Raw genomic sequence first — 113537 nt, 5'->3', positions numbered from 1 at the left:
CGCCGCCGGGGTCATCGCCGAGGTCGGGATCGCCATGTCGCTGCGCGACCTGGGGGACTTCCACGTCGAGTCGTTCCTGGCCGGGTCGGTGTTCGTGCTCGCCGTGTGGATCGGCGGGATCTACGTCAACATGCGGCGGCGGTTCGTGGCGAGCCTGGTCGAACGCGCCGAACGGGCCGAACGCGAACGCGACCAGCAGGCGCTCATCGCGACCGCCGCCGAGCGGGCCCGGATCGCGCGCGAGCTGCACGACGTCGTCGCGCACAACGTCAGCGTCATCATCGTCCAGGCCGACGGCGCGGGGTTCGCCATCGACACCGATCCCGACCAGGCCAAACGGGCGGTCGAGGCGATCTCGGCGACCGGGCGGCAGGCGCTCGCCGAGATGCGGCGGCTGGTCGGGGTGCTGCGTGACGAGGGGGCCGAGTCGGAGGAGTACGCGCCGCAGCCGGGCCTCCAGCAGCTTGATGATCTTGTACGTCAGGTGCGCGCATCCGGACTCCCCGTCGACGCCCGGGTCGACGGCACGCCCGACCATCTCGCCGAAGGGCTCCAGCTGGTGATCTACCGGATCGTCCAGGAGGCCCTGACCAACACCCTCAAACACGGCGGGCCGGGTGTCACCGCCTCGGTCCAGGTCGTCTACGGAACCCACGACGTGCTGCTGCGGATCACCGACGACGGCCGGGGCGCCGCCTCCGCGACCGGCGAGGGCGGCCACGGCCTCATCGGCATGCGCGAACGGGTGTCCATGTACGGCGGCGACGTCCACGCGGCGCCCAAGTCCGGTGGCGGGTTCCTCGTGGTGGCGCGCATCCCCGCAGGGATCGCGCGATGATCCGGGTCTCGGCCCGCAACGAAAGTCTCGGTGGTGTGCAGTGATCCGCGTTCTGCTGGTCGACGATCAGGAGCTCGTCCGGGCGGGGTTCCGGATGGTGCTCGGGGCGCAGCCCGACATCGAGGTCGCGGGGCAGGCGGCCGACGGGGCGGCGGCCGTCGAGCTCGTCAAGGGCGGGCTCATCGCCGACGTGGTGTTGATGGACGTCCGGATGCCGCGCATGGACGGCGTCGAGGCCACCCGGCTCATCACCTCGCTGCCCAACCCGCCCAAGGTGCTCATCCTCACCACGTTCGACCTCGACGAATACGCCTTCGCCGCGATCCGGTCGGGCGCCTCCGGGTTCCTGCTGAAAGACGTGCCGCCCGCCGATCTGCTCAGCGCGATCCGGTCGGTGCACGACGGCGACGCCGTGGTGGCGCCGTCGACCACGCGGCGGCTGCTCGATCTCGTCTCCGCCTACCTGCCCGAGGCGACCGGGCCGTCCGTGCCCGACACGCTCACCGCGCGGGAGCGTGAGGTGCTCGTCCACGTCGGGCGGGGACTGTCCAACTCCGAGATCGCCACCCGGCTCACGCTCGCCGAGGCGACGGTGAAGACGCACCTCGGGCGGATCCTGGCCAAGCTGGAGCTGCGTGACCGGGCGCAGGTGGTGGTCTACGCGTACGAGTCCGGGGTCGTTGGCCGAAAGTCTGACCCCCGGATACCTCCCCGGTAGGACCGGAGGTCACGGGGGCGACCGGAGGGGCAGGCCGAGGCCGTCCCGGCGGGCGAGGGAAAGTCATGATCAGGTAAATAGCGTTGTGGACCATGACGATGACCACCGACCTCCGCGCCGCCGTCGTGGCGCGTGGGCTCAGCAAGATCTATGGCCAGGGCGACGCCGCCGTGCAGGCGCTGCGCGACATCGACGTGAGTTTCGCCACAGGGGCGTTCACAGCGATCATGGGGCCGTCGGGGTCGGGCAAGTCCACCCTGATGCACTGCCTGGCCGGGCTCGACACGGTCAGCTCGGGCCATGTGCACATCGGCGACGCCGACATCACGACGCTGTCGGACAAGCAGCTCACGCTGCTGCGCCGCGAGCGCATCGGGTTCGTGTTCCAGGCGTTCAACCTGCTGCCGACCCTGACCGCCGAGCAGAACATCCGGCTCCCGCTGGAGATCGCCGGGCGGCAGGCCGACCAGGTGCTGATGGACCGCGTGGTGGAGACCGTGGGGCTGCGCGACCGGCTGTCCCACAAGCCGAGCCAGCTCTCCGGCGGCCAGCAGCAGCGCGTGGCGGTGGCCCGCGCCCTCATCAGCAAGCCCCAGGTGATCTTCGCGGACGAGCCGACCGGCAACCTCGACTCGCGCAGCGGCGCGGAGGTCCTCGCCTTCCTCCGCAGGTCGGTGCGCGAACTCGGCCAGACCATCGTGATGGTCACCCACGACCCGCAGGCCGCCTCCTACGCCGACCGCGTGGTGTTCCTCCGCGACGGGCTGCTGGTCAGCGAACTGGCCGGGCCGACCCCCCAGAGCGTCCACGACATGCTCCTGAAGCTGGAGGCCTGAGCCGTGCTGCGCACCACGCTGGCCGGGCTGGTGGCACACCGGCTGCGGCTGCTGCTCACCTCGCTGGCCATCACCCTCGGCGTCGGGTTCATCGCGGGCACGTTCGTGCTGACCGACACCATCGAGCAGGGCTTCCGCCAGCTCTTCACCGCCGACGCGGCCAAGGTCGCCGTCGCGGTCACCCCGAAAGAGGAGGAGATCCCTGGCGACGTACTGAAGAAGATCCAGGCTCTTCCCGGGGTCGCCGACGCGCAGGGGCTCGTGCGGGGCACCGCGCCGCTGCTCGACAAGTCGGGACGGGCCGCCGGGAGCACCGCGACCAGCGGCATCTCCATCGTGTCCGGCCCTCTGGACCGGACGAACTACGTCAGCGGCAAGGGTCCCGCCGGCGCGAGCGAGGCGGTGCTCGACGAGAACACCGCCACCACCCGGCAGTTCAAGGTCGGCGACACGATCACCGTTCTCGACGTCGCGGAGAAGAAGCGCCAGTTCACGCTGGTCGGCATCATCGACGTGGGCGTCGACCAGAACCTCGCCTTCACCGGCGCGGTCGGGTTCGACACCGCGACGGCGCTGGAGATGACCGGGGCCAAGGGCTACCACGAGGTCGACGTGGCCGCCGCACCCGGCGTCTCCCCCGAGACGCTCAAGAAGGCCACCTCGGTGGCGCTCGGGAAGTCGTACACGATCAGAACCGGCGACGAGCTGGCCCAGAAGCTGGCCCTCGACAGCAACGTGCAGCTCGACTACCTGATTCTCGTGCTGCTGCTGTTCGGCTTCGTGGCGATGTTCGTGGCGGCGCTGGTCATCTACAACACGTTCAACATCCTGGTCGCGCAGCGGACCAGGGAGATGGCGCTGCTGCGCTGCATCGGGGCCACGCGCGGGCAGGTGTTCCGGTCGATCCTGCTGGAGTCGGCGGTGGTCGGGCTGGTCTCCTCCGCGCTGGGGCTGGTCGCCGGGCTCGGGCTGGGGGCGGTGGCGCTCAACGTGCTGGGCTCGTTCGACACGCCGGTTCCGGCGGGCGCGAGCATCGCGCTGACGCCGCGGACGATCGTGCTCGGGCTGGTCGTCGGGCTGCTGGTCACCGTGGGCTCGGCGGTGCTGCCGGCCCGGGGGGCGACCCGGGTGGCGCCGATCGCGGCGCTGCGCAGCCAGGTCGAGGAGCAGTCGTTCCGGGCCGGGCTGACCCGGTCGATCGTCTCGGGGCTGCTGCTGGCCGGCGGTCTCGCGCTGACGGGTGTGGCGATCTGGGTGCTGGAAGGCGACGTCGGGCTGCTGTCCGCGATGGCCGGCGGCGCGGTGTTCTTCCTCGGCGTGATCGCGGTCGGCCCGATGCTGATGGGGCCGCTGGCCGCGTTCGCCGGATGGGTGCCGCGCAAGGTGTTCGGGGTTCCCGGCCGCCTGGCCGTGGACAACTCGCGCCGCAACCCGAAGCGGGCCGCCACCACGACGGTCGCGCTGACCATCGGCGTCACCCTGATGACCCTCATCTCGGTGATCACCACCAGCACCCGCGAGACGGTGGCCGGCAGCCTCGACGAGCAGTTCCCCGTCGACTTCATGGTCTCGGCCCAATACGGCCGCGAGGAGGGCATGCCCACCCTGTCGCCCGACGTGCCCGCGAAGCTGCGCGCGCTGCCCGAGGTCGGGCTGGTCGCCGAGATGCGGCAGATCGACAGCGCGAACGCCTTCGTCGCCAGCATGCCCGACGGCGAGGCGTTCCGGCCCGAGGTCCTCTCCGGCTCGCTCGCCGCGCTGACCGCCGGCACCGTCGCGCTGAGCGAGAACCAGGCCAAGGATCTGGGTGTACGAGTAGGCGACACCGTCCCCCTCACCACCACCGAGGCCGGCAAGGTCGAGCTGAAGGTGGTCGCCGTCCTCGCCGGCGGCAGCCTCGGCGAGACGATGCCCTACACGGTGAACGTGGCCGACTTCGAGAGGTACTACGGCCCCATCGGCCCGTCCCGCGTCTACGTCAAGACCAAGGACGGCACCGCCGTCGACGTCTCCCGGCGGGCCGTGGAGGCGGCTCTGGTCGCCTACCCGACCGCGCAGCTGACCAGCGCGGCCGAGGTGCGCGGCGAGTTCGACGAGGCCTTCGACATGATGTTCACGATCTTCGCCGGGCTGCTCGGGCTGGCGATCCTCATCTCACTGCTCGGCATCGCCAACACCCTGTCGCTGTCGGTGCACGAGCGCACCCGCGAGTCGGCGCTGCTGCGCGCCCTCGGCCTGACCCGGCCGCAGCTGCGCGCCATGCTCTCGATCGAGGCGCTGGTGCTCGGCCTGATCGGGGCGCTGATCGGCATCGTCATCGGCATCGCGTTCGGGTGGGCGGCGCTGCAGACGATCCCGAACGAGACCGTCTTCAGCGTGCCGATCCCGCAGGTGCTGCTCTATCTGGTGCTGTCGGCGCTGGCCGGGGTGCTCGCGGCGGTGCTGCCGGCCCGCCGCGCCGCCAACGCCTCGATCGTGGGATCACTCGCGAGCAGTTAGCGAGGCACGTGGTCGGGCCACTGCTCGGCCACGAACTCCGGCCCCAGCAGGGGGCGGACCGCCAGTTCGCCGGTCTGCCGGTCGATCACGATGCAGCCGCCCCCGACGGTCGACGGGAGGACCGTCGGGTCGGCTGGCTCGTCGTCTCTGACCCAGGCCACGAACCCGTCGTCGAAGGCGTAGATGGCGACGTCGAAGGCGTGCCCCCGCCCCCCGTTGAACCACTCCTCGGCCAGCGCGCGGGCGGTCTCCGGGCTCACACCCGTTGCCCCCCGCGGTCGAGGACCACGCAGAACACCCCCGTCACGTTCTCGTACGGCGGCTCGATCGCCATATGTCCCCGCTGTGCGTCGATCCACAGCACCTCCCCCAGTGAGTTCACCGCGTTCCACGCATGGCTGCCCCCGTGGGGCCAGCGCGTGATGAGCACGGTCGCGGCGCCGTGCCCGGCCGACCGCAACCGCCCGGCCACCACCCCATAGGCGCGGCGGCCCTGCCCGACGTACTCGAAACGATGGCCGAGCCACTGCTCGGCCCTGGCCACCCCGCCCGCCTCCCCCGAGAGGACGGGTTTGCCGACCCGGTCGTATTCCGGCTGCCGGGCCGCCGCCACGACGGGTTCGCCGTGCCACGACGACATGACCGACAGCGCGCAGTCGATGGCGTTGGTCGACCGGAACGGGTCGTCGGTCGGCCCCTCGGCGTTGATCAGCCGGATCCAGGTGCCGCGCGGATCGGGGAACCTGCCGTTCAACGCCTCGGCGAGGTCCCGCTGCGCCTCCGGATCGGGTCGCGCGAGCCCGCCCGGCACGCCGTAGGGCCGCGAGTCTTCCATCGGACGCGGTCGCGTCGCCCGGTCGAACCAGTCGTCACCGGTCGGCGGCAGCCTGGGCGGCCACGGGTCGAGCGACGGCGCGGGTGTCTCGGCGGCCTTCTCGTAGTCGCGCCACCGGCGCCCGTCACCGGTGACAACGGGGTTGTAGACGCCGGTCGGCAACCGCCACCGGGACTGACGATCGGCCATCGTCCCCTTCCCTTCGATGTGACCGATGGTAAGGGGACGACTCCGATGAGCGACCGGCTTTCCCGAATCCTGCCGATCAGGTGGTCTCCACGAGAACATGGTGATAGCCAGTCGCGCCGTTCGGCTCCGGCGGGGCGCCGTCGGCGGTCTGGGTGTAGCCGGTCTCGTCGGTGGCCCGGCACGACAGTGTGTGCATGCCGGTGGCGAGGTCGGCCTCGATCATCCACTGCCGCCAGGTGTCCAGGCCGGGCACCTCGGCCAGCTTCGCCTCCCGCCAGGGACCTTCGTCGACCTTGACCTCGACCTTCGCGATGCCCTTCGTCTGGGCCCAGGCGACCCCGGCGATGACGTTGCGGCCGGGCTGGGTCTTGTTGCGCGGGGTGTCGATGCGCGACTGGGTCTTGATGGGGCCCTCGGCGTCCCAGCCCCGGTCGGTCCAGTAGGCCCTCGCCTGGTCGAACCGGGTGACTTCGACGTCGACGACCCACTTGGTGGCGGAGACGTAGCCGTAGAGGCCCGGGACGACCTGGCGGACCGGGAAGCCGTGCGCGACCGGCAGCGGCTCGCCGTTCATGGCGAAGGCGAACAGCGCGTCGCGGCCGTCCATGACGACCTCGACCGGGGTGCCGGCGGTCCAGCCGTCGGCGCTGGTCGACAGCAGCATGTCGGCCCCGGCCTTGATCCCGGCCTCGCGCAGCACGGCGGCCATGGAGACGCCGAGCCAGCGGGCGTTGCCGACGTAGGGGCCGCCGACCGGGTTGGAGACGCAGGCGAGGGTGAGGTCGGCCTCGATGATGGGGCGTTTCAGCAGATCGGCGAAGGTGATCTCGACGGGCCGGTCGACCATGCCGTGGATCTTGAGAGTCCAGGTCTTGGGGTCGACGTTGGGGAGGGCGAGGGCGGTGTCGACCCGGTAGAAGTCGTGGTTGGGAGTGACGAACGGGGACAGGTTCGGGACCTTGAAGTCGACCCCGGCGGGCAGCGGCGCGAGCGGCGTGGCCGGTTTCGGCAGCTCGGCCGCGACCTGGGCCCGCTCGGCGGAGACGTTGTTGCGGTCCCCGATCCACACTCCCGCCGCGCCTGCGGCGACCGCGATCCCCGCGCCGGTGGCGACACCGGTGAATAGACGGCGGCGATCGATGGTGCGCAGCCGGGTTCCGGCCAGCATGACGGGCGGCTTCTCCAGCTGGGGGTGATCCCCCGGTTCGACACCCCCGGCGGCATCCTGCGCGGCTTGTTCTTCGGCGCGGTCGGAGGGTTCCCCGTTTGAGGAGTCGGCGCGGTCCGGATAGTCGGCGTCCTTGGGCTCAAGTCGCCGGAAGAGTCTGGTCAGCGTGGACGTCCCGGCCCAGGCGCCCACCAGCGCGGGCAGGATGTCGATCATGCCCGCGTCGGGTCGCGTGGCCGCCGCCCAGGCGCCGATGACGCCGAAGACCAGCAGGGCCAGCCGTCCGTAACCGACCCGGATCCGGGAGAGCAGCCCGAACCCGGCGGCCAGCAGCGCGATGACCACGAAGATGCCGCCGAGCAGGACGTTCTTGTCGTTCTCACCGAACGTCGCGATGGCCCAGTCTTTGAGCCAGCCCGGCGTCAGGTCGACGGCGGCGTTGCCGACCGCGACGACCGGTGAGGAGTCTCCGCCGATCACCCCCGCCGCCAGTTGCCCGATTCCAAGCGCGACGGCGGCGGCGGTCAGTCCGGCGAGTGCCGCGGCCCATGCGGGCACGGCGGTGCGAGGTATCACCCTCTGATCCTATGAACGCCCGGTTCTCACGGGAGCCCCAAGTTCTTACGAAGTGGAGAACACCTCGGCGAGAACCGGCACCATCCCCCGCATCGAGATCCCGCGATGGGAGATGGCGTCCTTCTCCGCAGCGGACATCTCGGCGGTCGTCCGCGTCTCGCCGTCGGCGACGAAGATGGGGTCGTAGCCGAACCCCATCGTGCCCCGGGGCGCCCGGATCACGTGGCCGTGCATGATGCCCTCGACGACGCGCTCCTCGCCCGACGGCAGGGCCAGCGCCGCCACGCAGGCGAAGTGGGCCTGGCGGCGGTCGTCGGGCACGTCGTTGATCTGGGCCAGCAGCAGATCGAGGTTGGCCTTGTCGTCGCCGTGGCCGCCCGACCAGCGGGCCGAGAAGATGCCCGGCATCCCGTTGAGGGCGTCGACGCAGAGCCCGGAGTCGTCGGCGATGCACGGCAGCCCGCTCTGCTGAGCCACGGTGTGGGCCTTGAGCAGCGCGTTCTCGGCGAAGGTGAGGCCGGTCTCGGCGACGTCGCCGATCTCGGGGAAGGTCTCCAGCCCGACGAGCTCGATCGGCAGCGCGGCCTCTTCGAGGATGCGGCGCAGCTCGACGATCTTGCCCTGGTTGCGGGTGGCGAGGAGGAGCTTGGTCATGACGCGAGGGCGGCCTTCTGGAGGTCGGTCAGCTCGATGCAACCGAGGGTGGCCAGGTCGAGCAGTTCGTTGAGCACGTCGCGGTCGAACGGCGCGCCCTCGGCGGTGCCCTGCACCTCGACGAAGGAGCCCTTGCCGGTCATCACGACGTTCATGTCGGTCTCGGCCTTGACGTCTTCGACGTAGCAGAGGTCGAGCAGCGGGGTGGTGCCGACGATGCCGACCGAGACGGCGGCGACCGAGTCGACCAGCGGGTCGCCGGGGCACATGCGCTTCTTGCGCATCCAGGCGACGGCGTCGGCCAGCGCGACGTAGGCGCCGGTGATGGCGGCGGTGCGGGTGCCGCCGTCGGCCTGCAGGACGTCGCAGTCGAGCACGATCGAGTTCTCGCCGAGCGCCTTGTAGTCGACGCAGGCCCGCAGGGACCGGCCGATCAGGCGGGAGATCTCATGGGTCCGGCCGCCGATCTTGCCGCGCACCGACTCGCGCTCACCGCGGGTGTTGGTGGCACGCGGGAGCATGGCGTATTCGGCGGTGACCCAGCCGAGACCGCTGCCCTTGCGCCAGCGCGGCACCCCCGACTCGACGGAGGCGGCGCACAGGACCTTCGTGCCGCCGAATTCGACCAGGACCGACCCTTCGGCGTGGTCGAGCCAGTTCCGTGTGATCGTCACCGGCCGGAGCTGGTCGGGCGTACGTCCATCAGTGCGAGCCATGGGTTTCAGCCTAGGTCATAGACCGCACCGGATCGGGCCAACTCGATCTCGCCCGAGTAGCCGCCCCGGTCGGCGTCCGCGCGCACGCGGCGCTCGTCGTGCCAGGGGACCAGGTGGGTGAGGACGAGCTTCCCCGCTCCGGCCTTGGCGGCGTGCTCGGCCGCCTGACGGCCGGTGAGGTGCAGGCCGGGTGGGTTGCCGGGTTCGTCGAGGAACGAGGCCTCGCAGAGCAGCAGGTCGGTGTCGGCGGCCAGGCCGATGAGCTCGTCGCACTCGGCGGTGTCGGCCGAGTAAGTGACCGACCGCCCGTTGTGCGCGACGCGGAAGCCGTAGGTCTCGACGGGGTGGTTCATCAGGGCGGCGGTGACCTGGAAGGGGCCGATGTCGTAAGTGCCCGGCGACAACGCCGTGAAATCGAAGGCGTTCTCCATCTTGGGCTCGTGGGGCATCCCGTAGGCGGCGTTCAACCGCGGGGCGGCCATCGACGGGGCGTACACGGGAAGCCTGGGGTAGGGAGCGCCGGGGCCGTAGCTGCGGACCACGTGGTAGCCGCACATGTCGAGGCAGTGGTCGGCGTGCAGGTGCGACAGGCAGATCGCGTCGACCTCGAACGGGCTGACGTGGCGCTGGAGGGCGCCGAGCGAGCCGTTGCCGAAGTCGACGAGCAGCCGGAAGCCGTCGGCCTCGAACAGGTAGCACGACGAGGGGCCGGACGGGCCGGGGAAGCTGCCGGAGCAGCCGACGATGGTCAGTTTCATACCGTCTCTCCGAATGCGGGTGCGGCCATCTCGACGGCCTGGAGCTCCGGTCCGAGGAAGCGCCGTCCGAGGGTCTCGAACAGCAGCGTGTCGCCGGTGGTGCCGAACCGGTGGGCGGGCACGCCCGAGGCGCGCACCAGCCCCCGGTCGCGCAGCACCCGGAAGACGTCTTTGGCGGTCTCCTCGGCGCTCGACACGAGTGTCACGCCGTCTCCGGCGACGTAGGAGATCGCGCCGAGCAGCAGCGGATAGTGCGTGCAGCCGAGGATCAGGGTGTCGCAGCCGGCGTCGAGGATCGGCGTCAGGTATTCGCGCACCGCCTCGATGACGGCCTCGCTCTCGGTCTCGCCGCGCTCCACGAAGTCGACCAGGCGCGGCGCCGCGACCCCGAAGAGCTCCACGTGGGGCGCGGCGGCGAAGGCGTCTTGATAGGCCATCGAGGCGATGGTGGCCTGGGTGCCGATCACCCCGACCTTCCCGTTGCGGGTCGCCGAGGCGGCCCTCCGGGTGGCCGGCTGGATGACCTCGACGACCGGCACCCGGTAGCGCTCCCGCGCGTCGCGCAGCACCGCCGCGCTGGCGGTGTTGCACGCGATCACGAGCATCTTGACGTCGTGGGACACCAGATGGTCGAGCAGTTCGAGGGCGTAGGACCGGACTTCGGCGATGCGCTTGGGGCCGTACGGCTGACGTGCCGTGTCGGCGACGTAGAAGACCGGCTCGTTCGGCAGCTGATCGATGATCGCGCGGGCTACGGTCAGCCCCCCGAACCCGCTGTCGAAGATCCCGATGGACCCCTGACCATAACTCTCCACCACGGGGTCAGCTTATGGCCGATCATGCGGCACGTCCCCGTGACACCGAGCACACTCGCCGGTCGTGTGATCAGCCGCGTCCGACCCTCGCGAGCTGCCGAGACTGCGCGACGAGCCGTCCACGGGAGTCCCAGACCTCGGCCTCCTCGTCGAACCAGCCGTCGCCGATCAGCCGTCCGGAGGCGAGCACGGTGAGCCAGCCGGGGGCCGGCAGCGCGCGCAGGTGCCAGGTCAGTTCGACCGTCGGGGCCCAGCCGCGCAGGCCCGCGCTGAACACCACGGGCGGCAGCGCGTCGACGGCGAGGGCGAGCACGAAGGGGTCGGGCTCCTGGCCGTGCCGCAGCCGGAAGTAGGCGCGCGACTCGGGGCGGCCGGTCGGCTCGCCGCCCAGCCAGCCGACGGTGGGCGGGTCGAACAGCAGCTCCATCTGGCCGTTGAGGGTCATGCCCGACTCGGGCTTCGGCTCGGGCAGCGGCAGGCACTCGTCATGGGGCGGCATCTCGGCCGCCGGACCGGCCGTGTAGACCGGCTCGGCGTGGGGGTCGAGGGTCGCGGTGGTGACCAATGTCTCAAGCAACGGTCCGTCATCTGAGACGAGAGACGCCCGGCTGATCGTCGTGGTCTTGCCGGTCTTCACCTGTTCGACCCGCACCCGCGCCGGGCCCGGACGGCCCGCTCTCAGGAACTGGGCGCTCGTCGAGACCGGATGCTCGTGCGGCGAGGCGTCGACCGCCGCCCGCAGCAGCACGGCCATCAGATATCCGCCGTTCAGCGGGCCACCGATCGAGTAGCCCTCGTCGAGGCACACGTCGTAGACGCCCTCGCCGACCCGGACCGCCCGGGTCGCCTCCCCGAAACCGCTCACCCACACCCTCCCGAATGTTGTTCTGGAACACTGTATCTTGACCGGGCCATAGCCGTCCGTACAGGGAGATCCGGGCATTCACCGGCCATGACGGGACGGGAACTGATCGGCCAGTGCGTATGGGACGTCCGCGGGGTGTGGGTCGGCCACGTAGTGGACGTACGCATGATCACCGGTAACCGCAACCCGTTCAAGAGGGGCACCGAGCCCGAGACGGCCGGACTCGTCGTGTCGGCCACCCGCTCGCAGTTCCTGCTCGGCGTCCACCGCGACGCCGGCGGCCGGGTCAACGGCACGCTCCAGCAGCTCACCCGGCTCCTGTACGCCCGCAGCCTGATCGTCCCCTGGGACCTGGTCGAAACCAGCGATACCGGTGAAGTTCACCTCAAAGAGCCACGAGAGGAACTTAAACGTCAATAGTCAAGAAGGCTGCAAGTCGTTCGCTACCGGCACGGCATACTTTCAAACTCGTCGGAGATCACCCCACTTTGCGAGTTGAACCCATGCCTGCCGAGAACCCCCCCGGTTTCCCGTTCGACACCAACGGAGACCCGGACCGGACCATCAACTACCGCTCGCCGCAGCCCCAACCGCAGCCGCAGCCGTACGCAGAGCAGCCAACCCGGATGGACTTCGGCGGCACTCAGCAGATGTTCACCCCTCCGCCGCAGCAGGGCCAGTGGCGTCAGCCCGAGGAACTGGGCTACGACCTGCCCCCCGTGGTGCACGCGCCGGTCGAGAAGCGCCGCAGCCCCAAGGGCATCATCATCGCCGTGATCGCGGCCGTGGTCGTCGGCCTCGTCGGCGGCGGTGGAGTGTGGGCGTTCTCCACCCTGAGCGGTGGCGGCTCGCAGCCTTCCGAGGCGCTCCCGGCCGGCGCCCTCGCCTACGCCCGGATCGACCTCGACCCGGCCGCCAACCAGAAGCTGGCGCTGTTCAACATCGCCCGCAAGTTCACCGTCACCAAGGACGCCTTCTCCGGTGACGACCCGCGTGAGGCCTTCTTCAAGGCCATCTCGACGGACAACCCGAACTTCGAGAAGATCGACTACGCGGCCGACATCGAGCCGTGGCTCGGCGACCGCATCGGCTTCGCGCTCATGCCCGGCAAGGACGCCACGCAGCCCGGCTTCGCCCTCGCGATCCAGGTGAAGGACGCGGACGCGGCCCGCGCCGGCATCGCCAAGCTCGACGCCGGTTCGGACACCAAGACCGGTGTCGCCATCCGCGGCGACTACGCCATCGTGTCCACCACCCAGGAAGAGGCCGACAAGTACGCCACCGGCCCCACCCTGGCCGAGGCGGCGAACTTCACCAACGACATGGATGCCCTCGGCGAGCCGGGCGTGCTGTCCTTCTGGGCCGACCTGGCCGGGATCGCCAAGCTCGGCGGCGCCGCCAGCGCGACCAGCCAGGCGGCGCTCGCGCAGATCGGGAACGGCCGCTTCGCCGGCGCCCTGCGCTTCGACGGCTCCTACGTCGAACTGGCCGGCATCACCCGCGGCATCGACAGCAAGGTGGCCGACGCCAAGCCGGTGGCCATCGGCGACCTGCCCGACACCACCGCCGGCGCGATCGCGGTCTCCGGCATCGGCCAGGCCCTGAAGGCCCAGTGGAACACCGTCACCGAGAGCGCGGACGCCGCCGGACAGGGCGCCTTCAGCCAGTTCGTCACCCAGGCTCAGCAGCAGTTCGGCCTGGCCATCCCCGACGACCTGTTCACGCTCCTGGGCGACGGCCTCACCCTCGCGATCGACTCCGAGGGCCTGGACGCCGACCTGCCGAACATCGGCGCTGTACTGTCCACCGACCCGGACAAGGCGGGGGCGATCCTGACCAAGATCGAGCAGGGCCTGGCCGCCAGCGGCCAGCAGTTCCAGCTCGCCAAGGCCCCCGGCGACGGCAAGCTCGTCGTGGCCACCAACCAGGGCTACGCCGACAAGCTCGCCTCCGCCGGCGCGCTGAAGGACAGCGAGACCTTCCAGAACGCCGTCCCGAACGCCGACGCGGCCACGTTCGCCGCCTTCGTCGACCTCGACAAGGTCGAGAACCTGTACCTCCAGGGCATGTCCGACCAGGACAAGACGAACCTGCAGCAGCTGTCGGCCGTCGGCCTCAGCGGCGGCTACCAGGGGAGCGAGGGCAACTTCTCTCTCCGCGTGCTGTTCAATTAGTAAATAGGAAGGGCCCCGCCTCAACTCTCAGGGAGGCGGGGCCCTTCTCTTTCTGTCTTCTACGCCCGTCTTCTACGCCCAGAGCTGCCCGTCAAGACGGTCTTCCGCCTCGACGAGGGTGCCCTCGTAGGCGCCGGTCGACAGGTACTTCCAGCCGCCGTCGGCGACCACGAACACGATGTCGGCCGGCTCGCCGTCGGCGACGGCCTTGCGGGCCATGCCGATGGCGGCGTGCAGGGCACAGCCGGTGGAGATGCCGGCGAAGATGCCCTCGGCGGCCAGCAGCTCACGCGTCCTGCTCAGGGCGTCGGCCGAGGTCACCGAGTAGCGGGTGGTCAGCACCGCCTCGTCGTAGATCTCCGGGATGAAGCCCTCGTCGACGTTGCGCAGGCCGTAGACGAGCTCGCCGTAACGGGGCTCGGCGGCCACGATCTTCACGTCGGGCTTGTGCTCCCGCAGGAACCGGCCGACGCCCATGAGGGTGCCGGTGGTGCCCAGGCCCGCGACGAAGTGGGTGACCGTCGGGAGATCGTCCAAGATCTCGGGGCCGGTCGACTCGTAGTGGGACCGCCAGTTGGCCGGGTTCCCGTACTGGTAGAGCATGATCCAGTCGGGGTGCTCGGCAGCCAGGCCCTTGGCCACCCGGACCGCCTCGTTGGAGCCGCCCGCCGCCGGAGACGAGATGATCTCGGCGCCGTACATGCGCAGGAGCTGGCGGCGCTCCTCGGAGGTGTTCTCGGGCATGACGCAGATCAGCTTGTAGCCCTTGAGCCGGGCCGACATCGCCAGCGAGATGCCGGTGTTGCCGGAGGTCGGTTCGAGGATCGTGCAGCCGGGGCTGAGCAGCCCCTCCTTCTCGGCCTGCTCGATCATCCACAGGGCGGGCCGGTCCTTGATCGAGCCGGTCGGGTTGCGGTCTTCGAGCTTGGCCCAGATCCGCACGTCGGCCGACGGCGACAGCCGGGGCAGCCCGACGAGCGGGGTGCGGCCGACCGACTCGATCAGTGAGTCGAAACGCATCTCTGATCAGCCACCGGCGACGGCGGGCAGCACGGTGACCGTGTCGCCGTCGGAGATCGGGGTGCCGAGACCGCCGAGGAAGCGGACGTCCTCGTCGTTCAGGTAGATGTTGACGAACCGGCGCAGCTTGCCGTCGTCGACGATCCGGGCCTTGATCCCGGGGTGGCGCACTTCCAGGTCGCCGATCAGCTCTTCGAGCGTGGCGCCGGAGGCGTCGACGGCCTTGGCGCCGTCGGTGTAGGTGCGCAGGATGGTCGGGATGCGGACCTCGATGGCCATTGGTGTTCTCTCTCTTCGGGAAAAGGTCTGTGGTTTACGGGGAGGCGAGATCAGCGACAGTCGTAGACCACGACGGAAGGAGAGTGCGCGAAGAGGCACGGTTGCACGCCCAGGGACATGTCACCCATTTTATGCGCCTGGTTCCAGGATCTTCACGTCCTCCTCCTCGACCACCCCGTCGACGATCCGGAACGACCGGAACTGGGTGAGCGCGGTGGAGTAGAGCACGTAGTGCGCGAAGGGCTCGGAGGCGTAGGACACGTCGGTGCGCGACGGGTAGGCCTCGGTCGCCGTGTGGGAGTGGTAGATCACGACGGGCTCTTCGTCGTTGTCGTCCATGTCACGCCAGACGCGGAACTGCTCCATCGAGTCGAACCGGTAGAACGTGGGAGACCGCTCGGCGTTCTCCATCGGGACGAACCGCTCGGGCACCCCGGCACGCCCGGCGATCACGCCGCACGCCTCGTCGGGATGGTCTGCCGTGGCATGGGCGATGATCTGGTCGACCAGCTCGCGGGAGATCGTCAGCATGCCGCGAACCTACCAAAGGGCCTGAACGAGGGTGTCCTGCAGGTAGGTCAGCCAGTCGTAGGTGACGAAGGCGGGGTAACGAGGGTCGTCGTCGCCCATGTCGGCGATCTCCTGATGGATCTCCTCGGTGACCTCAAGACGTACACCCAAGACCAGTCGAAGGTCGTTGAGGGCACGCAACCAGGACTGGGCCTGCTCGGTGGTCAGCACGACCTCGCCGCCGGCGGCGGTCTCGATCAGCGTGAGCGCGTCGGTGCGTTTGGCGTCGCGGAGATCGCCCTCGGTGTAGCGGCGGAACTCGGTCGAGGCGGCGTCGTCGTCGGCGTAGGCCGAGGGGAACAGCCGGGCCAGCACCGGATCGGTCGGCTCGGTGGCCGGGCCGATGCGCAGCGCGCGCTCCAGCGGGTCGTCGCCGGTCTCCCCCGGCTGGACCACGTCGAGCACCATCGAGGCCACCAGCGACCTGAGCACGTTGGCCTCGGCCGCGTCGAGGTAGACCGCGACGCCCGCACGTGTCGCCTTGAAACCGTGACCCATCAGCCGTCTTTCTGCAGGGTGGCCCAGAGGCCATAGGAGTGGAGGGTCTGGACGTCGCGCTCCATCTCCTCCCGCGTGCCACTGGACACGACGGCCCGGCCCTTCTGGTGAACGTCGAGCATCAGCTTCTCGGCCTTCTCCCGGGCGTAGCCGAAGACGTTCTGAAAGACATAGGTGACATAGGACATGAGGTTGACCGGGTCGTTCCAGACGATGGTCACCCACGGCAAATCTGGACGAACGTCCGCTATCGGACGCTCGACCTCCATCGGAGCGGTGCTACCCACATCTCCAATCCTGCCTCACCGCGGTCGTACTCTCGACTCGTGCAAACGTCCATGAGCTCGGCCTTGCTAACAGACATGTATGAGTTGACCATGTTGCGGGCGGCGCTGTCCGGCGGCACCGCCCATCGTCGCGCGGTGTTCGAGGTCTTCGCCCGCCGTCTCCCCGCGGGCCGCCGCTACGGTGTCGTCGCAGGAACCGGCCGTGTCCTTGAAGCTATCGAACACTTCCGCTTCGGTGAGCCCGAGCTGGAATTCCTCGAACGCGTCGTCGACCCGCCGACCCTGGCCTTCCTCGCCGACTACCGTTTTTCCGGGAATGTGTACGGCTATCGCGAAGGCGAGACCTACTACCCCGGCTCCCCGATCATGGTCGTCGAGGGCACCTTCGCCGAGGCGGTGGTCCTGGAGACGGTCATCCTGTCGATCCTCAACCACGATTGCGCGATCGCCTCAGCGGCCTCCCGGATGGCCTACGCGGCCGGAGATCGTCCCCTGATCGAGATGGGCTCGCGCCGCACCCACGAGCGCTCGGCCGTCGCGGCCGCCCGCGTGGCCTACCTGTGCGGCTTCGCGACCACCTCGAACCTTCAAGCCGGTCTGGAGTACGGCGTCCCCACCGCCGGCACCAGCGCCCACGCCTTCACCCTCCTCCACGACTCGGAGGAGGCCGCCTTCCGCACCCAGATCGACGCCCTGGGAGCGTCGACGACCCTGCTGGTGGACACCTATTCCGTCCCGGAGGCGGTCAGAACGGCCGTGAAGCTCGCTGGGGGCGACCTCGGCGCGGTCCGCATCGACTCGGGCGACCTGGGCGTGGTCGCCTTCGAGGTGCGGCAGCAGCTCGACTCCCTCGGCGCCGACCGCACCCGCATCGTGGTGACGGGCGATCTCGACGAATACGCCATCGCCGCGCTCGCCGTCGCCCCGGTCGACGGCTACGGGGTGGGCACCAAGCTCGTGACGGGCTCGGGGGCGCCGACGGCGAACCTGGTCTACAAGCTGGTCGACCGCGAGGACTCCTCCGGTGCGATGAAGCCGGTCGCCAAGACCTCGGTGGGCAAGCCGAGCAAGGGCGGCCGCAAGTGGGCTTACCGCTCCCTCGTCGAGGGCGTGGCGGCCGGAGAGGTCATCTCCAACCGGGCCGACGACTTCCTGGGGCGGCCCCTTCTGGCTTCCCTCGTCCGCGACGGCGAGATCGTCGGGCGGGAGTCCTTGGACGAGGCGCGGGCCCGGCATCACGAGTCGATGCTTGAATTGCCGCAAATCGCCCACAGCCTCTCCCCTGGAGACCCGGCTGTGCCTAGTATTTTCTCCTGATCGCGGGAGAGCGGCGCCTGAGGACGACGCCGGTCTCCCGCGATCTTCTAGATTGGACGCCATGACCACCGCGCTTGTGATCGTCGACGTGCAGAACGACTTCTGCGAGGGCGGCAGCCTGGCCGTGACCGGCGGCGCGGGTGTCGCCGCCGCGATCAGCGTGCACGCCGCGCGCGGTGACTACGACCACATCGTGGCCACCCGCGACTACCACGTGGACCCCGGGAGCCATTTCGCCCTCGACCCCGACTTCATGACGACCTGGCCCGCCCATTGCGTGGTGGGGACTTCCGGGTCCGACTTCCACGAGAACCTCGACACCGCGCCGATCCAGGAGATCTTCAGCAAGGGCGCCCACTCGGGGGCCTACAGCGGCTTCGAGGGCCACTCGTCCGATGGGGTGGGGCTGGCGGCGTGGCTGCGGGAGCGTGGGGTCGAGCGGGTGGACGTGGTGGGGATCGCCACCGACCACTGCGTGCGGGCCACGGCGATCGACGCGCGGGCGCAGGGGTTCGAGGTGCGGGTGCTGCTCGACCTGACGGCCGGGGTGATGCCGGTCACGACCGAGGTCGCGCTGACGGAGATGGCTGCGGCGGGGGTCAAGCTGACGGGGCACCCCATCGTGGCCGACGACCCGGAGGAATGACGCGGGCTCGCCTCTGATGCGATCGCGGGCGGTGTTCTCGGCTTCAAGTTGCCATTGCCGAGCGTAGGGCTACGCTTACCTAGCGTAATATCGTCTAGGTCGGCGGCTGATCATGTCTGCTCTTGCTCTTGGTGTGTCGTGGTTGGTGCTGGGGCCTGTCTGCGTCTGGCTGCTCTTCGGGCTCGGCCAGCCGCTCCGTAACCGCCTCGGCGCCGTCGCGGCCCTGCTGGCTCTCGAAGGGGCGACGATCTTCCTCGCCCCCGGCGACCACCGGCCCGAACCGCCGCCCGTGGCGGCGATGATGCCGCCCCGCCCTGTTCCGTCGCCGACCGCCGTGTCCTGCCCGGTGCGGCTTCCCCACCCTGATGAGGTGCGCCTGTCCCGCACTCACGTGACCATCCTCTGGCCGGCCGTCATCGGCGAGTGCGACACGGCGGCCGTGGTCCTGGGCACTCACGGGAACCGCCTGCGGGTGTGGGTGCATGAGGGGGCCCTGGTGGGCAACCATCGGGCGTCGGTGGTGCCGGTCAACATCGACGGGCACACCGCCTTCGTCGACGTGGCCCGCAAACTGGCCAGACACCCTTGGGTCGCGGTCGACGGCCGCAGCGGGAAACGCATCCCGACGATCAAGCACGGCTGACCCGCTGAGAGTTACCGTCGAGGCCCTGACCCCGTAGAAAGGCGGCCAGGGCTTGAACGTGACGATGGTGAGTGCCCCAGCGCGGGCCGGTCGGGTGAACGAGGACTTCACCGGCGCCACACCGACGGCGGCGGTGCTGATCGACGGCGCCGGCATCCCCGGCGCCGAATCGACCTGCCGACATGGGGTCGCCTGGTATGCCCATCGCCTGGGTGGCGGCCTCCTCGGCCTGTTGTCACTCCCGCGGAGCCTTCCGGCGATCCTCGCCGAGGCCATCACGCTGGTGACGGACGCTCACCGGGACACGTGCGACGTGACGAACCCCATCAGCCCGTCGGCTGCCGTGGCCATCGTGCGCCGGTCCGGCGGCTACGTCGAACATCTGGTTCTGGGCGACTCGGTGGTCGTGCTCGACCGCGTCGACGGCGCGACGATCGTCGTCACGGATCCTCGCGAGGTGGTCATCGGCCGGACCTACCAGCCGATGCTGGAAGCCACCGTCCCGGGGAGCGACGAGTATCACCGGATCCTCCGCGACCTGCGCGCCAACCGGAACCGGCCGGGCGGCTTCTGGGTGGCCAAGGACGACCCGAGGGCGGCCGACGAAGCGATCACCGGCCGGTGTCCGGCCGAGGAGCTGTCAGCCGCCGTTCTCATGAGCAACGGAGCCGGCCGGATCGTCGACCGGTTCGGGCTCACCGACTGGCCGGGAGTCATGGCCGCACTGGCATCGGGCGGACCCGCCGACATCATCGATCGAGTCCGCCGGGCGGAGGCACGCTACTCAGTGCCGCCGGACGACGCGACGATCGCCTGGTGCACCGATCTCGGCGACACCTGAGGCCCACGAGCGGGCCACACCACAAGGCAGACGACCGACGGCCGCCTGTCCTCCACGTCTCGCACTCGCCTCAGGACGCCGGGCGGTGGAATTCGGCCTGGCCGACGAAACGCCCCTCGCCGCTTCGGGCCGTCGGCGCACCGCTTGGGGTTCGGCCGAGATCTGGGGCTTCTACAGGCGCCCGGAGAGCCAGCGGCCGACCGTCGAGGCGGGCCATCAGAACCGTGTCGGCGCCCTCGGCCAGGATCGTGTGCCACTGACCCCGCCGACGGGCGACGGCCTTCTCGAAGAACTCCGCGTCGAAGAACGGCCGGTAGGCGGCGAGCCACGCCTCGGCATGGATCTCACCCAACACGGCGGCGTCGTCAGGGCGGGCCGCCGTCACATCGACCGTCATTTACGGCCGGCCGCCCACTTCCGGATCATGGCGATGCGCTCGCGAATCTGGTCGGCGGTCGCCTGGGCGATGGCCGGGCCGCCGCACGAGCGGCGTAGTTCCGCGTGGATGACCCCATGAGGCTGCCCGGTGCGGTGGTTCCACGCGCCGACCAAGCCGTTGAGCTCCTTGCGGAGCTCGGCGATCAGCTCGTGGGGGGCTTGCTCGGGCGGCTCGGCGGACTTGGGCTGTTTCCTCTTGGCGGCCTGCTGGTCGGCCTGCCGTTTGCGGAGTAGCGACGCGACCTGTTCGGGCTCCAGGAGACCGGGAAGCCCCAGGAAGTCTTCTTCTTCGGGCGAACCGGCGGCGGCGGCCGTGCCGAACTCGCCTCCGTCGTAGAGCACCCGGTCGAAGGTCGCGGACGCTTCCAGCGTCTGAAAGGGGAGTTCGTCGCCGAGGGCGTCGGGGGATTTCTGCTCGCGCTGGGCCTGCTCCAGGAGCAGGTCGTCGAGGCCGTCTTCGTCGCGCTTGCGGTTCAGGATGTGGTCGCGCTCGGCCTCCATCTCGGCGGCGAAGGTGAGCAGCAGCGGGACCGAGGGCACGAACACCGACGCCGTCTCGCCGCGCTTGCGCATGCGGACGAAACGGCCGATGGCCTGCGCGAAGAACAAGGGCGTCGAGATGCTGGTGGCGTAGATCCCCACGGCCAGGCGCGGGATGTCGACGCCCTCGGACACCATGCGGACCGCGACGAGCCAGCGCTGCTGGGAGGCGCCGAACTCCTTGATCTTCGAGGACGCCCCGGGGTCGTCGGACAGCACGACCGTCGCGCCCTCCCCCGTGACCGCGCGCAGGTGCTTGGCGTAGGCGCGGGCCGACTCGTGGTCGGTGGCGATGATGAGGCCGCCCGCGTCGGGCATGCCGCGCCGGACCTCGGTCAGGCGGCGGTCGGCGGCCACGATGACCTGGCGGATCCAGTCGCCCTTCGGGTCGAGGGCGGCCCGCCAGGCCTGGCCGAGCTGGTCTTTGGTCAGCGGGGTGCCGAGGGTGGCGGTGATCTCGTCGCCGGCGCGGGTGCGCCACTTCATCTCGCCGCTGTAGGCGAGGAAGATGACCGGGCGGACGACCCCGTCGGCGAGCGCCGGGCCGTAGCCGTAGTTGTAGTCGGAGACGCTGCGCAGGGCGCCTTCCGCGTCTTCGACATAACCGACGAACGGGATGGGGTTGTCGTCGGAGCGGAACGGGGTTCCGGTCAGCTGAAGACGGCGGGCCGCCGGTTCGAACGCCTCGCGCACGCCGTCGCCCCACGACTTGGCGTCGCCCGCGTGGTGGATCTCGTCGAAGATGACGAGGGTGCGGCGGCCTTCGGTGCGGGCGCGGTGCAGCGCGGGGTGCATCGCGACCTGGGCGTAGGTCACCGCGACGCCGGTGTAGTCGCGGGAGGTGGCGCCCTGGCTGTTCTTGAAATCGGGGTCGATGCCGATGCCGACCTTGCCCGCCGCGTCGGCCCACTGACGCTTGAGGTGTTCGGTGGGCGTGACGACCGTCACGGCCTTGATGACGCCCCGGCTCAGCAGCTCGCTGGCGATGCGCAGCGCATATGTGGTCTTACCGGCGCCCGGTGTCGCGACCGTCAGGAAGTCGCGCGGCTCGCGGGTGAAGTAGAGGTCGAAGGCCTCCTGCTGCCACGCGCGCAGCTTCGGGGCGGTGCCCCACGCCGCGCGGTCGGGATAGGACGGCGACAGGTGGGACGCGGCCGACGTGCTCACGCGCGCCTCCCGTGGGTCACTTGGACATTGCCGTATCTATCGGTTCCCCTCACGTGGCCTCAGAGTAGTCTGACCGACCGACAAGACGTGCCGAGGCCGCGAGATCCTCGCCATCGTGCCTGGTAAGTGCTATCGCGTACCCGCCATGATCGTGTCGATCTCGCGCCGCGAGGCGGGGTCGTCGGGGTGCGCGAGGCCCAGCAGCACGACGCTGCGGCCCTCCGGCGCGGTCAGCACGGTGATCCGCAGGAACGACGGCTGGTTGACGACGTCGCGGTAGACGGCCCGCACCGCGCGGGTGTGCCCGGTGCGCCCGCCGACCGAGACCTTCTTGTCTTCGACGACGTCGACGGTGTCGCCGTGCAGCAGCAGTCGGCCGTAGGTCTCGGCGAGCCTGAGCAGCGCAGGGCGGGCGTTGCCGGCGTCGAGCTTGTCTCCCGGCCTGGCCATCACGATGGCCCGGTCGCCGTTGCCCGCGACCGAGGTGAACCCGGTGACCGGCGCGAGCGCGCCCTCGTGCCAGCCCGGCGGAAGGGGGTAGCTGAGAGCGGCGAGCTCGTCGGTGACCAGGACCGTCTCGGCCGGCGTCTCGGTGCGGTTCAGCACGAGATAGAGGGCCGCTCCGACGACCGCGCCGGCGGCCAGCGCCGCGAACCCGATGACGAGAAGACGGCTCGCCCAGCGCGGGATCCGGCGCGGCGGCGGTGCAGCAGGGGTGCCGTACCAGCGGGCGGACGGGGGTAGATCGTCCTGCCCCGGATCGGCGTGATCGGTGGGCGGCCAGACCCTCCGCTCGTCCATGCCGCCAAGTCAGTCACGCCGGGAGGCGAGCCGTCAATAACGATCACCTTTTCGGTATCCCAAAAGGCTCATCTTCCGTTACGGCTCCGCCTGCCCCGGCACCGCCCGCCGTCTCCGGACCTCACCGCACCCGAACGCCAACCGGACCCGCCCGGCACGCGCCGCTACGACGGTGCTGAAGACGTACAGGAAAAGCTTTTAGCCGCGCCCTCGCGGCAGGAACAACGAGTCCGCCAGGCCCGTGAGCGGGCGTGGCGGGGCGATCGGGACCTGGCCCGACTGGGTGCCCAGCAGGCCGGTCATACCGCTCGAACGCGTCAGGCCCGCTGTGACGCCGCCCCGGTAGGTCACCCACGCCTGGCGCATCCGCAGGCCCTGTCCGGCGGTGAACTGGTTCATGCAGCGGTCGTGGGCGTAGTCCATGAAGTTGTGGATGGGGTCGTCTCCGGGCGCCGTGCACGAGTTGCGCGTCTCGGGGCAGCCCTCGGTCGGGGTGGCCTGGAACGGGGTGTCGTCGACCGAGTCGCCCGGTTCCGAGCAGCCGTTCTCGAAGGTGTGGACGAGGCCGAGCCAGTGGCCGATCTCGTGGACGCCGGTGAAGCCGAAGTTGAAGTTGCGCAGCGCGCCACCGGGCAGGGTCCGCCAGTCGATCACGACGCCGTCGTGGCGGGGGTTGCCGGTGTACCAGTTGGGATAGGTCGCGTAGCCCAGCACGAGCTCGCCGAGCTGGGAGACGTAGAGGTTCAGGGTCTCCGAACCGCCCTTGCGCAGCCGCGACTTCATGGGATCTTCGAGGCCGAGCGGGTTGCGGAACCAGTCCTTGTTGTCGGTACGCGTGATGCCGCGCAGCTCGAAACGCACCCCCGTGTCCACGCCGCCGTAGCGGCCCGCGTAGGCCTGGTTGAGCACGGTCACCTGTTCGCGGACCGCCGCGTCGGGCGCGCCGGTCACGCCGTCGGTGAGCACGTGGATCCACAGCGGCACGGTCACCGTCGCGGGGATCGGCCCGGGGTGGTTGCGCAGAGCCGCGTTCATCTGGGCCAGTTCGGTGGCGCTCAGCGGCCGTGGTTCGGCCCGCCCGGAGGCGCGCTCGGGCGCTGGACAGTCGTGATCGTGCCCATGGTGATCCCCGTGGTGATGGCCGTGATCGGCGGCTTCGGCGGGTGCGGCTACCAGTGAAAACAGGCATGCCAAAGAGACGGCGAGAACACGCCGGGCCATTCGATTCCCCCGATGCGACCGGTCCGGACCAGAGTTCGAACGCTAGCCGCATCGGAGTCGATCAAGAGGTAGTGACACCCGTCACTTGTCGTCGCCCGACTCGCCCTTGGGGAGACCTGAGTAGATCTCCTTGCATTCGGGACAGACGGGATACTTCTTCGGATCGCGGCTGGGCACCCACACCTTGCCGCAGATCGCCCGCACCGGCGCACCCGTGATGTAACTCTCGGTGACCTTGTTCCGGTCGGCGTAGTGGCTGAACCGCTCATGGTCGCCGTCGCCGCCGTGAGACGTGCGCGGGACGACCTCGGTCTTCTGGTCGGGAAGAATTTTCGTACTGCTCACCCACGCGAGTCTACAAACACCAGCGGCCCCCGCCCCACCAAGGGACGGGAGCCGCCGCTCAACGTTTTCAGCCGATGTGCACCGGCTCACCCTCGATCTTGCGGCCCGCCCGCACCAGCAGGGCGATGAGCGCCGCGAAGACCGCCACGCCGGCGCTCACCTCGAAGCCGAGGTGGAGGCCGTCCATGAACGAGAAGTGGGTCGCGTTGGTGACCGCACCCTGGATCTGCTCGGGCAGGCCGGTGGGGGCGACGCCGTAAGAGGCCGCCTCCTTGAGGCCTTCCAGCTGGTCCGGGGGGAATCCCTGGGCGGCGGGGCCCAGGTAGGTCTCGTACACGGAAGAGACCTTCGCCGCGACGATCGCGCCGAGGATCGCGGTGCCCAGCGCGCCGCCGACCTGCATCGCCGACTGCTGCAGGCCGCCCGCGACACCCGAGAGCTCCTCGGGGGCGTTGCCGACGATGATCTCGGTGGCGCCGACGAACACCGGCGACAGGCCGAAGGCCAGCAGGGCGAACGGGATGGCGCTGTCGAGGAACGCGGCGTCGACCGACAGGCGGGACATCAGGAACATCGCGACGGCGGTGATCAGCATGCCACCCGAGATCATGATGCGCGGCCCGAGCTTGCCGATCAGGATCCCGGCCAGCGGCGAGGCGACGATCATGCCGGCGCTCATCGGCAGCATCCGCACGCCCGACTCCAGCGGCGACAGCCCGTGGACGCCCTGGAAGAAGAAGGTCAGGAAGAACATCGCGCCGAACATCGAGAACGCGGTGAGGATCATCAGCGTCACGCCGACGGAGAACGACGCGTTGCGGAACAGGCCCAGCGGCACCAGCGGCTCGGAGACCCGGGTCTGCCACCAGAGGAAGGCGACGAGGAACACGACGAAGACGCCGAGGGAGATCAGCGTGCCGGTGTCGCCCCAACCCCACTCGGGGGCCTTGATGATCGCCCACACCAGCGAGAACATCATGATCGACAGGAATACGACACCCAGCCAGTCGACCTTCGAGAGGAGCGTGGCCTTGCTCTCGCGCAGCGCCCACCAGCCGACCCCGAGGGCCACGACTCCGACCGGCACGTTGATGAAGAACACCGACTGCCAGCTGACGTGCTCGACCAGTAGACCGCCCACGATCGGGCCGGCCGCCGACGAGAGGCCGATGATGCCACCCCAGGCACCCATCGCCATGTTCAGCCGGTCGCCCGGGAAGGCCATGCGCAGCAGCGCCAGCGCCGCGGGCTGCAGCAGCGCGCCGAAGAGACCCTGGAGCACGCGGAAGGCGATCAGGGGCCCGATCGAGGAGGTGAGGCCGATCGCCAGCGAGGTCAGCGCGAAGCCGACGACGCCGATCAGGAACACCCGCTTGTGCCCGAAGATGTCACCGAGCTTGCCGGCGGTGATGAGGAAGACCGCCAGGGCCAGCAGATATCCGCTGGTCACCCACTGGATGTCGGCGAGCGAGGCACCGAGTTCGGCCTGGATGACCGGGTTGGCGATGGAGACGACCGTGCCGTCGAGCATCACCATGATCACGCCGAGCGAGACGGCCAGCAGGGTCAGCCACGGCCTGGCCGGTCCGGCGTCCCCTTGCGCCGCCTTCGGCAGGGCAGCGGTTTGTGACATAACGGGTTCTCCCCCGGATAGAAAGTCAACGCGACGTAGATTATGTCAGTTCATGACAGATGACAAAGTGTTTTATCCGACATACCCTGACAACTGGCAGACGGTGAACTGAATGTTTCGAGGAGGTGACAGGGATGGGTCTGCGTGAGCGCAAGAAGGCCAAGACGCGCGTCGCGCTCATCGACGCGGCCCTCGACCTGTTCCTGGAGCAGGGCTACGAGACGACGACGATCGACCAGATCGCGGCGGCGGTAGACGTGTCGCCCCGCACGTTCTTCCGCTACTTCGGCTCGAAGGAGGAGGTGGCGCTGGCACCCGCGGCCGACGCCCAGGACGTATTTCTATCGGAGCTCCACGATCGTCCCGAAACCGAGTCCCCATTTACGGCTCTGGCCCACGCCATGCGAGGTTCGGTGGCGCTCCTGCGCGACGGCGAACCGGAGGACAAGGCCCGCTTCCTCAAGGCCCGGCTGGTGGTCGAGGCGACCCCGACGATCTTCGCGGGCCAGATGCGCCTGATGATGGCCAACGAACAGCGGATCTTGGAAGAGGTCGCCCGCCGACGCGGCGTCGACGACCTCAGGAGCCAGTTCGTGACGGCGACCTTCACGAGCACGATCAGGGTCGGCTTCGAGAACTGCACGGTCGAGCAGCTCAGCGACATCGACGAGATGACCAAACGCCTGGAAGACACGTTCACCCTGGTGGACGAGATGATGGTCCCCGGCTGGGACCGATAGCCCCTACTTGTGTTCGAGGCCGGCGAAGAAGGCCTCGGCGGCGTTCCCGACCCGGTCTCGGTCGCCGGTGGCGAGCAGGTCGAGGAGTAGCCCGCGGATCGTGGCGATCACCAGGGTCGGGGCCGCCGGGTCGTCGTCGGGGCCCTGCGCGTCGCGCAGGAGGCTCATCCAGTCGGCGACGACACGGTCGAGGAACCCGGCGAACAGATGCGGGGCCTGGAGAGCGCTTCCGTACACGGCGAAGAACAGCTTGAACTCCGGCCACCGTTGCGGGTCGGAGCTCCACTCCCACGCCGCGCGCGCCGCCGCCGCCAGGGTGGGCTGCCCGGCGGCCCGGTCGCTCGTGAGCACGAAGATGCGTTCGCGCAGACGCCCCAGGATGGCGACGAGCATCTGCTCCTTGGTGCCGAAGTGATGCACCAGCGTCGTGGTCGACACGCCGAGGGCGGCGGCGATCGGGCGCCACGACAGGTCGGAGAAACCGTGTTCGGCCGCGTAGTCGACGGCCGCGTCGAGCAGTTCCGCCCGACGCCGGTGGTCAACCGGTCGTCCTGCCATCGTCGCCTCCGGGTCGATCTCCGCTTGACTTTCTAGAACGATCGTACTACGAATTCGGATCGAGGCGCAATCGCCGGGATCCTCCCGGCCCATGCCCTCGACCTGGAGGTTTTCCATGCGCGTTTTCGTCACCGGCGCGTCCGGCTGGGTCGGCCGCGGCCTGGTGCCCGACCTGATCGCCGCCGGCCACGAGGTCGTCGGCCTCGCCCGCTCCGACGCCGCGATCAAGACTCTTGAGGACCAGGGGGCCGAGGCCTTTCCGGGGTCGCTCGACGACCTCGGCACCCTGCGTGAGGCCGCCGCCGCGTCCGACGGCGTCATCCACCTGGCGTTCAAGCACGACATCGCCTTCTCCGGCGACTACGCAGGCGCCACCGCCGCCGACCGCACCGCCATCGAGACCTTCGGCGAGGCCCTGGCCGGCACCGGCAAGCCGTTCGTGCTCGCGTCGGGCATCCTCGGCGTTCTCGGGCTCGCGCCCGGCGTCCTCGCCACCGAACGCGACGGCCTGGCCACGCTCGCCGGAGACGACCAGGTCCCGATCGGCGGCGGTGGTGGGCGGCTGGGCAACGCCCACTTGACGCTCGCGTTCGCCGATCGGGGGATCCGCTCCTCGGTCGTCCGGCTGCCGCCCGCTACGCATGGCCGGGGCGACAACGGGTTCATCGTGGCCGCGATCGGCTCCGCCCGCGAGAAGGGCGCCACGGCCTACGTCGGCGAGGGCGCCAACCGCTGGCCGTCCGTCCACCGCGACGACGCGGCGCGCCTGTTCCGCCTGGCGTTCGAGTCGGCCCCGGCCGGGTCGGTGCTGCACGCCGTCGGCGACGAGGGCGTCCCGATCCGCGAGGTCGCCGAGATCATCGCCGCCCGGCTCGGCATCCCCGCCGTCTCGGTGACCGCCGAACAGGCGGGCGAGTACGTCGGCTTCCTCGGCGGCTTCTGGGGAATCGACGGCCCCGCCTCTGCGAAGATCACCCGTGACCTGCTCGGATGGGAGCCGACCCGGCCGGGACTCATCGCCGACCTGGAAGAGGGCCACTACTTCGCCTGACGAGGCGGCGCGATCAGGTGGTCGGTGTGGTCAGTTCTGGGACGGGTCGTCGGGATAGCTGGCCACGAAGGCGAGTTCGCCCGGCTGCCGCCGCAGCACCGTCCGCCAGAGGGCTCCCGGGTTCGGGTGGAAGGTGTCCCCCGGTTCGGAGTCGACGATGTACCAGGCGCCCTGGGCGATCTCGCCCGTCAGCTGCCCCTGCGTCCACCCCGCGTAGCCCGCGAAGATCCGCATCTGCGATATCTCCCCGGCCAGGATCTCGGGGGGCGCGTCGAGGTCGACCGTGCCGAGCCGGGAGACGCCACGCGGACCGGTGTGGAGCCGGCGCCAGCCGAGGGGTTCCGCGCCGCTCATGACGACGGCCAGGGCCAGGGCGCTGTCGGTCTGGACGGGCCCGCCCTCGAACAGGACCGATGGACCGGTCACCAAGGGATCCCAGGTGGGAAGGACGGACGTCACGCTGATGTCGCTCGGTCTGTTGATCACCACACCGAGCGTTCCGCCGTCTTCGTCGTGCTCGAGGACGAGGACGACGCTACGCCGGAAGTTCGGGTCGTCGAGCAGTGGCGTCGCCACCAGCAGCCCACCGACGTAGATCGACTCCGCCATACCCTCAATGATGCGACAGGAAGGCCGATTCGCGCACGTCACCCCACATGGTTACTCTGTGTTATGAAATTGATGGACATGGGAACTCTCCGTACAGCAAGGATCTTGGTGGAGGGGGACCCGTGGGACAGAGAACGACGGCAGGCAGGGCGCTCGCCCTGTTCGCCGCACCGGTGGCGGCGGCGTTGCTGCTGCCCGCGCAGGCGTACGCCGCCCCGCCCCCGCTCCAGGTGACCTACGGGAAGATCGACTGCGCCACCGGCGACGTTTCGGTCACCATCAACAATCAGGGCCCGGACGCCCACGAATACACCCTCTACCGAGGCGACGACGTCATCGCCCGGGGCCGCTCCGCGGGGAACGAGACCGTTCAGGAGTCGGTCCGGATCACCCGGAGCGCCCGCCTCAAGGTCCTGGGCGGCCAGGAACAGGTCTCCGAACGCTGGATCGACGCCTGCAAGGCGAGCACCCGCACGGCGAGCCTCCAGAAGGAGGACAACCAGGGCCCCGACGACGTCCACCACGGCCTCTTCGACTTCGGCAGGTGGGGCCAGGATCAGCAGGATCGCCAGGATCACCATGGGGACAAGGAAGGGCACCACGGCCTCTTCGACTTCAGCAAATGGGGCCAGATCCTCCAGGGCGACCAAGGAGAACGCGGCGAACACGGGGAGCACGGCGACCGCTGGGGTCACCACGAGCACCACGAGCACCACGGAGATCACCCCGGGGACCATCACGGCGACCATCACGGGGATCACCATGGCGACCACGGCGGCGGCTGGTGGGACCGCGAAGAGGGCAACTGGTGGAACCGTGACGACCACCACCGACACGGCGACCATCACGGCGACCACGGCGGCGGCTGGTGGGGCGGCAACGACCACGACAACGGCAACTGGTGGGGCCGCCAGGACGACCACGGCCCCGACCACGGCCCCGGCTGGGGCGGCGAGCGCGAGGCCGAGGGCGTCGGCTGGTGGAACGGCGACCGCCCGCACGACGAGAACGTGCTCCCCTTCACCGGCCCACCCGCCGACCTGTGGGGCAAGGTCGCCACAGCGGGCGGCCTGGTCGTCATGGGCGGCGTCTTCTGGTGGCTGGCCCGCGTCTGGCCCAGCCGGACCTTCCCGGTCACCCCGCGCTAGCCCGAAAAACGACACGGCCCGGTCTGGAAAACCCAGACCGGGCCGAATCATGCGAACCGCAGAGGCCAGGACCAGAGGTTCACCACCGGCCGGCAGGCTGTGACCAAGGCTGAGAGCATCACACGCCACCAGCCACGGCGCCGCTCGCGTCACGTACAGAGGAACTATGCCTCGGTGAAGCCCCGGGCCTTGCCGCCCGCCGACTCCCGGACCGCCGCCGCGACCGCGCCGGCCACGTCGGGGTGGAAGACGCTGGGCACGATGTAGTTCGGGCCGAGCTCCTCCGGTGACACGACCGCCGCCAGCGCTCGGGCCGCGGCCAGGAGCATCTCCTGGGTCACCCCGTTGGCCTGGGCGTCGAGCAGGCCGCGGAAGACACCGGGGAAGGCCAGCACGTTGTTGATCTGGTTCGGGTAGTCGGACCGGCCGGTCGCCACCACCGCCGCGTGCTCGCGGGCGTCGTCGGGCGACACCTCGGGCTCGGGGTTGGCCAGGGCGAACACCACCGCGTCGGAGTTCATGGTCGCGATGTCGTCGCCGTTGAGGATCCCCGGCGCCGACACCCCGATGAACACGTCGGCGCCCTTGACGGCGCCCTTGAGGTCTTCGCAGTAGCCGTCGGAGTTGGTGTGCTCGGCGATCCAGCGCAGCGACTCGTCGAGGTCGTCGCGACCGAGGTGCACGGCGCCCTTGTAGTCGCACACGATGACGCTCCTCGCCCCGGCAGCGAGCAGCAGCCGCAGCACGGCGGTGCCAGCGGCGCCGGCCCCGGCCATCGTGATGCGGACGTCGGACAGCTCCTTCTTCACCACCCGCAGCGCGTTGGTCAGCGCGGCCAGGACGACGATGGCCGTTCCGTGCTGGTCGTCGTGGAAGACCGGGATGTCGACGAGTTCCCGCAGGCGGCGCTCGATCTCGAAGCAGCGCGGCGCCGAGATGTCTTCGAGGTTGATGCCGCCGAACCCGGGCGAGATGGCCCGGACGATCTCGACGATCAGGTCGGGGTCTTGCGTGTCGAGGCAGATCGGCCAGGCGTCGATGCCGGCGAACCGCTTGAACAGGGCGGCCTTGCCCTCCATCACGGGCAGGGCGGCGGCGGGACCGATGTTGCCGAGCCCGAGGACGGCGGAGCCGTCGGTGACCACGGCCACCGAGTTCCGCTTGATCGTCAGGCGCCGGGCGTCTTCGGGGTTGCGGGCGATCGCCATCGAGACCCGGGCCACGCCGGGGGTGTAGGCCATCGAGAGGTCGTCGCGGTTGCGCAGCGGCACCTTCGACTGCATCTCGATCTTGCCGCCGAGGTGCATCAGGAAGGTCCGGTCGGAGACCTTGTGTATCGCCACGCCCTCGACTTCGCCCAGGCGGTCGACGATCGCCTGGGCATGGTCGGTGTCACGCGCGGCGCAGGTCACGTCGATGCGCAGCTTCTCGTGTCCGGCGTTGGTCACGTCGAGGGCGGTGACGATGCCCCCGGCGTTCTCGACCGCGTGAGTGAGCTGGCTCACCGCCTTGCCACCTGCGGGCACTTCAAGACGGACGGTGATCGAATAGGACACGCTGGGCACGGTAGCCACGTCAACCCGCTCCTTTGCGCATTGGGTGCGCAACCAATCGTGCCACCATCCGGACGGTGAAATGCCCGGTTCAACGCTTAGAACAGCGCCGAAGCCAGCCCGCGCCGCGCTTTGGCCACCGAAGGGTCGTCGGAGGGCAGGGTCTCGAACAGGCTCAGCAGGTGGACGCGGGCCTTGTCGCGGTCGTCGCCGGCGGTCTTGCGGATCAGCGCGATGAGGCGGTCGAAGGCCTCGTCGACCTGACCGCCGAGCAGTTCGACGTCGGCCGCCTGGAGCTGCAGCGGCACGTCGACCGGCGCGGCGGCGGCGCGGGTCAGCACGTCGGACGGGTCGAGTTCGAGGGTGCGGCTGAGCAGACCGACCCCGGCGAGGCCGATCTTGGCGTCTTCGTTGCCGGGCTGACGGGTCAGCAGCCGCTGGAAGGCCTGGGCGGCGGCGTCGAGGTCGCCGTCTTCGATGGCCATGTCGGCGGCGAGCAGGTCGGGGTCGACGGCCGGCTCCTGCGGCGTGGTCTCGGCGTCGTCGTCGTCGCCGGGCGGCGGCAGCGCCACACCGAGCTGCTCGAAGACCTGGGCGATGGCCTGACGCAGTTGCGGCTCGGCCAGCGGACCCTCGAACAGCGGCATGAGCTGGCCCTGGAAGGCCAGGTAGACGGTGGGGATGGCGCGCATCCGCAGCGCCTGGGCCAGATCGGGGTTGGCCTCGACGTCGACCCTGGCCAGCAGCCAGACGCCCTTGGCCTCACCGGCGAGCTTCTCCAGTGCCCGGCTGAAATCCTGTACCTGCGCGGCGCGCGGCACCGTCGCCTCAACGACGATCGGCACCCCCATTGAGCGTTCCACGACCTCGGCCGTGAAGGTCGCGGCGTTCGCTTCGATGATCTCCGGCGCCGAACCCGGAGGGGCCGGGTTCTGCGCGGCGGTCTCCCGCCGGGCCTGCGCGTCGAGGGCCTGCTTACGGGCGCCGAGATCGATGGCCCCATAGAGCGATCCTGGTCGAGAAAAGTCCGCTGCCATAAGCCCAATCCTGCCGTATCGGCGAGGGCTCCCACTCCGCGCCCTTCAAAACCCGGGGAATCCGCGCGACACCGGCTCATGGTGTTTTTTCCGCTCCGTTACGGCTCCGCCTACCCCGGCCCCTCCCACAGCCCCCGGCGAGCGCCGGCGCCATGGCGCTCACCGCCCGCTGAGGTGCCCGCCGTCACGGCTAGAAACGGGGCGGTTCGGTGTAGGTCCCCCACTCATCCCGGAGGACGTCGCAGATCTCCCCGAGCGTGGCCTCACGACGGGCGCACTCGATCATGGGCGGCACCATGTTCCCCGACCCGCGCGCGACCTGGACGAGCTCGCGGAGCGAGGCGTCCACCGCGGCCTGGTCACGGGAGGCGCGGCGCGCGCCGAGCACCCGGTTCTGCTCCTTCTCCACCTCGTGGCTGATCCGCAGGATCTCCAGCGGCTCCTCGGTGGTGGCGGTGTGGCAGTTGACCCCCACGATCTTCTTCTCGCCCTTCTCCAGCTTCCGCTGGTAGTCGAAGGCCGCCTCGGCGATCTCCGACATGAACCAGCCGTCTTCGATCCCGCGCAGGATCCCGCCGGTCATGGTGCCGTCGGGGCCCATCGCGCGGATCTTCGCGAAGATCGCCTCGGCCTCCTCCTCCAGGCGGTCGGTCAGCGCCTCGACGTACCAGGACCCGCCCAGCGGGTCGGCCACATTGACGACCTCGATCTCCTCCATGATCACTTGCTGGGTCCGCAGCGCGATCTCGGCCGCCTTGGCCGACGGGAGGGCCAGCACCTCGTCGAGGGCGTTGGTGTGCAGCGACTGCGTGCCGCCGAGCACGGCGGCCAGGGCCTCGATGGCGGTCCTGACGATGTTGTTGTCGGGCTGCTGCGCGGTCAGCGACACCCCGGCGGTCTGGGTGTGGAAGCGCAGCCACTGGGCCTTGTCCGTCTTGGCGCCGTAGACGTCGCGCATCCACCGCGCCCAGATCCGCCGGGCGGCGCGGAACTTGGCGATCTCCTCGAAGAAGTCGAGGTGGGCGTCGAAGAAGAACGACAGGCCGGACGCGAACGCGTCGACGTCGAGCCCCCGGGAGAGGCCCAGTTCCACGTATCCGAACCCGTCGGCGAGGGTGAACGCCAGCTCCTGCGCGGCCGTGGAGCCGGCCTCGCGGATGTGGTAGCCCGAGACGGAAAGCGGCTTGTAGGCGGGGATCTCGGCCGCGCAGTACTCCATCAGGTCGCCGATGAGGCGCAGATGGGGTTCGGGGGCGAACAGCCACTCCTTCTGGGCGATGTACTCCTTGAAGATGTCGGTCTGCAGCGTCCCGTTGAGGGCGCGCGCGGGGATGCCCTGGCGTTCGGCCGCGACGACGTACATGCAGAAGATGGGCACCGCCGGACCGCTGATGGTCATCGACGTGCTCACCTCGCCCAGCGGGATGCCGTCGAACAGCAGGTCCATGTCGAGGGCGCTGTCGATCGCGACGCCGCAGTGGCCGACCTCGCCGAGCGCGCGGGGGTCGTCGGAGTCGCGGCCCATCAGGGTCGGCATGTCGAAGGCGACCGACAGGCCGCCGCCGCCCGCGCCGAGGATCATCTTGTAGCGCTCGTTGGTCTGCGTCGCGTTGCCGAAGCCGGCGAACTGACGGATCGTCCAGGGCCGGCCCCGGTAGCCGGTCGCGTGGAGACCTCTGGTGTACGGGAACTCGCCCGGCCATCCGATGCGATCGAACCTCGGGTCGGGCGCCGTCGGCCCGTAGACCGGCTCGACCGGGATCCCCGACAACGTGCGGAATTCGCGGTCGCGCTTGGGCGCGGCGTCGAATCGCGCCTGCCAACGCGACCTGCCGGAGTTGATCTCGTCCATGGAGCCCCCAGTGGTCATGTCTCCAGATACTAGGACGTCCTACTAATTACCGCCACACTTGCAGAGATCAACTCGGCAATGTCACACATTGGTAGCGAAATTCCCCAGACCTATGACACAGGGCGTTCATCACCAAATATGAGCTGCGTCCCAACGAACCTGTTTGACCCGCTGTCCACGCGCGGGTTGGAAAAGGTTTGATCTGCCCACAGGGAGGTGGCAGTGAAGCGCAGCATCGTCATCGCATCCGCCGTGGTCTTAACCGCGGCGGCGCTGACGGCGCCCGCCACGACGGCTCAGGCACACGTGCCCACCGTCGCGGCCGACACCAGCAGTGAGTACGTCGTCCTTTACAAGGAAGGCGCCAACTCCGCCGAGGCCCAGAAGGCCATCCAGGCGGCCGGCGGCTCCATCGTGAAGGTCAACACCGCCGTGGGTCTCGCCACGGTCAGCACCACCAACACCGCTTTCGCGACCGCCGTCAAGGCGAGCCCGCTGATCGAGGGGGTCGCCCACAACCGGGTCATCGGCCATGCCCCCGCGGTCAACGCGCGCGCGAAGGCCGCGCTGAAGAAGGCCGTCGAGTCCCGCGCCGTCGAGAAGGAAGGCCGCGACAACGGTCACGGCCCGCTCGGCAAGAAGTGGGGCAAGAAGCCCTCCGCCGAGCCGCTCGACGAGGCCCAGTGGGACCTCGACCAGATGAAGGCCAACGAGGCGCACAAGTACGAGACCGGCGACAAGCGGGTCCTCGTCGGCATCCTCGACACCGGCGTCGACGGCAGTCACCCCGACATCGCCCCGAACTTCAGCAACCGGCTGAGCCGCAACTTCACCACCGACGTCCCGGTCGACGCCAACGGCGACGAGATCGACGGTCCGTGTGAGGCCGAGGCCGACCAGTCGTGCAGCGACCCGGCGAACGTCGACGAAGACGGCCACGGCACGCACGTCGCCTCGTCGATCGCCTCGCCGCTCAACAAGCTGGGCATCGCGGGCGTCGCGCCGAACGTGACGATCGTCAACATCCGGGCCGGCCAGGACTCGGGCTACTTCTTCCTGCAGCCCTCGGTCGACGCCCTCACGTACGCCGGTGACATCGGCGTCGACGTCGTCAACATGAGCTACTACATCGACCCGTGGCTGTTCAACTGCACGAACAACCCGGCCGACTCCCCCGAGAACCAGGCCGAGCAGGCGACCATCATCAAGGCCACCCAGCGGGCGCTGAACTACGCGCACCGCAAGGGTGTCACCCTGGTCGGCGCCGCGGGCAACGAGGCGATCGACTACACCAAGACGAACACCGACGCAACCAGCCCCGACTTCGCCAGCGTCCCGGGTGAGGCGGCCTACGACCGCACCATCCCGCCGAGCTGCGTGTCGCTGCCGGGCGAGGGCGAGCACGTGATCTCGGTCTCCTCGACGGGCATCAGCAAGCGCAAGTCGTACTACTCGAGCTACGGCAACGGCTACATCGACGTCGCCGCCCCCGGTGGCGACACCTACGACACGCCGACCAACACCCGTGACATCACCAGGGCGACCCTCTCGGCGTACCCCGAATCGCTGGCTCGCGCCAACGAGGAGATCGACGCCGACGGCAACCCGACGGTCGAGTACGTGGTGAAGGACTGCAAGGGCCGCACCTGCGCCTACTACCAGTACCTCCAGGGCACCTCGATGGCCTCGCCGCGCGCGGCCGGCGTCGCCGCCCTGATCGTCAGCAAGTACGGACGCGCCCAGTGGGGCGGCGGCTTCGGCCTCGACCCCGACCAGGTGGAAGCCCGTCTCAAGGCGACCGCGGTCAAGACGCCGTGCCCGCCCGGCGGCGTGTACAACTACACCCGCATCACGCCGGCCGGTGCCACCATCACCGCGTCGCACACGTGTGAGGGCAACACCTTCCGGAACGGTTTCTACGGAGCCGGAATCGTGAACGCGCTGAAGGCCGTGGGCCACTAAGCCCGCACGCCTGGAAAGAGGGGCCCGTCCCGCTACCGCGGGGCGGGCCCTTCGCCGTTCCCGCTGAAGTTCTCGCTGAAGTCGCCCGCCGCCACCCGCAGGGTCTTCAGGTTGTCGAACATCGCGTGGAGGGCCGTGTCGTCGTACATGCCGAGACCGAAGTCGGCCCCCATCAGGTCGGCCGTGGCCCCCCGGACCGCCTCGCGCCCGGCGTCGGTGATCTCGGCGAGGACGCCGCGCCCGTCGTTGGGGTTGCGCATGCGCTTGACCAGCCCGGCCTTCTCCAGGCGGTCGACCGTGTTGGTCACGCTCGTCGGGTGGACCATGAGGCGTTCGCCGATCTTGGACAGCGGCAGGGAGCCGGTGCGGCTGAAGGTCAGCAGCACGAGTGCCTCGTAGCGCGCGAAGGTCAAGTCATAGGGCTTGAGCAGCGCGTCCAGTTGCGCGATCAGGATCTGGTGGGCTCTCATGATCGAGGTGACCGCGGCCATGGCGGACGACGGACCGAACCGCTCCCGCCAGGTCTCGGCGGCGCGCTCGATGGGGTCGAACGGCAGGTTGAGGGGCACGCTCCTACCGTAGCGCGGCGATAGTCCGCTTTGGGACTTCACGCACCGTGACCAAACTCAGTCCTTGACCACAAGAAGCATCCCCCAAACATTACGCTCCGTTATGGTTATCGGGGTTCGGACGGGGGGTCCTACATGGGGCGTGAGCACAGGGGCGTGTCACGCGACGAGCTGAAGCAGAGCGCGGTCGTGACGGTCACCGTGCTGCTCGCCCTCGGCCTGGTCGCGGCCTGGACGGTGCTCATCCCCGGGGTGATGGCCTGGGACAACATCGTGATCGCGGTGATCGGCTCGGTCCGGCTGACCGGCCCGGTGGCGTGCGCGTTCGCGGCCTGGGTGGCGGTGCGCAAACGCCGCGCGAAGAACCGCCCCGAAGGGTGGCGGGTGCTGAAGGCGCCGCTGGCGATCCTCGCGGTCGTGGTCGGCTCGTTCGGCGCGACCGTGCTGGTGCTGTCGCTGCGGGCGGTCACCGACGAGCAGGCGGGCCGGCTGCTGCCCAGCGGTCTGGCCATGGGCGCCGCGGGTCTGGTCCTGTACGTCGTCCTCGGCTGGCTCATCGGCTGGCTGGTGCCCTACTCGATCACGCCGATCCTCGCCGGTCTCACCGTCTACGCCTCGTTCACGTGGATCGCCGCCCGCACCACCTGGGCCGACCGGCTGGCGCCGGGCACCCGGGAGCCCTACGACCTCTTCGAGGGCCTGAGCACCACCGCGTTCATCGACCAGACCCTGTGGCTGCTGGGCCTCAGCCTGGCGCTGCTGATGGGCTGGACGGCCGTGGTCACCCGCCACTCGCTGGCGCTGGCCGCCGCGATGCTGTCGGTGCTGGCCGCCGGGGTCGGCGTCGCCCGGCTGGTCTCCGACCACCGTCCGCACCTGGGCCAGGTGGCCTACTCGTGCCAGGACTGGCCGATCACGGTGTGCGTCCACCCGGGCATGCGGGAGGGCCTGCCCGAGCTGGGCACCACCTTCACCGGCATCGCGGCGCGGCTGAGCGGCACCCCGGCGGCGTTCAACCGCGTCGAACAGCACTCCCGCAGGGCCGGCGAGACGTTCCAGAGCGGCGTGATCCCGATCCACGTCGACGACCTCGGCGCCGGCTACGCCGACCGCGCCGCCCGCGAGTTCGTCGAACGCCTCTCCCGTCCCTGCCCCGCGCAGCGCAGCGCCGGATACCGCGAGATCGTGCTGGCCTGGCTGCGCGGCGAACCCCTCCCGCCGGGCGAATACCCCGAACACCAGACCGCCTCGGCCTGGTTCGCCGTGCTCACCGAACAGCAGCGCCGCGAGTGGCTGCGCATGTACTACACCGACTTCGCCAACTGCCGGTTGCAGGCCGCCCACTTCGGCGCGGCGGCGTACACCCACCCGATTCCGAGTCCCACCGTCATGTCTGGCCCACAAGCGAGGTGAAAGGGCGGTCTTTGCGGGAAGATGTCCCACCGTGACCGGACAGACTCGCGCACCGCTCTCGCACCCCGCCCCCGTCAAACGCGGCCCACGCCGCGCCTGGCGCTGGCTCGCCGCGCTGTTGTTCGCCGCGCTGCTCCTCGTGGTGGGCGGCCGGCTGGCCTGGACCTGGCTCGACCCCTTCGGAGAAGAGTCCATCGACCGCAGCCAGCCCGCGCTGCTCCAGTCGATCCAGAACATGAGCCGCTACCAGGCCGCGACCGGGAACTTCCAGGTCATCGTCGACCTGGAGAAGGACGCGGCCTTCCTGCCCGACGCCGTCAAGGGCAGCCGCACGCTGTTCGTCGGCGCCGGCACCGTCGACGCCTACGTGGAGTTCGGCGGCCTCACCGGCGAGGCCGTCACCGTCTCGGAAGACCGCAAGTCGGTGACGGTGACCCTCCCCCACGCCCAGTTGGAGAAGCCCAGCCTCGACAACAGCCGCTCCTACGTCTACGCCCAGGAGCGCGGCCTGATCGACCGCGCGCAGGACTTCCTGTCGTCGAACCCGCCCAGCCAGCAGGAGCTCTACGTCCTGGCCGAGAAGAAGATCACCGAGGCCGCGACCTCCAGTGACCTGCGCAACCGCGCCGACCAGAACACCAAGTCGGCCATCGAGGGCATGATGAAGGCCCTGGGCTTCACCAACGTCACCATCAAATACGGCCCCGAGCCGTAAGCCTCAGATGTAGCCCCACTTCTCGGAGACGTCCCGGAGCATCTCGGGGATCTCCTCCGGGGCCGGCAGGGCGCGGCCGGGCTGGACCCGGCCTGACTGGATCTTGTCGCGCCAGTCGCCGATGCCCTTGGTGAAGTCGGTCGGCTTGTTGTGGCGGCCGTAGTCGAGCATCGCGTCTTCGAACGGGATCAGCAGCGTGGCGCACAGAGCCCGGAGCTCACCCTCGGGGTCGGTGGTCAGCTTCTCGTAGCTGATCTCGTGACCGGGCAGGCGGTGGCGGGCCTCCTCCAGATACTTCATGTACTGGTAGGTGTGGCGCACCGCCTCGTGCATCGGCCGCCTCTCCGGGTCGGCCTCGTGCCACGAACGCGCGATCGACAGCGGATGACGCAGCAAAAAGACGAACCGGGCGTCGGGCCAGCAGATCGACAGGCGCTTCCAGGCGAACACGTTGCTCGGGGTCTTCTCCACCAGGATCGGCTTGCCCGAGCGGACCAGCTCCCGATGCAGCAACCGGTCCCACAGCAGGTGCTCGACATCGCTCTGGTTGTGACCGAGCGCCTCGACCGCCTGCCGGGCCGGCTCGGTCGTCAGGTTGGTCGATATCCGGCGGAAGTGGGTCTCAATAGGCGAGTGCAAATAGGAATGGCTGTTCATCATCGCCCGCAGCAGAGTCGACCCTGAACGGGGCGGGGAGAGGATGAACACCGGTGCGCGCAACAACCGGTCTGACTCCAGATCGGCCGGCGGACGGGCCACGTCACCGTCGAGCCGCTTCGGCATCGCGGGGGCCATCGGCTTCGGCGGCGGAGCCGGCCGTGCGGGCAACTTCTGGCGCTGGATCGAGTACCCGGTTACGCCCTCAAGGGTCGAATTGACCACTTGCTTCCACTTCATGGCTGGCAACGTAGGCACACCAAGTTAATCGGGGGTGAACTTCGACTGGGAAACGCCGAAGTCGGTCAAAGGTCGGCGATCAAATCGTCAGCGGCAGTATAAGGGTCGGAAACGCCGTCCAACACGTGTTGTGCCAGACGGTCTAGCCGCAGGTCACGGGCCGGATGACCGAATCTCGCCTGGAGTGCGCGCAGCGCCACGGCCTGGATCTCGTCGCGGGCCCGCGCCAGGCGTCTGGCCCTTCCCTCACCTGTTACATGGAGATGACGGGCGTGGTCGTCGAGGGCTTTCAGCAGGTCGCCGATCCCCTCGTCGCGGACGGCCACCGTCGGCACCACCGGAGGCCGCCACGGCGCGTGCCCGAGGGCGATCATGTTGCGCAGGTCGCGCACGGTCGACTGGGCGCCGTCACGGTCGGCCTTGTTGACGACGAACACGTCGGCGATCTCCAGGATGCCCGCCTTGGCGGCCTGCACCCCGTCGCCCATCCCTGGGGCCAGCAGCACGACGGTGGTGTCGGCGAGCGCGCGGACGTCCACCTCCGCCTGCCCGACCCCGACGGTCTCGATCAGCACGACGTCGAACCCGGCCGCGTCCAAGACGCGCAGGGCCTGGGGAACCGCCCACGACAGGCCGCCCAGATGGCCGCGCGTCGCCATCGAACGGATGTAGACGCCGTCGTCGAGCGCGTGGTCCTGCATGCGCACCCGGTCGCCGAGCAGCGCGCCGCCGGTGAACGGCGACGAGGGGTCGACGGCCAGCACACCCACCTTGTCGCCTCTGGCCCGCAGCGCCTTGACCAGCGCCGCCGTGGAGGTCGACTTGCCGACGCCGGGTGAGCCGGTCAGGCCGATGACGCGGGCGTGACCGGGCGCCTTCAGCGCTTTCGCGGCCTCGCGCAGGTCGGCGTCCGAGCCGCTCTCGACCAGGGAGATGAGGCGCGCGACCGCGCGGGTGTTGCCGGCGCGCGCCTTGTCGACGAGCTCTCTCACGCGGGGACGTCGATGATCAGGGCGTCGCCCTGGCCGCCGCCGCCGCACAGGCCCGCCGCGCCCCGGCCGCCGCCCCGGCGGCGCAGCTCGTGGGCCAGGGCCAGCACGATCCGGGCGCCCGACGCACCGATCGGGTGGCCGAGCGCGATGCCGCCGCCGTTGACATTCACCTTGTCGAGGGAGATGTCCAGGTCCTTCGCCGACTGGATGACGACCTGGGCGAACGCCTCGTTGATCTCGACCAGGTCGAGGTCGCCGGTCGTGAGGCCCTGCTTGGCCAGGGCCTGGGCGATGGCGTTGGCGGGCTGCGACTGCAGCGAGTTGTCGGGGCCGGCGACGTTGCCGTGGGCGCCGATCTCGGCCAGCCAGGTCAGGCCCAGCTCCTCGGCCTTGGCCTTGGACATCACGACGACCGCGCAGGCGCCGTCGGAGATCTGCGACGCCGAACCGGCGGTGATGGTGCCGTCCGCGGTGAAGGCGGGACGCAGCTTCGCCAGTTTCTCGGCCGTGGTGTCGGGGCGGACGCCCTCGTCGGTGGTGAACTCGTCGTGCTTGAGGGGGACGGCGACGATCTCGTCGTCGAAGACGCCGTTCTTGATGGCGGCCGCGGCGAGCTGGTGGGAGCGGGCGGCGAAGGCGTCCTGCTCCTCGCGCGAGATCTTGAGGCGGGCGTTGTGGCGCTCGGTCGACTCGCCCATCGCGATCTGGTCGTAGGCGTCGGTGAGACCGTCGAACGCCATCGAGTCGAGGATCTCGGCCGAACCGTATTTGACGCCCTTGCGCAACCCGGGAAGAAGGTGCGGCGCGTTGGACATCGATTCCATGCCGCCGGCGACGACGATGTCAAACTCTCCGGCCCTGATGAGCTGGTCGGCCAGCGCGATGGCGTCGAGACCCGACAGGCACACCTTGTTGATCGTCAGGGACGGCACCGACATGGGGATGCCACCCCTAACCGCCGCCTGACGTGAGGGCAACTGACCCGTGCCGGCCTGGAGGACCTGCCCCATGATCACGTACTGTACGTCTGAAGGTGCGACGCCGGCCCGCTGAAGTGCGGCCTTGATGGCGACGCCACCGAGTTCGACGGCGGTAAGACCGGAGAGTGCGCCGAGCAGACGACCGATGGGCGTGCGAGCTCCGGCGACGATGACGGAACCAGACATTGGAGGGCCTCCTACGCGATATGGGGGCGACGATGTCACCATACCCAGCAGTATTTGGCGCTTGGTCAAGGAGGGTCCTCGCATGTTTCTACGGATCGACCACGTGGGCATCGCATGCCACAACCTGGAAGAGAAGATCGGGTTCTACGAGTCGACCTTCGGCCTCATCGTGGTGAGCCGCGAGGTCAACGAGGCGCAGGGGGTCCGCGAGGCCATGCTGCACGTCGCCGACGGCGAGGGTGGAACGAGCTATGTGCAGCTGCTGGAACCCCTCAGCCCGGAGAGCGCCGTCGGCAAGTTCCTGGCCAAACGAGGTGAGGGCGTACACCACATCGGTTACGGAGTGGAAGACGTCAGCAAGGCTATGGCGGAAATCGCCACAAAAGGCGTCAGACTGATTGATGAACGCCCACGTCACGGCTCTATGGGTGCCTCAATCGCGTTTCTCCACCCGAAGGATGTGGGAGGAGTGCTGACAGAGCTGGTCGAGGCTCCGAGGGCGTAATGGAACGTAAGAAAGGTTCATACGTAACAAGTCGCGCAGAAAGTCCGTGGAGGCCTCCAACGCCGCACGCGCGGAGTACGCTGGCCTTCCACCGGACGTGGATCCCACCGTATTGGGCTCCTCGCCTCGGATGTCCGAAACCCCCCGTCCGGCCCGTGTAGCCGTCTCGACAACCCAGGATCGAGCCTCATGCAGTCCGACATCGATGCCCAGCTCAACAATTTCTTCGAAGACGCCCCCTCTCGGGAATTCGACGTGGTGCTTCGCGGCTATGACCGGCACCAGGTCCACGACCACTTGAAGCAGCTCGACACTGATTTGCGACAGGCGCGTGAGCAGGTCGGATCGCTCCAGCGTGAAGTGTCCGACTCGCAGCGTCAGCTCCAGGAGCAGGAACGTCCGACCTACTCGGGCCTGGGCGCTCGGATCGAGCAGCTGCTTCGTCTGGCCGAAGAACAGGCCACCGAGCTGGTGCAGGCGGCGCGGTCGGAGGCCAACGAGATCAAGGCCGCCGCCAAGGTCGACGCCGCCGACACTCGCGCCGCCGCCGAGAACGAGGCCGCCGAGAAGCGCGCGCTCGCCACTCGCGAGGCCGACGAGATGCGCACCGCGGCCGAGCGCGACGCCGAGGAGATCCGGGGCACGGCGAAGCGCGAGACCGACGAGCTGACCAACACCACCGAGCGTGAGATCGCCAAGCAGCGCGCCACGGCCGACCACGAGGTCGCCGAGAAGCGCGCCGACGCCGAGCGTGAGATCGCCAAGCTTCGCACCACCACCGAGCGTGAGGTCGCGCAGCTCCGCGCCAGCACCAAGCGTGAGCGCGATGAGATCCTCACGACCGCCAAGCGCCAGGCCGACGAGATGCGCGCCCAGGCCCAGCGGGTCCTCGAAGAGTCCGAGGCCAAGCGCGCCCAGGACGAAGCCGAGTTCGAGATCCAGCTGGCCAGCCGTCGTGAAGACGCCGAGCGCCAGGAGGCCGAGCGCCACGCCACCGCGCAGGCCAACACCCAGAAGCTCGTCGCCGAGGCAGAGCAGCGCGCGGCCACGGCCGAGCAGCGCGCCACCAAGGCCACCCAGCAGGCCGAGCAGACCCGGCGCGAGGCCGACACCCACGCCAAGCAGCTGCTCGCGAACGCCCGCAAGAACGCCGACCAGCTGGTCGCCGAGGCCAAGTCGAGCGCCGACACAATAACGACCGACGCGAAGAACGAGGCCGAGCGCACCCGCAGCTCGATGCAGCGCCAGGTCGACGAACTGACCCGTCAGCGCGACAGCATCACGAGCCACCTCGCCCAGCTCCGCCAGCTCCTCGGCGGCGCCGCCCTCCCGGGCATGGAGCCGGAACACGCGCCCGTCGCGCCCGCGCCCGTCAAGCCCGCCCTGTCGGCGGCCCCGCCCATCGAACACCCCAAGCCCGCCCCGAAGCCCACCCCGCCTCCGGCGGCGGCCAAGGCCGACGACGACGCTGAGTGGTGGCAGGAGTAAGCCGATTCACGCATCGATCTCGGGGTGAACGGCTACACGACAAAAAGGCCCGGCGGGTAACCGCCGGGCCTTTTTGTTTTCGGGGACGACCCCTCGACCCCCCGCTGAGACAGGGGTAAACCGCTACTTCAGCGGTGGATGTGGCGAGTACGGTGTGGCTGTGGCCGGTGATCGTGTGCGGCGGCGGCTCACGGAGACAGACGCACGGACGCGAAGGAGCGGATGGTGCCAGGCGCTGTACTGCGAGGGGTGACTCTGGACTGTGCCGACCCGCGGACGCTGGCGGGCTTCTACGGTGCGCTGACCGGGATGCGGGAACTCTTCAGTACCGACGAGTTCGTCGCTCTGACGGACGACTCCGGCTGTGATCTGGGATTCCAGAGGGTTGACGGATACCGGGCTCCGCAGTGGCCGGGTCAGGACGTGCCGCAACAGTTCCACCTGGATTTCCGCGCTGACGACCTCGATGCCACGGAAGAGCTGGCTCTGGAACTCGGCGCGGCCAAACCGGACCATCAGCCCGGCGGTGGACGCTGGCGGGTGCTCTTGGATCCGGCCGGCCACCCCTTCTGCCTGACCTCTTCCTGACATCACCGCCGTTGACAGGTATCCCCCGTCAGACGCCGCGAGCGGTTCATCAGCTAGTCCTCCGGTCCGGCCCGCGTGACGCCACAGTGAGCCGTCGCCGGTGACGCGGGAGCGGCTGGTCGGCGCCGGCTGCGGCGCGTGGCGGGGGCGGCGGTCGGGGCCGGGGTAGGCGGAGCCGTAACGGAGAATCTAGATCCAGCCCTTGCGCGCCGCCTGGACACCCGCCTGGAAGCGCCCGGTCGCGCCGAGCCGGCTGAGGAGGGTCGCGATGCGGCGGCGCAGGGTGCGTTCGGAGATGCCCAGCTGGCGCAGGATCGCCTCGTCCTTCATGCCGACCGCGAGCAGTTCGAGGATCTGCTGGTCGACCCCGTCGATCGCGCCCGTGCCGTTGCCCCACACGGGGGAGGCCTCCCGCCACAGTGTCTCGAAGAGCGCGACGAGCGCGTTGGTGAGTGCGCTGCGTCCGACCACGACCGAGGTGAACCGGACCCCTTCCTCCCGATCGGTGAGGGGCAGCAGCGCGGTGGAGCGGTCGACCAGGATGAGCTTGATCGGCACTTCGGCCAGCACTCTGGCCTGCTCCCCCAGCGCGGTCACCTGCCGGATCTCGTCGAGCTTCTTGGGGATGTCGAGCACCAGCGACGAGTAGAGCGCCCGCACCCGGACCCCGCGCGCCAGCGCCGACGACTCGGCGGCGATGGAGGTGCCGCTGGTGGCGTAGGGCGGGGTGTCGATGGCCAGAATCTCCTCCTGGGCCCCCGCGAGCAGTTCGGCCACCTTGCGCCCGGCCGCGGCGGCGCTCTCGACGACCTCGATGACCCGCCCAGGGTCGGCCCGCAGCAGGCCCTCCTGGAAGTCGGTGGCCAGTTCCTCGGCCTCGACGGCGAGCCGGTCGAGTTCGGCCCGGCGGCGTCTGATCGCCGACCCGATCGACATCCGGGGGTCGGCGGGCCGGAACCCGTAGAGCGGGTCGGACTCCATCAGTCCGGTTTCCTCAAGATGCGCCGACGCGGCCTCGACGGCCGCCGGGGAGGATTCCAGGCGTCGCGCCGCCTCATCCGGCGTGATCTTGGGGTCACGCAGGAGGAGCCGGTAGAGGCGCTCTTCGAGGGAGCTCAGTCCGATGGCTTCCCACATGGGACAACCTTGGCAGATTCCGGTCACTGACCGGTACCGGCCACCACAATTCACGCAATCCATGTGGAATTCACGTCATCGTTGAAGCGTCTTCAGACCGGTGGCGCCGGTCCTAGAGGGAGGAAGACAAGTGCGGCCGGCGTTGAGGGAGGCGCCGGCCGTTCTTTTCTCCGCAGAACATGAGGAATGATCACTTTCTCGCCGGAGAAATTCACATCGGCGCGTCGACCACGGCGTAGACGACCTTGCCGCCGGTGACCGGCCAGCGGTAGCCCCAGCGCCGGGTGAGCAGGACGACGAGCATGAGGCCTCGGCCGCCGATGTCGTCGGGTCCGGGGTCCAGGAGCCTGGGCGGCTGCCGTTCGGCGTCCCAGACCTCCACGACGACTCCCGGGTCCACTCGATAGACACCCAGGGCGACCTGCCCGTCAGGATCGCTCACCTTCACCGCGTTGGAGATCAGCTCGGCGGTGACCAGTTCGGCCGTCTCCGCCAGGTCGCCCAGGTCCCACGCGCCGAGCAGGACGTGGACCCGGTCGCGGGCCAGCGCGGCCGACCTCGGATGAGCGGGGAGCAGTGCGTATCGCGTCGCGACTTCGAGTGCCATGTGCGCATACCACCCGCCCGATCGGAACTCTCTTTTACGACATTTAGCTCGAGAATGACATTCCACCGCTTGCCATATTCCTGAGCGTAAGCATCCCTACACTCGGAGTCAGCGTCCATTCACCCGCTGTCCAGTCGTGTCCCGTCAAGCGCAGGACAGCGTTCCCCCCTGAGGGCAGGGAGCTGTGCGCAATATGGAGTCATTCGGCGAGGCGCTTCGCCGCCTGAGAGGTGACCTCTCCATTCGTGGCCTCGCCCGCCGGGCCAACTGTTCTCCCAGTTACATCTCCGCCCTCGAATTCGGGAAGAACATCCCCAGTTCGCAGGTGGTCGCGGCGATCGACGCCGCCCTGGGAGCCGGCGGCGAGTTGATCGAGCTGCACGACATGGAGGTGGGTCCGACGGAAAGACGCGAGGCGCTCGGCCTGATCGGGATCGTGCTGGGGGGCGCATCCGGAGCCCTCCCGGCGGCCGACGGGCTGGAACGCATCCGGATGCTGGTCGAACGCAGGTTGGGCGGCCCCGACCTCGCCTTCTGGGAGGAAGTCGCCTGGGAGCACTCCCACGGCGTCGGCGCCCACCCCGCCACCGACGGGATAGGGCGCCTCTCCGCCGACGTGCTGGCCCTGGAGACGGCGCTGACGCACGTACCGGGCAATCCCCTGCCGTGGGCCCGGGTACGCACCCGGCTGCTCTACCTGCTCGCCTACGCGCTCGCCGGGGCCGGTCGCGAACACGAGTCGCGGCACTGGTGGGCCGCCGCCCGCCGCGCCGCCGTCTCCGCTGGCGACGACATGCGCGCGTTCGTCTCCGCCCAGGAGGCGATCCAGGCCCTGTACGAGAAGAGGCCGCTCCCCCTGGTGCTGTCCCGGGCCGCCGAGGCTCTCGCCGGCGACCGGCCGTCTCTGGCGAGGGCGCGGGCGCTGGGCGCACGGGCCCACGCGAGAGCCCTGATGGGCGACCTGCCCGCCGCCTACGCCGACCTCGACGAGCAGGCCAGGGTCTTCGACCGGCTGCCCGCCGAGGTGACCGGCGACGCCGTGTCGGCCGAGGGCTGGCCGGTCACCCGCCTGCTGCACAGCCGCTCGCTCGTCTTCAGCCTGACCGGTCATCCCGGCGCCATCCGGGCCCAGGCGGAGGCCATCACCGCCTACCCGCCCGGCACGGTCCGCCCGGTCGCCCAGATCAGGCTGCACGAGGCGATGTCGATCGTCCGAGCCGGCGAGGTCGAAGCCGGGCTCGCCCACGCGGAGAAGGCGCTGACCGTAGCCCAATCCGCCGGATATTCCTGTTTTGTGGGGCAGCTGGCGACTATGGTCGCGGATCAGGCGCCCGCCGGACACGAGGCACTGCTCTCCTTCCGCGACCGGGTCGCCGGCTTACGCGGAGGCATCACGTGAACGTCACCTTCACCCACCTGACCGGCCCCGACGCGGCGGTCGTCGTCAACGACGCCTACACCGCCGTCTACACCCTCATCCGGGCCGAACCCCCTTACAGCTCGGGCCCCCTCTACCACCCCGACCGTTATCGCGACCGCACCGGCAGCCAGCTCGACCGGCCGGGATTCACCCTGGTCGCGGTCGAAGACGGAGAAACGCTCGCCGGATTCGCATTCGGTTTCTCCATACCGGCGGGCGGATGGTGGGGCGGCGAAACGACCCCCGGCCGGCCGGAGATCGTCGAGGCGCCGAAATTCGCGGTCATCGAGCTGAATCTCCGCGTCGAATATCGCGGCCGGGGAATCGGCAAACGCCTGCTCACCGAATTACTCAACGGCCGCGATGAGCCTTATGCGACATTGCTGTCACTTCCCGAAGCGGCCGCTCACGACATTTATGAGCATTGGGGCTGGAACGTCACCGGCACCTGCCGCCCCGCCCCCGACACCATGGTCGCCGACGTCATGGTGCTGGAGCTGTAGCGCCCGCCACCACGCTCCTCCAGCGGGCGTCGTGGTCGGCCGATCCGGCCAGGCGGCGCTCGTCGTGTCCGTCGACGGCAAACCGGACCTCGATCTCCTGGACCTGGAACGGGCGCAGACCCGCGGCCAGGCCGACGGACACCCCTCCGACGATCATTCCGAGGAGGGCGGAGCCGAGGCTGAGCCTCACCCGATCTCGGTGAGGAAGCCGGAGACGGCGCGGTTGAAGGTCTCCGGGGTTTCGATGGCCGACAGGTGGCCGGCTCGGTTGATCACCACCAGCCTGCCGTCGGGCAGGACCTTCGCCATCGCCTCGGCGTCGCCCGGCGGGGTCAGTTTGTCTTCGTCGCCCACGATGACCAGCGTCGGGACGTTCAGGGCGCGCAGGGTGTCGAAGGAGTCGGGGCGGGCCGCCATAGCGCGCTGGGCCCAGGCCGCCGCCTGCGCGGGAGCCGCGCCGACGAGGCCGCGGACCCGGCCGACGACCATGCCGCGCTTCTCCAGGGACGTGGTGCCGAGCAGGTTGGGGACCGACTCGAGGAGGTCTCCCCCGTCGAGCAGGCTCTGCGCCACGGTCTCGCGGTTCTCCGCCGCCTCGGGGGAGTCGGCGGACGCCTTCGTGTTGGCCAGGATCACCCCGGAAAGGCGCTCGGGATGACGCCGGGCCAGGGCCATCGTGACGTAGCCGCCCATCGACAGACCGCCGACGACCGCCTTGTCGAGGCTCAGTGCGTCGAGGAGTTCGGCCACGTCGTCGGCCATGGCGTCGACCGACGGCTCGTCGTCGCCGAGCTTCGACCCGCCGAAGCCGCGCAGGTCGGGCGTGATGACCTGGCGACCTTCCGCCAGGCCGGCTCGCTGGGCGAGCCACATGGCGGACGACAACGGGAAGCCGTGCAGGAGCACGAGCGGGGGGCCGGTTCCGGCCGTACGGGTATGCAACTTCACCACGTCACCGTAGCCCTGTCTGTCGCGAAGTCACCACTCGTTGTCAGACCTCGGTAAGGAGCGGGGCCTTGGCCGGATTCAGTCGTTCGACGATGTGGTCGAGCACGATCCGGACATACGGCTCGCCCACCCACAGGTGTTTGGCGCCCTCGACCCCGATGACCTCGGCCTGCGGGACCCGCTTGAAGCGCTGCGCCGCCTCTTCCGGCCGCAGGTAGTCGTCGAACTCCGGCACCAGCGCGACCAGCGGCTTGCCGAACTCGGCCCAGGCGTCGAGGTCGGCGTCGGTGGCCCGCTTGAGCGGCGGCGACAGCAGGATCGCGCCCTCGACGAACGGGTCACGCCCCCACCGCAGCGCCAGTTCGGTGCCGAACGACCAGCCGAGCAGCCAGGGCCGGGGCAGGTCGTTGAACTCGGCGAACTCCAGCGCGGCGGCGACGTCGAGCCGCTCCCCCACGCCGTCTTCGAACGAGCCCTGGGAGGTGCCGCGCTCGGAGGAGGTGCCCCGGGTGTTGAACCGCAGCACCGCGATGTCGGCCAGGGCGGGCAGCCGGAACGACGCCTTACGCAGGACGTGACTGTCCATCATGCCGCCGTGGGTCGGCAGCGGGTGGAGGCAGACGAGCGTGGCGACGGGCGGCGCGGTCTCGGGCACCGCCAGCTCGCCCACCAGGGTCAGCTCGTCGGCGGTGTTCAATTCGACGTCCTGCCGGCGGGCGGGTAGCACCGTCGACGCCCGGATCTCCACTGTTGTCGTCTCCTCTTTCAGTAGCGGGTGCGGCCGGGGCCGCGGTTGAGGCGGCTGCGCCAGCACGAGGTGTGCCAGTGGCGGCGTTCCTCCTCGCCCCCGGCCCAGTGGGGCCAGCTCACGATGTGGGGAGTACCCGGACGGATCTCCTGATCACATCCCGGGCACCGGTAGATCCGGTCGGCGGCGCCGCCGGTGACCGTGCGGACGACCCAGTCGCCGTCGGCGGCCTCCTCGACACGATCGACCCCGGCGGGACGGATCGGCCCTTTGGGGGATTCGTCGGCTCGGCGGGCGCGGCGGGGGCTCATACGTCCTATTCTTCCAGCTCGGGAAAGCTGTCGAGAGACCGCATCCGGAGAGCGCCGATCGTCTCGAACGGCCCCGAACGGTAACCGCAGCCCAGCTTCATGGCCTCGTCGATGTCGTCCTGGGAGGCGTAACCGCTGGTGAACATGTCGATGGCGTCCACCAGATAGGGCCGCAGCAGGATCATGGCGTCGAAGCCCTCTTCGGTCTCCGGCTTCCCGTCGTAGAAGCCGCCGCCGGTCTTGCGGCCCAGCCTGCCCTCCTTGACGAGGTCGGCCAGGATCTTCGCCGGCTCGTGGCGCGGGTCGCCGCCGTCGCGGTGCAGCACCAGGCAGATCTCGTAGGCGGTGTCGAGTCCGATGAGGTCGAGCAGGGCGAAGGGACCCATCGGAAGTCCGGCCTGTACGACCATCGCGGTGTCGATCGCCTCCTTCGAGGCGACCTCGTGATCGAGCAGCCGGCAGGCGTGGTTCAGATAGCCCAGCAGCAGGCGGTTGACCACGAAACCTGGTCTGTCCCCGACGACCACCGGGTGCTTCCCGAGCCGGCGGGCGAGGGCCGCGACCTCGTCGGTGACGGTGCTGTGGGCCGTGCCGATGACCTCGACGAGCTTCATGACCGGCGCGGGATTGAAGAAGTGCATGCCCACGACCTGGGAGGGCCGCCCGGTCTGCCGGGCGATCTCGGTGACGCTCAGCGACGAGGTGTTGGTGGCCAGGATCGCCGACGGTTTGCAGATGCGGTCGAGGTCGGCGAACAGGGGCAGCTTGAGCTCCATGAGCTCGGGGATGGCCTCGATGACCAGGTCGGCCTCGGCGAAGGCCCGCCTATCGGTCGAGAGGGTGATCCTGTGCAGGATCGTCTTCTGCTCCTCGACGGTGAGCTTGCCCCGGGCGATCGCCCGGCCGGTCGAGTTCTCCAGATGATCGCGTCCGCGCTTCAGCGTCTCCCCATCGGTCTCCACCCCGATGACCGCCAGGCCCGCGCGGGCGAAGACCTCGGCGATACCCGCACCCATCAGGCCAAGTCCGGCAACCCCAACGGTCTCCATGCGACCCACCTCCTCCACCGCAGTCTTCCAGAGCCGTTTTCGCCGGTAAGGTTCGGGCATGCGGCTGGTCATCGCGCGATGCAGCGTGGATTACGTGGGGCGGCTGACGGCACACCTGCCGATGGCCCCCAGGCTCATCCTCATCAAGGCCGACGGCAGCGTGTCGATCCACTGCGACGACCGCGCCTTCAAGCCCCTGAACTGGATGAACCCACCGTGCAAGATCCGCGAGGACGACGGCACCTGGACGGTCACCCACAGCAAGACCGGCGAGAAGCTGATCCTCACGATGGAAGAGATCACGCACGACTCCCGGCACGAGCTCGGCGTCGACCCCGGCCTGCAGAAAGACGGCGTGGAATCCCACCTCCAGGAGCTCCTGGCCGAGCACATCACTACCCTGGGCGCGGGCTACACGCTGGTCCGGCGTGAATACATGACCGCGATCGGCCCGGTCGACATCCTCTGCCGCGACCAGTCGGGCGCGACGGTGGCCGTCGAGATCAAGCGCAGGGGCGAGATCGACGGCGTCGAGCAGCTCACCCGCTACCTCGAACTGCTCAACCGCGACCCCCGCCTGGCTCCGGTACGCGGCGTCTTCGCCGCCCAGGAGATCAAGCCCCAGGCCAAGGTGCTGGCCAACGACCGGGGCATCGACTGCGTGACCCTCGACTACGACGGCCTGCGCGGCATCGAACCCGAGAACCCGACCCTCTTCTAGGAGCACCGCTCGCGGAGGGTCGCGACACCGGGGCCTGCGAGATCGTCCAGGAAGACCGGACGCCCGGCCATGCCCATGATCAGCGCCAGCGTTGGCCCGGTCACGAGCGGGCCCGAACCGGTGGCGAACTCGCCGTCGGTCGCCTCCAGGCGCAGGCCGGCGATGCGTTCCTTGGCCGGGACGACCATGTCGCTGCCCGCGTAATAGCCGGCCAGCAGGGTCAGCGTCGCGATCGGGTGGTCGTGCCGGATGCCCAGCGGGCGGCGGATGTCGGTGCCGTGCACGATCGCCTCCCCCAGCAGCGCGATCACCGGCAGCGGCGCCTTGACGGTGCTGGTCACCACCCGGCGGAACCGGTCGAGCGTCTCCTGCGGGGAGTCCCCGAGCTGCTCGGCCAGCCGATCGGCGACCATCGCGTCGAAGTCGAACCGACGGCGGATCACCCCCGCCATCCAGCGCACGGGGTTGAGGCTCGCCCCGGCGGTGAGATGGGCGAGCACCTCCCGCACGGTCAGGCCGGAACACAGGGAGGGGGTCGCCCACCGGTCATCGGTGAGCGAGCCGAGATCGGCGGCCAGGGCGGCCCGCTCGGCATGGACGAGCGGCCAGATCGCGGATTTTGTCACCCTGGTCACACTAGATCGAAAATGGGGTCCTCCATTCGGAGGACCCTCCGGTCGACCGGTCGTAGGTCCCGGCGATCAGGCGATTTCGCGACGATTTACCCATGACGACAGCGATCCACGTTCGCGGCCTGACCAAACGCTACGGCGAGGTCCAAGCCGTCGGGGGCCTGGACCTCGACATACGCACCGGCGAAGTGTTCGCCATCCTCGGCCCCAACGGGGCCGGCAAGTCCACCACCGTCGAGATCCTCGAGGGCTACCGCAAGCGCGACGCCGGCGAGGTCACGGTCCTCGGCGTCGACCCCGGCCACGCCACGTCGGCGTGGCGGGCCAAGGTGGGCATCGTGTTACAGACCGCCAACGACGCGGCGGAGCTCACCGTCCGCGAGACGGTCCGGCACTTCGCCCGCTACTACCCGAACAGCCGGGACCCGGAGGAGGTCATCGCCCAGGTCGGGCTGACCGAGAAGGCCGGGGCGCGGATCCGCCAGCTCTCCGGCGGTCAGCGGCGGCGGGTCGACGTCGCTCTGGGCATCATCGGCCGCCCCGAGCTGGTCTTCCTCGACGAACCCACGACCGGCTTCGACCCGGAGGCCCGCCGTCAGTTCTGGGACCTGATCAGGATGCTGGCCGCCGAGGGCACCACGATCGTGCTGACCACCCACTACCTCGACGAGGCCGAGGCGCTCGCCGACCGGGTCGCGGTCATCGCCAAGGGGCGCATCGTCGCCGAGGGCACCCCCTCGACCCTGGGTGGACGCGCCACCGCCAGCGCGCGGATCACCTGGGCCGACGGCTACGCCGAGACCGACACCCCCACGGCGTTCGTGCGCACCCTCTCCGACAAGTACGACGGGGAGATCCCGGGTCTCCAGGTCGTCCGCCCCTCGCTCGAAGACATCTACCTGGACCTGATCGGGGACGCACGATGACCGCCACCCTCAGCATCGGCTTCGCCCGCGCGGCACTGGAGACCAAGCTCTTCTTCCGGCAGCGCGACGCGGTGATCTTCACCTTCTCCTTCCCGATCATCCTGCTGGCCCTGTTCGGCTCGATCTTCTCGGGCGACCTGGAGGGCACCGGCATCACCGTCGCGCAGCTCTACTCGGCCGGGCTGATAGGCGCGGGCGTGATGGGGGTCGCCTTCCAGACCCTCGGCATCGGCATCGCCATCGACCGCGACGACGGCACCCTCAAGCGCCTGGCCGGCACGCCGATGCCGCGGGCCGCCTACTTCGTCGGCAAACTGCTCAGCTCGCTGGTGCTCGGCCTGATCGAGGTGGCCCTGCTCCTGGCCATCGCGGTGTTCCTGTTCGACCTCGAACTTCCCACCGACGTCACCCGATGGGTGACACTGGTCTGGGTGCTCACGCTCGGCCTGGCCGGCGCGGCTCTCCTGGGGATCGCGGTCAGCAACCTGCCGCGCAACGCCAAGAGCGCGGCCGCCGTGATCTCGATGCCCTACGTGATCCTCCAGTTCATCTCCGGTGTCTACATCCCCTTCACGGAGCTCCCCTCATGGCTGAACAACGTCGCGGCGATCTTCCCGCTGAAGTGGATGTGCCAGGGCCTGCGCTCGGTGTTCCTGGGGGACGCGGGGGCGTCCCTGGAACTGACGGGCTCCTACGAGCTGCCGAAGGTGGCGCTGGTGCTGGGACTGTGGCTGGTCGGCGGGCTGGTGCTGTGCCTGCTGACGTTCCGGTGGACCAACCGCGGCGAGAGCTGAGGGCGTTCCGGGGAAGGCGGCCCGAGGTCCGGGCCGCCTTCCCCGGCGAGTCCAACGCCTGGGAGTCGTTCTGGGGCTGGGAGCTGCTGTTCGGCCTCGCCTGGGCGGTCGCCCTGGTCTTCGTCCTGGTCGACGAGTCGGCCTCCGGCGGGGCGAAGGCCGCGACGATCGGCCTGATGCTCGTCTGCGCGGTCTTCTACGTCGTGGTCGGCCGCCGGTCGCTGATGCGCGAGGAGGAGGACAGCGTCCAGGCGCTGCTCTACGTGCTCCTGGTGATCCTGGCGTTCATCCCGGCCACGCTGATCGTGCCCAACGCCACGTTCGGCCTGTTCGCGATCTGCCCGCAGCTGTTCATGCTGCTGAGCGTGCGGCCGGCGGCCCTGGCGACGGTGACTCTCAACCTGGCCCCGGCCATCCGCTTCTTCGGCGAGCCGCTGATGACGGTCGGGGACCTGATCAGGTTCGGCGGCACCACCGTGATCGCGATCACCTTCTCGGTGGTGTTCGGGCCGTGGATCACCCGGATCATCCGCCAGAGCGCCGAACGCGCCGACCTGATCCGGCAGCTGGAGGCCAGCGAGGCCGAGGTGGCGCGGTTGTCGATCGAGAAGGGTGTGCTGGCCGAGCGGGAGCGGCTGGCCGGGGAGATCCACGACACGATCGCGCAGGGGTTCACCAGCATCATCATGCTCATCCAGGCCGCCCAGGCCGGGCGCGATCCGGCGCGGCATCTGAGTCTGGCCGTACAGACGGCCCGGGAGAACCTGGCCGAGGCCCGCGCGCTGGTCGCGGCCCTCAGCCCGGCGCCGCTCGACGGATCCACCCTCGACGACGCGCTGCGGCGGCTGTCGACGCGGCTGTCGGAGGAGATCGGCGTCACCGTGTCCCACACGGTCGACGGCGAGTCGCGCAAGCTGCCCCCGAGCAGCGAGGTGGTGCTGATCAGGACCACGCAGGAGGCGCTGGCCAACGTCCGCAAGCACGCCGCGGCCCGGTCCGTGAAAGTTTCAGTCGAGTACGGCTCCGCCGAGGTCACTCTGACGGTCCGCGACGACGGCATCGGCTTCGACCCAGCGACGGGGGCCGGGTTCGGCCTCCGGGGCATGCGCACCAGAATCGAACAGCAGGGCGGGCTCCTCGACGTGAGGAGCGCGCCCGGAGAAGGGGCGTCGGTGCACGTGACGCTGCCGATGGGAGAGAAATGATCCGGCTCATGATCGTCGACGATCACCCGGTGGTCCGTGAGGGCCTGCGCGGGATGATCGACGGCCACGAGGACATCAGCGTCGTGGGCGAGGCGGGGTCGGGCGACGAGGCCGTCGTGCGGGCCCGCGAGCTCACGCCCGACGTCGTGCTGATGGACCTGCGGATGCCCGGCGGCGACGGGGTGGGCGCGACGAGCCGTATTCTGGCCGGTCAGCCGGGCGCCCGGGTGATCGTGCTGACCACCTACGAGACCGACCAGGACATAGTGCGGGCCGTCGAGGCCGGCGCGGCCGGCTATCTGCTGAAGGACACCTCGCGCGCCGACCTGCTGGGCGCGATCAAGGCCGCGGCGCGGGGCGAAACAGTCTTGTCACCAAGTGTGGCGACCAGATTGGTGACCCGGATGCGGGCACCCGTAATCGAGTCACTGTCACCCCGGGAGACCGAGGTACTGTCTCTGGTGGCGCGCGGACTGACCAACGGGGAGATCGGCCGGGAGTTGTTCATCAGCGAGACGACCGTGAAGACCCATCTCCTGCGGGTGTTCGGCAAGCTGGGCGTCTCCGACCGGACGGCCGCCGTCACCACGGCGCTGCACCGGGGTCTGCTTTAGTGACATCCGATAACCAGGTTGCATAAAAGCTGCTAATTTCCCGATACTTCCGTTAAAAAGATCTTGCGTCCATAATGGTGGCTTCTGGGGGGCCAGGACGGCGAGGTGAGATGGTGACGGGACGAGAATATCGGGGGATGTCGGCGGAGGAGCGTGTCGCCGATCGCCGGGAGCGGCTCATCACGGCCGCCTACGGCCTGTTCTCCAAGCCTGGGTTCCACGCGACCACGATCGAGAAGCTCTGCTCGACCGCGCACATCTCCAACCGGGCGTTCTACGAGTGCTTCGCGGGCCGCGAAGAGCTGATGCGGGCCGTCTACGAACGCTGCGTCGAAGACACGTTGAGCTCGGTCGGCGTCGCCATCGAGAACGCCCCGCCCACCCTGGAGGGGCGGATCGTCGCCGGGATAACCGAGTATGTGCGGTACGTCACGCTGGACGTGCGCCGCGCCCGGATCATGCACCTGGAGGTGCGCCGCGCCGGCGACGTCTTATCGGGGTCGCGGCAGAAGGCGGTCGCCGGGTTCACCACCATGATCGAGAGCTCACTCAAGGGATTACAGGAGGAGCTGCCCGCCGAGCTCCACCTGCTGGCGCTGGCGCTCATAGGGGCGCTCACCGAGCTGCTCATCGAATGGGTCCTCTCCGACGACCGGCCGGAGAAGGAACTGCTGGTCGCGACCGCCGTACACGTGTTTCGCCGATCGTTTCAGGCCTGACCTGCATCCGCGGACCCTGGCCCGCCTTCAGAGCCTTACCTGAAAACCCGGTGAGGAGACTCTGTGAGGCGGCGGGCCAGTGGCCGCAAATATGTGAACACCGGGATTGGCGCCCCGGAGCGGGCGAAACGAGATCACGTTCCGTAGTCACACCATGACACAGAAAGCCGATATGGGCCGGGAACGACCCGTCAGATCCAGCCCATGTCCTGAGCCGTCCGGATCGCCCCGATCCGGTTGACCGCGCCCAGTTTGGCGATCGCGTTGGACAGGTAGTTGCGGACCGTGCCCTCGCTGAGGTGCAGCGACGCGGCGATCTCACTGACCGACGCGCCCGAGGCGGCCAGCGCGAGCGCGTCCCGCTCTCGCTCGGTCAGCGGTGACTCCCCCGCCATCATGGCCGAGGCGGCCATCTCGGGATCGAGGTAGCGGCCGCCCGCGTGCACCTTCCGGATGGCGGCGGCCAGCTCTTCGGCGGAGGCGTCTTTCGGGACGAATCCACGCACCCCCGCCGCCAGCGCGCGGCGCAGGTAGCCGGGCCGGCCGAAGCTGGTCAGGATCAGCATGGCCTGACCGGGCAGCGACTCGGCGACGCTCAGGCCGTCCATGCCGGGCATCTCGACGTCGAGCACGAGCACGTCGGGCGCGTGCTCGCCCACCGCGGCGGCCACCAGGTCACCCCGCGCGACCTGAGCCACGACGGAGATGTCGGGCTCCAGGCCGAGCAGGGTCGCGATGGCCTGCCGGATCAGGTGCTCGTCGTCGGCCAGCAGAATCCTGATCACAACCGGGCCGCCAGCACGGGCTTCTCGGCCGAGGGAGCGGACGCGCGGAGCACGAATTCGCCCTTCCCGTCGGCCCCGGCCGTCAGTTTGCCGCCGACGGCGTCGAGCCGTTCGGCCAGCCCGGTGAGGCCGCTGCCGTCGTCGTCCTTGAGCGCGTCTTTCCGCACGCCGTTGTTGCGCACCTCGAGGATCGTCTCCTCCGGGGTGAGCCGCAGCGTGATGTCGCAGGTGGTGGCGGTGCTGTGACGCAGCACGTTGGTGACGGCCTCGCGGACCACCCACGCGAACACCGGGGCGGTGTCGCCGGGGGCGTCCCGGTAGGGCAGCTTGAGGTGGCAGGTGATCCCGGCCGCCTCCAGCACCCCCCGCACGCTGGCGAGTTCGGCGGTCAGGTCGAGCTCGCGGTAGCCCTTGACGGCTTCGCGCAGCTCGCGCAGGGCGGTGCGGGCCAGGCCGCGCACCTCGGCCATCTCGGCGCTCGCCGCGCTGTCGCCGGAGAGCCGGACGGCCAGCTCGCTCTTGACCGCGATGGCCGAGAGCTGGTGGCCGACCAGGTCGTGCAGGTCGCGGGCGAACCGGAGGCGCTCCTCGGCGACCGCGAGACGCGACCCCGCCTCACGGCCATCGTGGGCCTCCTCGGCGATCCGCCAGATCCACACCCACAGGCGATTGGTCCAGGGCAGCAGGCCGGACATGACGGCGGTGTAGACGACCGCGCCGACGATCAGCCCGGCCAGTTCCGCCGCGTCCGTGGGGTCTATCAGGTAGTACATCTGCGCGATGGTGATCGGGGTGATGACCGCCCAGGTCCCGATGGCGAGCAGGAAGGCGGTGCGCACCCGCACGACGACGGAGGCCACCGAGAGCCAGGCGAAGGCGACCATCGTCCACCCGTTCTGGGCGTTACCGCCGCCCAGGATCGCCACCGCCACGGAGAGGACGGCCCCGGCGATCAGCTCGCGCCGGGGATCGCGGCTCTCCAGGATGGCCCTGGTGATGCGGAGGTAGAGGACGTGGAAGACCACGACCAGCACCAGCGCCGGGATCACCCGCCACGGGACGAGAGGCCGGACCCCCACTTCGGTGCCCAGCCCCACGAACACGAAGAACCAGACCAGGCCGAGGGTGCCGTTGAGCACCCATCTCACGGCCCGTCGTACTCTTCGGATCCTTTTGTCCACCATCGCCCGCCCATCCTAGGTCGGTCACTTCGTGCGGAGAACCTCGGAAACCTTCACCCGCTTGCCGGTGCGCAGCACCGCCCGCTCGTAGATGCGCCCGCCCAGCGTCAGCACGCCCGCGACCGCGACCAGCATCAGGGCGCCCGACAGCAGCACCTCCCAGATCGCCACCTCCGAGGCGGCCATCCGCACGGGCATGACCATCGAGGAGAACGGCGGCACGAACGAGAGGATCTCGGAGACCGGGTGGTCGGGGTTGGCGGAGGCGAAGAACGAGACACCGTACGAGATCATGAACAGCAGCATCATCGGCTGCAGCACGTTGCCGACTTCCTCCTGCCGCGACACCAGTGACGCGAGCGACCCGGCGAGGACGGCGAAGAAGGCGTAGCCGAGGATCCACCAGAGGACGGCGCTGACCACGATGCCCGTCATGCCGGGCGGGAAGTCGGCGGCGAACCCGGAGAGGAACGCCCCGACGAGGCCGGCGGCCACCACCGCCACCAGGTTGAGGAACCCGACGACGCCGAGCCCGAGGATCTTGCCGCCGAGCAGCTGCCACGGCCGGATCGAGATGAGCAGGATCTCGACGATCCGGCTGCCCTTCTCCTCGACCACGCCCATGGCGACGGTCATCACCGCGCTTATGATCATGAAGAACAGCAGCAGCACGATCACGGTCGCGATGCCCTGCCGGGCCGACTCGTAGCGGGTGTCCGCCCCGACCGACTGCACCTGCAGCGGCGTGATGGTCACCCCGGCGGCGCCGATCTGCGCCTCCCGGTTGGCGCTCTGCAGCATCAGCCCGAGCTGGTCGTCGATCTCGCCGTTGGTCAGCACCCGCTTGGAGTCGACGACGGCGACGTCGATGTCACCGTCGAGCACCGCCGTGGTGGCGGCCTTCTCGTCCGGATAGGTCTTCCACGTGATCTTCGCGTCCGGGGCGAGCGCCTGGATGGCCAGTTCCTGACCGCCCACCCGCCCCAGGTTGTACTCGTCCGGCCCGCCGAACAGCTTGGGCGCGAACGCGAGCCCGCCGACCAGCACCACCGAGACGAGCAGACCGATCACGAACGCGCGGGTCCTGACCTGGGTGCTGATCTCGCGCCCGGCCACCAGCAACAGACCGCTCATGCCACTGCCTCTCTGAAGATCTCGACCAGGGTGGGGCGCTCGACGCCGAAGAACTCGACGTGCCCGGCCTCCGTGGCCTTCCTGAGCACGGTCTGGTCATCGCCCCCGACGACCGTCAGCACGTCGCGGTCACCGTCTTTGCTCAGCTCTCCCGGCAGGCCCTCGGCCCAGCCGGGCTTCGCGTCGCGGACGACGACGCGCAGCCGCCGCCCCTCGGCGTCGCGCAGCTCGTCGACGGTCCCGCTGGCCACCATGCGCCCGGCCGAGACGATCCCGACGGCGTCGCAGAGCCGCTCGACCAGTTCGAGCTGGTGACTGGAGAAGATCACGGGCACCCCGCCCCGGGCCCGCTCGTGCAGCACCTCGGCCAGCACGTCGACCGCGATCGGGTCGAGCCCCGAGAACGGCTCGTCGAGGATGAGCAGCTCGGGATCGTGGATGAGGGCCACCGCGAGCTGGACGCGCTGCTGGTTGCCCAGAGAGAGCGACTCGACGGTGTCGCCGACCCGCGCGGTCAGCCCGAGCCGCTCGACGAGCGCGTCGCGCGACTTGCCGACCGTGGCGGCGTCCAGCCCGTGCAGCCGGCCGAAGTAGTCGATCTGCTCCCCGACCCGCATCTTCTGGTAGAGCCCGCGCTCCTCCGGCATGTATCCGAAGGTCCGCCGCTCGGTGAACGTCAGCGGCCGCCCGTTCCAGATGACCTCGCCCTCGTCCGCCGCCAGGACCTTCATGACGATCCGCATCGTCGTCGTCTTGCCGGCCCCGTTGGCGCCGACGAAGCCGAACATCTGCCCGGCGGGGACCGCGAAGCTCACCCCGTCGAGGGCGACCTTGCCGGCCCCGAATGTCTTCCTCAATCCCCTGATCTCCAACATGACCCCCATCTTTCCTTTACTTGACGAAGGTGCGTAGACGTGGAAATCAGCGGCTTGGTGGGGATTCCGCAGCTGATCCGTATGACATTTGCCACATGGCTACGCTTGGCGGTATGACGCGCGACAACGACCAGCCGGTAGTGCTTTCGAAGATCTACACCAGGACGGGAGACGACGGCTCGACGGCCCTGGGCGACATGAGCCGGACCCCCAAGACCGACCCCCGGCTGGCGGCCTACGCCGACGTGGACGAGGCCAACGCGGCGATCGGCGTCGCCCTGGCGATGGGCGGCCTGCCGGAGGACATCGGCGCGGTGCTGCTGCGTGTGCAGAACGAGCTGTTCGACGTGGGCGCCGACCTGTGCACGCCGATCGTCGACGACCCGGAGTTCCCGCCCCTGCGGGTCGAGGCGTCGTACGTGGACTGGCTGGAATCACAGTGCGACGAGTTCAACACCCGCCTGAAGCCGTTGCGGTCGTTCATCCTCCCGGGCGGCTCCGCCGGCACCGCCCTGCTCCACGTGGCCCGCACGGTCACCCGCCGCGCCGAAAGATCGACCTGGGCGGCGCTGGAGGTCCACGGCGACATGAACCCCCTCACGGCGACCTACCTGAACCGGCTGAGCGACCTGCTGTTCATCCTGTGCCGGGTGTCCTCGAACGGCGACGAGATCCTGTGGAAGCCGGGCGGCACCCGCTAGAGCCAGTAGTCACGTTCGGACAGCCTGGGCGAGCCACTCACCGAACAGGCCGGGGTCGAGGTCTCCGGGGTCGCGGAGTTTGACCGAGGCCATCTCCCGGCTGCCCGGGGCGAGGCGGCCGGAGGGGTCGGCGACACGCTGGCCGTGCCAGAGGCCGAAGGTCAGGTGGGACGGGTAGGACTTGATGAAGCAGACAGGGTCCTTGCCGGGACGGTCGCCGCGGCTCCAGACCGGGTGGCCGTGCCAGACGGCGCCGGCGCCGGGGAACGCGGTCTCGATCAGTGGGAGCAGCCGCAGGGCCAGGTCGCGCTGGAGCTCGGGCAGGGTGGCGACGTACTCGTCGATCGTGGTCATGTCCTTCGTTCCTTTCAGATGGGGTGCGGAGTCAGACGGTGCGGAGATGGCGGGCGGCGACCCAGGAGACCCAGAGCATCGCGCTGATGGCCCCGACGGCGAGGGTCAGCGAACCGGCCTTCCCTCCGCTCATCGCCCAGAGGTCGCCCGCGAGCAGGGCCGTCCCGGCGACGCGGGAGGCGACGGCGGCGCGGCGGTCGCCGGCGCGGGAGAAGTGCCGTCCGAGGACGTAGCAGGTGGCGATCAGGGCGAAGAAGGTGATCGACCCGGCGGCCATGTGGCCGATGCCGCTCAGGCCGAGCGTGCCCGGCCCGGCCGGGGTGCCGACGGGGAAGCCGTCACCCGGGTCCATCGTGAAGACGCCGGCGGCGATCATCCCGGCGCCGGAGGCGGCGACCAGCCGGGGCACCCATGCGCTGTCGAGCACGCGGCGGAATCCGGCCGCCCCGGCGAGGATCAGGAGGCCGGCGACCACGAAGTTGCCGATCTGCAGCCAGCCCAGGGAGCCGGTGCTGAGCAGGCTGAGCGGGTGGCGCGTCAGGTCGAAGCCCTCGCGGGTGGCGGCCTGGGTCAGCGACACCGCCGACCAGAGCGGCCCGACGACGGCGGCGCAGACGAGCAACGTGCGGGTGGTGGACGGAGCGGTGACGGCGACGGCGGTCATCGGAGGCCTCTTTCTGGTCGGTGTCTCTCGCTCTGACGTCGAATGTGCGATAGGACAGGGAACACCCCCGTTCCCTGTCACATCCGAGGATCGACGTTCCAGTACAGACACCGAACGACCAAGGGAGAGACCCGAGATGCGTTACCTGCTGATGAGCCTGGCCGACGAGAACACCCCCGCCCCCGACGAGAAGCTGTTCGCCGAGATGGGCGCCTACATCCAGGAGATGAGCGCCAAGGGCATCCTGCTGGCCACCGGCGGGCTGGAGCCGGGCGGCGTCCGGATGACCTCCGCCGGCTCCGAGATCACCGTCACGGACGGGCCGTTCACCGAGGCCAAGGAGGCCGTCGTCGGCTTCGCCCTGGTGGAGGTGCGCTCCGAGGAGGAGATGCTGGAGCTGGCCCGCCGGTTCCGCCGGATCGTCGGCGACGGGGTGAGCGAGATCCGCAGAGTCCTGTGATCGACGCCGTCTGGAAACTGGAGTCCGCGAAGATCATCGCGGCGCTGACCCGGCTGGTCCGCGACGTCGGGCTGGCCGAGGAGTTCGCCCAGGACGCCCTGGTCGCCGCGATGGAGCAGTGGCCCGCCGAGGGGGTGCCCGACAATCCCGGCGCCTGGCTGATGTCGGTGGCCAGGCGCCGGGCCGTCGACCACATCCGGCGGGAGCGGCGGCACGACCGGCTGGCTCAGGACCTCAGACCCCACGATGAGGAACCGCGGCAGGACGACACGCTGCGGCTGATGTTCCTGTCGTGTCATCCGGTGCTGCCGCCTCCGGCGCGGGTGGCGCTCACGCTGAAGCTGCTGGGCGGGCTCAGCACGGCCGAGATCGCCCGCGCCTTCCTCACCGGCGAGCAGGTCGTCGCCCGGCGCATCGCCGACGCCAAGCGGACCCTCGCCGACAACCGGGTGGGCTTCGACCTGCCCGAGGCGTCCGAGGCGGCGGGCCGGCTCGCGTCGGTGCTGGAGGTCATCTACCTGATCTTCAACGAGGGATACGCGGCCGCCTCCGGCGACGACCTGATGCGCCCCGGCCTGACCCTGGAGGCGCTGCGGCTCGGCGGCATGCTGGCCGACCTCGCGCCTCAGTCGGAGGTGCTGGGCCTGCTGGCCCTCATGGAGATCCAGACCTCACGCTCGGACGCCCGCACCGGCCCCTCAGGCGAACCGATCCCGCTGCACGAGCAGAACCGGGGCCGCTGGGATCAGCTACGGATCCGCCGGGGCTTCACCGCGATGCTGCGCGCCCGCGAACTCGGCGGCCCGCCGGGGCCCTACCTCGTGCAGGCCGCCATCGCGGTCTGCCACGCGCAGGCGCGCACCGCCGGGGAGACCGACTGGGCCCAGATCGCCGCGCTCTACGAGATCCTCGTGCGGCTGACCCCGACCCCGGTCGTGCGGCTGAACCAGGCCGTAGCTCTCGGCATGGCACACGGCCCGCAGGCGGGGCTCGACCTGGCCGACGGCCTGACCACCGACCCTGCGTTGCAGAACTACCACCTGCTTCCGGGCGTCCGCGCCGACCTGCTGCTGCGTCTCGGCCGCCCGGACGAGGCGCGGCGGGAGTTCCTGCGGGCCGCCCTGCTGGCCGACAACGCGGCCGAGCGGGCCTTCCTCGAACGGCGCGCCGCCGCGATCCCGCCCGGAGAGGACGCGGGTGTGCTCCTGGGCCCCGCCGTCGACGCGTTCCTGACCGGGCGCGCCCCCTCGACCGCGCGCTCCTACGGGCAGACGCTGCACCGCCTGCGGCTGGCCCTCGGCGCGCACACCCCGCTCGCGACGGTGACCGCCGCCGAAGTGAGCCGGGTGGTCACCACGGCGTGGGGCGATGCGGCGGCCCGGACCTGGAACCGCCATCTGGCGGCGATCGGCTCGTTCGCCACCTGGGCGGAGCTGCCCGGACTCACCGGTGACCTGGCCCGCCGCGCGGAACCGCCCTCGGCCCGCAGGCCGGTCGTGCCACCGGAGCACCCCGGCCTCTCGTTGCGTGAACGAGCCCTGTGGTCTCTCCTGTACGAATCTTCGGCGCCCATCAGCAGGGTGCTCGCCCTGAACGTCGACGACCTCGACCTCGACGACCGGCGGGCGCGCAACGGCGTCTCCTGGCGGTCGCGGACGGCCCGGCTGCTGCCCGAGCTCGTCGGGGACCGCACGCGGGGCCCGCTGTTCCTCTCCGACCGGCGACCGGCCCCTGCCCGAAGGCCCGCCGATGACGACCTGTGCCCGCACACCGGGCGGCGCCGACTGTCCTACGAACGCGCCGAATACCTCTTCAAGCAGGCCACCGGCCACACCCTGCGCGACCTGCGCTGACTCAGCGGGCGTCGAGGTGGGCGCTCGGAGGCGCCGACTCCAGCCACGCCAGGAAGCCCGTCAGCGCGTCTTCGCTCATGGCCAGGCTGACCGGGCCGGCCTCGACCATCCAGTGGCCCTCGGGGCCCTCGCCCGCTTCGAGAGGTCTGCGCCGGGAAACAACAAGGCCGCGCCTCGCTATCGCGTGGCGCGGCCTCAGTCGGATTCCGGCGAGAGGGACCCAGTGGAGTTCTCCTCCGGCGTAGCGGGCTACTCCGCTCTGCCATTTCCGGGTTCCGGTCCGTACGTGACAGACCACCGTGCCCCGGCGCGAGGCCAGGGCGACGACACGAATACAGAACAGGGCAGCGAGCAGAGCCAACCCTATGAGTAGCTCCACCGCTGCCCCTCCTTCACAACTCAGACCTCTTCGCCGGCCGCCCGGAGGCGGGCCGTGTTGCGCTTGGCTTCCAACTGGGCGTCCGCGTCGTCCTGGCTGGCCTCGATCGCGGCCTGGGCCCGCTGGAGAGCGTCCTTCGCCGCCGCGACGTCGACCTCGGAACCGAGTTCGGCCGCTTCGGCGAGGATGGACACCTCGTTGGCGGCGACCGAGATGAAGCCACCGTGAACGGCGGCCACCAGATCATTGTCGCCGCCGCGCTTGACGCGAAGCACGCCGCCCTCGACGAGGACGCCGATTACGGGCGCATGGTTCGGCATAATACCGATCTCGCCCTCGACGGTCTTGGCAATCACCATGTCGGCTTCGCCAGACCAGATCTCGCGCTCCGGTGAGACCACGCCCACCTGCAGCTTTGCCACTAGCACTCCTCCATCAGCGCCGGCGCGACCGGTGGCCGCGCCGGCGTCGCCCGATTAGCGGGTCAGTTCCTTCGCCTTGGCGACGGCCTGCTCGATGCCGCCGACCATGAAGAACGCCTGCTCGGGCAGGTGGTCGTAGTCGCCGGCGCACAGGCCCTTGAAGGAGGCGATGGTCTCGTCGAGGGAGACGAACTCGCCCTCCTGGCCGGTGAAGGCCGTGGCGGCGTACATCGGGTGGGACAGGAAGCGCTCGATGCGGCGGGCCCGCTGAACGGTGACCTTGTCCTCTTCCGACAGTTCGTCGATGCCGAGGATGGCGATGATGTCCTGCAGTTCCTTGTACTTCTGCAGAATCCGCTTCGTCTCCTGGGCCACCGCGTAGTGCTCCTCGCCGACGATCATCGGGTCGAGGATGCGGGAGGTGGAGTCGAGCGGGTCGACCGCCGGGTAGATGCCCTTCTCGGAGATCGGACGGGACAGAACCGTCTGAGCGTCGAGGTGGGCGAACGCGTTGTGCGGGGCCGGGTCGGTGATGTCGTCGGCGGGCACGTAGATCGCCTGCATCGAGGTGATCGAGTGACCACGCGTCGAGGTGATGCGCTCCTGGAGCACACCCATCTCGTCGGCCAGCGTGGGCTGGTAACCCACGGCGGAGGGCATACGGCCGAGCAGCGTCGACACCTCGGAACCCGCCTGGGTGAACCGGAAGATGTTGTCGATGAACAGCAGCACGTCCTGCTTCTGCACGTCGCGGAAGTACTCCGCCATCGTCAGCGCCGACAGCGCCACGCGCAGACGGGTGCCCGGGGGCTCGTCCATCTGACCGAAGACGAGGGCGGTGTCCTTGAGGACGCCGGCCTCCTCCATCTCCAGCCAGAGGTCGTTGCCCTCACGGGTGCGCTCGCCGACGCCCGCGAAGCACGAGGTGCCCGAGAACTTCAGCGCGACTCGACGGATCATCTCCTGGATGAGAACCGTCTTGCCGACGCCCGCGCCGCCGAACAGGCCGATCTTGCCGCCCTTGACGTAAGGGGTGAGCAGGTCGATGACCTTGATGCCGGTGGGCAGCATCTCGGTGCGCGACTCGAGCTGGTCGAACGCCGGGGAGGGGCGGTGGATGCCCCACTTCTCGGTGATCTTGAGGGAGGCCGTCGGCACGTCGAGCGACTCGCCGAGGGCGTTCCACACGTGACCCTTGACGACGTCGCCGACCGGCACCGAGATCGGCTTGCCGGAGTCGGTGACCGCCGCGCCGCGGACCATGCCGTCGGTGGGCTGCATGGAGATGGCGCGGACGACGTTGTCACCCAGGTGCTGGGCGACCTCCATCGTCAGGGTCTTGGTCTGCGACTCACCGTCGACTTCGAGGGTGACGTCGACGTTCAACGCGTTGTAGATGTCCGGCATCGCCTCGACGGGGAACTCCACGTCGACGACGGGACCGGTGACACGGGCGACTCGGCCCACGCCGGTCTCAACAGTCTGTGCGGTCATTTCACTCTTTCCCCGAGGCGGCGTCGGCGAGCGCGTTGGCGCCACCGACGATCTCGCTGATTTCCTGGGTGATCTCCGCCTGACGAACCTGGTTCATCTTCTGGGTGAAAACCCGGATGAGCTCGTTGGCGTTGTCGGTCGCGGACTTCATGGCGCGGCGCCGGGCGGCCTCTTCCGAGGCGGCCGACTGCAGCAGCGCGGTGAAGATGCGCGACTCCACGTAACGCGGCAGCAGTGAGTCGAGGACGGCACCGGCCGACGGCTCGAACTCGAAGTAGGGCAGCGGGCCGTCCTTGGGCGCCTCGGTCGTCTCGACGACCTCCAGCGGCAGGATGCGCTTCACCACCACGTTCTGCGTCAGCATCGAGACGAACTCGGTCGACACGATGTGGATCTCGTCGATCCCGTCTTCGGCCTTGAACGACTCGATCAGCGCGTCGGCGATGTCCTTGGCGTCGTCGTAGGACGGACGGCGGGAGAAGCCCACCCACTGCCCGCCCATCTCACGGTGCCGGAAGGCGTGCCAGCCCACACCCTTGCGTCCGGAGACGAAGGGTGTGACCTGGATGCCACGTGATTCCAGCAACCCGCGCAGCGCCTCGGCCTCACGAAGGAGGTTGGCGTTGAAGCCGCCGCAGAACCCGCTGTCGCTGGTGATGATCAGCACGCCGGCTCGAGCCGGGTTCTCCTTCGCCACCGTCAGCGGGTGGTCGACAGAAGAGGTGTTGCTGACCACACCGGTGACGGCGCGGGTGATCTCGCGCTCGTACGGCACGGCGGCGGTCATCCGCTGCTGCGCCTTCACGATGCGCGAGGACGCGATGAGCTCCTGCGCGCGGGTGATCTTCGCCGTGGACTTGACCGACTTGATCCGCCGCCGCAGCAGTCTGAGCTGGGCGCCCATCCGCTACTCCTTCTCGGCCGTACGGACGTGCTTGACGATCTTCTCCTGGCCGACCTTGTCGCCCTGAAGCGGCGCCACCGGCTCGTCGTTGACCAGCAGGTCACCGGACGAGGTGGTGAAGCCCTTCTTGAACTCGGTGATCGAGTCCTTCAGGACGGTGACCGCGTCGTCGCCCAGCTCGCCGGTCTCCCGGATGCCGTCGAAGACGCCCTTGGCCGTGCTGCTCACGTAGTCGAGGAACTCCGCCTCGAAGCGGCGGATGTCCTCGAGCGGGACGTCGTCGAGCCCGCCAGAGGTGCCGGCCCACACCGAGACGACCTGCTTCTCGGCCGGGAACGGGCTGTACTGACTCTGCTTGAGCAGTTCGACCAGACGGGCGCCGCGGTCGAGCTGGGCGCGGGAGGCCGCGTCGAGGTCGGACGCGAAGGCCGCGAAGGCCTCCAGGTCGCGGTACTGCGACAGGGACAGCCGGAGCGTGCCGGCGACCTTGCGCATGGCCTTGATCTGGGCCGAGCCACCGACTCGGGAGACCGAGACACCGACGTTGATCGCCGGGCGGACGCCCGCGTTGAACAGGTCGGTCTCCAGGAAGCACTGACCGTCGGTGATGGAGATGACGTTGGTCGGGATGAACGCCGAGACGTCGTTGCCCTTGGTCTCGATGATCGGCAGACCGGTCATCGAGCCGCCACCCATGTCGGCCGAGAGCTTGGCGCAACGCTCCAGCAGACGCGAGTGCAAGTAGAAGACGTCACCGGGGAACGCCTCACGGCCCGGCGGACGGCGCAGCAGCAGCGACACCGCGCGGTAGGCGTCGGCCTGCTTGGTCAGGTCGTCGAAGATGATGAGAACGTGCTTGCCCTGGTACATCCAGTGCTGGCCGATGGCCGAACCGGTGTAGGGGGCGAGGTACTTGAAGCCCGCGGCGTCGGACGCCGGAGCGGCCACGATGGTGGTGTACTCCATCGCGCCGGCCTCTTCGAGGCGGCCCTTCACCTGGGCGATCGTCGAGCCCTTCTGGCCGACGGCGACGTAGACGCAGAGAACCTGCTTGTCGGGGTCGCCGGAGAGCCAGTTCTCCTTCTGGTTGAGGATCGTGTCGACCGCGATGGCCGTCTTGCCGGTGCCACGGTCGCCGATGATCAGCTGTCGCTGGCCACGGCCGATCGGGGTCATCGCGTCGATCGCCTTGAGGCCGGTCTGCAGCGGCTGCTTCACGGGCTGCCGCTGAACGACCGACGGCGCCTGGGTCTCGAGGGCACGACGGCCCTCGGCCTCGATGGCGCCCTTTCCGTCAAGGGGGTTGCCCAGCGGGTCGACAACACGGCCCAAGAAGCCGTTGCCCACCGGTACGGAGAGGACCTGGCCGGTGCGACGCACCTGCTGGCCCTCTTCCACCTTGCTGAAGTCACCCAGAATAACGACACCGATCTCCCGGACATCCAGGTTCAGTGCCAGGCCACGCGTGCCGTCCTCGAACTCGAGCAGCTCGTTCGCCATCGTCGAGGGAAGGCCGGAGACATGGGCGATACCGTCGCCACAGTCGACGACGGTCCCGATCTCCTCACGTGCCGCGCCTTCCGGCTCGTACGCCTGGACGAAGCGCTCAAGGGCGTCCCGGATCTCGTCCGGCCGGATCGTCAGCTCCGCCATCTCTTCCTGTCTCCCTATTGCCCTAGCCGGCCAACCGGCGGCGGACTTCTTCAATACGTGTCGCGATGGTGGTGTCGATGATCTCGTCGCCGATCTTGATCGAGAACCCACCGAGCACCTTCGGGTCCACCTCTACGTTCAGGTGGACGTCACGGCCGTAGGTGGCCCGCAACCAGGTGGCGAGGCGCTGCTTCTGCGCGTCGGACAGCAGCACCGCGCTGGTGACGACCGCCACCAGACGCTGCCGCTGCAGCGCGACGAGGCGGCCGAACTCCTCCAGCCCTCGTTCCAGGCTACGTCCGCGCGGGTGCGCGGCGACCTGGGAGATGAGGCGCAGGGTGGTCGGGGCGACCTTGGCCCCGAGCAGGTCGGAAAGCAGCGTCTCCTTGCCGGTCGCGGCCGGATTGGCCAGCGCCCGGCGCAGGTCGGGGTTGGCCGCGAGGATCCGGCCGAAGCGGAACAGCTCGTCTTCGACGTCGTCGAGACGGCCGGCCCCTTCGGCCTCGCTCGCGGCCGCGATCACACCGAGCCGTTCGACGGCGTCGGGGAGGTCACCGGCGCGCGACCACTTAGCCTCGACCACGGCCACCGTCGTCTCCAGCGCCGCCGCCGACACCCGGCCCTCAAGGAGGGCGCGGACGGCCTGGGCCTTCGCCTGGGCCGGACGCGAGGGGTCGGAGAGCGAGCGGCGCAGACCGGGCTCCCGGTCGAACAGCGAGGCCACCGCGAAGAGCTCTTCGGCCAGCGGGCCCAGGTCAGCCGACCCGGCCACGCTGTTGAAGCGCTCCTCGACCTCGACCAGAGAGGTCCTGCTCAGGCCACGCATCAGCGAACCGCCGTGCCGGAGCCCTCGAGCTCCTCGAGGAACCGGTCGACGACGCGACGCTGGCGCGCCTCGTCTTCGAGCGACTCGCCGACGATGCGACCGGCGAGGTCGGTCGAAAGACGGCCGATCTCGGCACGCAGCTGTGCGAGAGCCTGCGCCTTGTCGGCCTCGATCTGAGCGTGGGCGGCCTCGACGATGCGCCGGGCCTCGGTCTGGGCCTCCTCGCGGAGGTCGGCCTTGATCTGCGCGCCCTGCTCACGAGCTTCCTCCCGGAGGCGGGCTGCCTCCTGGCGGGCTTCGTTGAGCTTGTCGCGGTACTGCTGGAGCACGGCCTGGGCCTCGGCCTGGGCGTTCTCCGCCTTCTGGATGCCGCCTTCGATGGCCTCGGTCCGCTCCGCCAGCGTCTTCTGGATCCGCGGGGTAAGGATCTTACCGACGACGACGAAGACGAGGAGGAACGCGAGGCCACCGATGACCAGCTCGTAAGTGTGCGGAATGAGAGGGTTGTTCTCCTCCGCCGCCAGGAGCGTAGCTGCCAGTGTCATGGGCGCAGCCTTCCGTCAGATGGGATAACGCGTCAGGCGCTGGGGTAGATGAACGGCGCGACAAGGCCGATCAGGGCGAGGGCCTCGGTCAGAACGAAGCCGAGCAGCATGTTCTGGCGGATGAGGCCGTAAGCCTCGGGCTGGCGGGCGATGGCCTGCACACCCTGGCCGAAGATGATGCCCACGCCGATGCCGGGGCCGATCGCCGCGAGGCCGTAACCGATCGCGCCGATGTTGCCGGTGACTTCAGCGAGAACGCTCATTGCGGTTTCCTTTACTGGTCGGCCGGCGAGCTTCCTTACTCACCGGTCTGGTTACGTCAGTAGGTGGTTCAGTGGTCCGCGTGCAGCGAGCCGCCGATGTACATCGCGGCCAGCATCGTGAAGAGGAATGCCTGCAGGAACTGGATGAAGATTTCGAACCCGGTCATCAGCGTCGTCATGACGAAGCCGACCAGACCCAGCGGCGCACCAAGCGGGGTGAGCTGCTCGAAGAGGAAGTGGAAGCCCACGCTCGCGAAGAAGGCCAGGATGAGGTGGCCGGCGAACATGTTCGCGAACAGTCGGACCGCGTGGGTGAACGGCGCGAGAACGAGGTTCGAGATGAGCTCCAGCGGCGCCATCAGGATGTAGACGGCCTTGGGCAGACCGGGCGGGAACATCATGTTCTTGAAGTAACCGATGCCGCCCTGGTGCTTGATGCCCAGGTAGATCTTGATCACGTAGATGGTGACCGCGAAGATGATCGGGAAGGCGATGTGCGAGTTCACCGGGAGTTGCAGCACCGGGATCACACCGAAGAAGTTCCACAGCAGGATCAGCATGAAGATCGAGAGCAGCAGCGGCATCCAGCGCTCGGCGTCCTTGCCCAGGAACGGGCGAGCACACTGGTCACGGACGAACGTGTAGCCGTATTCACCGATGTTCTGAACGCCACGCGGCACCAGTTTCGGCTTCGCGAAAGCGGTCCAGGCGAACACACAGACGATCAGGGCCCCGAGCACCGCAAGGAGAACGGGCTTGTTGAGCCAGACGGGCGCCCCAGCATAAAGAGGGGGGAAATCGAAGATCTCCGGCCCGGGAGCCTGGAATTCTCCATCAGCGGCGAGGAGCGTCAGCGTAGTCACGCGGCGTTCCCTTCAACGTCGTGGACCATCATTGGAAGAATCAGAGCATGTGCGGGCGCGTTCAGCGGCCGTGCTTGAGGTAGACCAGCCAGCAGGCCAGCCCGACCCCGATAACCACACCTATGGGGATGAACGCGTGCACGCCTGTCCAATGGCTCAGCAACCAGCCGAAGCCGCCCCAAAGCAGCATTCCCGACAGCAGATAGCTGGGTACTGACCAGGCGGCGTCGGCGAAGTCGCGGCCGTCGTCCTCGGGCCTGCGCTGCTTCTCGTCCATCGCGGGCACGACGATAGCAGGCACCGCAAGGACTAGTCATATCGGACCCCATCAGTTCCCCTGACCGGGAACTTTGGAGTCTGGTTCGACGTACAGGAGCTTCAGCTTCATGAAGCCCCGCATCTCGCCGAAAGTCCACACAACGGTGAGGACGATCACGCTCCAAGCGAACGCTTTGGGGTCGAAGACGGTAGTCGTCTCGAATGCCCTAAGAGTGATCATGATAGCGATCACCTTGACGAGATAGCTGAGAACCGCGGCGGTGAACATGACCATCGGCGAGATCCGGCCCGCCCAGGTGACCACGAACAGCCCGACCGTGAAGAAGATCGCCACCAGGCCCAGCCCGATGACGGAGCCGAGAGCACCCTCGAATCCGGCGAGGATCGCCGCGACGATGGCGGCGATCAACCCGACCGCCACCGTTGGCACGGCGGCGCCCTTGAGAACGCGCACGTCGTTGGCCTGCATGACGACTCCAGAACATGTTGTCAACCGAGCGTTTGCTTCGCCCAGGCTACGGGTTGCTGTTAGTGAAAGCTATCACAAGCTCCACGTCACGGGCTTTACCTGGCTTTTCGCGGCGAATTCACCCAGTTGTCGCACGAGACTTGCTCGCGGACGGCTCGTCGGGAGCCCCCGCGGCGTGCGCCCCCTTGCGCCCCTTGGGCCTCGACAGCACCACCAGCACCGCGATCGCGACCACGCTGATCAGCGGGAACAGGATGAGCGGCACCCCTTCGAGAGACAGCCCCACGATCGTGAACGCGAAGATGAACGTCCACGCGTACATGATCAGGACGCTCCGCCGGTGGGAGTGACCGATGTCGAGCAGCCGGTGGTGCAGGTGCCCCCGGTCGGGCGAGAACGGCGACAGACCCTCGCTCGTCCGCCGGATCACCGCCATGATCAGGTCGGTGAGCGGCAGGACGACCACGGCGAGAGGCAACAGCGGCAGCACCAGCGCGAACCGGTTCACGTCGAGCGCCGTCGTCGGCACCGACGAGGTGATGGTCACCAGCGAGGTGGCCAGGACCAGCCCGATCAGCATCGAGCCGGTGTCACCCATGAAGATCTTGGCCGGGTTGAAGTTGTGCGGCAGGAAGCCCAGGCACATGCCGACCAGCAGGGCCGCGACCACGGCGGTCAGGTTGATGCGGGTCTGCTGCTGGTCCTGCGACAGAACCATGGAGTAGACCAATGTGGCCATGGCCGCGATGCCGACGATGCCGGCCGCCAGGCCGTCGAGCCCGTCGACGAAGTTGACCGCGTTGATGGCGACCACCACGACCAGGATCGTCATCACGGCCTGGAGGTTCGAGTCGAGGAAGACGTTGCCGCCCATGCTCTCGGGCAACGGCAGCGACCGGAGCGACACCCCGTAGTAGACCAGCAGGCCACCGGCGGCGACCTGGCCGCCCAGCTTGACCAGGGCGTCCATGCCCAGCCAGTCGTCGAGGAAGCCGGTCACCACGATCAGCCCGCCGGCGGCGAGCAGCGCGCTCGTGGTCTGGCCCGACTGTTCGCCGACCAGCGCGGAACCCACCCACGGCAGGTGGGAGGCCGCCAGCAGCCCGGCGGCCATGCCGCCGAACATCGCCAGGCCACCGAGCCGGGGCGTCGGCACCTTGTGCACATCGCGCTCCCTGACCTCGGGAGCGGCGCCGATGCGCAGCGCGAAGGCCCGGACCGGAGGCACCAGCAGATAGGTGACAACGGCCGTGACGAGGGCCACGAAGAAATATTCGCGCACGGCACCAGTTTCCCGGATCAACGGACCAGTCGAGACGGTCCGACGCTAGCGCAGGTTCAGGAGTAGGCGTGCGGCGCGCCGCTCGTGCTCGGCACCCATCGCGGGGTGTCCGCGGCCTCGTCACTGATCGCGGTCAGCACGGCCTGCCGGTAGAGCCCGAGGCGGGTGCGCCACTCGGAGATCTTCTCGATGTAGCGCTGAGCCACCGCGGCGTTCCAGGTGTCGGTGCTCCGAGCCATCGTGTACGGCTGTTCGAGCAGCTCCGAGATCTTCCGCATCTCCGGCATGACCGAGTCCCAGAGGGTGACCAGACGCTCGTATTCGGGATTGAACACCCAGGCCGTCGCCTGGCCACCCGGCACGAGCAGCGCGTTCCCCGACGCCGCGGGCGGCGTCTCCCCCGGCTGCAACCGCCGGGGCGCGGGCGGGTCGGCATAACTCACGATCACATCTCCTTACGTGGGCTGGCCGGGAGCGACGGACCCGGCGGGGCCGTCGGGCTTGACGTCCATGGGCACCCATTCACCGGTGCCCCACTCCCCTTCGGGTACGGAGACACTCGGCATGTCCATCGGTTCGATCTGCCCGTGGATCTTCATCAACGCGGCGATGGCCTCATCGGAGACGGGCTTCGCGGGCGCGGAGAGAACATCACCGGGCTGCTCGGCGGCCAGCCTCTTGGGATCGACTTCAGCACCGGCCTGACCGGCGGATTGGTCTGAACCACTTCCAGACGGGCCCTGAGCCGGGCCGCCCTCCGAACCGGAACCACCCGTGGTCATGGACGGCATCTCCTGCGGCCCGATCTGATCATCGAAGTCCAGCAGAGCACCGAAGGCCTGGTCGGAGATGGGGTTCGCGGGGGTGTAGAGAACATCACCGGCCTGCTCGGCGGCCAGCCTCCTGGGATCGACTTCAGCACCGGCCTGCTCGGCGGCCAGCCTCCTGGGATCGACTTCAGCACCGGCCTGACCAGCGGATTGGTCTGAACCACTTCCAGACGGGCCCTGAGCCGGGCCGCCCTCCGAACCGGAACCACCCGTGGTCATGGACGGCATCTCCTGCGGCCCGATCTGATCATCGAAGTCCAGCAGAGCACCGAGAGCCTGGTCGGAGATGGGATCCGCAGGGGTGTAGAGAACATCACCGGCCAACTCGGCGGCCAGCCTCCTGGGATCGACTTCAGCACCGGCCTGACCTGCGGAACCGCTCTGACCTGCGGAACCTGCCTGATCGCCGGAACTCGCCTGACCAGCTGAACCGGCCTGGCCGTCGGCCGACAGGTCGGCTGGACCGTAGTGGGCCATGGTCGGTCCGGTGGAGAGCCCGCTCTGACTGTTGGCGGACCCCTGCTGGCCAGTGGTTGAACCATTCGCCGCTGGATCGGCACCGCCCTGCGGACCACACTTGCCGTCGTCGTCGCCGCCCTGCGAACTGCCCGCGTCACCCCCGCCCGCGGCCGACTGACCGTTCGGGGTGCCCCCGTTCCCGGTCTGCTGATAGCTGCCGCCGGGCTGTTGGTTCCCTCCGGTCGTGGACGGGTTTCCGTCAGCGCCCGATGCCGAGCCCGCGCCTCCATCGGTGACCGTCGGCATCCCCTGAGGAGCGATCTGGTCGTCGAAAGTGAGCAGTCCGCCGAGGGCTTGGTCGGAGATCGGGTTGGCCGGAGCCGACAGCACGTCGCCGGGCTGGGCGGCGGCCAGGGCCTTCGGGTCGATGACCTCGCCGCCCCCTGTCGGCACCTCGGCCTGGATCACCGGCGCAACGTCCGAACCCGAGGCAGTGGTCAGGACCGTGTCCTCGGGCAGCGTGTTGGTCGGATTGCCCTGGAGGTAGGGGTCGTCGGTCAGGTTGTCGGCCGGAGTGCCCACATAGGCGCCGTTGGGATCGCCCGGCGCCAGACCGGGCTGCGGCGCAGGCTGAGTGACCGGATTGTCCTTGAGGAACGGATCCTCGGTCACGTTGTCGGCAGCGGTGCCCACATAAGCGCCATTGGGGTCGCCCGGGGCCAGGCCCGGTTGGTTCGCGGGTGGGGCGGCGGCCGGGTTGCTCTTGAGGTAGGGGTCTTCGGTCAGGTTGTCGGCGGGGGTGCCGACGTATTCGCCCATGGGGTCGCCCGGAGCGAGGCCCGGCTGGGGCGCGGGTTGTTTGGCCGTCGGTTCCAGCGGTTCGACGTAGCCCGGTTTGCCGTCGGGCTGGGGGCCGGTGGAGGACGGCGTACCGGCGGATTGACCGGGGGTGTCGACCGGGCGGACGGTGTCGATGTCCTTGTCGAGCGGGACCAGGTAGACGTCGTCGGGCAGGTTGAGCGGTTGGGAGACCACCTTGGTGCCGTCGACGTTGATCTCGATCCGGCCCCTGGTCTGGTCGATGTCGTCGGGGTGATCTTTCTTCGGGGTGTCGATCGGCTCCTTCTGCGGAGCCGGGGACTCGCCCTTCGGAGGGGGCGTCTCGCCCTCGCTCTTCTTGGGTGGATCTGTTTCGGTGTCGCTCTTCTTCGGCGGGTCCGTCTCGGTGTCGCTCTTTTTGGGAGGGTCCGTCTCCGTGTCGCTCTTCTTCGGAGGCTCGGTGTCGTTCGCGGTCGGCTTCGGGGGATCCGTCTCCGTGTCGCTCTTCTTCGGAGGCTCGGTGTCGTTCGCCGTCGGCTTCGGGGGATCCGTCTCGCCGGTGGTCTTCTTCGGGGGCTCAGTGTCGCCGGAGGTCGGCTTCGGGGGGTCGGTGTCACCCGAGGTCGGCTTGGGGGGTTCCGTGCCGCCGGCGGGCTCGGGGGCGGGCTTCGGGACCGGCTTGGTGGCAGGGGTCTCATCGCCGGCGGCCGTGGGCCGGGGGTTGGGGTCGCGTTCGCGTTTCTCCAGCAGGGTCAGGCGGGCGGTGATGTCCTTGTCCATCTCGACGATGGCGTCGGCCACCGCCGACGGGCGGTAGGTCACCGCAGCCGGCACGCCTGCGTTACGGACCCTGGTGGTCACCGCGGCCTCGATGGACTCCATCTCCTTCGCCGCGCGTCCCAGCTCGGCGAGGAGGTCGCGGACCAGCTTGGGGTCCATCCCATCGATCTTGGGCATGCGTGGGCCTCCCGGGGTCGAAAACCTCACTCACGCTAGGCCTCGGCACCCCGGCCCGTCTGGTGCGATAGCCAGAGGGTATGGATCTACTCTTCGGTCGCCAGGTAGCCCACGACGCCCCGCAGTTTGTCGACCGGGACGCCGCCCTTGCGGAGCACCCTCGGCACCGAGGTGGTCAGGTCGAGGATCGTCGACGGGGTGGTGTCGGCGCACGGCCCGCCGTCGAGGTAGACGGCCACCGACTGGCCCAGCTGCTCCTCGGCCTCCGCCGCCGTGGTGGCGGGCGGGTTGCCCGACCGGTTGGCGCTGGAGACGGCCATCGGGCCGGTCTCCTTGAGCAGGTCGAGGGCGACCGGGTGGAGCGGCATGCGGATGGCCACGGTGCCCTTGGTCTCGCCGAGGTCCCACTGGAGCGAGCGGTTGACCTTGAAGATGAGGGTCAGCGGGCCCGGCCAGAAGGCGTCGATCAGGTCCTGGCCGTGGGCGCCGAGCGACTCGGTGAGCGCGCCGGCGGCCCGGACGGTGCCGACGAGGACCGGCACCGGCATGTCGGAGCCGCGGCCCTTGGCGGTCAGCAGCGCGGAGACGGCCGACGGGGTGAAGGCGTCGGCGCCGATGCCGTAGACGGTGTCGGTCGGGAGCACGATCAGGTCGCCCGCTCTGATGACCGACGCGGCGTCGATGAGGCCCGACTCGCGCTCGCCGGGGTTGGAGCAGAGGTATCGGCGGGTCATGTGTGATCTCCCTTGCTATTCCAGGCCGAGCTTGGCCGTCACGAAACGGTCGCGGCCGGTCAGATCCTGGCGCAGGCGGGCGTCGCGCCAGCCGTTGCTCTCGGGGAACAACCAGTAGACCGCGTTGCCCTGCTCGTCGGCGTGTTCCACCGCGACCAGGCCGCCCGGCCGCAGGAGCCGCGCGGCCGTGCGTTCGACCGCCCGGACCTCTCCCAGGCCGTCGTCGCCGGACCCGAAAAGGGCCCGGCGGGGATCGTAGTCGCGTACCTCGGGGTCGCGGGGCACCGCCCCCGGGGGAATGTAGGGCGGGTTGCTGATGACGAGGTCGACCTGGCCTTCGAGCTCGTGAAGGCAGTCGGACAGGTCTTCAGGATGGAGGGAGGTGCGGCCCTGGCCGTGTTCGAGGATGTTGCGCTTGGCCCAGCGGTAGGCGGCCGGGTCGATCTCCACGGCGTGGACCTGCGCGAGCGCGACCTCCTGGGCGATCGACAGTGCGATCGCGCCGGAGCCGGTGCCGAGGTCGACCACGATCGGCGAGGCGACGTCCATCTCGTTGAGGCGGTCGATGGCCCAGCCGACGACGACCTCGGTCTCGGGCCTGGGGATGAACACCCCGGGGCCGACCTCGAGAGACAGGTAGCGGAAGAAGGCGCGGCCGGTGATGTGCTGAAGCGGCTCGCGGGACTCCCGCCTGGAGACGCCCTCCCAGAAGAGTGCGTCGAACTCGGAGTCCTTCACCGTGTGGAGGGTGCCGCGGGTCACGCCGTGGACGAATGCCGCGATCTCCTCGGCGTCGGCGCGCGGTGACGGGACACCTGCCTCGGCGAGCCGGGCGGTGGCCAGCGCTATCTCGTCCAGGAGGAAGGTCATCGGCTCAGGTCGACGCGGCGGCGAGCTTCTCTGCCAGTTCGGCGTCGAGCAGGGCCTGGATGACCGCGTCGAGATCGCCGTCGAGCACCTGGTCGAGGTTGTAGGCCTTGAACCCGACGCGGTGGTCGGAGATCCGGTTCTCGGGATAGTTGTAGGTACGTACCCGCTCGGACCGGTCCACGGTTCTCACCTGCGACTTGCGCTCGGCCATCGCGGCGGCGTTGGCCTCTTCCTCGGCGATGGCCTGCAGCCGGGCGCGGAGGATGCGCATCGCCGACTCCTTGTTCTGGAGCTGGCTCTTCTCGTTCTGGCACGAGACCACGACGCCGGTCGGGATGTGGGTGATGCGCACCGCCGAGTCGGTCGTGTTGACGCTCTGGCCGCCGGGACCGCTGGAGCGGTAGACGTCGATGCGCAGGTCGTTCTGGTCGATCTGGACGTCGACCTCTTCCGCCTCGGGGTAGACGAGCACCCCGGCGGCCGAGGTGTGGATGCGGCCCTGCGACTCGGTCGCCGGCACCCGCTGCACCCGGTGGACGCCGCCCTCGAACTTCAGCCGCCCCCAGGCGCCGTCGCGCCCCTTGATGGCGACCGTGACGTCTTTGTATCCGCCCAGGTCGGAGTATTGCGCGTCGATGATCTCGGCCTTGTAGCCGGCCCGCTCGGAGAACCGCAGGTACATGCGCAGGAGGTCGCCGGCGAAGAGCATGGACTCCTGGCCGCCTTCGCCCGCCTTGATCTCCATGATGATGTCTTTGTCGTCGTTGGGGTCGCGGGGCACCAGCAGGTGGCGCAGCCGGTCTTCCAGCGCGGGGACGCGGGCCTCGAGCTCGGCCGCCTCCTCGGCGAACGACGAGTCTTCACTTGCGAGTTCGCGGGCGGCCTTGATGTCGTCGCGCACCTGGCCGAGCTCTCGGTAGGTGCCGACGATCGGCGTGAGCTGGGCGTAACGCTTCCCGAACTGCCTGGCCTTCGACTGGTCGGCGTGCACGGCCGGATCGGCGAGCTTGTGCTCGAGATCGGCGTATTCACTGATGAGTTCGTCGAGGTTCACCGCGCGTCCCCTCCTGCAAGTTGAATCGAGTAGGCCCTTTCACCACGAACGCCGACCCGGGCGCGCCCACCCCATGAGGAGGACGGTTCCGAGCCGGCGTCGGGGAAGGAGCTACTTGCCCGCGGGCTTCTTGCCGAACCGGGCCTCGAAGCGCGCCACGCGGCCGCCCGTGTCCAGGATCTTCTGCTTGCCCGTGTAGAACGGGTGGCAGGCCGAGCAGACGTCAGCGTGGATGCTGCCGTTCTTGGCGGTGCTGCGCGTGGTGAACGTGTTACCGCACGAACACGTCACATTGGTGACGGAATACGTGGGGTGGATGTCGGCTTTCATAACCTTTTCCTCTCCGGGGCGCGGTCGCCGGGTCGCTCTGTCAGCCTGGTTCTCGTCTCGGGAACCAGGGGGCGGGAACCGGAACCACAACGGTTCGGCTACCAGTGTGCCAGACCGCAGAACCTTCCCAGGCCATCGCGTATTCCCGGGGGCGATCCTGGACGATGCCTGGGAAGTCCGTGAGAAGGTCACCGCGCATGTGGACTGGTCACAGGGGCCCCACTAGGCTCGCTGTGCTCAAACCCGAGCTTTTCCCTCAAATTACCTCAGTAAGGGGCTTCGATGAGGAAAGGCCTGCGCTTGCTCATTGCAGGCGTCAGCGGGGCGGCACTCTTCGCCAGCGGTACGGCCATTACCGCTTCCCCCGCCTCTGCTGCCTTGACCGTCACGAACGGTGTCGTCAACGACACCTTCATCCCGCCGGTCACCCAGGACACCATGTCGTTCTCGTTCGACCTGGCGAGCGCCTACCACCAGACGAAGGCGCCCGACAACTCGTACTACCCCGCATACAAGATCTGGGCCCGGGTCACCCCGGACTACAACCCCGGAACCGGCGTCACGGTGAACTGGCGTGCCGCCACGGTCACCCAGCTGGCGAAGGTGACCACGCTTCCCACGGGCCCGTCGAAGATCAGCGGCAGTTTCACTGTCCAGAACAACGACAAGCCGGGTGACCGTTGGAGGCTCCAGGTCTCGACGGAGCCCTTCCCCGTCGCCGGGACTCCTTCGCCCACCGCGACTACTCCGCCCACCGAGTGGACCGACGTCAAGACCTTCACGGTCACCGCGGCCACCCGTGTGACGAACGTCGGCATCGACCCGAACCCTGTCGTGCTCAAGGGCGCGACCGACGTCGGCTTCAGCGCGACGATCGAGAAGTTCGGCGGCGAGACGCTGAAGCAGGTCCGCGCCCTGCACCCGTCGAGCGGTGAGTACTACTCGCTCGGCACCTCGCTCGAGGGCGACGACAAGAGCTACTACAACTTCGTGACGATGGGCACCGACGCTCCCGCCGGTGACTGGCAGATCAAGTTCACGATCACGCGTGGCTCGAAGACCTACGCCTTCACCAAGGGCTTCAAGGTCAGCAAGACCGCGTCGGCCCCGACGAAGGCCAAGTCGAAGATCACGATGTCCATCTCGCCGACGAAGGTGAAGAAGGGCAAGTCGATCAAGGTCTACGGCAAGGTCTACCGCGGCGTTAAGTCGTGGGGCGTCTGGAAGAAGAAGGTCCTCAAGCTCTACTTCAAGAAGAAGGGCACCAAGAGCTGGAAGTTCGTCGGCTACGTCGGTGCCAACAACTCCGGGAAGTACAGCAAGACGATCAAGCCGAAGTACGACGGCTACTACCGGATGGCGGCCACCGCGACTTCGCTCACGAAGTCGTCGTACTCGCCGTACAAGCTCGTCGACGTTCGCTGACTCCCTAGTTCCTTCTGTACGGCTTGCGCCACCAACCCCTGACGCAGGCCGCACAGGAGACGAATGGGTCCATGTGTCCACACATGGGCCCATATCGCGTTAGTCTCACAAGCCACATTTCTCCCACTAACGACTCATGTAAAGGTCCTTCTGATGCGAAAGACCCTGCGGCTCATCGTCGCGGCCGCAACGGGGGCGGCGCTCTTCGCCACCGGCGCCGTCGTTGCGGCACCCGCCTACGCCGCCACTGTTGATGCGACCGGTTCCGGTTTCACCGACCTGTTCATCCCCCCGAGCGGCAGCGACAAGATCCCCTTCAAGGTGAAGGTCACCTCGCCCTACTCCGCGGGCTTCGACAAGCCGGCCCGTGTGCACGTCCAGTTCTTGAGGACCGACGAGGCCACCACCGCGACCCCGCACGAGGGCACCGCGGCCGAGATCCCCACGATCGCCGCGTCTCCTACTCCGACGCCCGTCGCCTCTGTTGACGTCGCCGCCTCCATCCCGGTGTCGTCGTCGGACAAGCCCGGCAAGTGGCAGTACCGCATCGGCGTGGTTCAGGGTGGCGCCACCTCCACTACCCCGGCCTACGAGGGTTGGAAGGAGATCACCGTCGCCACCGCGACGCGGGTCAACTCGGCGAGTGTCGACCCCGACCCCGTCGTGCTGAAGAAGGGCTCGGAGGTGGATGTCTTCACCAACTTCAAGCTCGAGAAGTACGGCGACGAGAAGCTGACCGGCGTCCGCTTCGAGTCCTCCGACGGCACCTACTACACGCTGCCCAGCGCCCTCGAGGCCGACGACAGCTACCACGGCTCGGCGTCGTTCGACGACCAGGCCCCTGCGGGCAACTGGCAGCTGAAGGTCACCGTCTCGCGTGGCTCGAAGATCTACAGCTTCGTCAAGGGCTTCTCGGTCAACAGCCCCGGCGCCAAGGCCAAGGCCAAGTCGAAGATCACGATCGCCGTCTCGCCCGCGAAGGTGAAGAAGGGCAAGTCGGTCAAGATCTACGGCAAGGTCTACCGCGGCACCAGCTCGTGGGGCTCCTGGTCGAAGAAGATCCTCAAGCTCTACTTCAAGAAGAAGGGCACCAAGACCTGGAAGTTCGTCGGCTACGTGGGCGCCAACTCGACGGGCAAGTACAGCAAGACCGTCAAGCCCAAGTACGACGGCTACTGGCGTCTCCAGGCGACCGCCACCAGCTTGACCAACTCGGCGCTGTCGCCGTACAAGCTCGTCGACGTTCGCTGACGTCTTCCAGCTGACCGGTTCTTCACGGAGGGGCGTCCCGGAAGGGGCGCCCCTCTTGCCTGTTCACGCCAGCTTCTCCACCGTCGTCACTGTGCCGGGCGGGCGCGGCCGGTTGGCGCCGGATGCGGCGCGATCCGGGGGCGGCGGGCGGTGCCGGGGTGGGCGGAGCCGTAACGGAAGAAGAAGCTTTTACTGCCGGTGGCCGAGGTGGGCGAGGACCGCCAGCACCCGCCGGTGGTCGTCGGGGGCCGGGTCGAGGGCGAGTTTGAGAAAGATGCTGGAGATGTGTTTCTCGACCGCGCCCTCCGAGACGACCAGGCGGGCGGCGATGGCGCTGTTGGAGCGGCCTTCGGCCATCAGGCCCATGACCTCGGTCTCCCGTGCGGTCAGGCGGTCGTGGGAGTGCCTGCGGCGGCCCAGGAGCTGGACGACCACGTCGGGGTCGATCACCGCGCCTCCCCGGGCGACCCGGCGCACCGCGTCGAGGAACTCCGCGACCTCGGCCACCCGCTCCTTGAGCAGGTAGCCCACGGCCTGCGCGCCGGCGCCCAGCAGGTCGGTGGCGTAGCGCTCCTCGACATACTGCGACAGGACCAGGATCGGGAAGCCCGGCCTGGCCGAGCGGATCTCCAGGGCGGCGCGCAGGCCCTCGTCGGTGTGGGAGGGCGGCATCCGCACGTCGACGACGGCGAGATCCGGGTTGTGCACGCGGACCGCCTCGACCAGCGAAGGGCCGTCGCCCACGGCGGCGACGGTCTCTATGCCACCGTCGGCCAGCAGGCGGGACAGGCCCTCGCGCAGCAGCACTGAGTCTTCGGCGATCACGACACGCATGCCGGTCACCATACGCAGGGCAGCTCGGCCCTGATGAGTGTGGGACCGCCGGGCGGGCTGTCGACGGTGAGTGTCCCGTCGATCGTGGCGGCCCGGTCGGCCAGGCCGTCGAGCCCGCCTCCGGGGACGACGGCCGCTCCCCCGACGCCGTTGTCGCCCACCTCGACGACCACCCGGTCGGGGGCCCTGCGCACCCGGACCTGCGCCTCGGTGGCCCGGGAGTATTTGGCCATGTTGGTGAGCGCCTCGGCCACGACGAAGTAGGCGATGCTCTCCACGGCCGCCGGTGGCCGGTCGGCGATCTCGACGGTCACCTCGACCCGCACGGGCGCGCGGGCGGCCAGGGACGACAGGGCGGCGTCCAGGCCCCGGTCGGTGAGGATCGCGGGGTAGATGCCTCTGGCCAGGTCTCTGAGTTCGCCGATCGCCGCCTTCGCGCCGGCGGCGGCGCTCTCGACCAGGATTCTGGCCTGCTCGGGGTCGTCGTCGAACTTGGCCTGCGCGCGGCCCAGGTCCAGGGCGACCGACAACAGGCGCTGCTGGGCGCCGTCGTGGAGGTCGCGTTCGATGCGGCGGCGTTCGGCCTCGGCGGCGTTGACGCCCCTGGCCCGGCTGGCCCTCAGGTCTTCGTTGCGGGCCAGCAGGAACCGGCGGTCGTCGGTGCCCAGGAGTGCCCGCGCCACCCATGCGTGGGCGAGTGCGGCGCCCCTGAGGGCGTAGAGGGAGGCGAACAGCGCGACCACGCCGAACAGCATGACCACGACGGCCGACGGCACGGTCGAGACCTCGATGAACCAGAAGGTCATGTCGCGGCCGTTCAGGACCATCGGGAGCGGCAGACCCAGCAGTTCGAGGCCCAGCGACCACAGGCCGAACACGACGACGAACTCCAGCAGTCCCAGCGGGCACAGGAGCAGCAGGTAGCCGAGGTCCTTCCAGGTGGCCAGGTCGGCGAAGAGCCAGCGCAGGTGGGCGTAGAGGCCGCCTTCAGGCCGGGTCTTGTACGGGTCGGGGATGTCGACGCCGAGCGTCCATCGGAGGAACCGCCGCTCCACGACGGCGACACCGCGCCAGATCAGGATCAGCACCGCCAGCATCGGCAGACCGACCCAGACCAGGACCAGGACCATCGAAAGCGGCAGGGCGAACCCCAGGCCGACGAAACAGGCCGTCCCGACGACGGGCGCCACGATGAAGTAGGGCACCGCCTTCCAGGTCACCGGGTCGACGGCCACGCCCAAGGGGCCCCACGGCCCGAAAGGGACCCGATCCCGCAACCGTCTCCGCGTCGTCACCATGCCCTTGAGGATGCCAAAGCCCAGGCCATCGACGGTATGGAGCGACCGGGGTAGGGATAACCCCCGCTTTGCCCGGCTATGTCGTCTCGCAGCACTGGCTCCGAAGGCCACGCGCCAACCTGTGAATCTCCCGTCCCGGCAGCCCCAATTGCCTGTCTGCGCCAGATCTCTCCGTCGTTGCGGTGCGAAGCGGGCGCGGGCGGTCGGCGCCGGATGCGGCGGGATCCGGAAGCGGCGGGCGGGGCCGGCCAGGCGGGAGCCGTAACGGAAGAAAAGAAAGAACCCCGGAACAGGCCCGGGGTTCTTTCGCACAGCGATCACAGAGCTTCGAAAGCTCCGAGTTCAGTGCTAGTCGCGGTCGTTGCTGACGGTGGTCTTCTGGACCTGCATCAGGAACTCGGCGTTGCTCTTGGTCTCCTTCATCTTCTCCAGGAGGAGCTCCAGCGCCTGCTGCATGTCGAGTGCGTGGAGCACGCGGCGCAGCTTCCAGACGACCTGGAGTTCTTCCTTACCGAGGAGGATCTCCTCCTTACGGGTGCCGGACGCGTCGACGTCGACGGCGGGGAAGATGCGCTTGTCGGCCAGGGAGCGGTTGAGCTTGAGCTCCATGTTGCCGGTGCCCTTGAACTCCTCGAAGATGACCTCGTCCATCTTGGACCCGGTCTCGACCAGGGCCGTGGCGAGGATCGTCAGGGAGCCGCCGTTCTCGATGTTGCGGGCGGCGCCGAAGAAGCGCTTCGGCGGGTAGAGCGCCGTGGAGTCGACACCACCCGACAGGATGCGGCCCGACGCGGGGGCGGCCAGGTTGTAGGCGCGGCCCAGGCGGGTGATCGAGTCGAGCAGGACGACCACGTCGTGACCCAGCTCGACCAGGCGTTTGGCGCGCTCGATGGCCAGCTCGGCGACGGTGGTGTGGTCTTCGGCCGGACGGTCGAAGGTCGAGTGGATGACCTCGCCCTTGACCGACCGCTGCATGTCGGTGACCTCTTCAGGACGCTCGTCGACCAGGACGACCATCAGGTGGCACTCGGGGTTGTTGTGGGTGATCGCGTTGGCGATGGCCTGGAGGACCATCGTCTTGCCGGCCTTGGGCGGCGACACGATCAGGCCACGCTGGCCCTTGCCGATGGGCGAGACCATGTCGATGATCCGCGTGGTCATGATGTTGTGCTCGGTCTCCAGCCGCAGACGGTCCTGCGGGTAGAGCGGAGTGAGCTTGTTGAAGTCGGGGCGCTGGCGGGCCTGGTCGGGCTCCATGCCGTTGACCGTGTCGAGGCGGACGAGCGCGTTGAACTTCTCGCGGCGCTCGCCGTCGCGGGGCTGGCGCACGGCGCCGGTGATGACGTCGCCCTTGCGCAGGCCGTTGCGGCGGATCTGGGCCAGCGACACGTAGACGTCGTTGGAGCCGGGCAGGTAGCCGCTGGTGCGGACGAACGCGTAGTTGTCGAGGATGTCGAGGATGCCGGCGATCGGGATCAGGACGTCGTCGTCGCTGACCACGGGCTCGTTGGCGTCGCCGAAACGGTCACGGCCGCGGCGGTTGCGCTCGCGGAACCGGCCGCGACGACCGCGCGGGTCGTCGTCGGGACCGCCCTGGCCGGGGCCGCCGGGGCCCTGGCTGTCGGGACGGTTGTCCGGACGGCTGTCCTGGCGCGTGTCCTGGCGGCTGTCCTGGCGCGTGTCCTGACGGGCGTCCTGGCGCGTGTCCTGACGGGTGTTCTGCCGATCGTCGTTGCGGCCCCCACGGTCGCCACGATCGTTGCGGTCACTGCGCTCGACCCGGTCTTGCCGCTCGGGGCGGTCCTGACGGTCCTGGCGGTCACCGCGGTCGCCACGGTCGGGGCGCTCACGGCGCTCGCCGCGCTCCCCGCGGCCACGACGCTCACGGCGGTCGCCGCGCTGGTCACGGCTGTCGGACGGGCCTTCGGACTGCTCCACGACGGTCGGGGTCGTCTGCACCGTAGGCTCGAGGGATGCCGGCGGGGCGGACTCGACGACGCGTTCTGCGGGAGCCTCGACCGGGGTCTCGGCGGGAGCGGCCACGGGAGCCGCGGCGGTGGCGCGGGCGGCGGAACGTTCCCGACGGGCTCTGGTGGGCCGTTCGACGGGGGCGGCTTCGGCCTTGGCCTCGTTCTTGGGCTCGGGCTTGCTCTCCGCGGCGGGCTGCGCCGTCGCCCCCTGCTTCTCCTGGATGGCCGCGATGAGCTGGCTCTTCCGCATCCGGCCGGTGCCGCTGATGCCGAGACCGGAGGCCATCGCCTGCAGTTCGGGGAGCACCATGGCCGACAGGCCGGTGCCGGAGCGGCGGCGGCGCGCGGTCGTGGGGGCATCGCCGACGGGTGCGTCGGCGAGGAGTTCGGTGGTGTCGCTCAACTAAGGGTCCTTCCCAGGGGTCGGGCGCCGGAGAGTGTGATTCCGCCGTCCCGGTTATGCGACCCGGCGGGACAGACCGGGTCGGGCTTCGTGGATCTCGTGCGATGGAGCCGGGTGCCGAGAGTCACGAGCGGTAGGCGCCCAGGGGTGTTCCCCCGGGATGCCACGACCGACCAGATGTCGAGGTGGCTCGAACGCGCATGTCCCCGAACACGCCGCCCCCGGCCGCGTCGGCGGATGGAGGAGGTGGATTCAGGGAAATCGCCACGGCGGCTTCGGCTGTGCGAAGAGCCACGATGTGCGAATGACAAGCACGCACCCAACACGGGGGCACCTGGTGCGGCTATCAGCCTAACATCACCGGCGCACACAGCTATTCCCTGAAGGTCGAAGAGGCATCAGCGTGTCTCGGGAAACTGAACGGTCGCACCGGAAGGGTCGACGTTCAGTGGCTGGATTTGCCAGTCGATACCCACTTCGGGCTCGATCAAATCCTGCGTTTCCGGCGAAGAAAACGCAAGAACTGTGGGACCCGCTCCCGAAACGACCGCGGGCACTCCCTTGGACCGCAGACGTTCTACCAGATCGGCGGTCTGGGGCATGGCGGACGCGCGGTATCTCTGGTGAAGCCGATCTTCCGTCGCAGCCAGCAACACCGTGTTTTCCGGCTTTCCGGTCAACGCGGCGACGAGCAGGGCGGCCCGGCCGGCATTCGCGGCGGCATCGGAATGCGGAACATTCTCCGGGAGCAGCCCACGCGCCTCTTCCGTCGACAACCGGAACGGCGGTATCAGGACCACCGGCCGGATGTCGCGGTGCGGCAGCAGTTTCCACACCCCGGAGTCCCAGGAGATGGTCAGCCCGCCGCGCAGGCAGGGCGCGACGTTGTCGGGGTGGCCCTCGATGGCGGTGGCCAGCGCGAGGGCCTTGTCGTCGTCGAAGGCGGCCCCCGACAGGGCTCGGGCGGCCAGGATGCCGGCCACGATCGCGGCCGACGACGAGCCCAGGCCGCGCGCGTGGGGGATCCGGTTGACGCAGGTCAGCCGGATCCCGTCGGGCTGGGCGACGCCCATCTCGTCGAAGGTGCGGCGCATCGTCCGCACGATCAGGTGGCCCTCGCCGGTGTCGACCTCACCGGCGCCCGCGCCCTCGACCTCGACGAACGTCTCGTGACCGCCGATCGAGGCCGTCACCTCGTCGTGGAGGTCGAGGGCCAGGCCGAGGGTGTCGAACCCGGGGCCTAGGTTGGCGCTGGTCGCCGGTGTGCGCACCAAAACGGTCAAAGAGTGCTCCCGCAGGTCAGGCGAGTTCGAGTGCGGCCGCCGCCGCGTAGGCGTCGATCGGGATGGTCACGGGCGACGGGGCACCCGAGATGGCCCAATCGGGGTCTTTCAGGCCGTTGCCGGTGACCGTGCAGACCACCGTCTGGCCGGGCTGGAGCAGGCCCTGCTCGTGGGCCTGGAGCAGGCCGGCGACGCTGGCGGCCGAGGCGAGTTCGACGAACACGCCCTCGCCCTGGGCCAGCAGCTTGTAGGCGGCGGCGATCTGGCGGTCGGTGACCGCCTGGATCACGCCGCCGGACTCGTCGCGGGCCGCCTCGGCGTGCTTCCACGACGCGGGGTTGCCGATGCGGATCGCGGTGGCGATGGTGTGGGGGTGGGTGACGGGCGCGCCGTTGACGATGGGCGCGGAGCCGCTGGCCTGGAAGCCGAACATCTTCGGCGGCTTGGCGGCGTATTCCTGGTAGCCCAGCCAGTAGGCGGTGATGTTGCCCGCGTTGCCCACGGGGATGCAGTGGACGTCGGGCGCCACGCCGAGGGCGTCGACGATCTCGAACGCGGCCGTCTTCTGGCCCTGGATGCGGTGCGGGTTCACCGAGTTGACCAGCGCGATCGGGTAGTTCTCCGCGAGCTTCTTGGTCATCTCGAGGCAGTCGTCGAAGGACCCCTCGACCTGGAGCAGTTTCGCGCCGTGGACGAGCGCCTGCGCCAGCTTGCCCATCGCGATCTTCCCGCGCGGCACCAGCACGGCGCAGGTCAGCCCGGCGCGGACGGCGTAGGCCGCCGCCGAGGCCGAGGTGTTGCCGGTAGAGGCGCAGATGACGGCTTGGGCGCCCTCTTCCACGGCCTTGCTGATGGCCACGGTCATGCCGCGGTCTTTGAAGCTGCCCGTCGGATTGAGGCCCTCGACCTTGAGGAAGACCTCACAGCCGACCAGCGCGGAGACCTTCGGAGCCGGCACCAGCGGGGTGCCGCCTTCGAGAAGGGTCACAACGGGCGTCGTCGCGCTCACGGGAAGCCGGTCGCGGTATTCCTCGATGAGGCCACGCCAAACCCTGGACATGCGGATCCTCCATGTCACCTGCGGTATCGGGCACCGAGTCTACGGGCAAACGTTCGAGATTCGGGATCCGGCGTCCGCCCTGTGGGACGCTGGGCGAGAAGACCGATTTGTCCGGGCTATATACGCTCCCAGGAAAATGCCAGAGTGGTTGGCTATTGTCGATCACCGTTCCGCTCAGACCGGCGATCCTGTGAAGGAGAAGGCCATCGTGACGGGCACTGACGCCCGGCCCCGGATCCGCCACAACGACTATTCGCCGCTGTCGCCGCCGGACGCCGGACACTGGGCGCCACACCTTCCGGTGAGCGTGGTCATCCCCGCGCACGGCAACCAGCACGTCGTCGACCTCACTCTGGCCGCGCTCTCGGCGCAGACCTATCCCGCCCATCTGACCGAGGTCGTCGTGGTCGACGACGGGAGCCTGCCGCCGCTGCGGCTGCCCGCGATCAGGCCCGAGAACACCCGGATCATCCGGTCGGGACCGGGCGGTTGGGGGCCCGCGTTCGCGGTGAACGCCGGGATCGCCGCCTCCGACGGCACGATCGTGCAGCGTCTCGACGCCGACATGGTGATCTACCGCGACCATCTGGAGCGGCTGCTGCGCTGGCACCACCTGACCGACTACCTGGTCACGATCGGCGCCAAGGTCTTCGTCGAACCGCCCATGCTGACCGCCGACCAGGTGCGGGACGCCGTGCTCGAAGACCGGCTGGACGAGCTGATCGACCTGTCGAAGGCGACCCCGAGCAGCACCGAGCGGACCATCCTGCGGCTCGACGGCATGAAGAAGAGCCGCAACCCCTATCACGTCGTGACCGGCCCCACCCTGTCGCTGCACCGCACGCTGCTTCAGTCGGTCGGCGGGCTCGACGCCGAGGTGCACAAAGGCGAGGACACCGAGTTCGCCTACCGGCTGGCCCAGGGCGGCGCGGTGTTCGTACCCGACCTGTCGGCGCGGGCCGTCCACCTGGGAGTGCCGGCCCAGAAGCGCAACCGCACGGCCACCGTGCGGGCCGTGGAGCCCTACCACGCCCAGCGCATCCCGCTCCGCCGCGACCTGCGCAAGCAGCGCGGCCGTACGTGGCACACGCCCTACGTCGAGGTGGTGTTCGACGTGTCGAAGGCGACCGAGCGCGAGACCAGGGACGCCGTCGAGACGGCGCTGACCGGGTCGATCACCGACGTGCGCGTCCTGCTCACCGCCCCCTGGTCGTCGATCAGGACGGGGCGCGGCGAGGCCATGTCGGGCCAGGAGTTCGAGCTGCGCCTCATCCGCGAGAGCATGCGCGGCGACCCCCGCGTGCACCTGGCCGACGAGGCCCCGGTGACGGCGTTCCCCGTCCCGTTCCGCTACCGGGGTTCGGTGCACGCGCCGCTCGCGACCGAGACTCTCGAGCGCATGACACGCACGATGACAGACGGCCGACTGGGCGTGCTGGTGACCGAATCCCCGGCCGGGACCGAGGCCGTCATGGAACGCACCGAGGCGGTTTCCCGCGCCGTGTTACTGGCCCGCCCAGGCGAAAGTCCACACGATGTCATCAGTCAGACACACGGGGTCCGGCGCACTCCCCCGGCGATCTTCTGGCCCGGCCCGGAATCCGGCTCCGACGTGCCACAAGAGCGACGAAGAGGACTAGGGTTGTTTCGCCGTCTGACATCCTGACATGTCAATTTCGCAGCAAAATCTCGGCAATCCACCTAACGAATCATGAGAGATCTTCTAATAGAATCCCGATTCATTCATTGTTGACACGGAGGCTGACAAAGATGCCCACGCTCCGCCGTCTGGCGATGCTCGGCGCGGCAACCGGAACGGTCGTGCTGGCCGCTCTCGCCGCCCTTGTCCTGATGGGCGTGCTTCCCTTCGTCGACGCCCTGCTGCTGGTTCTGTCCGCGGGGTGCCTGGCCGGGCTCGGGATACTCCTGTTCAGCGTGCGGCGCCTCGACGGCAAGACGCAGCGGATCGACACCAGGGTGAAGAAGCTGGAGACGAACCTCGCGCGGGTCACCACCACCCTGGGCACCGTCTCCGAGGAGCTGGCCGGCGCGTCCCGGCTGCTGGCCGAGGGCGCGGCCAGCCGCGACGACGACCTGCGCGCGGTGCTCGCCGCCCTCGGCGAAGACCGGGTCAACGCGATGTTCCTGCGCAACGAGGTCGAGGCAGAAATCAAGGAGATCCGCCGCATCACCGGGGCGCCGCCCCGGGTGAGGACCGATGTGGGCGAGCGTTGACGGCAAGGATCAGGCACAACGACTGGAGCTCCCTGCGCCCGGCACCGCTGGGCGCCTGGACTCCGCGCCTGTCCGTCAGCGTCGTCATCCCGGCCTACCAGTGTCAGGACGCGCTTGACCGCACGCTCGCCGCGCTGGCCGCGCAGAGTTATCCGGGCGATCTGACCGAGGTCGTGGTGGCCGACGACGGCAGCAGGCCCCCACTCGTGCTGCCGCCGCTGGCGCCTCATCGGACCCGGATCGTCCGGGTGCCCGAGGGGGTGTGGGGGCGCGGCGCGGCCCGGCAGACCGGGGCCTCGGCGGCCTCCGGCGACGTGATCCACTGGCTCGACGCCGACATGCTGCTCGATCGGGAGCACATCGAGGCCCACATGCGCTGGCACCATCTGGCTGGATATGTCGTGGTGCACGGGACCATCAGTTTCGTGTCCGCCGAGGAACCGACGGTCGAGCAGGTCTACGCGGAAACCGCGGCCGGCCGGTCGGCCAACCTGTTCCCGGAGGCGAGCGTCCACCCTCATGTGTGGCTGGAGAAGACGCTCGCCGAGACGCGGCACCTGCGCGACGCGCGGTCGAACCCGTCGCGCCTGCACTCCGGCGCGACCACCTCGGTCCGGGCGACCCTGCTGGCGCGGGCGGGCGGTGTCGACGTGACCATGAACATGGGCGAGGACACCGAGCTCGGCTATCGGCTGGCCCAGGCCGGGGCCGTGTTCATCCCCGACGCCGAGGCGCTGAGCTGGCACATCGGCCGCTCCACCGTGATGGACCGGGAAAAAGAGGTGCACCGGCACAACTGGACCCTCTTCGCCGACCGCATCCCCGACCTCCGCTGGCTGCGCACCCATCCACGGCGGATCTACTCGATCCCGTACGTCGAGGTGATCACCACCGCCACCACCTACGAGGAGACCAGGGGAACCGTCGACAGCGCCCTGGCCGGGACCATCCACGACCTCACTGTCACCATCGAAGGACCCTGGCACGAGCTGACCACCGGCCGCCGGGCCTCGCTCGACGAACCGATGCTCGACCTGCGGCTGCTCGGCAACCTCTACGCGGGCGAGCCCCGCGTCAACCGCGCGGCGAAGGCCCCCTACCGGCTGAGGATCCCGGCGGGCTGGTCGCTCGGCGCCGACAGCGTCGCCCGGCTGGTCAAACTCGCCGAGACCAAGGGCTACGGCCTGGTCTGCGCCGCCCTCGCCGAGACCCACGACGGCGTGGCGACGGCCCGCCTGGAGCGGACGGCGGCGTTCAACCGGGCCCGCCTGTTCCCCGGCGAAGACGCCGACGACGTGGTCGACGAGCTGTTCGGCGCCCACTGGGTCGACGGCGCGGAGTTCGGCATCGTCCCCCTCTCGGAGGCCGAGCCGATCAAGGGCGACGCCCAGACGTGGCGCGCGGCGGCCGAGAAGCACAAGGCGGAGGCGCGCAAGTACAAGGCCGAGGCCGAGCGGTGGAAGGCCGAGGCCGAGAAACTCGCCGCCCAGCCGCAGGCCAAGCGGCGCTGGAGGGGTCGATGACGACGTTCACCGTGGGTGTGGCAGGAGGCGTCGACCTCGACGGGGAGATCCACCTGGACCCCGAGGCCGAGATCGCCGAAGTCACCATCCTCGCCAAGACCCCCACCGACCTGCGCCGGGCGATGACCCTGCAGTCGCTGCTGCCCAAGGCGACGAAGGTGTCGGTGGTGATCGCCGAGGTGCCCTACTGGTTCACCGCGCCCAGCCCGTCGCTCACCCCCGCCCACCGGTGGCGGGCGCTGACCGAGGTCCGCACGTTCAAGAAGGGCGCCGGCTGGCAGGTCGACGTCACGTTCAACGCCCCGACCCCCTCGGGCCGGGTGGTCACGGCCGTGGCCCGCGCGTTCTCCGGCAACCGGCTGGAGGCCATCGCCTCGCCGGTGCCGGTGCTGGCCGGTCCGGGCGCCGCCCACTGGCGGCCCGGCGACCCCAACGCGGCCGTCGCCGACCCGAAGGGCCCGATGCCGATCCGCATCGGGGCGCCCGCCGGCGACCTGGTCGTCCGCACCGACGCGTCGGCCCCCTGGACCGGCGAGGGCGTCACCGTCGACCGGTCGGGCTCGCCGAGCTGGGAGGAGATCGGACGTCCCGGCGGGGAGAGACTACTGGCCGCGGGGCTGACCGACCCCGCGCTGGTGCCCCCGGTCGACGACCGGTCGGTCAACCCGATGGGCTTCGTCAGCGTGCCGACGAAGGGCGTCGGCCGGCTCACCCTCGACGACGACGCGTGGGTGATCAAGCTCGGGAACGACACGCTGACCCGGATCGCCGGGTCGGGCGCGGTGACGGTCATGGACGTCGACCGGGTCCGCAAGCTGCGCGGGATCGTGATCGACTGGCGGCGCGGGCACACCGGCCCGCTGACCGCCGTCAGGGTCGTGGCCGCGCTGGCCGCCGCCGGGGTTCCGCTGGTGTGCGACGAGGTTCCCGCCTGGGCGGGAGCTCTCGGCCCGGGTCTCGTCACGCTGCTGCAGGCCCCGGCGAACGTCCTCGACGACGACCTGACCCGCGAGGAGCACAGCATCCGGCTCCGACGCCGCTCTCTGCGCGACCACGGCGTCAAGGAGCGCTGGGCCCGGCTCGGCGCGGTCGGGTCGTACCTGCCGACGACCTCGATCCTGCTGGCCACCCGGCGGCCCGACCAGGTGGCGTTCGCGCTCGAACAGGCCGGACGCCAGCGCGAGGCCGACCTCGAAGTCGTCCTGGCCCTGCACGGGGTGCCCCGCGAGCATCCCGGGGTCGCGGCGGCGATCGAGAAGTTCGACCGGCCGCTGACCGTCTACCAGGCGCCCCACGCGCAGGCCTTCGGGTCGGTGCTGAACGCCGCCGCAGAACGGGCCTCCGGGTCGTTCCTGCTGAAGATGGACGACGACGACTGGTACGGCCCCGACTTCCTGGCCGACCTGCTGCTCGCCCACTCCTACACCGGCGCCGACGTGCTGGGCACCTCGCCGGAGTTCGTGTATCTGGCGGCCATCGACGTGACCGTCCACCACCAGCAGATCACCGAACAGGTCACCAACTTCATCGCGGGCGGCACGATCCTGGCCACCCGCTCGGCCTTCGACGCCGTGGGCGGTTTCCGCCCGCTGCCCCGGTCGGTCGACACCCAGTTCCAGCACGCCGTCCAGGCCGCGGGCGGAACCATCTACCGAGGTCACGGCCTCGGCTACATCCTGAGACGGGGCAAGGCCGCCGAGCACACCTGGCGGGAGCCGATCGGCACCTTCCTCAAACGCAACAAACGGCAGTGGCGCGGTTTCCGCCCCAACGCCCTGATGGAGCTCCCGGGAGGCAGGTCATGACGGCTCGCGTGCCCCGCAACGACTACGGCGTGCTGGTGCCGCCGTGTCCCGACTCGTGGCGGCCCGGCAAGACGGTGACCGTGGTCATCCCCGCCCGCGACTGCCAGCGGAAACTCGACCTGACCCTGGCCGGGCTGGCCGCCCAGGACTACCCGGCCCACCTGATGGACGTGATCGTCGTCAACGACGGCGGGCCGCTGAACCTGCCTTCGTGGGTGCGCGAGGTGCCCAACGAGGGCTGGGGCATCGCCTGGGCGATCCGCACCGGGTTCGGGCACGCCACCGGCGAGGTCGTGCTGCGGCTCGACGGCGACGTGGTCCCGACGCGCGGCCATGTCAGCGCCCACATGCGGTGGCACCACGCGGCCGACTATCTGGTGGTGCTGGGCTCACTCAAGTTCACCGCCTCGGCGTCGGTGCTGCCGTCGGCGCGGGAGCTCGGCGAGGCCGTCCGCGACGGGCGGGAGGACCTGCTGCTGGAGGAGTGCGAGGGGCACACCTGGTGGGACAAGCTGCTCGACGAGTACGACGGCCTCACCACCGCGCCCAGCCCGATCTTGCACCGGATGCATGTCGGCGCCAGCGTCTCCCAGCACCACGACCTGTGGACCCAGGCCGGCGGCATCGACACCTCGCTCGTGCTGGCCGAGGACACCGATCTCGGCTACCGGCTCACCCAGGCGGGCGCCGTGTTCGTCCCCGAGCTCGAGGCGCCGGCCTGGCACCTCGGCCGATCGACTTTAATGCTCCGGCAGACCGAGGTGAAAAGGTACAACGCGCCGTTCGTGGCCGACCGCATTCCCTACCGGCGCTTCCTGCGCACCGAAGGCGGCCGCCAGTGGCTGGTGCCCTATGTCGACGTGGTCATCGACACCCGGGGCTCCTCCTTCGAGAACGTGCGCGGCGGCGCCGACGCCGCGCTGGTCAGCACGCTCCCCGACGTACGGGTGACCCTGCTGGGCGACTGGTCGTCGCTCGACGACGGCCGCCGTTCGCCCTTCGACGACCCCCGGCTGGACGAACGGCTGATCAAGGGCGCCTACGAGCACGACGGCCGGGTCAGGCTGGTCGAGGACGCCGGCCCGACGTCGGCCCCGGCCCCGTTCCGGCTGGTCTGCCCGCCCGGCTGGACGGTCGCCGCCCAGACCCTGGTCACCCTGATCGAGAAGGCCGACAAGACCGACCTCGGCCTGCTGCACATCGCGCTGACCGAGACCCATGAGGGCATCGTCACCGCCCGGCTCGAACGCACCTGCGCCATCGCCCGCGCGCTCCACGTCATCAAGGACGGCGAGGAGTTCGACGACGTCGTCCACGAGCTCTACGGCTCCGAATGGCTGGACGGCGAGGAGCTGGGCTTCGCCCGGGTCGACATCTCGGTCAAGCCGCCCATCGTGAGCCGCAACACCGAGGCGGCCCACTGGCGGGCCCTGGCGATCGACCGCAAGATCGCCGCCGGACGGCTGCAGAAGCAGGTCCACGCGCTGGAACGGCAGGTGGGCGTCCTGGAGAAGAAGGCCGCCAAGGGCACCGCCGACTCGGCGCGCTGGCGGGCGAAGGCGGAGAACTGGCGGGTGCAGACGGTGCGGCTGCAACGGCAGGGCGAGCGCACGGTGTTCAAGCGGGCGCTGCGCAAGGCCCGGCGGCTGCTCGGCTGATGGCCCTCGGATGACCCTTACAGTAAGCCGCGACCTCCACTTCAAGGAGGTCGCCCGCAGTCATGTCTTCTGGATCGGCCTGATCGTCTTAGTCGCGACCGCCGGATACACCCTCGTCGGGTATCTGGAGCTGCGCGGCATGCGGGCCGGGGTGCTCGACCTGGCGATCTTCGACCAGGGGGTGCGCGGCTACTCGGAGTTCGGGTTGCCGACCTCGGTGACCAAGGAGTACCTCGACGGCTTCCACAACGAGGGGTTCTCGCTGCTCGGCGACCACTGGTCACCGATCCTGGCGCTGCTCGCCCCGCTCTACTGGATCAACGACGGCCCGTTCTCGCTGATCTTCGCGCAAGGGCTGCTGTTCGCGCTGGCGGTGCCGCCGCTGTGGCTGTTCACCCGCCGTCGACTCGGCGCCGTCGCCGCCTATCTGGTCTCCTTCGCGTACGTCGTCAGCTGGCCGATCGCGCAGGCCGTCGAGTTCGACTTCCACGAGGTGGCGTTCGCGCCGATGTTGATCGCGTGGATGGTCGAGCGGCACGACGCGGGCCGGACCCGCACCGCCATTGTCATGGGCGCCCTGCTGCTCCTGACGAAAGAGGACATGGGCCTGGTCATCGCCGGATTCGGGCTCTACCTCCTGACGCGCGGCAGGTTCAGGGCCGGAGCCGCGCTTCTGGTCGGCGGGGTCGCGGCCGTGCTGGTGGCGACCAAGGTGCTCATCCCGTTCTTCGGCGGCCGCGACGGCTTCTACTGGCGCTACGAGGACCTCGGCGACGGCCCCGCGTCGGCGCTGGTCCAGGTGCTCACCCACCCGATCCAGACACTCGCGCTGCTCGGCAGCCCGTCGGACAAGCTCGTCACGATGGGCTGGCTGCTGCTGATCGTGCTGGGCGCGTGCCTGCTGTCGCCGCTGGCCCTGCTGTCGCTGCCGCTGCTGGCCGAACGCATGCTGTCGTCGTATCCCCACTGGTGGGGCGTCCCCTTCCACTACAACGCGTTCCTGGTCATCCCGCTGTTCCTGGCCGCCGTCGACGGGATCGCCCGGTTCGGCCCCCGGATCCGGGTGACGTGGGCGGCCGGGGCGCTGGTGGCGGGGCTGGCGACGATGCCGCTGTTCGCGTACGGGACGATCGCGGCGACCGAACTCGGGCCCGATCCCGCCTATGTGACCATCGCGCGCAGGGCCGTCCAGACGGTGCCGCCAGGGCCGATGGTGGCGGCGGCGCTGCCGCTGGGGGCGAGCCTGACCGCGCGGAACCCGGTGATCCTGTGGGAGCCGGAGCCGTCGTACGAGACCCCGCCGTGGGTCGTGGCGTTCACCCGCTGGAAGACGACGCCGTTCGACAGCGTCGAGGCGCAGGTGGCCGAGGTCGAACGGCTCCGCTCGACGGGCTACCGGACGGTCTTCGATGAGGGCGGCTTCGTCGTCCTACATCGTTTCGCATCCTTTTGACCTGGGAAAACACGATTTATCGGGGCTGATATCCGCCTCATTCTTCGCAGGTCTCCGGGGTCGCATCATGCTGGTCGAAAACAGAACGGGCAACACCGTCTGGTTCGGGCTGTACCACCTGAACGACAAGCTCTACACCGCCACCACGTTTCCGTGGGGGGCCCGCCAGAAGCTCGAACCCCACCAGCGGCGCGACTTCTCGCCGAAGTTCGACCGGCTCCAGGTGGTCTTCTGGAACCAGGGCGCCTTCGGCGACATGCTGCACCGACCGCGTTCGATGCGGATGACCGAGGTCTCGATCGACAAGGACACCGACGGCTACTTCGTCTACAACCATCTCGGCGACCCCGCGCCGATGGACAAGGTCGAGCACTTCGTCGTGCTGATGCTGGAGAACCGGTCGTTCGACAACCTGCTCGGCTGGCTCTACTCCGACTCGGGCAACGTCCCGCCGCGGAATCTGCCGGAGCCGGCCGACGGCAAGCCCTACTACCTCGGTCTCAAGGAGAAGGCCTACTGGAACACCGTTCCCGCGAGCGCGCACGACACCGCCAAGGAGAGCGACCGGGTCTACGTGCGGAAGGGGGCACAGAACGACAGAACACCCGACCCGAACCCCAGCGAGATCTGCGGCTCGTTCGTGGAGCAGATGTTCGGCACCGCCACCCCGAAGTCGGGACAGCAGCCCGACATGTGGGGCTTCCTGGCCAACTACAAGGCCCACAAGAAGCCGCCCAACGCGAACGTCATCATGGAGTGTTACACCCCGGACCAGGTGCCGGTCATGAGCCGGCTCGCCGAGCAGTTCGCCGTCTGTGACCGATGGTTCGGCTCCGTCCCCTGCGAGACCTGGCCCAACCGCTCGTTCCTGCACGCCGGCACCTCGTTCGGCCGTCTCAACAACTGCAACCAGCCCGGCACGGAAGATTGCATTCCGAACGTCCTGCCCTACGCCGGGAAGCGCACCATCTGTGACGTGCTGGACGAACTGGGCATTCGCTGGCGCGCCTACCAGGACGCCGCCCTGGTCGGCACCCTGCTGAGCGGGCAGTTCTGGACCGTGCCGCAGAAACTGAAGTGGCAGGCCAACAGCACGCTCTTCCTTCCGGAAGACCTCAGGCTCAAGCTCCCCCCGGAATACATCTTCATCGAGCCGTCGTACGGGCTGGACAACAATGACCAGCATCCGCCGCACCCGGTCGCCAACGGCGAGCGGCTCCTCGGCAGGATCTACCAGATGCTCTCCACCGGCCCCCGCTGGAACAGGACCGTGCTGATCATCACCCACGACGAGCATGGCGGCTGCTACGACCACGTGCCCCCGCCTGCGGCCATGCCGCCGGACGGTTACGCACCCCAGTTCCCCGTGGGGGAACTCAACCCCTTCAGGGTGTACGGACCGCGGGTGCCCGCCATCGTGATCTCGCCGTTGATCGAACCGGGCACCGTGTTCCGTGCGCCGGATCAGGCCTGGCTCCGGAACGACGACGACAACGGCAACCGCTTCCCGTCGCAGGGCGGCCTCGTCAACTTCTACGTCGACACCAACGAGCTGATCTGCCCGCCCGGCCGGGTCGTCACCGGCATGGCCCTGCGCCGCAAGGCGCCCCCCGGTTCCGACGGCAACCAGGTCGCGCTGAAGCTGCAGCACTCCAAGCCGGACGGCTCCGACCCGCAATGGCTGGAGAACACCGACTGGAACGGCAACTACGCGCCGCAGCGGGGCGGCCTGGGCCCCTTCCACGCCGACACCAACCCGCTGATCTGCCCGCCCGGCCGCGTCATCACCGGCATCGCCTTCCATCAGAAGGCCCCGCCCGGCCACGACCCCGCCACCGGCGACCGGATCGCGCTGAAGCTGCGGCACTCCAAGCCCGACGGCTCCGACCCGCAATGGATGGAGAACCCCGACTGGAACGGCGACTACGTGCCGCAGCAAGGCGGCCTGGGCCTGTTCGACGCGGATACCAACCCGCTGACCTGGCCTCCGGGCGCGTTGCTCGGCGTGGCGCTACGGCAGAAGGGCGCCGGCCACCTGGCGCCGGAGGCGCTGACCGTCGGCGCCGAGTTCGACCACACCTCGGTCCTCGCGTCGCTCCGCGACTGGGTCGGCGCGCGTCCGGACATGCTGGGCCCCAACGAGCGCATCAGAAGGGCGCCGACGATCTGGCCGGTGCTGACCCGGACCAGGCCCCGCGCCGATGTGCCCGAGCTGCCCGAGCCCGTCGCCGCCCCGGTGGGGCTGAACGGCGACCGGCCCACCGCCCGGCAGATCCAGATGACCGCCATGGGCGAAGCGGAGCGGATCGTCATGGACGAGGCCGTGCACGCCAACGGTCAGTCCCCGGAGTGGTGGGCCCTGCGGATCGAACAGATCGCGCAGGAGACCACCGCCCACCTTGAGAACTCCGTCGAAGCGGGCGGTCTGCCCCCGGAGCTGACCAGGGAGGCCTAGAACTCCTGCCAGGTCGACTCGTCGGGGACCGGGCGGACCTTGCCGCCGATGACGCTCTCCAGCGGGCGCACCACCGTGCCGTGCTTCTTGCGGGTGTCGAGCCAGGTCAGGAACTCGTCGAGCAGCTTCTCGGTGGTCGAGTAGTCGCCGCAGACGCGGGCGCAGACCTTGTGGATCACCACCGGGAGCAGCCCCCCGCCGGCCCGCTCGGCCGCCGTGACCTGCTTCTTCAGGTCGGTCAGGGTGGTGTCGTGGTTGACCGAGCCGTAGGTCCGGACCGAGTAGAGCTGTGCGGGGCGGGCCGACTCGACCGGGGCGCAGTAGCCGCACGTGCCCAGCGCCAGGCCGCCGACGGTGCGGGCGGCGTTGTAGCCGCAGAACCGGGCCGCGTGCTGGGAGTCGCCGTTGTTCGCGCCGAACGGGTAGGCGAACGTGGTGACCGGGATCTTCAGCTTGAGGAGGGCGGCCCGGTCGGCGCAGATGTCGACCCGCTGGTCGATCGCGGTCAGATCGGTCAACCGCACGTGGTGGAGGGTGTGACCGCCGATCATGTGGCCCTGGCGGACGAGGGTCCGCACCTGGCCGACGGTCAGTTTGCCCTTGGCGTCGAGGTCGCCGCTGTTGATGTAGAACGTTCCGCGCACACCGTGTGACCGCAGGATCTGCGCGGCCTTGAAATGAGTGCTGTCACCGTCGTCGAAACCGAGGGCCACCACAGTCTTGACCTTGTGTTTCGGTCGTGCGGCCTCTGCGGGACCGGCGACCAGCACCATCGGAAGGAGCGTTCCCAAAAGAACGCCCACTGCTCCTAAGCGGAGCGAAGACCGCATGACAGGACTCCTGTGTTCAATTGGTGGGAGAGGTACCAAGGCTAGCGGCTTCTGCCCAGAGAACCGGATGCTAGACCCAATCGGTACATAGTTCACTTGCGTATGAACAGCACCAGCATCAGGCCCGGGGACCGGTCCGGCTCCCAGGTCTGGACCGGCTCGAACCCGAGCACGGTGAGCGACCTGAGCTTGGCCGGAGCGACCCGGCCGAGGTCCTCGACGCCCCGGGCGGGGTTGCCGCGCCAGATCGTCCACACGCGGGTGGCCTGGCTCAGCACGTGGTTCAGGTCGCCGCGTTCGGCGAACCCGAAGGTGCCGGGGACCCGGCTGGCGCCGCGCCGCAGCACGTCGGCCGGGAAGCCCTCCGCCGAGCGGCGGTAGTAGAGCACCCCTTCGCGCTGCGGGGCCTGGCCGTAGATCACCACGTCGCCGGGCCGGTAGGCGCGTTCGATCGTGTCGATGACGAACGGGTAGTCCTCGCGGCGGCCGTCCTGGGCCCGGTTGAGGGTCAGGTCGGGCAGCGCGACGATCCCGCCGACCAGCAGGAGCGCGACCGCGGCGGGTGGTCTGACCTGGGCCAGGGCGAGTCCGGCCAGCAAGGCGAGGGCGGGGGCGGCGGCGAAGAAGTAGCGGTCGACGTACAGGGGCATCGCGACCCAGGAGACGGCGAACAGCAGCAGCGGGGGCAGCAGCAGCCACACCCAGAGCCCGCTCCGCCAGGGCTTCAGCGGCGTGCCCGACCCGATCACCGCCGCCCCGATCAGCAGCAGCGCCAGTGCCGTCGACCCGGTCAGCGCGCCCGGCAGGCCGGTGAACGTCTTCCAGTCGGGGCGTTCGATCCAGCTCACCGCCTGACTCTGGAGAGTGCCCAGCACGACCAGCCCGGCCCACGGCACCAGCCCGATCCCCGCGTGGATCAGCCACCTGCGCTTGGAACGCCAGGCCACCAGCAGATGCGCCGGCAGCACCAGCACCGCCATGAGGTGGGTGCACCCCAGGAAGAGCACAGTCAGTGTGTACGTCACCCACGGCCGACGCCCGGTCCCGTCGATCGCCCGGTGGAGGGCCCAGAAGGAGAGCACCGCCGCCAGCGCCGCGAAGGCGTAGGGCCGGGCGTTCTGCCCGTGATACGAGGTGAACGGCAGCAGCACGAACACGACGGCCGCCCAGATCCCGGCCGCGCGTGAGCCCAGACGACGGCCCAGATCGGCCAGCAGCCCGGCGGTGACCCCGACGGCGAGGGCGGTCGGCAGCCGCAGCCACCACAGGTCGTCGCCGAGCTTGGCCCAGAAGTGCATGACCGTGTAGTAGGGCAGGAAGTGGGCGTCGATGTTCTGCGCGAGCTGCCACAGACCGCCGAGCGACCGCGTGATCGCACTGTAGGTGGCCAGCTCGTCGTTCCACATCGAGGGCGTGGAGATCCCGGCGACCATCGCGGCGGTCCCGGCCGCCCCCGCCACGAGCGGAACCGCGACGTCTGCCCTGGCCTCCCGTTTCACCTGGCCTGATGTCTGTACGTCGAGGTCGAGCACCGCTGCATCTTATGGGTTCGGGCGGATCATGGTGATCCACGTCGGTTTGCCGTTGCTGCTGGCGAGAACATGGCGTTCCCACCCTTCGCTGCCCATCGGCGGGCCTTTCTGGGTGAGGGTGGCGACGACGCCGCCGATGTTCTCGGTGGCCTCCGCGACCGATTCGCCCGGCTTCAAGATGAGAACGTCACATCTGGTCAGGAACTGGTGGGCCGGGTTCACGGAGGTGCCGACCAGGGTGCACGGCGTGGTGACCCCGGCGTCGATCATCTTCCGGACGAACGAGGCCTGGAACTGCCTGAGCGGATAGTCCTGGCCCTTCACCGCGTCGAGCGCCACGAACTGCACGACCAGGTGAGCGGCCAGCAGCACCGCGAACGGAGGTCGGAAGCGGATCACGGTCGCCGCGACGGGGATCATCAGCAGGCCGTAGGCGGGGAGCAGGAACCTCGGGGCGGCGTAGTCGACCAGGAACAGATAGGGCGCGGCCATCGCCAGCCCCGCCAGCACCGGGACCGGCCACCGCTTCACCGACACCAGCGCCAGCACCGGCAGGGCGATCCACCAGATCAGCAGGTAGGGCCGGTCGAGGGGGATGTCGCAGGGCCGGCAGAAGGCGGGGCCGTTGGCGGCCTTGAACTCGTACCAGAACCCGGGCGCGGGCGCGATCCCGCCCTGCACCTCCCCGGCCGCCGCCCACCGGTGGAGCAGAGATCCGAACGAGGTGTACGCCTCCACCACCCACGGCACCATCCCCAGCACGGCCGAGACGAGAATGGTCGCGGCGGCGGCCCACTTCCGCCAGAGCAGCGCCGTGGGACCGGCGATCACGCCCAGCCAGAGCACGTCGCTGGGTCTGAGCATCGCGACCCCGGCGAACCCGGCCGCGAGGCCCGCGTACGCGGCGAAACCGCCGTGCTCCCGCACGACCAGCAGCGAACCGATCGCCAGCACCGCGCCGTAGGCGACGTAGAGGTTGGGCATGACCTGCGGCCCGTACCAGACGGTCACCCAGAGCGTGGCGAACAGCCCCGCCGCCAGCGCCGTCACACCCGGCTTGAGCAGCTTCGTCCACGGCAGGAACGCCAGGAACAGCCCCACGGCCGCGACGATCATCATCCACCAGCGGATCGCCGCCGGGTCGGTGGTGAAGTGGACGATCGGCGCCACCAGCCAGGTCACGCCCCTGGCCCGGGGGGCGGAGAAGACGGCGTCCGGCACACCGGGGGCGACCTGGCTCGTGTAGACGGCCTCGTCCCATTCGAGCGTCATGTCCGCCGGGACCAGCACGGCCTGCAGGACGAGATAGCCCAGCGCGACCAGGCCCAGCAGGGGAACAGGACGGGACAGCATCGACTTACCTTGTCGTAAGCCCAGCAACCTGCGCAAATGGCAAACTGATCGGATGCGTCAGGTAAGTGCCGTGGTGACCTGCGGCGATACGGAGTTCGGCAGGTTCGGCCCGGTCGAGATGCCGACCCCATGGTGGAACGACGTCGCCCCGGTCGTGACCTGGCTGAACGGCCTCCTCGGGGTGCCGGTGGCGGTGCTGCGCCTGGTCGACGTCGAGGGCGGCAAGTTCATGCGCGACGGCCACGTGACCTACCACGCGGAGGCACTCGCGAACCCGCCGGCCAACGTTGAAGCCTGGGAACACCATTCAATCGACGCGAAGCCATCGTCAGACCCCTCGGTCCACCTCGCGGTCCGGGAATCGATACCGCTCGGAGAACGCTTCGTCGCCGGAGACGAACCCCTCCGCGCCTCGTGGGCGACCGTGGAAGGGCTGCGCGCGGCCCTCGACTGGGCGCTGGCGATCACCGGGCCGAGTGAGGTCCGCCAGGTCAAGACGTGGAACCTGGCCGGGCTCTTTCATCTGCCGGGCGCGAACGCCTGGCTGAAGACCACTCCCCCGTTCGCCGCTTCGGAGTCGTCGATCATCTCCGCGCTGGCGGCCGTGGACCCGACGCTGGTCCCTCAGGTTCTGGGTGCGGATCCGGCCCACGGCTGGATGCTGCTGGCGCACATCCCCGGCGAGGACTGCTGGAAAGCGGCTCCGGAACTGGTGACCTCAACGGTCCACCGGTTCGCCCGCGCCCAGCAGAAGATGATCACCGGCATCCCGGCGAGAACGCCCCAGCTCGGACAGGCCGGCGCCGTGGAGAGAGCACCGACCACGGACGCCTCGCTGCATGATCTGGCAGATCGCCGCCGTATCCTCGCCGCCGCCGAGCGCCTCGCCCCCGTCCCCGGGTCAGACGATCTTCTGACGCAGGTCCCCGCCCTGGAAGAAGAACTGGCGGCGTGCGGACTCCCGTACACGCTGGTTCACGGGGATTTCCACCCCGGCAACTGGCGCGCCGTCCCCGGCGGCCCGGCCGTGGTGCTGGACTTCGCGGATGCGCATTTTGGGCATCCGGCCACCGACGGGCTCCGGCTCCAAGAATGGGTCGGGACCGCCGACGCCTGGATCGACGCGTGGTCGCTCCCGGGCGCCGACCCCCGCAGGGCGCTGGAGGTCGCCGCACCCCTGGCCGCGCTCACCCAAGCAGTGCGCTACCAGGAGTTCCTGGACAACATCGAGCCCTCGGAACAGCGGTATCACCGAGGCGACCCCGAAGAAGCCCTGGAGAACGCCGTTACGGCGTTTCGTCGCCTTCGACCCGCATGACGCTGGCCACGGCCCGCACGATGTCGAGCTCCCGCAGCCCCTCGACCGTGGTGGAGAGAGCGGCGTCGGAGGCCCGGTGGGTGACCAGCACGAGCTGGGCGTCGTCGCCGCGGCCCTCCTGGCGCACCGTCTGGATCGACACGTCGTGCCGGGAGAACATCTCGGCCACCGTCGCCAGCACGCCCGGCTTGTCGGCCACGTCGAGCGACACGTGGTAGCGCGTCACCGTCTCCCCCATGGGGTGGACCGACAGGTCGGCGTAGACAGACTCGGAGGGGCCACGCGTCCCGGCGATGCGGTTGCGCGCGACCGCCACGATGTCGCCCAGCACAGCCGACGCGGTCGGCGCGCCACCGGCGCCGGCGCCGTAGAACATGAGACGCCCGGCCGACTCGGCCTCGACGAACACGGCGTTGTAGGCCTCGCGGACCCCGGCCAGCGGATGGGTGCGGGGAATCATCGCCGGGTGCACCCGGACCCCGATCGACCGCCCGTCGTCGGAGCGGGCGCAGATGGCCAGCAGCTTGATCACGTAGCCCATCGCCTTGGCCGACGCCACGTCGGACGCCGAGACGCCGGTGATGCCCTCACGGTGGACGTCGGAGGCGGTGACCCGGCTGTGGAAGGCGATCCCGGCCAGGATGGCGGCCTTGGCGGCGGCGTCGAAGCCCTCGATGTCGGCGGTCGGGTCGGCCTCGGCGTAGCCCAGCGACTGGGCCTCCTCCAGCGCGTCGGTGAACGAGGCGCCGGTGGAGTCCATCTTGTCGAGGATGTAGTTGGTCGTGCCGTTCACGATGCCGAGCACCCGGTGGACCCGGTCGCCGGCCATCGACTCGCGCAGCGGGCGGATCAGCGGGATCGCCCCGGCGACGGCGGCCTCGAAGTAGAGGTCGGCCTTGTTGGCGGCGTGGAGGGTGGCGCCGTCTTCGGCGAGCAGGGCCTTGTTGGCGCTGACGATCGACTTGCCGCCGGCCATCGCCGCCAGGATCAGGGCGCGGGCGGGCTCGATGCCGCCGATCACCTCGACCACGATGTCGACGTCGGGGCGGGTGACCAGGGCATGGGCGTCGGTGGTGAGCAGCGCGGGGTCGAGGTCGACCTCACGCTTGCGGCTCATCTTGCGGACGGCCACCCCGGCGAGCTCCAGCGGCGCGCCCACCCGGGCGGCCAGGTCGTCGGCCTGCTCCTGGAGCAGCCGGGCCACCTGGGAGCCGACGACCCCACAGCCCAGCAGCGCCACTTTGACGGGTTTACTCACAGCTGCCCCCTGAGCAGGTCTTCTTCAGTCTCGCGTCGCACGATGACTCGTGCGGAGCCACCGGCGACCGCGACGACCGCGGGCTTGGGCAGGTAGTTGTAGTTGCTGGCCAGCGACCGGCAGTAGGCGCCGGTGGCGGCCACCGCGATGAGGTCGCCGGGCACCAGGTCGTCGGGCAGGTAGAGGTCGCGGACCACGATGTCGCCGCTCTCGCAGTGCTTGCCGACCAGGCGCGACAGCATCGGCGCGGCCGTGCTCTCGCGGGAGGCCAGGCGGGCGGTGTAGTCGGCGCCGTAGAGGGCGGTGCGGACGTTGTCGCTCATGCCGCCGTCGACGGAGACGTAGGTGCGCAGGCCGTCGACGTTCTTGACCGTGCCGACCTCGTAGAGGGTGATCCCGGCGGGGCCGGAGATCGAGCGGCCCGGCTCGACGGTCAGGCGCGGGACCGGCAGGTTCCGGCTCCGGCAGACCGAGACGACGATCTCGCGCAGCGCGTCGGCGATGACCTTGATGTCGGGGGCGTCGTCGCCCTCGACATAGGGGATGCCGTAGCCGCCGCCCAGGTCGAGTTCGGGCAGCTCGACGCCGTGTTCGTCGCGGATCTGGACCAGCAGGCCGGCCAGCCGGCGGGCGGCCACCTCGAACCCGGCCGTGTCGCTGATCTGGGAGCCGATGTGGGAGTGGAGGCCGACGAGCTCGAGCGAGGGCAGCGCGAGCACCATGCGGGCGGCCTCGGCGGCGGCCCCGGAGCTCAGCGACAGGCCGAACTTCTGGTCGTCGTGGGCGGTGGCGATGAACTCGTGGGTGTGGGCCTCGACGCCCACGGTGACCCTGATCAGCACCTTCGGCCGCACGCGGTGCTTTTCGGCCAGGTAGCCGAGCCGGGCGATCTCCTCGAAGGAGTCGACGACGACATGGCCGACCCCGGTCGTCACGGCCAGCTCCAGCTCGGCCAGCGACTTGTTGTTGCCGTGCATGGTCATGCGCTCGGGCGGGAAACCGACGCTGAGCCCGACGGCCAGCTCACCGGCGCTGCACACGTCGAGGCCGAGGCCCTCCTGCATGATCCACCTGGCCACCTCGCGGCACAGGAACGCCTTGCCGGCGTAGTGGACCTCGCCGTCGGAATAGGCCTGCCGGAACTCTCTGGCCCGGGACCGGAAGTCTTCCTCGTCGACGACGTAGAGAGGCGTTCCGAATTCTTCAGCCAGGTCACGGACGTCGAGCCCGCCTATCGTGAGCGATCCCGCGATGCGCTCGGACGTTCGCGGCCAGATGGCCGGATCGAGGGAGTTCAGGTCGGCCGGAGCGTGCGGAGGGCGATCCTCCGGCATCTGTTCGGCATGCCGGTCACCGGCGGGATGGGCGAATCGACTCACCCGAAGCAGGCTATCCGACTCAGCACGCCCCCTGAGACACGTGCCCACCTAGCGAGACGTGACGAAAAGTGGAAAAACCATGGTTAAGCGCCCGGAAGACGGGATCGATTCCTGTTGGGCGCTATGTCCGAAAAGAAATCACCGGTTCCTAGATCCGTTCCGGCAGCCGCTCCGCGCTGATCGCCGCGAGCACCCGGGCCACCGCGTCTCCGGTCCCGACCCGGGCCGCCAGCGCCCCGGTGAACGCCGCATCCCCCCTTGGCAGGGGGTTCGCGGCCTCGAACGCGTCGTGATAGCGCGCGGCCAGGTGCTCGGCGAAGGTCTTCCATTTTCTTGTACGGCTCCGCCTGCGGCTGGGCAGTTCCGCGAGCAGTCGCACCACAGCCCGCCACTCAGGGGTCAGCGCGTCCCAGTCGGGGTCCGCGGCGCCGGCCCACCGATGGGCCCAGTGGGCTCGCGCATGGGCGTAACGGACCACGAAACCCGCGTTCGCCCAGGTCCGGGGGAAGTCGGGCCAGGTCTCCCCGGCCAGTCTCTCCGGATGATCGGTCAGCAGATCCCAGGGATACTCCCCCACGACCACCTGTCCCCGGACGAGAAAGGTGGCCTCGTCGGCCCAGTCGCCGACCGGGATCATCCGGGGATCCGCCCGACCACGCGCGCGTACATCCGCGTCGGGGCCACGATCGCGGTCAGGAAGCCCGGCAGGGCCGGGAGGTCGACCGCGAAGCGCTGGAGTTCGGTGTAGAGCGCCTCGGCGGTCGGGGGGCGCTGGTCGGCGGACTTCTCCAGCAGCGAGGTGACCAGATCGGCCAGCGCGCCGGGAACGTTCCGCACTCTCGGTGGCCGTTCCTTCACCTGGCGTTCGTAGACGGCGTAGTCGGTCGGGCCGGTGAAGAGCTGGCGGCCGGTCAGCATCTCGTGCAGCACGCAACCCAGTGAGTAGAGGTCGCTGCGGGGGTCGGCCACGCCGCGTTTGATCTGCTCGGGGGCCATGTAGGCGGGCGTACCGAGAATCTGGCCCGTGCGCGTGAACTGGCCGGCGTCGGCCTCACGCAGGATGGCCAGGCCGAAGTCGAGGACCTTGACCGTCCCGTCGGGGCAGAGCATCAGGTTGGTCGGCTTGAGGTCGCGGTGGCAGATCGACAGCGCGTGGGCGGCCGAGAGCACGGCGCAGGCCTGGGCGGCGATGGCGGCGGCCCACGGCACCGGCAGCGGGCCGTGCTCGCTGACCACGTCGGCCACCGTGACGCCCTCGATGAACTGCATCACCTGGAAGAGCCGCTGCTCATGGGTGCCGAAGTCGTAGAGGACGGGAGCGCCGGGGTGGTCGAGGCGGGCCAGGATGCGGGCCTCGCGGATGAACCGGCGTTCGAGCTCCTGGTCGGGGCCGCCCGGGAGCCGGAGGAACTTGACCGCCACCTTGCGGTCGAGATGCCTGTCATGGCCGCCGTAAACGGCGCCCATCCCGCCCTGGCCGAGCGGGAGGTCGTCCAGTTCATAGCGGTCACCGATGACCATGTCGGCAACTTTATTGCAGATGTCCCGCGGCCAGACCGTCGAGCGCAAGCCGGATCAGCTCCTGGCCTCTCTTCCCGGTCTCGTGCAGGGCGGTGTCGAGGTCGGCGAGGCGGCGGAAGGCCGTGCCGTAGTCGCGTTGTTCGGCCAGGGACAGGCGGGGGACCTTAGTGCGGCGGGCGTCGAGCCTGCTGGCACCTCGCGACAGGCTGGAACCGGCGCGCAGGAAACCGGCCAGGAAGTCGGCGTCGAGCCTGGCGGGGTCCACGCGGTAGAGGGTGAGCTGGGGGCCGAGGGCCCAGCCGATCTCCTGGACGACCCGGACCGTGCCGGTCGGGGTGGCCACCACGTCACCGGGCTCGATCATGACCAGGCCTGGACCGGGTTCGGCCCAGCCGGTCGGCTGGCCGCCGCCGGCCAGGTCGTCGGCGGTCAGCACCGGCTGGTCGCCCGAGCCCAAGCGGGCCGAGGAGTGGTGGATGGCCACCGAACCGCCCCTGGCCAGCTCGGCGATGGTCGTCATCGGGGGTTCGCGGGGCGGGTCGACGGGGGTGAGCGCGGGCAGCGCGCCGGTCAGGTCGTCGACGGCGGCGGCGAAGCGAGCCCGGGAGCCCGCGTAGTCGGGCGGGCCGGCCGCGTTGCCGAACCGCAGCGGGCTCACGTCGACCTCGTCGTCGAGCAGGTCGATGACGCCGGTGCCGCCCTTGCCGGTCGCCAGGAAGTCGCGCCAGGCCGGTTCGACTGTGTTCAGGTCTCCGGCGGCGTCGAAGAGCAGCACCCGCGACGGGGTGCGTTCGCCGGGCTCGGGACGGCGCAGCAGCCAGATGTCGCTGGCCCCGGCCGCGATCACGGCCCGCAGGACACCGGCCCGCAGCAGGTTCGACCGGATGCGGCGGCCCGGACGGCGCGCGGCGGCGGCGGGCGGCATCAGCACGGTGACGGTGCCGCCGGACCGCACCCGGGAAAGGCAGTGCTGCACCCAGGCCAGCTCGGGCTCGCCGCGCGGCGGCAGGCCGAACTCCCAGCGCGGGTCGGCGGTCAGCTCCTCGTAACCCCAGGTCCGCTCGTTGAAGGGCGGGTCGCAGACCACCGCGTCGGCGCCCCCCGGCAGGCCGTTGGCCCGCAGCGAGTCGCCGGTGTGGACGGTCGCCGCGACCCCGCGCATCCGCAGCCGGGTGGCGGCGATGCGGGCCGCCGGACCGGAGGCGTCCTGCCCGCGCGCGGCCTTGGCGGTGAGCAGCAGGGTGCCCAGTCCGCAGGCGGGGTCGAGCAGCACCCCGCCGCCCGACAGGCGGACCATCAGGTCGGCGAGGTCGGGTGGGGTGATCGCGAGCTGGCGCGAGTGGGCCTCGGTGTAGCGCTCGCAGAGGAACTCGAAGGCGTCGAGGCGGCCGCGTTCCTCGGCCAGTTCGGCGACCAGGGCGGTGACGTCGGCGGGCAGCGCGGCGGGGCGGCCTTCCAGGAAATCGCCCGCGGCCGCCACCAGCTCGCCTAGCCTCAGGTCATCGCCGCTCGCGCGCAGCCGCTGCCAGGCCAGGTCGGCGGCCGACAGCGAGAACGGCTTGCCGTTGCGGCGCAGCCACTCCTCCACCTCGGTCAGCGAGAACAGCGGGCTGTTGGCGGTGCCGCCGACGGGTCGCGGGAAGTCGTCGTGACGGCGACGCCAGTTCGACACCGCGGCCCTGCCGACGTCGGCGAGGCGGGCGATGTCACCGGCGTTCACATAAGTCACGTGGTTACTCTACACGAAGCGCCCACTTGTGAAGTGCTTCAACCAATGTTTTACTGTGGACATGAACCACAGCACACTGGGTCTCCGGTACGCCGCCCGATCAGATGTCGGCCAGCGCCGCCCGGAGAACGAGGACGCTGCCTACGCCAGCCCCCGCCTGCTCGTCGTCGCCGACGGCATGGGCGGCCACAACTACGGTCAGGTGGCCAGCGCGACCGCGATCCGCGTGCTGTCGGAGGCGCCGCTGACGGGCGACCCGGTGACCGCGCTGGAAGACGCCATCCAGCACGCGGCCCAGACCCTCAAGGGCATGGCCGACGCCAACCCCGCGCTCAACGGCATGGGCACCACCCTGACCGCCATGCTGTGGGACGGCGGCGGCTTCGCCCTGGCCCACGTGGGCGACTCGCGCGGCTACATGCTGCGCGACGGCGTGCTCTACCAGATCACCCACGACCACACGCTGGTGCAGTCGCTCGTCGACGACGGCCGGATGACCCCCGAGCAGGCGGCCGAGCACCCCCGCCGGTCGATGCTGATGCGGGCGCTGGAGAGCACCGGCAACGTCAGCCCCGACGTGTCGCACCGGGCGGCCTTCGCGGGCGACCGCTACCTGCTCTGCTCCGACGGCCTGGCGGGCGTGGTCTCGCCCGAGACGCTCCACGAGATGCTCACCTCCGTCGCCGACCTCGACCAGCTGGTCACGACCCTCGTCGACCTGGCCAACCGGGGCGGCGGCCCCGACAACATCACGTGTGTCGCGGCCGACGTCGTGGCGGGCGGCTACGGCGAGGGACACCCCATCATCGTCGGGTCCGCCACGCTAGATCAAGGCGAGGGGACCGGCGGGGACGTACCCCTGCAGACGAGCTGAGCCGAACAGGCGGCCTTCCGCGCGGGCGCGCACGCACACGTAGGAGAAGCGGTCGCCCGAGTAGACCCTGATCCCGCCGGAACGGCACTGGCGCATCAGCGTCTCGTCCCACTCCTCGCTGAGGTCGGCGATCCCGAGCTCGACCAGCACCGACCGGCGGGACACGATCGTGCCGCCGCCGAGTTCTGGCAGGAAGCGATATTCGGCGTCCGGCTGGCGCAGCAGGGTCGCCCCGGCCGCGTGGGCGTAGAACGCGGCCTTGCCGACGATCTCGGTCTCCACCTCGGAGAAGCGGCGCAGCGAGTCGGCCAGGTAGTGCTCTCCGTAGAGGTCGCGCGGGTCGACGACGGCCACGTAGTCGCCGTCGGCCAGCAGCAGCGCGTGCGCCAGCGCGGCGCCCCGGGTCGACATCGGCACGGCCCGCACCACCAGTTCGGGCAGCACCCCCGCGTTGTAGCCCTCGTCCCGGGCGCTCACGGCCTGCCTGGCGGTCTTCTCCACCACCGCCGCGTCGACGCCCTCGGCCACGACGACGAGCTGGTCGGGCCGCCTGCGCTGGCCGATGATCTGCGTCATCGCCTGGTCGA

At 69.5% G+C, this 113537-nt stretch carries 116 protein-coding genes (2 of these 116 cut by a window edge); 42 read left to right on the top strand and 74 right to left on the bottom strand.

Annotated features, from left to right (window positions below; genetic code table 11):
* The 4 genes from AW272_RS32695 to AW272_RS32680 all read left to right on the top strand — a co-directional run.
* Positions 1-838, top strand: the 3' portion of a protein-coding gene (locus AW272_RS32695) for a sensor histidine kinase (protein WP_066373390.1). Its footprint begins 344 nt before the window's first position; the window shows 838 of its 1182 coding nt (coding positions 345-1182); its start codon lies off the left edge, out of view; the stop codon is at positions 836-838.
* 40 nt (positions 839-878) lie between these two features.
* Positions 879-1556: a response regulator transcription factor gene (locus AW272_RS32690; protein WP_083958954.1), complete on the top strand. Its 678-nt coding sequence runs from the start codon at positions 879-881 to the stop codon at positions 1554-1556.
* A 92-nt stretch (positions 1557-1648) separates the two neighbouring features.
* Complete coding sequence (locus AW272_RS32685) at positions 1649-2392, top strand: ABC transporter ATP-binding protein (RefSeq protein ID WP_066373388.1); 744 nt, start codon at positions 1649-1651, stop codon at positions 2390-2392.
* Positions 2393-2395: 3 nt separating this feature from the next.
* Positions 2396-4891, top strand: coding sequence for an ABC transporter permease (locus AW272_RS32680; protein ID WP_066373386.1), 2496 nt, complete (start codon positions 2396-2398; stop codon positions 4889-4891).
* On the opposite strand, the gene AW272_RS32675 is transcribed toward AW272_RS32680, so the two are convergent.
* From AW272_RS32675 to AW272_RS32640, 8 genes are all read right to left on the bottom strand, one after another.
* Positions 4888-5151: an SUKH-4 family immunity protein gene (locus tag AW272_RS32675; protein ID WP_066373384.1), complete on the bottom strand. Its 264-nt coding sequence runs from the start codon at positions 5149-5151 to the stop codon at positions 4888-4890. The two genes, AW272_RS32680 and AW272_RS32675, sit on opposite strands and share 4 nt — an antisense overlap.
* On the bottom strand, positions 5148-5915 hold the full coding sequence (locus tag AW272_RS32670) for a toxin glutamine deamidase domain-containing protein (RefSeq protein WP_066373382.1): 768 nt from the start codon (positions 5913-5915) through the stop codon (positions 5148-5150). Before AW272_RS32670 ends, AW272_RS32675 begins: the two co-directional genes overlap by 4 nt.
* Before the next feature lie 76 nt (positions 5916-5991).
* On the bottom strand, positions 5992-7659 hold the full coding sequence (locus AW272_RS32665) for a molybdopterin-dependent oxidoreductase (RefSeq protein ID WP_245657847.1): 1668 nt from the start codon (positions 7657-7659) through the stop codon (positions 5992-5994).
* A gap of 45 nt (positions 7660-7704) precedes the next feature.
* Positions 7705-8313 carry an RdgB/HAM1 family non-canonical purine NTP pyrophosphatase gene (gene rdgB, locus AW272_RS32660; protein ID WP_066373381.1) on the bottom strand — a complete coding sequence of 203 codons (609 nt, stop codon included), beginning with the start codon at positions 8311-8313 and terminating at the stop codon, positions 7705-7707.
* On the bottom strand, positions 8310-9029 hold the full coding sequence (rph, locus tag AW272_RS32655) for a ribonuclease PH (RefSeq protein WP_083958952.1): 720 nt from the start codon (positions 9027-9029) through the stop codon (positions 8310-8312). The genes rdgB and rph overlap by 4 nt, the downstream gene beginning before the upstream one ends.
* A 5-nt stretch (positions 9030-9034) precedes the next feature.
* Positions 9035-9787, bottom strand: a complete 753-nt coding sequence (locus tag AW272_RS32650; RefSeq protein WP_066373378.1) for an MBL fold metallo-hydrolase — start codon at positions 9785-9787, stop codon at positions 9035-9037.
* Positions 9784-10605 (bottom strand): glutamate racemase, encoded by an 822-nt coding sequence (gene murI / locus AW272_RS32645; RefSeq protein WP_245657846.1) that lies wholly within the window; start codon positions 10603-10605, stop codon positions 9784-9786. The genes AW272_RS32650 and murI overlap by 4 nt, the downstream gene beginning before the upstream one ends.
* A gap of 67 nt (positions 10606-10672) precedes the next feature.
* Positions 10673-11467: a thioesterase family protein gene (locus tag AW272_RS32640; protein WP_066373620.1), complete on the bottom strand. Its 795-nt coding sequence runs from the start codon at positions 11465-11467 to the stop codon at positions 10673-10675.
* An 87-nt stretch (positions 11468-11554) separates the two neighbouring features.
* Between AW272_RS32640 and AW272_RS32635 the strand changes: the two genes are divergently transcribed.
* Both AW272_RS32635 and AW272_RS32630 read left to right on the top strand, forming a co-directional pair.
* Positions 11555-11887 (top strand): hypothetical protein, encoded by a 333-nt coding sequence (locus tag AW272_RS32635; RefSeq protein ID WP_066373376.1) that lies wholly within the window; start codon positions 11555-11557, stop codon positions 11885-11887.
* Positions 11888-11970: 83 nt separating this feature from the next.
* Positions 11971-13641, top strand: a complete 1671-nt coding sequence (locus AW272_RS32630; protein ID WP_066373375.1) for a DUF3352 domain-containing protein — start codon at positions 11971-11973, stop codon at positions 13639-13641.
* A gap of 72 nt (positions 13642-13713) precedes the next feature.
* Here the strand turns inward: AW272_RS32630 and AW272_RS32625 are convergent, their stop codons facing one another.
* From AW272_RS32625 to clpS, 5 genes are all read right to left on the bottom strand, one after another.
* A complete protein-coding gene (locus AW272_RS32625; RefSeq protein ID WP_066373373.1) occupies positions 13714-14661 on the bottom strand; it encodes a PLP-dependent cysteine synthase family protein in 948 nt (315 codons plus the stop codon).
* 6 nt (positions 14662-14667) lie between these two features.
* Complete coding sequence (locus tag AW272_RS32620; protein ID WP_066373371.1) at positions 14668-14940, bottom strand: MoaD/ThiS family protein; 273 nt, start codon at positions 14938-14940, stop codon at positions 14668-14670.
* Positions 14941-15069: 129 nt separating this feature from the next.
* Positions 15070-15471 carry a M67 family metallopeptidase gene (locus tag AW272_RS32615; protein ID WP_066373370.1) on the bottom strand — a complete coding sequence of 134 codons (402 nt, stop codon included), beginning with the start codon at positions 15469-15471 and terminating at the stop codon, positions 15070-15072.
* Positions 15472-15480: 9 nt separating this feature from the next.
* Positions 15481-16008: a DUF2017 domain-containing protein gene (locus tag AW272_RS32610; RefSeq protein ID WP_066373369.1), complete on the bottom strand. Its 528-nt coding sequence runs from the start codon at positions 16006-16008 to the stop codon at positions 15481-15483.
* Positions 16008-16277, bottom strand: coding sequence for an ATP-dependent Clp protease adapter ClpS (gene clpS, locus AW272_RS32605; RefSeq protein ID WP_174551878.1), 270 nt, complete (start codon positions 16275-16277; stop codon positions 16008-16010). The genes AW272_RS32610 and clpS overlap by 1 nt, the downstream gene beginning before the upstream one ends.
* Before the next feature lie 57 nt (positions 16278-16334).
* Here clpS and AW272_RS32600 point away from each other — a divergent pair, with 57 nt between their 5' ends.
* The 4 genes from AW272_RS32600 to AW272_RS32585 all read left to right on the top strand — a co-directional run bounded on the left by AW272_RS32600 (position 16335) and on the right by AW272_RS32585 (position 19742).
* Entirely contained in the window at positions 16335-17612 is a 1278-nt protein-coding gene (locus tag AW272_RS32600) for a nicotinate phosphoribosyltransferase (RefSeq protein WP_439649172.1), read from the top strand.
* 61 nt (positions 17613-17673) lie between these two features.
* Positions 17674-18258, top strand: a complete 585-nt coding sequence (locus AW272_RS32595) for a nicotinamidase (protein WP_066373362.1) — start codon at positions 17674-17676, stop codon at positions 18256-18258.
* A gap of 133 nt (positions 18259-18391) precedes the next feature.
* A complete protein-coding gene (locus tag AW272_RS32590) occupies positions 18392-18901 on the top strand; it encodes a hypothetical protein (protein WP_066373360.1) in 510 nt (169 codons plus the stop codon).
* A gap of 67 nt (positions 18902-18968) precedes the next feature.
* On the top strand, positions 18969-19742 hold the full coding sequence (locus AW272_RS32585) for a protein phosphatase 2C domain-containing protein (RefSeq protein ID WP_218011148.1): 774 nt from the start codon (positions 18969-18971) through the stop codon (positions 19740-19742).
* Between the two features lie 70 nt (positions 19743-19812).
* On the opposite strand, the gene AW272_RS32580 is transcribed toward AW272_RS32585, so the two are convergent.
* From AW272_RS32580 to AW272_RS32565, 4 genes are all read right to left on the bottom strand, one after another.
* A complete protein-coding gene (locus tag AW272_RS32580) occupies positions 19813-20139 on the bottom strand; it encodes a hypothetical protein (RefSeq protein WP_066373356.1) in 327 nt (108 codons plus the stop codon).
* Entirely contained in the window at positions 20136-21887 is a 1752-nt protein-coding gene (locus tag AW272_RS32575) for a DEAD/DEAH box helicase (protein WP_083958951.1), read from the bottom strand. The genes AW272_RS32580 and AW272_RS32575 overlap by 4 nt, the downstream gene beginning before the upstream one ends.
* Before the next feature lie 129 nt (positions 21888-22016).
* Positions 22017-22688 carry a hypothetical protein gene (locus AW272_RS32570; protein WP_066373354.1) on the bottom strand — a complete coding sequence of 224 codons (672 nt, stop codon included), beginning with the start codon at positions 22686-22688 and terminating at the stop codon, positions 22017-22019.
* 198 nt (positions 22689-22886) lie between these two features.
* On the bottom strand, positions 22887-23723 hold the full coding sequence (locus AW272_RS32565; protein WP_066373352.1) for a zinc metalloprotease: 837 nt from the start codon (positions 23721-23723) through the stop codon (positions 22887-22889).
* Here AW272_RS32565 and AW272_RS45370 point away from each other — a divergent pair.
* Positions 23700-23867 (top strand): hypothetical protein, encoded by a 168-nt coding sequence (locus AW272_RS45370; RefSeq protein WP_245657844.1) that lies wholly within the window; start codon positions 23700-23702, stop codon positions 23865-23867. The two genes, AW272_RS32565 and AW272_RS45370, sit on opposite strands and share 24 nt — an antisense overlap.
* 123 nt (positions 23868-23990) lie before the next feature.
* Here AW272_RS45370 and AW272_RS32560 read toward each other — a convergent pair whose 3' ends face one another.
* Both AW272_RS32560 and AW272_RS32555 read right to left on the bottom strand, forming a co-directional pair.
* Entirely contained in the window at positions 23991-24254 is a 264-nt protein-coding gene (locus AW272_RS32560) for a DUF3039 domain-containing protein (RefSeq protein WP_066373351.1), read from the bottom strand.
* Between the two features lie 67 nt (positions 24255-24321).
* Positions 24322-25887, bottom strand: coding sequence for a DHA2 family efflux MFS transporter permease subunit (locus tag AW272_RS32555; RefSeq protein WP_066373350.1), 1566 nt, complete (start codon positions 25885-25887; stop codon positions 24322-24324).
* Between the two features lie 134 nt (positions 25888-26021).
* Between AW272_RS32555 and AW272_RS32550 the strand changes: the two genes are divergently transcribed.
* Positions 26022-26627, top strand: coding sequence for a TetR/AcrR family transcriptional regulator (locus AW272_RS32550; protein WP_066373348.1), 606 nt, complete (start codon positions 26022-26024; stop codon positions 26625-26627).
* 3 nt (positions 26628-26630) lie between these two features.
* Here the strand turns inward: AW272_RS32550 and AW272_RS32545 are convergent, their stop codons facing one another.
* A complete protein-coding gene (locus AW272_RS32545) occupies positions 26631-27185 on the bottom strand; it encodes a TetR/AcrR family transcriptional regulator (protein WP_066373345.1) in 555 nt (184 codons plus the stop codon).
* 115 nt (positions 27186-27300) lie between these two features.
* Here AW272_RS32545 and AW272_RS32540 point away from each other — a divergent pair, with 115 nt between their 5' ends.
* Entirely contained in the window at positions 27301-28236 is a 936-nt protein-coding gene (locus AW272_RS32540; RefSeq protein WP_066373344.1) for an SDR family oxidoreductase, read from the top strand.
* A 30-nt stretch (positions 28237-28266) separates the two neighbouring features.
* On the opposite strand, the gene AW272_RS32535 is transcribed toward AW272_RS32540, so the two are convergent.
* Positions 28267-28845, bottom strand: coding sequence for a YqgE/AlgH family protein (locus AW272_RS32535; protein WP_066373342.1), 579 nt, complete (start codon positions 28843-28845; stop codon positions 28267-28269).
* A 122-nt stretch (positions 28846-28967) separates the two neighbouring features.
* Between AW272_RS32535 and AW272_RS44575 the strand changes: the two genes are divergently transcribed.
* The gene (locus tag AW272_RS44575) at positions 28968-29993 is read left to right on the top strand and encodes a hypothetical protein (protein WP_066373340.1); all 1026 of its coding nucleotides are present in this window, start codon (positions 28968-28970) and stop codon (positions 29991-29993) included.
* Positions 29994-30157: 164 nt separating this feature from the next.
* Here AW272_RS44575 and AW272_RS32525 read toward each other — a convergent pair whose 3' ends face one another.
* From AW272_RS32525 to icmA, 3 genes are all read right to left on the bottom strand, one after another.
* Positions 30158-31567 carry an NAD-dependent malic enzyme gene (locus AW272_RS32525; RefSeq protein ID WP_066373338.1) on the bottom strand — a complete coding sequence of 470 codons (1410 nt, stop codon included), beginning with the start codon at positions 31565-31567 and terminating at the stop codon, positions 30158-30160.
* A gap of 77 nt (positions 31568-31644) precedes the next feature.
* The gene (locus tag AW272_RS32520; protein ID WP_066373336.1) at positions 31645-32583 is read right to left on the bottom strand and encodes a tetratricopeptide repeat protein; all 939 of its coding nucleotides are present in this window, start codon (positions 32581-32583) and stop codon (positions 31645-31647) included.
* Between the two features lie 190 nt (positions 32584-32773).
* Positions 32774-34453 carry a coenzyme B12-dependent isobutyryl-CoA mutase large subunit gene (gene icmA / locus AW272_RS32515; RefSeq protein WP_245657843.1) on the bottom strand — a complete coding sequence of 560 codons (1680 nt, stop codon included), beginning with the start codon at positions 34451-34453 and terminating at the stop codon, positions 32774-32776.
* A 204-nt stretch (positions 34454-34657) separates the two neighbouring features.
* On the opposite strand from icmA, the gene AW272_RS32510 reads away from it, so the two are divergent.
* Positions 34658-36397 (top strand): S8 family serine peptidase, encoded by a 1740-nt coding sequence (locus AW272_RS32510; RefSeq protein ID WP_066373333.1) that lies wholly within the window; start codon positions 34658-34660, stop codon positions 36395-36397.
* Positions 36398-36429: 32 nt separating this feature from the next.
* On the opposite strand, the gene AW272_RS32505 is transcribed toward AW272_RS32510, so the two are convergent.
* Positions 36430-36966 carry a MarR family transcriptional regulator gene (locus AW272_RS32505; protein WP_066373332.1) on the bottom strand — a complete coding sequence of 179 codons (537 nt, stop codon included), beginning with the start codon at positions 36964-36966 and terminating at the stop codon, positions 36430-36432.
* Between the two features lie 135 nt (positions 36967-37101).
* Here AW272_RS32505 and AW272_RS32500 point away from each other — a divergent pair, with 135 nt between their 5' ends.
* A complete protein-coding gene (locus tag AW272_RS32500) occupies positions 37102-38379 on the top strand; it encodes a hypothetical protein (RefSeq protein WP_157518951.1) in 1278 nt (425 codons plus the stop codon).
* Between the two features lie 31 nt (positions 38380-38410).
* Positions 38411-39094 (top strand): DUF4230 domain-containing protein, encoded by a 684-nt coding sequence (locus AW272_RS32495; protein ID WP_066373328.1) that lies wholly within the window; start codon positions 38411-38413, stop codon positions 39092-39094.
* Between the two features lie 3 nt (positions 39095-39097).
* Here AW272_RS32495 and AW272_RS32490 read toward each other — a convergent pair whose 3' ends face one another.
* From AW272_RS32490 to AW272_RS32480, 3 genes are all read right to left on the bottom strand, one after another.
* Positions 39098-39991 carry a sulfotransferase family protein gene (locus tag AW272_RS32490; RefSeq protein WP_066373326.1) on the bottom strand — a complete coding sequence of 298 codons (894 nt, stop codon included), beginning with the start codon at positions 39989-39991 and terminating at the stop codon, positions 39098-39100.
* 65 nt (positions 39992-40056) lie between these two features.
* The gene (gene meaB / locus AW272_RS32485; protein ID WP_066373325.1) at positions 40057-40983 is read right to left on the bottom strand and encodes a methylmalonyl Co-A mutase-associated GTPase MeaB; all 927 of its coding nucleotides are present in this window, start codon (positions 40981-40983) and stop codon (positions 40057-40059) included.
* Positions 40980-42149 carry an acetyl-CoA C-acetyltransferase gene (locus tag AW272_RS32480; RefSeq protein ID WP_066373323.1) on the bottom strand — a complete coding sequence of 390 codons (1170 nt, stop codon included), beginning with the start codon at positions 42147-42149 and terminating at the stop codon, positions 40980-40982. Before AW272_RS32480 ends, meaB begins: the two co-directional genes overlap by 4 nt.
* Positions 42150-42231: 82 nt before the next feature.
* Between AW272_RS32480 and mce the strand changes: the two genes are divergently transcribed.
* The 3 genes from mce (at position 42232) to AW272_RS32465 (ending at position 44730) form a co-directional block, all read left to right on the top strand.
* Positions 42232-42654: a methylmalonyl-CoA epimerase gene (gene mce / locus AW272_RS32475; protein ID WP_066373322.1), complete on the top strand. Its 423-nt coding sequence runs from the start codon at positions 42232-42234 to the stop codon at positions 42652-42654.
* A 189-nt stretch (positions 42655-42843) separates the two neighbouring features.
* Positions 42844-44142 (top strand): DivIVA domain-containing protein, encoded by a 1299-nt coding sequence (locus tag AW272_RS32470; RefSeq protein WP_066373321.1) that lies wholly within the window; start codon positions 42844-42846, stop codon positions 44140-44142.
* Positions 44143-44364: 222 nt separating this feature from the next.
* A complete protein-coding gene (locus tag AW272_RS32465; protein WP_174551876.1) occupies positions 44365-44730 on the top strand; it encodes a VOC family protein in 366 nt (121 codons plus the stop codon).
* A 189-nt stretch (positions 44731-44919) separates the two neighbouring features.
* Here AW272_RS32465 and AW272_RS32460 read toward each other — a convergent pair whose 3' ends face one another.
* Both AW272_RS32460 and AW272_RS32455 read right to left on the bottom strand, forming a co-directional pair.
* Entirely contained in the window at positions 44920-45867 is a 948-nt protein-coding gene (locus AW272_RS32460) for a LuxR C-terminal-related transcriptional regulator (protein ID WP_066373319.1), read from the bottom strand.
* Positions 45868-46078: 211 nt separating this feature from the next.
* The gene (locus AW272_RS32455; protein WP_066373318.1) at positions 46079-46474 is read right to left on the bottom strand and encodes an ATP-binding protein; all 396 of its coding nucleotides are present in this window, start codon (positions 46472-46474) and stop codon (positions 46079-46081) included.
* Positions 46475-46667: 193 nt separating this feature from the next.
* Here AW272_RS32455 and AW272_RS43630 point away from each other — a divergent pair, with 193 nt between their 5' ends.
* Both AW272_RS43630 and AW272_RS43625 read left to right on the top strand, forming a co-directional pair.
* Positions 46668-47873, top strand: coding sequence for a helix-turn-helix domain-containing protein (locus tag AW272_RS43630; RefSeq protein ID WP_066373316.1), 1206 nt, complete (start codon positions 46668-46670; stop codon positions 47871-47873).
* Positions 47870-48397 carry a GNAT family N-acetyltransferase gene (locus tag AW272_RS43625; RefSeq protein ID WP_066373314.1) on the top strand — a complete coding sequence of 176 codons (528 nt, stop codon included), beginning with the start codon at positions 47870-47872 and terminating at the stop codon, positions 48395-48397. Before AW272_RS43630 ends, AW272_RS43625 begins: the two co-directional genes overlap by 4 nt.
* On the opposite strand, the gene AW272_RS32440 is transcribed toward AW272_RS43625, so the two are convergent.
* The 5 genes from AW272_RS32440 to AW272_RS32420 are packed head-to-tail and all read right to left on the bottom strand — an operon-like array spanning position 48378 to position 51453.
* Positions 48378-48587, bottom strand: a complete 210-nt coding sequence (locus AW272_RS32440) for a hypothetical protein (protein WP_066373312.1) — start codon at positions 48585-48587, stop codon at positions 48378-48380. The two genes, AW272_RS43625 and AW272_RS32440, sit on opposite strands and share 20 nt — an antisense overlap.
* Complete coding sequence (locus AW272_RS32435; protein ID WP_066373615.1) at positions 48584-49345, bottom strand: alpha/beta fold hydrolase; 762 nt, start codon at positions 49343-49345, stop codon at positions 48584-48586. The genes AW272_RS32440 and AW272_RS32435 overlap by 4 nt, the downstream gene beginning before the upstream one ends.
* Before the next feature lie 43 nt (positions 49346-49388).
* A complete protein-coding gene (locus AW272_RS32430) occupies positions 49389-50093 on the bottom strand; it encodes an alpha/beta hydrolase (RefSeq protein ID WP_066373310.1) in 705 nt (234 codons plus the stop codon).
* 17 nt (positions 50094-50110) lie between these two features.
* The gene (locus tag AW272_RS32425; protein ID WP_066373308.1) at positions 50111-50404 is read right to left on the bottom strand and encodes an Rv1322 family protein; all 294 of its coding nucleotides are present in this window, start codon (positions 50402-50404) and stop codon (positions 50111-50113) included.
* Positions 50405-50409: 5 nt separating this feature from the next.
* Positions 50410-51453 (bottom strand): 3-hydroxyacyl-CoA dehydrogenase, encoded by a 1044-nt coding sequence (locus tag AW272_RS32420; protein ID WP_066373306.1) that lies wholly within the window; start codon positions 51451-51453, stop codon positions 50410-50412.
* A gap of 58 nt (positions 51454-51511) precedes the next feature.
* On the opposite strand from AW272_RS32420, the gene nucS reads away from it, so the two are divergent.
* On the top strand, positions 51512-52174 hold the full coding sequence (gene nucS / locus AW272_RS32415) for an endonuclease NucS (RefSeq protein ID WP_066373305.1): 663 nt from the start codon (positions 51512-51514) through the stop codon (positions 52172-52174).
* Here nucS and AW272_RS32410 read toward each other — a convergent pair.
* Entirely contained in the window at positions 52171-52800 is a 630-nt protein-coding gene (locus tag AW272_RS32410; RefSeq protein ID WP_083958973.1) for a maleylpyruvate isomerase family mycothiol-dependent enzyme, read from the bottom strand. The two genes, nucS and AW272_RS32410, sit on opposite strands and share 4 nt — an antisense overlap.
* A gap of 101 nt (positions 52801-52901) precedes the next feature.
* Here AW272_RS32410 and AW272_RS32405 point away from each other — a divergent pair, with 101 nt between their 5' ends.
* The 5 genes from AW272_RS32405 (at position 52902) to AW272_RS32385 (ending at position 57064) form a co-directional block, all read left to right on the top strand.
* Complete coding sequence (locus tag AW272_RS32405; protein WP_174551875.1) at positions 52902-53732, top strand: ABC transporter ATP-binding protein; 831 nt, start codon at positions 52902-52904, stop codon at positions 53730-53732.
* Positions 53729-54526 (top strand): ABC transporter permease, encoded by a 798-nt coding sequence (locus AW272_RS32400; RefSeq protein WP_066373301.1) that lies wholly within the window; start codon positions 53729-53731, stop codon positions 54524-54526. Before AW272_RS32405 ends, AW272_RS32400 begins: the two co-directional genes overlap by 4 nt.
* Positions 54502-55731, top strand: a complete 1230-nt coding sequence (locus AW272_RS32395) for a sensor histidine kinase (RefSeq protein WP_083958949.1) — start codon at positions 54502-54504, stop codon at positions 55729-55731. Before AW272_RS32400 ends, AW272_RS32395 begins: the two co-directional genes overlap by 25 nt.
* The gene (locus AW272_RS32390) at positions 55728-56345 is read left to right on the top strand and encodes a response regulator (RefSeq protein WP_066373297.1); all 618 of its coding nucleotides are present in this window, start codon (positions 55728-55730) and stop codon (positions 56343-56345) included. Before AW272_RS32395 ends, AW272_RS32390 begins: the two co-directional genes overlap by 4 nt.
* A 110-nt stretch (positions 56346-56455) precedes the next feature.
* Positions 56456-57064 carry a TetR/AcrR family transcriptional regulator gene (locus AW272_RS32385; RefSeq protein ID WP_245657841.1) on the top strand — a complete coding sequence of 203 codons (609 nt, stop codon included), beginning with the start codon at positions 56456-56458 and terminating at the stop codon, positions 57062-57064.
* A 191-nt stretch (positions 57065-57255) separates the two neighbouring features.
* On the opposite strand, the gene AW272_RS32380 is transcribed toward AW272_RS32385, so the two are convergent.
* Genes AW272_RS32380 through AW272_RS32365 form a run of 4 tightly spaced genes read right to left on the bottom strand, consistent with a single transcriptional unit; the run spans position 57256 to position 61039 of the window.
* A complete protein-coding gene (locus AW272_RS32380) occupies positions 57256-57849 on the bottom strand; it encodes a response regulator transcription factor (protein WP_066373295.1) in 594 nt (197 codons plus the stop codon).
* Complete coding sequence (locus tag AW272_RS32375; protein WP_066373294.1) at positions 57846-58997, bottom strand: sensor histidine kinase; 1152 nt, start codon at positions 58995-58997, stop codon at positions 57846-57848. Before AW272_RS32375 ends, AW272_RS32380 begins: the two co-directional genes overlap by 4 nt.
* A 57-nt stretch (positions 58998-59054) precedes the next feature.
* Positions 59055-60164, bottom strand: coding sequence for an ABC transporter permease (locus AW272_RS32370; RefSeq protein WP_066373291.1), 1110 nt, complete (start codon positions 60162-60164; stop codon positions 59055-59057).
* Positions 60161-61039: an ABC transporter ATP-binding protein gene (locus AW272_RS32365; RefSeq protein ID WP_066373289.1), complete on the bottom strand. Its 879-nt coding sequence runs from the start codon at positions 61037-61039 to the stop codon at positions 60161-60163. The genes AW272_RS32370 and AW272_RS32365 overlap by 4 nt, the downstream gene beginning before the upstream one ends.
* A 113-nt stretch (positions 61040-61152) precedes the next feature.
* Here AW272_RS32365 and AW272_RS32360 point away from each other — a divergent pair, with 113 nt between their 5' ends.
* Complete coding sequence (locus AW272_RS32360) at positions 61153-61740, top strand: cob(I)yrinic acid a,c-diamide adenosyltransferase (RefSeq protein ID WP_066373287.1); 588 nt, start codon at positions 61153-61155, stop codon at positions 61738-61740.
* Between the two features lie 9 nt (positions 61741-61749).
* Here the strand turns inward: AW272_RS32360 and AW272_RS32355 are convergent, their stop codons facing one another.
* The gene (locus AW272_RS32355; protein WP_066373285.1) at positions 61750-62094 is read right to left on the bottom strand and encodes a DUF1801 domain-containing protein; all 345 of its coding nucleotides are present in this window, start codon (positions 62092-62094) and stop codon (positions 61750-61752) included.
* A gap of 31 nt (positions 62095-62125) precedes the next feature.
* Entirely contained in the window at positions 62126-62758 is a 633-nt protein-coding gene (locus AW272_RS32350) for a DUF998 domain-containing protein (RefSeq protein WP_066373283.1), read from the bottom strand.
* Positions 62759-62894: 136 nt separating this feature from the next.
* Here AW272_RS32350 and AW272_RS32345 point away from each other — a divergent pair, with 136 nt between their 5' ends.
* Together AW272_RS32345 and AW272_RS46135 are read left to right on the top strand one after the other, a co-directional pair.
* Positions 62895-63218 carry a YciI family protein gene (locus AW272_RS32345; protein WP_066373282.1) on the top strand — a complete coding sequence of 108 codons (324 nt, stop codon included), beginning with the start codon at positions 62895-62897 and terminating at the stop codon, positions 63216-63218.
* Positions 63215-65071, top strand: coding sequence for a DUF6596 domain-containing protein (locus AW272_RS46135; protein WP_066373279.1), 1857 nt, complete (start codon positions 63215-63217; stop codon positions 65069-65071). The genes AW272_RS32345 and AW272_RS46135 overlap by 4 nt, the downstream gene beginning before the upstream one ends.
* A gap of 1 nt (position 65072) precedes the next feature.
* On the opposite strand, the gene AW272_RS32335 is transcribed toward AW272_RS46135, so the two are convergent.
* The 18 genes from AW272_RS32335 to rpmE all read right to left on the bottom strand — a co-directional run bounded on the left by AW272_RS32335 (position 65073) and on the right by rpmE (position 80503).
* Positions 65073-65450 (bottom strand): DUF2550 domain-containing protein, encoded by a 378-nt coding sequence (locus AW272_RS32335; protein WP_245657840.1) that lies wholly within the window; start codon positions 65448-65450, stop codon positions 65073-65075.
* 20 nt (positions 65451-65470) lie between these two features.
* Positions 65471-65872 (bottom strand): F0F1 ATP synthase subunit epsilon, encoded by a 402-nt coding sequence (locus tag AW272_RS32330; RefSeq protein WP_066373275.1) that lies wholly within the window; start codon positions 65870-65872, stop codon positions 65471-65473.
* Positions 65873-65926: 54 nt separating this feature from the next.
* The gene (gene atpD, locus AW272_RS32325; protein ID WP_066373274.1) at positions 65927-67366 is read right to left on the bottom strand and encodes a F0F1 ATP synthase subunit beta; all 1440 of its coding nucleotides are present in this window, start codon (positions 67364-67366) and stop codon (positions 65927-65929) included.
* Between the two features lies 1 nt (position 67367).
* Positions 67368-68270, bottom strand: coding sequence for a F0F1 ATP synthase subunit gamma (locus AW272_RS32320; protein ID WP_066373270.1), 903 nt, complete (start codon positions 68268-68270; stop codon positions 67368-67370).
* 3 nt (positions 68271-68273) lie between these two features.
* Positions 68274-69923: a F0F1 ATP synthase subunit alpha gene (gene atpA / locus AW272_RS32315; RefSeq protein WP_066373268.1), complete on the bottom strand. Its 1650-nt coding sequence runs from the start codon at positions 69921-69923 to the stop codon at positions 68274-68276.
* Positions 69924-69945: 22 nt separating this feature from the next.
* Positions 69946-70749: a F0F1 ATP synthase subunit delta gene (locus AW272_RS32310; protein WP_066373266.1), complete on the bottom strand. Its 804-nt coding sequence runs from the start codon at positions 70747-70749 to the stop codon at positions 69946-69948.
* Positions 70749-71294 carry a F0F1 ATP synthase subunit B gene (locus AW272_RS32305; RefSeq protein WP_066373263.1) on the bottom strand — a complete coding sequence of 182 codons (546 nt, stop codon included), beginning with the start codon at positions 71292-71294 and terminating at the stop codon, positions 70749-70751. The genes AW272_RS32310 and AW272_RS32305 overlap by 1 nt, the downstream gene beginning before the upstream one ends.
* Positions 71295-71326: 32 nt before the next feature.
* Entirely contained in the window at positions 71327-71557 is a 231-nt protein-coding gene (gene atpE / locus AW272_RS32300) for an ATP synthase F0 subunit C (protein WP_066373262.1), read from the bottom strand.
* Positions 71558-71625: 68 nt separating this feature from the next.
* On the bottom strand, positions 71626-72420 hold the full coding sequence (gene atpB, locus AW272_RS32295) for a F0F1 ATP synthase subunit A (protein ID WP_066373258.1): 795 nt from the start codon (positions 72418-72420) through the stop codon (positions 71626-71628).
* A 61-nt stretch (positions 72421-72481) separates the two neighbouring features.
* A complete protein-coding gene (locus AW272_RS32290) occupies positions 72482-72721 on the bottom strand; it encodes a hypothetical protein (RefSeq protein WP_245657839.1) in 240 nt (79 codons plus the stop codon).
* 27 nt (positions 72722-72748) lie between these two features.
* Entirely contained in the window at positions 72749-73168 is a 420-nt protein-coding gene (locus AW272_RS32285) for a Cg1360 family ATP-synthase-associated protein (protein WP_066373256.1), read from the bottom strand.
* A gap of 118 nt (positions 73169-73286) precedes the next feature.
* A complete protein-coding gene (locus AW272_RS32280; RefSeq protein WP_066373253.1) occupies positions 73287-74450 on the bottom strand; it encodes a glycosyltransferase family 4 protein in 1164 nt (387 codons plus the stop codon).
* 56 nt (positions 74451-74506) lie between these two features.
* Entirely contained in the window at positions 74507-74893 is a 387-nt protein-coding gene (locus tag AW272_RS32275; protein WP_066373607.1) for a hypothetical protein, read from the bottom strand.
* Positions 74894-74905: 12 nt separating this feature from the next.
* Complete coding sequence (locus tag AW272_RS32270) at positions 74906-77515, bottom strand: dermokine domain-containing protein (RefSeq protein WP_066373252.1); 2610 nt, start codon at positions 77513-77515, stop codon at positions 74906-74908.
* Between the two features lie 86 nt (positions 77516-77601).
* Entirely contained in the window at positions 77602-78249 is a 648-nt protein-coding gene (locus tag AW272_RS32265; RefSeq protein ID WP_066373251.1) for an L-threonylcarbamoyladenylate synthase, read from the bottom strand.
* Between the two features lie 15 nt (positions 78250-78264).
* Entirely contained in the window at positions 78265-79119 is an 855-nt protein-coding gene (prmC, locus tag AW272_RS32260) for a peptide chain release factor N(5)-glutamine methyltransferase (protein WP_066373249.1), read from the bottom strand.
* 4 nt (positions 79120-79123) lie between these two features.
* The gene (gene prfA / locus AW272_RS32255; RefSeq protein ID WP_066373244.1) at positions 79124-80173 is read right to left on the bottom strand and encodes a peptide chain release factor 1; all 1050 of its coding nucleotides are present in this window, start codon (positions 80171-80173) and stop codon (positions 79124-79126) included.
* 111 nt (positions 80174-80284) lie between these two features.
* Complete coding sequence (gene rpmE, locus AW272_RS32250) at positions 80285-80503, bottom strand: 50S ribosomal protein L31 (RefSeq protein ID WP_066373242.1); 219 nt, start codon at positions 80501-80503, stop codon at positions 80285-80287.
* Positions 80504-80881: 378 nt separating this feature from the next.
* Here rpmE and AW272_RS32245 point away from each other — a divergent pair, with 378 nt between their 5' ends.
* Both AW272_RS32245 and AW272_RS32240 read left to right on the top strand, forming a co-directional pair.
* Positions 80882-81928, top strand: a complete 1047-nt coding sequence (locus AW272_RS32245) for a hypothetical protein (protein WP_066373241.1) — start codon at positions 80882-80884, stop codon at positions 81926-81928.
* A 153-nt stretch (positions 81929-82081) separates the two neighbouring features.
* Positions 82082-83179 (top strand): hypothetical protein, encoded by a 1098-nt coding sequence (locus tag AW272_RS32240; RefSeq protein ID WP_066373239.1) that lies wholly within the window; start codon positions 82082-82084, stop codon positions 83177-83179.
* Between the two features lie 189 nt (positions 83180-83368).
* Here AW272_RS32240 and AW272_RS32235 read toward each other — a convergent pair whose 3' ends face one another.
* The 5 genes from AW272_RS32235 to thrC all read right to left on the bottom strand — a co-directional run bounded on the left by AW272_RS32235 (position 83369) and on the right by thrC (position 90027).
* Positions 83369-84013, bottom strand: coding sequence for a response regulator transcription factor (locus AW272_RS32235; protein WP_066373605.1), 645 nt, complete (start codon positions 84011-84013; stop codon positions 83369-83371).
* Between the two features lie 5 nt (positions 84014-84018).
* On the bottom strand, positions 84019-85311 hold the full coding sequence (locus AW272_RS32230) for a sensor histidine kinase (protein ID WP_066373238.1): 1293 nt from the start codon (positions 85309-85311) through the stop codon (positions 84019-84021).
* Positions 85312-85659: 348 nt separating this feature from the next.
* Positions 85660-87684: a transcription termination factor Rho gene (rho, locus tag AW272_RS32225; protein WP_066373237.1), complete on the bottom strand. Its 2025-nt coding sequence runs from the start codon at positions 87682-87684 to the stop codon at positions 85660-85662.
* A gap of 398 nt (positions 87685-88082) precedes the next feature.
* Complete coding sequence (gene thrB, locus AW272_RS32220) at positions 88083-88967, bottom strand: homoserine kinase (protein WP_245657838.1); 885 nt, start codon at positions 88965-88967, stop codon at positions 88083-88085.
* 16 nt (positions 88968-88983) lie between these two features.
* Positions 88984-90027: a threonine synthase gene (gene thrC / locus AW272_RS32215; RefSeq protein ID WP_174551874.1), complete on the bottom strand. Its 1044-nt coding sequence runs from the start codon at positions 90025-90027 to the stop codon at positions 88984-88986.
* Positions 90028-90235: 208 nt separating this feature from the next.
* On the opposite strand from thrC, the gene AW272_RS32210 reads away from it, so the two are divergent.
* The 7 genes from AW272_RS32210 to AW272_RS32180 all read left to right on the top strand — a co-directional run bounded on the left by AW272_RS32210 (position 90236) and on the right by AW272_RS32180 (position 101156).
* On the top strand, positions 90236-91693 hold the full coding sequence (locus AW272_RS32210) for a glycosyltransferase family 2 protein (protein ID WP_083958971.1): 1458 nt from the start codon (positions 90236-90238) through the stop codon (positions 91691-91693).
* Between the two features lie 104 nt (positions 91694-91797).
* The gene (locus AW272_RS43620; RefSeq protein ID WP_066373231.1) at positions 91798-92262 is read left to right on the top strand and encodes a hypothetical protein; all 465 of its coding nucleotides are present in this window, start codon (positions 91798-91800) and stop codon (positions 92260-92262) included.
* Positions 92259-93785, top strand: coding sequence for a glycosyltransferase family 2 protein (locus AW272_RS32200; RefSeq protein WP_066373230.1), 1527 nt, complete (start codon positions 92259-92261; stop codon positions 93783-93785). Before AW272_RS43620 ends, AW272_RS32200 begins: the two co-directional genes overlap by 4 nt.
* Positions 93782-95590, top strand: coding sequence for a glycosyltransferase family 2 protein (locus tag AW272_RS32195; RefSeq protein WP_066373228.1), 1809 nt, complete (start codon positions 93782-93784; stop codon positions 95588-95590). Before AW272_RS32200 ends, AW272_RS32195 begins: the two co-directional genes overlap by 4 nt.
* A complete protein-coding gene (locus AW272_RS32190) occupies positions 95587-97248 on the top strand; it encodes a glycosyltransferase family 2 protein (RefSeq protein ID WP_083958946.1) in 1662 nt (553 codons plus the stop codon). Before AW272_RS32195 ends, AW272_RS32190 begins: the two co-directional genes overlap by 4 nt.
* A gap of 10 nt (positions 97249-97258) precedes the next feature.
* Positions 97259-98701, top strand: coding sequence for a DUF2079 domain-containing protein (locus AW272_RS32185; RefSeq protein WP_083958945.1), 1443 nt, complete (start codon positions 97259-97261; stop codon positions 98699-98701).
* Between the two features lie 67 nt (positions 98702-98768).
* Positions 98769-101156 carry an alkaline phosphatase family protein gene (locus AW272_RS32180; RefSeq protein ID WP_066373224.1) on the top strand — a complete coding sequence of 796 codons (2388 nt, stop codon included), beginning with the start codon at positions 98769-98771 and terminating at the stop codon, positions 101154-101156.
* Here the strand turns inward: AW272_RS32180 and AW272_RS32175 are convergent.
* The 3 genes from AW272_RS32175 to AW272_RS32165 all read right to left on the bottom strand — a co-directional run bounded on the left by AW272_RS32175 (position 101153) and on the right by AW272_RS32165 (position 104871).
* Positions 101153-101929 (bottom strand): polysaccharide deacetylase family protein, encoded by a 777-nt coding sequence (locus AW272_RS32175; protein ID WP_066373223.1) that lies wholly within the window; start codon positions 101927-101929, stop codon positions 101153-101155. The genes AW272_RS32180 and AW272_RS32175 overlap by 4 nt on opposite strands.
* A 149-nt stretch (positions 101930-102078) precedes the next feature.
* Positions 102079-103518 (bottom strand): glycosyltransferase family 39 protein, encoded by a 1440-nt coding sequence (locus AW272_RS32170; RefSeq protein ID WP_066373222.1) that lies wholly within the window; start codon positions 103516-103518, stop codon positions 102079-102081.
* A 9-nt stretch (positions 103519-103527) separates the two neighbouring features.
* On the bottom strand, positions 103528-104871 hold the full coding sequence (locus AW272_RS32165; protein WP_066373221.1) for a hypothetical protein: 1344 nt from the start codon (positions 104869-104871) through the stop codon (positions 103528-103530).
* A gap of 52 nt (positions 104872-104923) precedes the next feature.
* On the opposite strand from AW272_RS32165, the gene AW272_RS32160 reads away from it, so the two are divergent.
* Entirely contained in the window at positions 104924-106189 is a 1266-nt protein-coding gene (locus tag AW272_RS32160) for a phosphotransferase family protein (protein WP_157518946.1), read from the top strand.
* Here the strand turns inward: AW272_RS32160 and AW272_RS32155 are convergent.
* From AW272_RS32155 to AW272_RS32135, 5 genes are all read right to left on the bottom strand, one after another.
* The gene (locus AW272_RS32155; protein WP_066373217.1) at positions 106158-107447 is read right to left on the bottom strand and encodes a homoserine dehydrogenase; all 1290 of its coding nucleotides are present in this window, start codon (positions 107445-107447) and stop codon (positions 106158-106160) included. The genes AW272_RS32160 and AW272_RS32155 overlap by 32 nt on opposite strands.
* Positions 107444-108826 carry a diaminopimelate decarboxylase gene (lysA, locus tag AW272_RS32150; RefSeq protein WP_066373216.1) on the bottom strand — a complete coding sequence of 461 codons (1383 nt, stop codon included), beginning with the start codon at positions 108824-108826 and terminating at the stop codon, positions 107444-107446. Before lysA ends, AW272_RS32155 begins: the two co-directional genes overlap by 4 nt.
* Before the next feature lie 148 nt (positions 108827-108974).
* Positions 108975-109463 carry a hypothetical protein gene (locus tag AW272_RS32145; protein WP_066373214.1) on the bottom strand — a complete coding sequence of 163 codons (489 nt, stop codon included), beginning with the start codon at positions 109461-109463 and terminating at the stop codon, positions 108975-108977.
* A complete protein-coding gene (locus tag AW272_RS32140; protein ID WP_066373212.1) occupies positions 109460-110347 on the bottom strand; it encodes a serine/threonine-protein kinase in 888 nt (295 codons plus the stop codon). The genes AW272_RS32145 and AW272_RS32140 overlap by 4 nt, the downstream gene beginning before the upstream one ends.
* A 10-nt stretch (positions 110348-110357) precedes the next feature.
* Entirely contained in the window at positions 110358-112076 is a 1719-nt protein-coding gene (locus AW272_RS32135) for an HsdM family class I SAM-dependent methyltransferase (protein ID WP_066373210.1), read from the bottom strand.
* A 61-nt stretch (positions 112077-112137) separates the two neighbouring features.
* Between AW272_RS32135 and AW272_RS32130 the strand changes: the two genes are divergently transcribed.
* Positions 112138-112950 carry a PP2C family protein-serine/threonine phosphatase gene (locus tag AW272_RS32130; RefSeq protein WP_066373207.1) on the top strand — a complete coding sequence of 271 codons (813 nt, stop codon included), beginning with the start codon at positions 112138-112140 and terminating at the stop codon, positions 112948-112950.
* Here AW272_RS32130 and AW272_RS32125 read toward each other — a convergent pair.
* Positions 112900-113537, bottom strand: the 3' portion of a protein-coding gene (locus AW272_RS32125) for a hypothetical protein (RefSeq protein ID WP_066373204.1). It continues 1339 nt past the right edge of the window; the window shows 638 of its 1977 coding nt (coding positions 1340-1977); its start codon lies beyond the right edge, outside the window — the gene reads right to left on this strand; its stop codon occupies positions 112900-112902. The two genes, AW272_RS32130 and AW272_RS32125, sit on opposite strands and share 51 nt — an antisense overlap.

It is taken from the genome of Herbidospora mongoliensis (assembly GCF_001570545.1).
In the GTDB taxonomy this organism is placed as follows: domain Bacteria; phylum Actinomycetota; class Actinomycetes; order Streptosporangiales; family Streptosporangiaceae; genus Herbidospora; species Herbidospora mongoliensis.
The sequence above is the reverse complement of the archived record's forward strand: the minus strand, read 5'-3'. Positions and strand labels throughout refer to the sequence as shown.

Bases quoted from the DNA above. Each gene is read 5' to 3' on its own strand.
- AW272_RS32685 (WP_066373388.1), top strand. From the start codon at position 1,649: ATGACGATGACCACCGACCTCCGCGCCGCCGTCGTGGCGCGTGGGCTC.
- AW272_RS32670 (WP_066373382.1), bottom strand. From the start codon at position 5,915: ATGGCCGATCGTCAGTCCCGGTGGCGGTTGCCGACCGGCGTCTACAAC.
- rdgB (WP_066373381.1), bottom strand. From the start codon at position 8,313: ATGACCAAGCTCCTCCTCGCCACCCGCAACCAGGGCAAGATCGTCGAG.
- rph (WP_083958952.1), bottom strand. From the start codon at position 9,029: ATGGCTCGCACTGATGGACGTACGCCCGACCAGCTCCGGCCGGTGACG.
- AW272_RS32650 (WP_066373378.1), bottom strand. From the start codon at position 9,787: ATGAAACTGACCATCGTCGGCTGCTCCGGCAGCTTCCCCGGCCCGTCC.
- AW272_RS32635 (WP_066373376.1), top strand. From the start codon at position 11,555: ATGACGGGACGGGAACTGATCGGCCAGTGCGTATGGGACGTCCGCGGG.
- AW272_RS32630 (WP_066373375.1), top strand. From the start codon at position 11,971: ATGCCTGCCGAGAACCCCCCCGGTTTCCCGTTCGACACCAACGGAGAC.
- AW272_RS32625 (WP_066373373.1), bottom strand. From the start codon at position 14,661: ATGCGTTTCGACTCACTGATCGAGTCGGTCGGCCGCACCCCGCTCGTC.
- AW272_RS32620 (WP_066373371.1), bottom strand. From the start codon at position 14,940: ATGGCCATCGAGGTCCGCATCCCGACCATCCTGCGCACCTACACCGAC.
- AW272_RS32615 (WP_066373370.1), bottom strand. From the start codon at position 15,471: ATGCTGACGATCTCCCGCGAGCTGGTCGACCAGATCATCGCCCATGCC.
- AW272_RS32610 (WP_066373369.1), bottom strand. From the start codon at position 16,008: ATGGGTCACGGTTTCAAGGCGACACGTGCGGGCGTCGCGGTCTACCTC.
- clpS (WP_174551878.1), bottom strand. From the start codon at position 16,277: ATGGAGGTCGAGCGTCCGATAGCGGACGTTCGTCCAGATTTGCCGTGG.
- AW272_RS32595 (WP_066373362.1), top strand. From the start codon at position 17,674: ATGACCACCGCGCTTGTGATCGTCGACGTGCAGAACGACTTCTGCGAG.
- AW272_RS32580 (WP_066373356.1), bottom strand. From the start codon at position 20,139: ATGACGGTCGATGTGACGGCGGCCCGCCCTGACGACGCCGCCGTGTTG.
- AW272_RS32570 (WP_066373354.1), bottom strand. From the start codon at position 22,688: ATGGACGAGCGGAGGGTCTGGCCGCCCACCGATCACGCCGATCCGGGG.
- AW272_RS32565 (WP_066373352.1), bottom strand. From the start codon at position 23,723: ATGAACGCGGCTCTGCGCAACCACCCCGGGCCGATCCCCGCGACGGTG.
- AW272_RS32555 (WP_066373350.1), bottom strand. From the start codon at position 25,887: ATGTCACAAACCGCTGCCCTGCCGAAGGCGGCGCAAGGGGACGCCGGA.
- AW272_RS32550 (WP_066373348.1), top strand. From the start codon at position 26,022: ATGGGTCTGCGTGAGCGCAAGAAGGCCAAGACGCGCGTCGCGCTCATC.
- AW272_RS32545 (WP_066373345.1), bottom strand. From the start codon at position 27,185: ATGGCAGGACGACCGGTTGACCACCGGCGTCGGGCGGAACTGCTCGAC.
- AW272_RS32540 (WP_066373344.1), top strand. From the start codon at position 27,301: ATGCGCGTTTTCGTCACCGGCGCGTCCGGCTGGGTCGGCCGCGGCCTG.
- AW272_RS32535 (WP_066373342.1), bottom strand. From the start codon at position 28,845: ATGGCGGAGTCGATCTACGTCGGTGGGCTGCTGGTGGCGACGCCACTG.
- AW272_RS32520 (WP_066373336.1), bottom strand. From the start codon at position 32,583: ATGGCAGCGGACTTTTCTCGACCAGGATCGCTCTATGGGGCCATCGAT.
- icmA (WP_245657843.1), bottom strand. From the start codon at position 34,453: ATGACCACTGGGGGCTCCATGGACGAGATCAACTCCGGCAGGTCGCGT.
- AW272_RS32500 (WP_157518951.1), top strand. From the start codon at position 37,102: ATGGGGCGTGAGCACAGGGGCGTGTCACGCGACGAGCTGAAGCAGAGC.
- AW272_RS32490 (WP_066373326.1), bottom strand. From the start codon at position 39,991: ATGAAGTGGAAGCAAGTGGTCAATTCGACCCTTGAGGGCGTAACCGGG.
- AW272_RS32480 (WP_066373323.1), bottom strand. From the start codon at position 42,149: ATGTCTGGTTCCGTCATCGTCGCCGGAGCTCGCACGCCCATCGGTCGT.
- mce (WP_066373322.1), top strand. From the start codon at position 42,232: ATGTTTCTACGGATCGACCACGTGGGCATCGCATGCCACAACCTGGAA.
- AW272_RS32470 (WP_066373321.1), top strand. From the start codon at position 42,844: ATGCAGTCCGACATCGATGCCCAGCTCAACAATTTCTTCGAAGACGCC.
- AW272_RS32465 (WP_174551876.1), top strand. From the start codon at position 44,365: ATGGTGCCAGGCGCTGTACTGCGAGGGGTGACTCTGGACTGTGCCGAC.
- AW272_RS32460 (WP_066373319.1), bottom strand. From the start codon at position 45,867: ATGTGGGAAGCCATCGGACTGAGCTCCCTCGAAGAGCGCCTCTACCGG.
- AW272_RS32455 (WP_066373318.1), bottom strand. From the start codon at position 46,474: ATGGCACTCGAAGTCGCGACGCGATACGCACTGCTCCCCGCTCATCCG.
- AW272_RS43630 (WP_066373316.1), top strand. From the start codon at position 46,668: ATGGAGTCATTCGGCGAGGCGCTTCGCCGCCTGAGAGGTGACCTCTCC.
- AW272_RS32425 (WP_066373308.1), bottom strand. From the start codon at position 50,404: ATGAGCCCCCGCCGCGCCCGCCGAGCCGACGAATCCCCCAAAGGGCCG.
- AW272_RS32420 (WP_066373306.1), bottom strand. From the start codon at position 51,453: ATGGAGACCGTTGGGGTTGCCGGACTTGGCCTGATGGGTGCGGGTATC.
- nucS (WP_066373305.1), top strand. From the start codon at position 51,512: ATGCGGCTGGTCATCGCGCGATGCAGCGTGGATTACGTGGGGCGGCTG.
- AW272_RS32405 (WP_174551875.1), top strand. From the start codon at position 52,902: ATGACGACAGCGATCCACGTTCGCGGCCTGACCAAACGCTACGGCGAG.
- AW272_RS32400 (WP_066373301.1), top strand. From the start codon at position 53,729: ATGACCGCCACCCTCAGCATCGGCTTCGCCCGCGCGGCACTGGAGACC.
- AW272_RS32390 (WP_066373297.1), top strand. From the start codon at position 55,728: ATGATCCGGCTCATGATCGTCGACGATCACCCGGTGGTCCGTGAGGGC.
- AW272_RS32385 (WP_245657841.1), top strand. From the start codon at position 56,456: ATGGTGACGGGACGAGAATATCGGGGGATGTCGGCGGAGGAGCGTGTC.
- AW272_RS32370 (WP_066373291.1), bottom strand. From the start codon at position 60,164: ATGAGCGGTCTGTTGCTGGTGGCCGGGCGCGAGATCAGCACCCAGGTC.
- AW272_RS32365 (WP_066373289.1), bottom strand. From the start codon at position 61,039: ATGTTGGAGATCAGGGGATTGAGGAAGACATTCGGGGCCGGCAAGGTC.
- AW272_RS32360 (WP_066373287.1), top strand. From the start codon at position 61,153: ATGACGCGCGACAACGACCAGCCGGTAGTGCTTTCGAAGATCTACACC.
- AW272_RS32355 (WP_066373285.1), bottom strand. From the start codon at position 62,094: ATGACCACGATCGACGAGTACGTCGCCACCCTGCCCGAGCTCCAGCGC.
- AW272_RS32350 (WP_066373283.1), bottom strand. From the start codon at position 62,758: ATGACCGCCGTCGCCGTCACCGCTCCGTCCACCACCCGCACGTTGCTC.
- AW272_RS32345 (WP_066373282.1), top strand. From the start codon at position 62,895: ATGCGTTACCTGCTGATGAGCCTGGCCGACGAGAACACCCCCGCCCCC.
- atpD (WP_066373274.1), bottom strand. From the start codon at position 67,366: ATGACCGCACAGACTGTTGAGACCGGCGTGGGCCGAGTCGCCCGTGTC.
- AW272_RS32320 (WP_066373270.1), bottom strand. From the start codon at position 68,270: ATGGGCGCCCAGCTCAGACTGCTGCGGCGGCGGATCAAGTCGGTCAAG.
- atpA (WP_066373268.1), bottom strand. From the start codon at position 69,923: ATGGCGGAGCTGACGATCCGGCCGGACGAGATCCGGGACGCCCTTGAG.
- AW272_RS32310 (WP_066373266.1), bottom strand. From the start codon at position 70,749: ATGCGTGGCCTGAGCAGGACCTCTCTGGTCGAGGTCGAGGAGCGCTTC.
- AW272_RS32305 (WP_066373263.1), bottom strand. From the start codon at position 71,294: ATGACACTGGCAGCTACGCTCCTGGCGGCGGAGGAGAACAACCCTCTC.
- atpE (WP_066373262.1), bottom strand. From the start codon at position 71,557: ATGAGCGTTCTCGCTGAAGTCACCGGCAACATCGGCGCGATCGGTTAC.
- AW272_RS32285 (WP_066373256.1), bottom strand. From the start codon at position 73,168: ATGCAGGCCAACGACGTGCGCGTTCTCAAGGGCGCCGCCGTGCCAACG.
- AW272_RS32270 (WP_066373252.1), bottom strand. From the start codon at position 77,515: ATGCCCAAGATCGATGGGATGGACCCCAAGCTGGTCCGCGACCTCCTC.
- AW272_RS32265 (WP_066373251.1), bottom strand. From the start codon at position 78,249: ATGACCCGCCGATACCTCTGCTCCAACCCCGGCGAGCGCGAGTCGGGC.
- prmC (WP_066373249.1), bottom strand. From the start codon at position 79,119: ATGACCTTCCTCCTGGACGAGATAGCGCTGGCCACCGCCCGGCTCGCC.
- rpmE (WP_066373242.1), bottom strand. From the start codon at position 80,503: ATGAAAGCCGACATCCACCCCACGTATTCCGTCACCAATGTGACGTGT.
- AW272_RS32240 (WP_066373239.1), top strand. From the start codon at position 82,082: ATGCGAAAGACCCTGCGGCTCATCGTCGCGGCCGCAACGGGGGCGGCG.
- AW272_RS32235 (WP_066373605.1), bottom strand. From the start codon at position 84,013: ATGCGTGTCGTGATCGCCGAAGACTCAGTGCTGCTGCGCGAGGGCCTG.
- AW272_RS32230 (WP_066373238.1), bottom strand. From the start codon at position 85,311: ATGGTGACGACGCGGAGACGGTTGCGGGATCGGGTCCCTTTCGGGCCG.
- thrC (WP_174551874.1), bottom strand. From the start codon at position 90,027: ATGTCCAGGGTTTGGCGTGGCCTCATCGAGGAATACCGCGACCGGCTT.
- AW272_RS43620 (WP_066373231.1), top strand. From the start codon at position 91,798: ATGCCCACGCTCCGCCGTCTGGCGATGCTCGGCGCGGCAACCGGAACG.
- AW272_RS32195 (WP_066373228.1), top strand. From the start codon at position 93,782: ATGACGACGTTCACCGTGGGTGTGGCAGGAGGCGTCGACCTCGACGGG.
- AW272_RS32190 (WP_083958946.1), top strand. From the start codon at position 95,587: ATGACGGCTCGCGTGCCCCGCAACGACTACGGCGTGCTGGTGCCGCCG.
- AW272_RS32185 (WP_083958945.1), top strand. From the start codon at position 97,259: ATGACCCTTACAGTAAGCCGCGACCTCCACTTCAAGGAGGTCGCCCGC.
- AW272_RS32180 (WP_066373224.1), top strand. From the start codon at position 98,769: ATGCTGGTCGAAAACAGAACGGGCAACACCGTCTGGTTCGGGCTGTAC.
- AW272_RS32175 (WP_066373223.1), bottom strand. From the start codon at position 101,929: ATGGTGCTGGTCGCCGGTCCCGCAGAGGCCGCACGACCGAAACACAAG.
- AW272_RS32165 (WP_066373221.1), bottom strand. From the start codon at position 104,871: ATGCTGTCCCGTCCTGTTCCCCTGCTGGGCCTGGTCGCGCTGGGCTAT.
- AW272_RS32160 (WP_157518946.1), top strand. From the start codon at position 104,924: ATGCGTCAGGTAAGTGCCGTGGTGACCTGCGGCGATACGGAGTTCGGC.
- AW272_RS32145 (WP_066373214.1), bottom strand. From the start codon at position 109,463: ATGATCCCGGTCGGCGACTGGGCCGACGAGGCCACCTTTCTCGTCCGG.
- AW272_RS32140 (WP_066373212.1), bottom strand. From the start codon at position 110,347: ATGGTCATCGGTGACCGCTATGAACTGGACGACCTCCCGCTCGGCCAG.
- AW272_RS32130 (WP_066373207.1), top strand. From the start codon at position 112,138: ATGAACCACAGCACACTGGGTCTCCGGTACGCCGCCCGATCAGATGTC.